This is a genomic window from Niabella drilacis (assembly GCF_900101395.1).
In the GTDB taxonomy this organism is placed as follows: Bacteria; Bacteroidota; Bacteroidia; order Chitinophagales; family Chitinophagaceae; genus Niabella; species Niabella drilacis.
The window spans coordinates 173,014-288,356 of the sequence record NZ_FMZO01000001.1 but is presented as its reverse complement, the minus strand read 5'-3'; the positions used below and the strand labels follow the sequence as shown (position 1 = coordinate 288,356).

Here is a 115,343-nt window from a genome sequence, read left to right as displayed (position 1 = left end):
TCAACGGGGCCGGATAATAACAGGCTTCCATTGCTGCTTATGCCACTGGCCCAACGCTTCCATTGTAAAATGCGTATTAGTTTTAATTGGTCATTGCCATACCGATTTGCCATTTTGCCGGGCGTAGCGCATTAAACCTTCCTGAGCTACCGGTCCTTTCCTGTCAGTTCTTCCGGACATTACCGAATCAGTTGCAAATATGGAAAGCATTAGCCAATGCCTACCGACCATTGCCCCGGCCGGATCCGGTCTTATCCCTAACCCTGAATTCATATGTCCACATTTTTCAAACCCCATCACTTCTTATATCCCAGCAAGCGTAAGGCATTAAATACAACCACCAAGGTAGAGCCTTCGTGTCCGATAACGGCAGGTCCTATATCTGCAATCCCCAGGATGGTAAGCGGTATCAGCACTGCTACCATTCCAAGGCTGAGGACCAGGTTTTGCCGGATGATCCGGCCTGCTTTTCTGCTGAGCCCGATGGCAAAGGGTAGATTACTTAATTGATCGGCCATTAATGCAATGTCCGCTGTTTCCAAAGCCACGTCGCTGCCTGCTGCACCCATTGCAATGCCCACCGTGCTTTTGGCCATTGCCGGCGCATCATTGACGCCGTCACCAACCATTGCTACCCGGGTTTCACTGGCACGTAATTTTTCAATAGCAGCTACCTTTTGCTCGGGCAGCAGGTTACCCCAGGCATCAGTAATACCGATTTCCCCGGCAATTGCTTCCGCCACCTTCTGATTATCACCTGTAAGCATGATCATTTTGCGGATACCGATACCCGTTAGCTGTGTAAGGGTCTCTTTTGCATCTTCCCGGGCAACATCCATAAGCGTAATGATGCCTGCGTACAAATCGTTCTGCTGAACAAGCATGGTGGTATTTCCCTGGCGCTCCAGCTCCTCTACCTTTGCCTTCAGATCATCAGGAAGCCCGGTGTTCTTTCCGGCGAACAACTCCTTATTACCTACATGAACCGTAGTGCCATTATACTGCGCTTTGATGCCTCTTCCCTGGATTGCCGATACATTCTCAGCTGCGGCAACCGCTCTTTTTAACCGCTCTGTGCCATCTTTTACAATGGCCGCTGCCAGGGGATGATCGCTTAGCTTTTCTACAGCAATGACAATTTCCAGCAACTGCTCTTCCGATATCCCGTTAAGCGGGTACACACCGGTGAGCCTGGGCTTTCCTTCGGTAAGTGTTCCGGTTTTATCAAAAGCAATCGCAGAAAGAGCCCCCAGCTCTTCCAGCGGCTTTCCTCCCTTTATTAAAACGCCGCCTCTTGCGGCTCTTGCTACCCCGCTTAAGACCGCACTGGGGGTGGATATAGCTAATGCGCAGGGGCTTGCAGCAACCAATACGGCCATAGCCCGGTAAAAACTTGCGCTAAACGGTTCGTCTACCACCAGGAAGGCCAGCAACAGGATGCCAACCAAAATGAGCACAGACGGAACATAATAGCGCTCCAGTTTATCTGTAAAATTCTGCGTGGGTGATTTTTGTGTCTGGGCTTCATTAACCAGTTTTACCAGTCTCGCAATGGTGCTGTCTGCCGCAACTTTTGTTACTTTAACTTCCAGGTTTGCTCCTCCGTTGATAGAGCCCGCAAACACTTTATACCGGGCATCCAATTTGCCGGAACTTTGCAGGTCCATATCAACATCGTCAACCGCCATTTTATCCACAGGTACACTTTCTCCCGTAATGGGGGCCTGGTTAACGCTGCTACTTCCCTTTACCACAATACCATCCGCTGCAATTTTCGAGTTGGGTTTTACCACGATAATATCCCCTTGTTTTAATGCTTCGATCTGTACTTCTTCAATGGCACCGCCCGCTTTAAGCAATGCGGTCTTCGGCGCCAGGGCGGCCAGGCCGGCAATTGATCTTTTTGCTCTTTCCATGGCATAGTGCTCCAGCGAGTGCCCGAGACTGAACAGGAAAAGCAACAATGCCCCTTCAGCCCATTGACCTAATACGGCGGCACCCACCGCCGCAACAAGCATAAGAAAATCGATCTCAAAAGTCCCTTTGCGGATACCTTCGACAGCCTCTTTGGTAGTGAAAAAACCACCAAAGAAGTAGGCGGCAATATAAAACCATATGGAAATAGCAGGGGGCAGTCCATTGACAAAAGAGAGTCCAAAGCCAAGCCCTAACAATAAGCCGCAAATGATGGCAAAGATCAGTTCCGTTCTTTCTCCGAAGATCCCGCCGTGAGCATGTTCATGTGCCCCGGCCTCATGATCATGCTCATGGTCCTCATGTGCTTCTTCGCGGGGCTTTTGCCCCCGGGCATGAAAATCTTCAACACCGCTAACGGCTAATCCCGTTTTTTCAACTCGTTCAAGAATGGCTTTCCCCGTTGTTTCTCCTTTATTATATTCCACTCGTATAAAGCCTGTGCCGGATACAGAAGCATTCAGCAGGCCCTTATGCTTCCTGAGGGTAGCTTCGATCATTCGTGCATGACGCAGATGGCGCACGCCCCTAACCTCAATCAATAAATGTCCATAATGCGCCGTAATTGCAGCACCGGCCCTCCCGGCAATTTGTTCCACCTCGTCAAGCAGGATCTCAGACGGATCATAATGAAAACAAAGCTGTGCCTTTTGATCGGCCTCCCCGGAAATAACATGTACTTTATCAATGCCTCTTCTGTACTGAAGCAGGCCGATCAGCCGGGCCACACATTCATCCCTTTCATCGGGGATCCCCGGCAAAACGATCTCCAGGTTTATTCTTGTTTTTTCCATGGTAACTGATTTAATGAGCAGCGTCTGGGTGCGCCTGAAACGTCTTTCTGCTTCCTGTAAATTTACTAATGTTCATGCGCTCCGCTATTGGTCATTTTCGCCAAAATAAAGAAAGCGCCTTTTATCACGATCTTTGCATCAGCCGGTATCTCCTTTAGCAGGGTTACTTCACTATACCCCACATCAGTTGTGCCTTTTGCAACCGGTATCCGCTCAAAGATCAGGCCTCCGGCCTCATTCTCATGTGTATCCTCTTGTTTGACCGGCGTTGTCTTTGTACCCCTTGCTCCCCCGGAGTTTTCGCCCCCCCCTTCCGGGTATGCCCCTGTAACCACGAAAATAAAATCCTTCCCCTGGTAGCTCACAATTGCATCTGAAGGCACCGCCGGCACTGTCGATTTATCCAGGCTCACCAGGGCCGTCACATTCATTCCATCAATCAGACCGGCTTTATCGCCAATCACCTTTGCATGTACGGGAATGGTTTTACTTCCCGCTTCAAATGCGGCGCCGATCGAAAATATTTCAGCATCATACTCCTTACCCGCATTGTTGGTAATGGTAAAGTGAATGGTCTGATTGGACCTCAGCCTGGGGAGGTCCTTCTCATACACATATAAATCCAGGTGCAACTGCGAGTTGTTCACGATCTCTGCGATAGGCGTACTTACATCAACATTGCTCCCCAGCTGCGCCGAGACCTTACTCACCGTTCCGCCTATGGGAGCCCGCACCACTATCGCTGATGAAAAACTACGGGTGGCCCCCACAGCCGACAACTGCTTTTGCCAGCCATTCCGCTGGCTCCTGAGTGTTGCCAGCTCTGTTTGCGCCTGTTGCAGCCTTTTCAGAGGAGCAGCATTGCCTTCTACCAGTTCCTGCTGTCTTTTGACTTCCATTTCCGATAAAGCAATTTGAGCTTCTACCTGCTGCAACTGCTGCTGCATCTGTATCAGGTCGGGGTTTACAATGGTGGCAATTGCCTGTCCCTGTTTTACAAAACTCCCGGGCTGTACATGAAGCGTTTTAATAACCCCGCTGTACAGGGGCACCACAAAGGCCTTGTTTTGATTAGGCACGGTAAGGATGCCATTTGCCTTAATTGAATTGGTCAGTTCTTTCCTTTCAACGCCGCCCAGCTGCACACCAATGGCCTCCATCTGCGCTGCTGTAAGCGTGGTCGTATTTTCATTGGAATGCTCCCCGGCTTCCTCCCCATGTTCTTCCTTTTCTACCGTTTCAGCACCCGGTTTATTTCCGCAGGAGATGATCCCGGATAAACAAAAAAGCATCAATGCTATAGTCAATATTCGCGTCATTACCGTTATTTTTAATGATTGTTATAGTAGTAAAATTGAATAACAGACTGATTGTATTGATTCAATACATCCAGGTAGTTCTTTTGGGTATCAATAGCCTGCGTCAGGAACTGGCTGAGCTCGGCAAAACTTATTTCACCTGCTTTATAACTCAACGTTGCTGCTTTTATGATCTCGTCCGCCTGCTTCAGACCCGTCGTTTCATAAAACTGAAGCATTGCCAGGTTTTTTTCAATTTCAGTCAGCGCCGTTTGCCGCTGTGTATTCACCTGCAGCGTTTGATAGCTCAATTGTTTTTGTTGTATTTCCATTTCGGCTCTGGCAACTTTTATCCGGCTCTTATAAGCACTGTTGCCAAATAAGGGGAATGCAGCTGTAACAGAAAAGCCGGTATAGGGGTCTTTAGCCCCCCAGAGCCGTTGTGTAAAAACCCGGCCGGAAAACTCGGGCTTATTACCATTTTTCTGGACCGCAATATTCGATGCGGCAACATCAACATTTTGCTGCTGCAAGGCCAACGAAGGATGCAGGCTATCTGTTGTGCCAATTAAAAGACCCAGTTTTTCCAAAGGCCTTTGGACCGGCAACAGCCATTCATTTTTATTCAGCAACAGCATCAGCTGTTGTTGCTGTACCACCATATCCTTACCGTTCTGCTCCAGCAGTGCCTGCAGTTCTTTCAGTTTTGCATTTGCTGCGATCTTATCCAACCCTGCAGCTTCCCCCGTCTTAAACCGCAGTTCAGCGGCCTTGTACAGTGAAGTATAAATACTGTCTAATCGCTTAAACAATTGAAATTTATCCTCCAGATACCAAAGTTCATAATAAACACTACGGACCTCTTTTCTTAGTACTGCACTCAAAGCAGGTGTATTCAACCGGTAATATTTCAGCTGCTGATCCAGATACGCCTTTCTTGCTTTATACAATCCCGGCCAGGCCATACTTTGCGAAATACCGATCTTTAATACCCCTTTATTGTCGGATGGGCGCAGATCCTCATTTTCGGCAAACACACCCGTTTTAGGAATTTCTTGCGCAGTTTTTACTGCATAGCCTGCCCTGCTGATCTCGGACCGGTTGATGTCGAGCTGCAGGTTATTCCTCAATGCCGTATCAATTGCTTCGCTGACGCTGATGCGATGTTGCGCCTGCGTTGCAGCGGCACAGAAAAAAAACAACATGCAAAAGGCCGTGCGCAAAAGACAGGAAGCAAAGGACCCAGTATTTTGCATTGCATCCCCTGCCACTTGCCATTTGTCGCCTGTACCCCATACCCGGCAGTTTGTAAACTCCATTATTTCAATTTTATCATTCCATTTCATTATCAATATTTTTCAGGATTATCAATCATGTAATCAATCAGTTTCCCGATTTCTTAGCTTGCTTTTTCATAGCTGTACGATATATTTACCTTCAGGCAAAAAACCAGGCCCAACAAGCGTTCCAGGGTTTTCCGCGTCACGACCGGCTTGTTTTGAAACAAAATGTGCCGGATCATTTTTTTCCCGATACGCTTCTGCAAATTTTGTACAAACGCTCCTGCTGCTCCTTATCTGATCTGCAAGAGAGCAGGTTGCTTCTTTAGGAAAGTCTTTGCTTAATTCAACTATTTCCATGGCCAGTAAAAAGTTTTCTTATATAAAGCTGTTCCGGTAAAATATGAGCCGCCCTATTTCGTCATTTTAATCAGGCGACCGCCTTCCAGAGCATTGCTACCCCTTGCCTGCTGCCCTTTGCCTGTTGCTGCCCCTCCTTCGCTCAACAGAGAAAATAATATATAAACAAGGCAATACCACCAGCGTTAAAAAAGTTGCTGTTATCAATCCGCCGATGACAACGGTAGCCAGTGGCTTTTGCACTTCAGCCCCTGCCCCGGCGCTCATCGCCATCGGTAAGAATCCCAGGGAGGCAACGGTTGCCGTCATCAGCACGGGGCGTAAGCGCATCCGGGTCCCATCCAGTACCCGTTGTATCACGTCGGCAACACCTTCTTTCTGCAACTGGTTAAAAGTGCTGATCAGTACAATCCCGTTTAACACAGCCACACCAAACAGGGCAATAAAGCCAACCCCTGCTGAAATGCTGAAGGGCATTCCCCGCAGCAGCAATGCAAATACGCCGCCGATAGCACTCATGGGAATGGCCGTATAGATCAGCGTGGCCTGTTTTACAGAGTTGAATGTAAAATAAAGTAACCCAAAGATCAGCAGCAATGCAACCGGCACGGCCAGCCGCAATCTCCCGGACGCTTCCTGCAGGTTCTCAAATGTGCCGCCGTAGGTAAGGTAATAGCCGGTTGGCAGCTTATTTTGCGGCTGCGCCAATTTATCCTGTATCTCCTTTACCACGCTTTCCACATCCCTTCCTTTCACGTTAAACCCAACCACGATCCTGCGTTTTCCATCCTCACGGCTTATCTGCGCGGGGCCTTCCTTTATGGATACCGTTGCTACCTGTGACAGCGGGATCTGGTTCCCTGTTTCGGTAGCTATATATAAATTGCCCACGTCCTCGATCGAAGCACGGCTCGCGCTATCGAGGCGCACAACCAGGTCAAACTTCCGTTCATTTTCGAAGATCACACTGGCGGCTTCGCCCGCAAAGGCAGTGCTGATGGTCTTATTCACATCATCAACATTCAGTTTGTAATTGGCCATTCTGGCCCTGTCGTACTGGATGGTTATTTGCGGCAGGCCCGTGGTACGTTCGATCTGCGGAGCCGTGGCTCCCTTTACAGATTGCACCACCTTTGAGATCCTTGGCGCCCATGCAGCAAGAGAATCAATATCCTCCCCAAAGATCTTTATTGCCACATCCTGCCGTACACCTGTCATGAGTTCATTAAACCGCATCTGGATCGGCTGCGTGGCTTCAAAGAAAACTCCGGGTATCACTTCCAGCTTTTCCATCATCTTTGCCGCCAGTACATTATAGTTCTTTGTAGTGGTCCATTCCTTCAGGGGTTTTAATGTTATGATCAGATCCGTTGCTTCAGGTGGCATGGGATCGGTGGGAATTTCTGCGCTGCCCGTTTTACCCACCACGGTTTTTACCTCGGGGAATGATTTAATGATCCGCTCCGCCTGCATAGACGTTTCAACACTTTGCGACAGCGAAGTGCCCTGTGGCAATATGCAGTGAAAAGCGTAATCGCCCTCCTGTAACTGCGGCAGAAACTCGCCTCCCATTCTTGAAAAAATAAAGCCCGCCAGCACCAGCAACAACAATGCGCCGGTAACTACCCCATACTTCATCCGGATGGCCCAATGAATAACAGGATCATAGATGCGCTGGAAACGATGCATCATCCTGTCGGCAAATGTCTTTTTATGCGCGATCTTTCTTGAAAGAAAAACAGCGCTCATCATCGGGATATAGGTCAAAGACAATATCAGCGCACCGATGATCGCAAAACTTACCGTCTGCGCCATTGGCTTAAACATCTTGCCTTCGATACCACTCAGCGAAAGAATGGGCAGGTAAACGATCAGGATGATCACCTGTCCGAACGCTGCAGAGCTCATCATTTTTTTTGCGCTTTCCTCAACAGCTTCATCCATCTGCTGCCTGGTAAGCGCGGTTGTAAATTTTTTGGCTACGAGTAAGTGCAGGGTGGCTTCCACAATAATTACAGCCCCGTCCACGATCAATCCGAAATCGATGGCCCCCAGGCTCATCAGGTTGGCACTTACGCCAAAAAGCCGCATCATACCCAGGGCAAACAGCATCGACAACGGGATCGCCGAAGCTACGATCAGGCCTGCCCGTATATTACCCAGGAAAAGGATCAGGACGAATATTACGATCAGGGCGCCTTCTACCAGGTTGGTTTCAACGGTACTGATCGCCCGGTCTACCAGCCCTGTACGATCAACAAATGGTTCGATCTCTATATCCTCCGGCAAAGATTTCCTGATCGTTTCCATTTTAGCCTTTACCCTCGAAACCACTTCTGCGCTATTGGCACCTTTGAGCATCATTACGATACCACCTACGGCCTCTTTTTCCCCGTTATAGGTTAACGCTCCATATCTTACCGCATAGCCCAGTTTCACTACTGCCACATCTTTAACCAGAACAGGGATGCGCGCGCTGCTGGTCTTTACCGATATGTTTTTGATATCCTCCAGTGAGGTCACCAATCCAATACCCCTGATAAAATAGGCATTCGGCTTCTTGTCGATATAGGCGCCGCCGGTATTCTGGTTGTTTTTTTCCAGCGCAGTGAATATTTCCGGGATGGTCACATTCATAGCCTTTAACCGGTCCGGGTTTACAGCTACTTCGTATTGCTTTAACTGGCCTCCGAAGCTGTTCACCTCCGCAACGCCCGGCGTACCATATAATTGCCGTGCAACGATCCAGTCCTGCATGGTGCGCAAGTCCATCGCGTTGTACTTATTTTCTGCGCCTTTTTTGGGATGGATGATGTACTGGTATATTTCACCCAGGCCGGTACTTACCGGTGCCAGTTCCGGCTTACCCATTCCCTTCGGGATCTTTTCTTCGGCTTCCTTCAGTTTTTCATTGATCAGCTGGCGGGCAAAATAGATATCAATATCATCGTGAAACACCACAGTGATAACCGACAGACCAAACCTTGAAATAGAACGCATTTCCTCCAGGTCTGGAAGGTTCGCCAGACTTTGTTCAACCGGATAGGTTACAAACTGTTCTACCTCCTGTGAAGCCAGTGTAGGCGATATCGTGATGATCTGAACCTGGTTGTTCGTAATATCGGGAACGGCATCAACAGGCAATTTTGCAGCACTCCAGATACCCCAGATAATAAGCGCTATTGTACCAGCAGCAATTACCAGTTTATTTTTTATACTGAAACGTATGATTTTATTAAGCATATCTTTTGTTATTTTGATAGATACCCCTGCCACCGGATCCGGCGGCTGTAGTCTACAGCCTATAATAACCGTTATTGTGCCGGGAGCCCATGCGGCGGGTTATAGGGCAGGGCAGTTCCCTTACCGGGCCTGTTTGATGCACCGTCAGCAGGGTTAATACCTTAAGGTACTAAGCCGGAACCCGCGATCAATAAGAAAAGTAAGTCAGGATATCTTAGGCGGTTGCCAGATATTTCCATAATAGTTAGAAATGAAGAAAAAATCCCTTGGCAGGAATTTCCGGGCTTTTACATCAGGCGCTTTTGTTGCATCTGCTTTAAGAAGCTGAAAAGCAAAGTTTGCAGTGGCACCACAGCAGCTGCAAATGCAGAAGGGACCGCAAATATCCCTGTGGCTGGCCGGGTGATCATGGCTCCTGGTCATTTCAGTACCGGAACCGGAAGTATTGCACCTGCTGTAGCCATCGCTGCACGGCATTACAGATACCGCCAGGAGATATACAACAAACAGGAGTGCGAAAAACTTCATTGCTGCAAAGGTAGCCAACTACCGGATCGGATCCATAAAAATTAATGAAACAGCAGTGCAAAACAAGGCATGCCCGCCTTTGTCCGGGTGTCCGGACCTGCCGGTATATGCCATTCCAAAATGTCCAAATCAGGCCTGAATGCGGGGGGTAAACTGCGCCAGGTCGTAGATGCCCAGTTGTTGTTCTATGCCTGCTACTTTATCTACAAACAGCTCAAATCCCCCTTCTCCAAAAAGCTGGTGCTCCCTTTTCTCAAAGTCCTCACCCAAGCTGTCAAACTCCTGTTTGCTGATGATCTTCCGCAATGCCGGGAATAGTACCGTATCCTCCCTTGCTTCATGTGGCCGGTACATGTGTATAAAAGCGGCTATCAGGCTGCTTAATCTTTGTTTATCCCCATCTGCTGATACCTGTGGCTGTTTGCCCAGCTGCAATAGCTGGCCGGTGATCAGCCTTCCCTGCTGATGTTGCGCCCTTAATACCTGAACAAGATCTGTCAGCTGATGTGCCTTTTCAAAACGGGGGAATAAAAAATCCTCTTCCTGTTTCTCATGATATTCCTCAATAAAAGTGCGGATAATCCCTGCAGAAGCGGTAATAAGCTGGGGGGCAACCGGCTCGTTGGCTGCCAGCATCCTCAAAAAATGATCATAAATCAATAAAACCCGGTTCAAGATACCATGTTCACGCATCAGGTCCTCCGGCGGACCTATTTCATCTTCTTCGGCACCTTTACATCCCGCGAGGTACGCCGTACCGGTAACCGCCGTAACAAGGGCTATATTCAGGCCTTTTGTAAGAAAAGAACGCCGGCTGCGGCCTTCGTTATTGTCATTCCCCTCCTGTATATCCTGATCTTTCATAACAGTATTTTTAAGAAGCAATGTGCCTATTGAAGCTACCTGGATATGCAGCAAATCGCATACCAGTCCCGTGTATTTGCCGGATATTAACCAGCCGGCAACTCAGGATACCCGCTCCTACTCAGCCATTACCTTTTCCAGCAGTGCTTTTAATGCCTGCACCCGCTGCGGATACTTTCCGGCAAGGTTGGTCCGCTCCCCAGGGTCCTTGTTAAGATCATACAACTGATCGGCTGTACTATAGCCGGTTTCGATATTTACGGCGCCCATCAGTGCGGGCCCTTTTGAGGGCGACAGGTATTTCCAGCCATCTTTTATAATACATAAGGCACTATTGGCAGGCTGCTCAATAACAAAGTCGCGGTGCTTCCTACTGCGACCGGTCAGGGTTGAAAAATAATTCCTGCTATCGGTAAACTCTCCTGCCGGCAATTTTACATTCAGCATTGCTGCAAAAGACGCCATGAGATCCACCTGGCTCACCAGTGCATCCGATTTCTTTCCCCCGGCGATCTTTGCAGGCCATTGCACAATAAAGGGCACCCGGGTCCCGGCCTCAAAGGCGCTGTATTTTCCGCCCCGGTAAATGCCGCCCGGCCTGTGATCCAGCGCTGCCGCTGTTTCTGCCGACTGATCCATGTACCCATCGTTCAATACAGGTCCGTTGTCGCTGCTAAAGATCACTATAGTGTTCCGGAGCAATCCCCGCTCTTTCAGTCCGTTCATGATCACCCCCACACTATGATCCATTTCGAGGGTTACATCACCCCGGTACCCCAGCTTGCTTTTCCCTTTAAATTCGGTGCCGGGCATACGGGGCACATGAATATTATGAATGGCATAATAAAGAAAGAAAGGTTTTTGCTTCTTCAGGCTTTCATCAATAAAGGACAGCGCTTTATTATTGAACACATAGCCCAGCTCTTCGTCTGTCCATTCGCTGCGCTTGCCTCCCTGCATAAAACCGATACGACCGATACCGTTTACGATATGCCCGTCATGTCCCTGCCGGGGATCATTGGGCTGCTTCAGCAGTTCCGGGTGTGCTTTCCCTGTCAGTTCCCCGGGGAAGGCTTTATGATAGTCCACAGCTATCGGGTCCTTCGCTTCCAAACCCAGCGTCTGTTGGTTTTCCATAAAAACGGTAGGCACCCTGTCGGCGGTTGCCGGAAAAATGAATGAATAGTCGAATCCTACTTCCCTTGGGCCGGGCGTTACTTCTTTATTCCAGTTCACCGGGGATTGGCTGCCCAGGCCCAAATGCCATTTGCCCACGGCCCCCGTTACATATCCTGCCTGCTGAAATACTTTTGGCAGGGTGGTAATATCGGTAGGGATCACCAGGTTGGCATCACCGGGCAGGATATTGGTTCCTTTTTTGCGCCAGGCATACCGTCCTGAAAGCAACGAATACCGGGAGGGAGTACAGGTAGAGGCCGTTGCATGCGCGTTGGAAAAGTTGATCCCGTTCTGTGCCAGCCGGTCTATATTGGGAGTAGCGATCACCTTTGCCCCATTGCAACTCAGATCCCCGTACCCCACATCATCCGTGTAAATGATCAATACATTGGGACGGTTCTGTACCTGGGCATATGCCGCATGTATCCCAAACAATAACATCATACTAAAAACGATCCGTTTCATTTTTAAAAACAGTTTATGCAGATCTCATAGCCGGCTCCTGTTACCCGGCAGGAATCCACTTCTTAAAAAATAACTGATGCAGCACTTATCCGTACGCCCTGCAGACAGGCCAATTCTATCAAACGGCTGCCCCTGGCGAAGATAAATTTTAAACAACGTATGAAGGGCGATCCGCTTTGCTTTTTGTGCATTCGATTGCACAGGAGCCGTACCATTCCCCCGCGTTACAGGAAAGCGGAAACCGGGATTTTATCTGTACGTTTGCCACACGGCGCCGGGCAATTTCAATACTTCCGTGCAGCGTGCACTACCGGCAAAACCCATCCGGGGCCGTTCTAAAGAAAAGGTCATTATGAAAAAAATACTCCTCCTCACAGCTGGTCTCATCATCTTCTTTCATACGATTGATGCACAATCGCGGCCCAACGTTATCTACATTTATGCAGATGATATGGGGTATGGAGAACTGGGCTGTTATGGACAGCAAAAGATCAAAACCCCCAACCTGGACCGGATGGCGGCAGAGGGCATGCGGTTTACACAGCACTATTCCGGCACCCCGGTTTGCGCCCCGGCACGCTGCATGCTGCTTACCGGAAAGAACGGAGGCCATTCCTATATAAGAGGCAACTATGAGCTGGGTGGATTCCCGGACAGTCTTGAAGGCGGACAGATGCCGCTGCCGGAAGGCAGTTTTACACTCGGACACCTTTTCAGGAACGCCGGATATGCAACAGCCGCCATTGGCAAATGGGGACTCGGCTCCGTAAACACTACCGGTCACCCGCTATTGCAGGGCTTCGATTATTTTTACGGCTACCTCGATCAGAAGCAGGCGCACAATTACTACCCAACCCATCTTTGGGAAAACCAAACATGGGACACCCTCAATAACCCCTACATCTGGGTACACCGGCAGCTCAACCCGCAAACTGCCACCGACCGGGATTTCGACTATTTCAAAGGCAATGTATACTCGATTGACAGGATGACTGAAAAGGCGCTCCGGTTTATCCGTACGCACCGGGAGCAACCTTTTTTTCTTTACCTGCCTTATACCATTCCCCATGTATCCCTTCAGGTTCCCGAAAAATACATCAATATGTATAAAGGACAGTTTGACGAAAAACCCTATTACGGGCAACAGGGTTATGCTGCCGCACGGTACCCCTTATCTGCTTACGCCGGCATGATCACCTGCCTGGACGACCAGGTAGGCCTGATCATGAAGGAGATCAAAAAACTGGGGCTGGATCAAAATACGATCATCCTCTTCTCCAGCGATAACGGGGCCACTTTTAACGGTGGTGTGGATGCAGCGTTCTTCAACAGTGTACAGGGATTGCGGGGATTAAAAATGGACATCTACGAGGGCGGCTTCCGGGAGCCTTTTATTGCCCGCTGGCCGGGGAAGATCCCTGCCGGGAAAACCAGCGCGTTGCTGTCTGTGCAATATGATATGATGCCTACGTTTGCGGAACTGACCGGGCAGCCACTGGCCCATGCAGTAAGCGGTATCTCGCTGCTGCCCGAACTGCTGGGCAAAGGCAACCAGCAACAGCATGCCTATCTTTATTTTGAGTATCCCGAAAAGGGGGGACAGGTGGCGGTACGGATCGGTCCGTGGAAAGGGATCCGCACCGGTGTTCAAAAAGACAGGAATGCGCCGTGGCAGCTGTACAACCTGGAGACCGATCTCCGCGAGGTGCAGGATGTTGCGGCCCAACATCCTGACGTCATCCGGCAGATGCAGGCGGTTGCTGTAAAGGAGCATCAGCATCCGCATATTAAAGACTGGGAATTTATAGACCCTAAATTTGAAAAAGCCTCAGAGGCGCTGAAACACTGATCTTCTATGCTCCCCGCAATCCGGCATTTTAACCGCCGCATCCGCAAAAAATGTAAGGAGCGCAGGGACCGATCCGCGTTGTCAAATATCCTTGCGTACTTCGCGTCCGCCCCTGCGTCCTGCGATTCATTGCTACCGGGAATGAACAATTACATTGCTTGCTTCCATAACATCCCGGCAATTGCCTGCATCAATCATCCATCTTTAGAAAAGCGCCCTTCGAACTAAAATCCAGGTCTGCGCCATTGGATAACCCGACTTCGTACCGGGTATTTGACCGTTCAATTTTCACGATCTTCTGACCGGGAAAATTCCCCGAAATGTACCGGGCTATAGACGGCAGTATAAAACCGGTGGGAATTTCGTTATGCTTACCATCCACTTCCTTCCACTTTCCGTTCCTGTCAAACTCTACCTTTACCGAATTTCCAAGATACACCTCGTACTCTGTTTTCATTAATTCCTTGTCCCTGGTTACACGACTGAGCGCCTGGCCCGGGAAATACTGATTTAAAAACGCCTGAGCCCCTTTTGGAAGCTGCGCTTTTGTAATTGGTGTTTCCTGAGCTAATAACTTTGATCCAAACAAGGTTGCAACTACGATAACGGTAGCTGCCAGGGCTAACTTTACTTTCATACCTTAAATTTTTAGTGTTCCTGCAAAGCTCAAAAACAATTCTGGAAAGAATTGGGAACAGGCTCCTTTCGTTACGAAACCGCTACTTCAAAACAATGTCCTTCTTTAAAAAAATAACGGAAGCGCATGTTACCGTATAAATTGCAGATTGATTGACAAATGGACAGTCCCAGCCCGGTAGAATGGGCATTTTGCTTCCCTTTGCTGAACCGCTCAAAAATAAAGCCTTCATCCAGCGGCAGGGTTCCTTCATTTTGAATCCGGAATGATCCGGACGTAATGGTGATCTCGACCCATTTGTCTTTCTCACTGTGCACAATGGCATTTTTAAGCAGGTTGCTCACCAGGACGATCGCAAGCTCCCGGTTCATTTCAAATTCAAAGACCCCGTTTTCCTGTATTTGTACCTGAATGGCCTTAAATTGGATCAGGCTATCATATTCGTCGGCCAGCTCGTTGAAGATCTTATTAAAATTCACTTTTTCCGCGGCTCTAAACTGGTTATTCTCTATTTTGGAAAGCATTAAAAGAGATCTATTCATCCGCTTTAAGCGATTCAACGTGTTACTTACTTCTTCAATTTTTAATAACTGGCGCTCCGTCAGACTGCCCTCGTCCATAAAAAGCTCCAGCTTGCCGGATGCGATTGCCAGGGGCGTCTGAAGTTCATGAGCCGCATTTTCTATAAACTGTTTCTGCTGCGTGTAAATAGACTCATTTCTTTGAATCATGGCAGCAAGATCCTTTTCCAGGTCATCAAATTCCCGGATCTTCTGATCAGCGCACTCAAACTTCCCGGCAGCGCCCAATTTATATGGCCGGAGCTTTTCCAGGATCCTATAAAACGGCTTCCATGCCTTTTTTAATAAAATATGGTTAAGCAACAGGATACTTAAGACCAGCGCGATATATAGCATCACCAAAGCGGTCAGTATATTCTCTATCAGGTCATCCTCTTCAACGGTAGAAGCATATACCTCCAACCGGTAAAACTGATCATCCTTTTTAAAAACAGTGCGCAACATGCGGACAGACGCTTCGTCGTCCTCCTGTGGAATATACAATTTTGAGTTGTATATCTGATTGCCGGTTTCATGCCATCCGCCCGGCAATTTGGTTATCTTAAATTGCGCGATACCGAATGCATTCGTATTTAATATCCCCGGGTCGGATGCGGCCTCTTTTATAATATGGTCCTTACTATCCTTTAAACCATCATCAATATTATCATAGACCTCTTCAATGATGACCACGTAAAAGACACCTGCCCAGATCCCTATAACACCAAGGATCGCCAGTACCAGGTACCGCAATGTAAAATTCTTTAATGAACGTTTTCGCATTTTATGAAATCTTATAGCCAACGCCATATACAGACAATATATCTGCATCAGCTCCGGCTGTTGAAAGTTTCTTCCTGAGGTTTTTTATCTGGGAATAGACAAAATCAAGACTTGATGCCTGATCGGTATAATCGCCCCACACATACTCCGCTATCGAGGTCTTATTAATAAGCCTGTTAGGATTGGTCACAAAATAATACAGCAAATCAAATTCCTTCCGGTTAAGCAACAAGTCCGCATTATTTACCACCACGGTCCTGTTATCCGGGTCAAGCGTAATGTTACGCCACTGCACTTTATGATCGCCGTTCTGGTTTTTCCTGCGAATGGCCGATTTTACCCGTGCATTTAATTCAGCGAGATGAAACGGTTTTGCAAGATAATCGTCAGCGCCCAGATCCAGGCCGTTGACCTTATCTTCTACGGAATCCTTTGCTGAGATGATGATAACAGCTTCCTTCTTTTTATTCTTTTTTATTTCTGAAAGCAGCTCCAGGCCACTCCCCCCGGGCAACATAATATCCAATAGAATACAGTCATATTCATAAGTGCTTATTTTATCGAGCGCCTGGTCAAAATCTGCCGCTATTTCAGTGATATACCCCTCCCTGCCAAGCGCATCCCGGATAACAGACAGGAGCGCTGCCTCATCCTCAATAATAAGAATTTTCATGCTGTTGATTTAAGGAGTGTAAAAATCGCATTAAATTCTGGAAAGAATTGGGATTCATTACGGGCGCCCGGTAGTGGCCGACCGATGCCCCAAAAAAAGCCACCTGTTACGGTGGCCCTTCATAAAACAAACAAGAAACAATATTTCAGCTCACAGGTCCGGCGGCGCTGATCTCCGTTGCAACCAGGTTCTGGTAGTTCCTAAAATTTTCGGCAAACCTGCCAGCCAGGTCCCTTGCCTGCCGGTCATAGGCTTCCGGCTCTGCCCAGGTATTGCGGGGATTGAGTATCCCCGGATCCACACCGGGACAATGACCCGGGATCATCAATCCAAAAACGGGGTCTTTGTGATATTCCACTTTATCCAGGCTGCCATTCAGCGCTGCCCGGATCATGGCCCTGGATTCGCCCAGCTTTATCCGGCTTCCGGTTCCGTATGCGCCACCTGTCCAGCCGGTATTCACCATCCATACTTTTACCCCATGCAAGGCTATCCGGCTGCCCAGCATGGATGCATAACGGCCCGGATGCAGCGGTATAAAGGGTGCTCCAAAACAGGCACTGAACGTAGCCCTGGGCTCGGTAATGCCGGTTTCTGTTCCGGCAACCTTTGCGGTGTAGCCACTGATAAAATAGTACAACGCCTGCTCCTGCGTAAGCCGGGCAACAGGTGGCAGCACACCGTAGGCGTCGCAGGTCAGGAAGAAGATATTCCCGGGCACACGTCCCGTTTCCTCCGGAACGATATTTTCTAAAAAGTGGATGGGGTAACTCACCCGGGTATTTTCGGTAACAGAAGCATCGTCAAAATTGATCTGGTCCGTTCCGGGCAGGAACGTAACATTTTCAACAAGCGCACCATCTTTCACGGCATGATAAATCTCCGGCTCTTTTTCTTCGGAAAGATGAATGCACTTGGCATAACAGCCTCCTTCAAAATTAAAGACCTGGTGATCATCCCAGCCATGTTCATCATCGCCGATCAGCCGGCGGCCGGGGTCCGTGCTCAGCGTCGTTTTACCCGTTCCGCTCAATCCAAAAAATAAAGCGGTATCCCCGGCGGCACCGATATTGGCAGAACAGTGCATGCTGAGCACATCCCGGTTCTGCGGCAGGAGATAATTCAGAACCGAAAAGATCCCCTTTTTGATTTCACCGGTGTAGCTGCTGCCCGCGATCAGGATCGTCTTATGTTTAAAGCTGATCACGGTAGCATTACCCTGCCGGGTACCACAGCGCACCGGGTCCAGCTCCAGCCCCGGTGCAGAAAGAATATGCCACTCCGGCTCAAAGCATTCCAGCGCAGCTTCTGACGGGCGTAAAAAAAGATGATGGGCAAACAGGTTCATCCAGGGTAGCTCGTTTACAATGCGGATATTCAAACGGTATTCCCGGGCGGCGCACGCATAAGCATCCCTTACCCACAACTCTTTTCTTTCATTCAAATAAGCACGGACATCTTCGAGGATCCGGTCAAAATATTTTTCTTCAAGGGGATTATTAAAGTTGCCCCAGTCGATCGTTGCCGCCGTTAGCTCGTCTTTTACTATAAATTTATCCCGGGGCGAGCGGCCGGTGAACTTTCCGGTTTGGATCACCAATGCGCCGGTATCATTAAGCCGGCCCTGATGATTCATAAGCGTATCTGTAACCAGCTCATCAGGTGTCAGCTGGTAATGGATGGGGTTGGTCTGATGCAGCCCCGCAGCCTTTAGCTGTTTCCGGGGAATCTCGAATGGCTTTGTAAGCATATTACGTTTTATACTTTTGTTGAGGCCACAAAAGTATTATTTGACAAATTCTAAAAAAAATATATTTAAAGCATCTGATATTATAAAATATCAAACAAAAAACGATAAAACAGTAGAAATATTCTAAATAAACACCAACAAACTAACAATTGTTTGTCAATAATATCAATCTGCATGCAATTAGGATAATGATAACAGGAGCACTTTTTTCTTTCCCCATAGTTTCCTACCTTTGCGCCGTTCGGTTTTGGACAGCAACAGTTCTTTTTTATTTTTCCCGCCCACAGCGGGAAACCTTATCAAGAAAGGCAGAGGGTTTGGCCCTGTGAAGCCTTGGCAACCTGTTATGAGGATAACAAGGTGCCAATTCCAGCTCCCGCAAAGCGGGAGGAAGATAAGTCGGATCAGTAGTATATTAAACTTATTAATAGAACAGCTCATCTGGTTTATCCGGTGGGCTTTTTTTATGCGCCGGCGTTTTGCTGCCTCTTAATTTTTTTTGAATATGAAACAAAACTCTACTAAATTCGTAGTCTGCATGAATGAAAGCGCGACATATAAGATCTCTTGCATTACCCCTGTAATGTGTTGCTGCATTTGCTGTATGCCTTAGCAGGCATCTTCTACTTTAATTACACCCAAAGGGTCTGTACCAGGCCTTAATTTCATACTCCAACATCTTTTTTCACTTCATTAAATTCATGATTTATTATGAGCAACCAATTACATTTTGACACATTACAGGTACATGCCGGCCAGCAGGCAGATCCCACAACCGGAAGCCGCGCCGTACCTATTTACCAGACCACGTCCTATGTTTTTAAAAATGCCGATCATGCCGCAAACCTTTTCGGCTTAAAAGAATTTGGCAATATTTACACGCGGATCATGAACCCGACCACGGATGTGTTTGAGCAACGTGTAGCAGCGCTGGAAGGCGGTGTTGCGGCCCTTGCCACCGCATCCGGACAGGCAGCGCAGTTCCTGGCCATCACCAACCTGCTGCAGGCCGGTGAAAACTTTGTAACCTCTCCCTTCCTTTACGGTGGTACCTTTAACCAGTTTAAAGTATCTTTTAAAAGGCTGGGTATTGATGTGCGTTTTGCGGCAGACGACAATGTTGACAGTTTCCGTCCCCTGATCGATGAAAAAACAAAAGCGATCTATATAGAAACACTGGGCAACCCGCGGTTGAATGTTCCCGACTTTGAAAAATTTGCCGCACTGGCAAAAGAATTTGACCTGCCTTTGATCGTGGATAACACATTCGGAGCCGGGGGCTATTTGTTCCAGCCGATCAAGCACGGCGCCAACATCGTGGTAGAAGCCGCTACCAAGTGGATCGGTGGCCATGGTAACAGCATTGGCGGGGTCATTGTTGATGGAGGGAACTATAACTGGGGCAACGGAAAATTCCCCCAGTTCTCTGAACCTTCGGAAGGTTATCACGGGCTGAATTTCTGGAAGATATTCGGCGAAGGAAACCCATTGGGCCTGCCCAATATCGCCTTTGCCATCCGCGCGCGTGTAGAAGGACTACGGGATTTTGGACCGGCATTAAGCCCCTTCAATTCCTTCCTGCTGCTCCAGGGCCTGGAAACACTTTCCCTGCGGGTACAACGCACAGTTGACAATACCCTTGCCCTGGCACAGTGGCTTGAACAACATGATAAAGTAGAGTTCGTATGGTATCCCGGGCTGGAAAGCAGCCCCTATCATGAACTGGCAAAAAAATACCTCACCAATGGTTTTGGAGGCGTATTGCAGTTTGGTATCAAGGGCGGTCTGGAAAACGGACGGGAGTTCATCAACAACCTGAAACTGGTAAGTCACCTGGCCAATGTTGGGGATGCCAAAACCCTGGCCATTCATCCCGCCTCCACTACCCATGAGCAGCTCAGCGAAGCCGAAAGGGCCAGTGCCGGTGTATTGGACAACCTTATCCGCATCAGCCTTGGTATTGAACATATCAACGACATCAAAGCAGATTTTGAACAGGCTTTTGCCGCTGTTTTTAACAAGTAAAAAACAAGACCTGTTAGGTTTTATAAAACTTAACAGGTCTTGCTTAGCTTATGCAACAAGAAGTATTTATACATCCGGAGCCCTTTGTGTTGGAAAGCGGCACCGTTTTCCGGAACCTGCGGCTGGCCTATACTACTTATGGTACCATAAACGCAGCGCAGGACAATATCGTCTGGATCTTTCATGCGCTGACGGCCAACAGCAATCCGCATGAATGGTGGCCCGAAATGATCGGGGCCGGAAAAGTGTTTGATCCGGCAAAAGATTTTATCATCTGTGTAAACATGCCCGGGAGCTGCTATGGCAGCAGCAGCCCGCTGGATGAAGATCCGGCAACCGGTGAACCCTACTATCACGACTTCCCCTTCTTTACGATCCGGGATATGGCCGGGGCTTACCAGCTGCTGCAAAAAGAACTGGGCATCCGGAAAATAAGGATCGGTATCGGCGGCAGCACCGGCGGCCAGCAATTACTGGAATGGGCGGTGCAGGATCCCGGACTCTTTGAATATATCATTCCCCTGGCTACCAATGCGGTTCACTCCCCCTGGGGAAAGGCCTTTAATGCATCGCAGCGCTTTGCTATCGAAGCTGATCAGACCTGGCAAACCAAAAGCCCGGGTGCCGGGCTTAAAGGGATGGAGGTAGCACGGGGTATTGCACTGCTTTCCTATCGGAATGCTACGGCGTATAACAAAACGCAGTCGGAAGCTTCTGATGACCGGCTGGAGGCCTTCCGGAGCGAGAGCTACCAGCGTTACCAGGGCACAAAATTATCGGCGCGCTTCAATGCCTTCAGCTACTATGCATTAAGCAAAAGTATGGACAGCCACAATCTCGGCCGCGGCCGGGGCGGGGTTATCAAAGCCCTGGAACAGATCCGGGCCCAAACCCTGGCGCTGGCACTGGAAGGCGATGTGCTGTTTCCCCCGGAAGAACAGGAATTTTTGGCCGAACATATTCCCGGGGCCATAGAAAAACTGATCCGCTCGGATTATGGGCATGACGGCTTTCTGCTGGAATTTGAACAGATATCGGAAGCTATAAAAAAATTCACAACCCGCCATGCGGAAAGCGTGGCGCTAAAATAAAAACAATGGGCGAACATAAAGAATTAGTGATCGGATTATTTGGATTTGGTGTGGTAGGCGAAGGCCTTTATAAAGTATTGCAGCAAACCCCCTCCCTGAAGGCCTCCATAAAAAAAGTATGTATCAAGCATCCCGGCAAAACAAGAAATGCGCCGGAAGCGCTGTTCACCACCGACCGTAATGAATTGCTGAACGATTCCGCCATCAACCTGATCGTGGAAGTGATTGACGATGCCGTGGCCGGTTTTGAGATCGTAAGCACGGCTTTAAAGAATGGCAAGGATGTGGTAAGCTCGTCCAAAAAAATGATCGCGGAAAACCTGCCGGCGCTCCTGGAGCTGCAGCAGGCAACCGGCAGATCACTCCTGTATGAATCCTCTGCCTGCGCTTCCATCCCCGTGATCCGCAACCTGGAGGAATATTACGACAATGACCTGCTCCACAGCATCCGGGCTATTGTAAACGGAAGTACCAATTTTATACTCACCAAGATCTTTGAAGAGAACCTGTCCTTTAAAGATGCCCTGCTCCTGGCCCAGCAACTGGGCTTTGCAGAAAGCGACCCCACGCTGGATGTGGAAGGGTTTGATGCCCTCAACAAGTGGACCATCCTGCTGCTGCATGCCTATGGTATCGTAGCGCACCCGGATCATATACTGTTTAACGGTATCCAGAACATTGCCAAATCAGATGCCCTGGTGGCCAAGGCGCGCGGGCAACAGATCAAACTGGTGGCACAGGCCAAAAAGCTGATCAATGGCGGCGTGGGCGCTTATGTACTGCCGCAGTTTGTAAATACAGACAGTCCCCTGTCCTTTGTAAAGAACGAATACAATGGCGTAGTGATCGAGAGCGGGTTTGCAGACCAGCAATTCTTCTACGGGAAGGGAGCGGGCAGCTTCCCAACTGCATCCGCAGTACTGAGCGATATTTCTGCTTTACGGTATGAATACCGGTATGAATATAAAAAGTTATACCATCATAAACCGCATCAGCTCAATGATGCCATTTACCTGAAAGTATTTGTAAGCTTTACCGACCTGGCCAATATTCCCAAAGAAGATTTTGAATGGATCGAGGAATGGCATGCACAGGAAAGCCGTAAATATTTATCCGGGGTGATCGCTTTACAAAAACTAAAGCAAAACACGTGGTGGAAAGAAAACGGCACGTCCCTTATTGTGGAAGCCGATGGGATCATTGAAGATATTGAAGAACGGAAATTAAAAAAGAAAAGCCTGGAGCTCGCCGGCCTCTTATAAGCTTAAGTCGGGTTCTGTCTGATACCCGATGCCGATCCGGGTTCCTGACATTTGGAATTCGGATCTTGGCGCTTAGTACCGGGTATCGGGATGCCCGGGCTCGGAGCCGATCGCTGAATACGCAGATCCTAATTCTCAAATCCCCACTCTGATAACAGGAAACTGCTAAAAGCCCCTTGCCATTGACGGTATGGAAAGATCTGCAAAATCACGCTCAAGGTATTTGTAATAGCCGGTGATGGCGATCATTCCCGCATTATCGGTGCAATACTGAAAATCGGGGATAAACGTATTCCATCCCTGCTGTTCGCCCATCTCCCTGAATGCCTTGCGAAGGCCACTGTTGGCGGACACCCCGCCTGCTATACAAAGGTCCTTTATACCCAGGTCCTTTGCAGCCCTGCCCAGCTTATTGAGTAAAATAGAAATGATCCGCTGCTGAACAGAGGCGCAGATATCCTGCAGGTTTTCGTCAATAAAACGCTTCCGTTCCGCCTCGGTAGCAGCAAACTCCTCTTTGTATACCTGGGCAGTACCTGCATTCCTTAAAAAATAAAGGATAGCGGTTTTTAGTCCGCTGAAGCTGAAATTATACCCCGGTATCCTGGGCTCCGGAAACTGGAACCGGTTGGGGTTTCCCTCTTTGGCATACCGGTCAACCAGCGGTCCGCCCGGGTAAGGCAGCCCCAGCATCTTAGCCGCCTTATCAAAAGCTTCCCCCGCCGCGTCATCGATCGTTTCACCAATGATCTCCAGCTTTGTGGGCGCAGTGCACTTCACGATCTGGGTATGCCCCCCGCTTACGGTTAAGCACAGGAAGGGAAAAGAAGGTTTATGTTCGGGTATCAGGTTGGCCAGCACATGCGCCTGCATATGATTAACGGCGATCAGCGGTTTGTTCAGCGCCAGTGATAAAGATTTGGCGAACTGGCCGCCGACCAGCAAACTCCCGATAAGGCCGGGCGCCTGTGTAAACGCGATGGCGTCCATATCTCCCAGCTGCATCCCGCTTTCCTTTAATGCCACATCCACCACCGGTACGATATTCTGCATATGGGCCCTGGAGGCCAGCTCGGGTACCACACCTCCGTGAGCCGCATGTACCGCCTGTGTTGCGATCCTGTTCGACAAAATGGCTCCCGAGCTGCAAACAGCAGCCGAAGTTTCATCACAGCTGGATTCTATAGCTAATATGTTAATCTTCCTCATTCTTAATTATTCATCTTCTGATGCCGGGTCCCGGATACCACGGCACTGATTGCTGATGGCTGAAAACTGATAACTGACCGCCAAAATCACACATCACCCATCCTGCATCAGCTCCGTATGGCCACCACCGGGTCCATTTTTGCGGCCTGTACAGCCGGTATAATGCCGGCGATCACACCCACAAACACACAGATCAAAAAGGTCCAGATCATGTTCCCTATCGAAATAAATACGGGGAAATCCAGCGCCTTGCTCAGGATCTGTGCCAGTACATATACCAGGAACAAACCGATCAATCCGCCCAGCATACAAAGAAAAGCGGACTCCAGCAGGAATTCGGTAAGGATGATCTGCCGTTTGGCGCCCAGCGCTTTCTTTAACCCGATCTGCGAAGTACGCTCTTTCACCGTTACAAACATAATATTTGCCACCCCGAACAGTCCAACGATAAGGCTGATGCCACCGATAACAGCGCCCCCGATATTCAGCCCCGCAAACGCCTCGGATACCTGGTCGCCGATATCATTGATATCATTCAGGGCAAAATTATCGGCCTGCCGGGGGCTCAGCTTATGCAAACTCCGCATGGTTACCATCAGCTCATCCTTAAGCCCTTTGCTGGTAACCTGCGCCCTTCCCTGCACCATGATGACCGGGTCCGTCTTCTCCTCGTTATAGATCGTGCGTCCGAACTGGAAGGGAAGGATCACACTCTGATCAAACCCCCAGCCTCCGATCATCTGCTTGCCCTGTTTTTCGATCACCCCTGCAACCAGTATTTTCTTACCGCCTATGGAGATCATTTTATTAACAGCCAGCTCCGGCTCGTTAAATAACTTTTCGGCGATCTCGTTGCCGATGACCGCCACACCGGAACCATAATTAAATTCAGCATCAGATAAATACCGGCCAAAACTCATCGTAAGGGGCTGGATCCTGATATACTCTTCACTTACGCTGTATACATTCACTCCATTCAGCAGGTAGCCCGAAAACTCTACATTCCCCCTTCCCTGCAGTGTAAATGCCACATATTTGGCATTGGGAGTACGCTCCCGGATCTGCCTTACCTCTTCGTACCGGGGCACCGGGCGATTGACGTATTTCCACCAGGGATAATCCGGACCGCCCCCGTATTCCCATTTATCGACATAGATCGTATTAGAGCCCAGTGTTTTTATTTCATTTTGTATATTCTGCTGCAGGCTGTTTACCGTAGCCAGCACGCCGATGATACAAAAGATGCCGATCGTAACCCCAAAGAGCGAAAGAAAAGTGCGCAACTTGTTTTTCCACAGCTCTTGCATGGCCATGCGAAAACTACTGCCAACGATTTCCAGGGTGCGCCTCAACATAGCTACAAATATAGCCACGTTTTTATTGTTTTGAGCCGCAGGCATCCCCGGGGCACCCCCTGTCGGCAAAACAAGGCAAAGCCTGCAGCCGGGAAATAAATGTATTCAGATACGTAGTTAACTACGTATATTTGCATCAAAAGACCCTATGTTTACGATAAAGGAACTCGACAACAGCTATTGTAACGCTATTACAGAGCTGATCCTGCCCATTCAGCAGGTAGAATTCAATGTGCCGGTAACACTGGAAAGCCAGCCGGACCTGCTCGATATTGAGACCACATATATACGCCCCGGCGGAAATTTCTGGGGAGCTTTTTCGGAGAACGTCCTGGTAGGCACAATCGCTCTTATGCATGCAGGACCGATCGGGGCGATCCGGAAAATGTTTGTAAGAAAAGAGCACCGGGGCGCCCGCCCCGGTATTGCCGGGGAACTGCTGGACACCCTCATCAGGTACAGCAGGCAGCAACAGCTGCAGGCCCTGTACCTGGGTACCGTAGAACAGCTGAAAGCGGCACAACGGTTTTATGAGAAGAATGGCTTCACCCGGATCGCAGAAGCAGCGCTCCCGGCTGTTTTTCCGAAAATGCCTGTAGATAACATCTTTTATTACCGCACCCTTAAGAACTGAGCTTATTATGAATACGATCGACGAAGCCGGCATCCTCGCACTGGCAACCCGGCTGCAGCGGCTTAGTGAAAGCATCCGGAAACAGGGGCTGGAAGTTTACCGCGCCTGTGGCATCAGCTTTGATCCCAAATGGTTTCCCGTGATCTATGCGCTGCATAAGAACCATGTGCTGAGCGTGGTTGCCCTGGCCCGGGAGATCGGCTATAGCCATCCTTCCACCATCAGCCTGTTAAAAGAACTGCAAAAGGAGAAACTGGTCCGTTCCAGAAAACACCCCCAGGATGACCGCAAACGGCTATTGCAACTTTCCCCCAAAGGACAGTCCCTGGTGCTGGAGATGCAGCCCGTCTGGGAACTGCTTACACAGGCCATCCTGCAAATAACAGCCACTAAGAACAACCTGTTCAAAGCCATCACAGAAACAGAAGGGCGCCTGGCAGATACAGCACTTACCGATGCTGCACTGGCTTTGCATGCGCGTGAAAAGAACAATGTATAATTTGAGACGCCGCGGGCTTATACCGGCGCTGCTTCAACGTTGCTGCTCAGCAGCCTCACGATAGCACCAGTCAATGATCTGCCGGATCGAGCCCAGCAGCTGCTCCTTCCCTTTTCTGGTAGTGCTGTGAATACCGCAGATGGTATTGGTGTTGTAACGGGAATGCAGGACAATATAATAGATCGCCGATACAAGCAGGGCATTGATCGCCCGGAAGTTCACCGACGTATTTTTGAAATAGGGGTCCGACAGCTTCAGCAGCTGCTCACCAAATTGCTCCCGCTCTTCCAGTATCGCCTGCAGCAGCGGGTTCATTTCGCATAACTCCCAAAGGATAATGTTCTGCATTTCCACTGAATGCTCAAGAAATTCAAACTGCCCTTTCAGGATCGACATTATCGTGTCCGCATCCAGGTCTGTAAGCGGTTCCTTTTCTGTTGCAAGGAACTCTGTTCTTTTCCAGAAATCATTCTTCTTCAGATAGGCATCGATCAGCCCACCCAGGCTTCCAAAATAATTATAGATCAGCTTTTTGTCGAGCTTTGCATGCGCGGCAATATTACTGGCCTTTAGTGCCTTGTACCCGTCTTTTTGAAGGATCGCCCCTACAGAATGCAGCAGTTTCTGCATCGACTTCTGCTTATCACGCTTTGGTTCCTGTGTAGCTCTTTGTCTCATGTTGATAGTAAACAGCCTCTAAAGGTCCTTATTTTTATCAATTTCCCAAAAAATACCTTTCATTTGAAATATTAAAAATCTTTCCGGGGAACCTTAAATAATTCAAAACTTTTATACATCTGCTTTAAATTCCATATCAGGCAAGGGCGGCTGAGGTATATTTTTTTTACTTCCGGCAACCGCTTAATCGTTATAAGTCAACGATCGTTGACTTATAACGATTAATATTGTACCTTTGTGGCCTCCAAAATTGCAGATGCTGTCAGGCAATTTGCCTGCACTATTGCTTTTTTGATCTTAAGTGTGCCGTTGCTAGTTAAAACAGGCCAACTAAGTGCTTCTGCGATGACGGGTTGACAATGGATATGCTCTGGCTCTCTGCAGTATGTCCATTTTTTTTTGCCCGGCCAGGTGTTCCCCCAACCGCCCGGGATCAGGTATCCAGCCAAAAAGCATCCGGATAGTCGTCCTGTCCGGTCTTCTTATGCGACGCTTCCAGAGCGGTTCCGATCACCGCCATTTTTTCCGCGGAAAGGGTCTGCTCCAGGTGCGGAAACAATATTCGCTCTTCAAACCGGATATGCCGGTCCAGCAGATCGGCAAAAGCTTCTACATCCCCTGTTACCGCGTTTGCCGCAATGGTCTCCTGCAATGCCTGCAGCCTGCGGTGCTCTGCTATCGCCTGCGCGCACTGTGCATCCCCGGCAACAAACAGCCACTGCTCTTCCTCATCAAAATGGTCCTTTAAATGGATATCCCAAAAGTACCGGATATAAGCGCCGATCCTTGTCACCGCAACCTTTTTTTTGATCCCCTGTCGTATCTTCCAGCAACATAGTAACCCATGGTGATGATCCCGGGATAGTGGTACAATGCTTTCGTGCCGTTTCATGATCTCTTTTTTATCTGCGACCGGTGAACCATCGGGGCCCAGCGCATCGCATGTTATTTTCCGGTGTATATAATACAGGAAAGATACTGATATAGAATTTATCTGCTTATGACCAAGGTCATAAAACGGGCAGCAAAACCCGGCCTACTTTTGATCCCGAATCAAATCAATCACAATATGAAGAAAAAAATCCTTACCGTACTGGGCCTGGCATTGATCATTTGCCTTGGTGCCTGCGGCGGGTCTGAGACCTCCGCACCGGCTGCTGAATCAGCAGCAGCACCTGCAAGCGCAACGAAAGCACCTGCAGACTATGATCCCAAACGAGGCGAAGGCAAGTTTGACGAAACCAATATCAAAATTGGACCGCTGGATGCTGCCATGGCAGACAAAGGTAAATCTATTGCAGCAACCAAATGCTTCTCCTGCCACAAAACAACCGATGAAAAGCTGGTGGGGCCGGGCTGGAAAGGCGTAACGACCCGGAAGACTCCGCACTGGATTATGAACTTCATTACCAACCCCGATCCGATGATCGACAAGGACCCCGAAGTGCAGGCCCAGCTTGAGCTTTGCCTGGTGCGCATGCCCAACCAAAATCTTTCTGAAGACGAAGCCAGAAGCATCCTGGAGTTTATGCGCCAGAATGACGGCGCTCACTAAAGCCCGCCCGTAATTTCCAAACTCAAAAGTCATACGCTCTATGTATATTAAAAATTTCATAACCCCTGTACTTTTCCTGGCTGCGGCCACGGTATCCGTTACTTCCTGTAAACCTAAAAGCGCAGGCACTGCTGTTAGCGGCAACGCCGCATCAAAAGTTTATGTACCTCCCGGCAAATACGATGAGTTTTACAATTTTGTATCCGGGGGGTTCAGCGGGCAGCTTAGTGTTTACGGCCTGCCCAGCGGGCGCCTGCTGCGCGTGATCCCCGTTTTTTCTGTCGATCCTGAAAAAGGCTGGGGCTATAGTGAAGAAACCAAACCCATGCTCAACACATCGCACGGCTTCGTTCCCTGGGACGACCTTCATCACGTGGAAATGTCGATGACCGATGGCCAGGCCGATGGCAGATGGGTATTCGTAAACGGCAATAACACACCCAGGCTTGCGCGGGTGGACCTGAAGACCTTCCGCACTGCGGAGATCCTTGAACTGCCCAATAGTGCCGGGAACCACAGCTCCCCCTTCAGCACCGAAAACTCGGAGTATATCGTAGCAGGTACCCGTTTTAGCGTACCACCCGATGATGTCAATGGCGATATCCCGATCAATTCCTATAAAGAAAACTTCAAAGGACATATCAGCTTTGTAAGTGTAGATAAAACAAACGGGGAGATGAAGATAGCGTTTCAGTTAAAAACGCCTGGTGTAAACTTTGATCTTTCCCATGCGGGTAAGGGAAAGTCTCACGACTGGTTTTTCTTCAGCACTTATAATACCGAGCAGGCCAATACGCTGCTGGAAGTAAACGCATCACGGAGAGATAAAGACTTTATCATGGCCGTGAACTGGAAAAAAGCCGAGGAATACGTAAAAGCCGGAAAAGGCAAAAAACATTCTGTAAAATATGCCCATAACACCTATGATGAAGCAACCCATACTGCAAAATCAGCAATGGAAAATGAAGTAACCGTGCTGGATGTCGCAGACTTCCCGGATATTGTTTACTTTATTCCCTGCCCCAAATCGCCACACGGATGCGATGTGGATCCCACGGGTGAGTATATTGTAGGCAGCGGCAAGCTGGCTGCACTGCTGCCGGTATTCAGCTATGACAAGATCCAGAAGGCTATTGCCGCGAAAGATTTTGAGCAGGAAACATATGCCGGCCTGCCCGTTATCAAATATGAGGCCGCCCTGTACGGCGAAGTACAGAAACCCGGCCTGGGCCCCCTGCATACAGAGTTCGACGGGAAGGGAAACGCATACACCTCATTCTTTGTATCCTCAGAAGTTGTAAAATGGAATATCAAAGACCTGAAAGTACTTGACCGGCAACCTACCTATTACTCTGTAGGACACCTGATGATACCGGGCGGCGATAGCAAAAAGCCTTTTGGAAAGTACCTGGTGGCGTATAACAAGATCACCAAGGACCGCTACCTGCCTACAGGACCGGAACTTTCGCAAAGCGCGCAACTATATGATATCAGCGGCGACAAGATGGAGCTGATCCTCGACTATCCCACTATTGGCGAGCCACACTACGCGCAGGCGGTACCGGCGGAGCTGATCAGGGACAAGCAGCTGAAGATCTTTGACATCAATGCCAATAAGCATCCCTTTGTCACAAAAGGCGAGGCGGAAGCAAAAGTAGTGCGCCAGGGTAACCAGGTTCACGTATACATCACTGCCGTTCGCTCACATTTTGCACCGGATAATATCGAAGGGGTGCAGCTTGGCGATGAAGTGCTTTTCCATGTTACCAACTTGGAGCAGGACTGGGATGTGCCCCACGGATTTGGCGTAAAAGGCGCCGCCAACGGTGAGCTGCTCGTAATGCCCGGGGAAACACTCACCCTGAAATGGATCCCCGATCGCACCGGCATATTCCCCATCTATTGTACCGATTTTTGTTCCGCATTGCACCAGGAAATGTCGGGGTATGTAAGGGTTTCGCCAAAAGGCAGCACGGTTCCCCTGCGGTTTAGCCTGGGAGACAAGAACGAGAAGCCAGAACCCACTGTCCAATAAACGAACACCAGCCATGTTCGATCAAAAGGGCAGCGCGCAAAACACGCTCGCCCTTTTTTTTCAGCATTTTTTTTACCGGCTAACAAAAGACAACACTCTCTTTCATAAATAAAAATACCGCTCCAATGAAACAGAAGATCTCATCCCGCTCCAAACTGTTACTGGTAGTTGCTGCGCTCTTGCTGGCAGTATCGCTGTTCGTACCCATCTGGGCTATTTACCTGGATGCCCCCCAATACCCGGAGGGCCTGCAATTGCAGATATGGGCCAGCAGGATAGCCGGGGACATCGACATCATCAACGGCCTGAACCACTATATCGGGATGAGAACCCTGCGCAGCAATGACTTCGTCGAATTCACTGTTCTTCCCTATCTCATTGCGGTTTATGCCATCTTATTTATGATCACCGCATTCGCCGGCCGGAAAAAATGGCTCTACTTCCTGTTAGGTGCTTTTTTACTATTCGGCATCGTAGCTATGGTTGATTTCTGGAAATGGGAGTATGACTATGGTCACAACCTCGACCCAAATGCCGCCATCAGGGTGCCCGGGATGGCCTACCAGCCGCCGCTTATCGGAGCCAAACAGCTACTCAACTTCCATGCATATTCCATTCCTGACATCGGGGGATGGCTGTTCATTAGCGCCGGGGTATTGCTGGCAGCCGCAGCAATACTGGAAAGCCGCCTGCCCGGCAGGGCACATAAAAATAAGGTACCAACCGCTGTTGCTGCGCTTACCATCCTTATGCTGAACTCCTGCGGCAGCAGTGGTCCCGAGCCGATCCATTTGCACCACGATGCCTGCGACTTCTGCAAAATGTCGATATCCGACGGGCGTTTTGCCGCAGAGCTCATCACTACAAAGGGGCGCGTTTACAAATTCGACGATCTGGGCTGTATGATCCGGTATGCGGCAGCTACTCCCTCCCAGTTAGTACAACATTACTACGTCAGTGATTTTACAAACGACCATCAGTTAACCGACGCCACTACCGCCTGGTATGTGCAGAACGAAGCCCTGCGCAGCCCGATGGCAGGGAACACGGCGGCTTTTGCCGGCCGGGATGCGGCAACCGCCTATGGCGCCCAAAACCAGGCAACAGTCATAAGCTGGGAGGTGCTGTATAAAACTATCCAACAAAAAATGGCGTCCGGTCATGAGGCAGCCCATTAAGATATTCCTTCGCCTGCTTTCAGCGTGCCTGCTATGGGTGGGGGCGCCTCTTCATACCCCTGCAGCCACCCTGCACGTGGGAAACGGCGGGCCGTTTACGAAGATCAGGCCTGCGCTGGCGGCCAGTCATCCGGGAGACAGCATCATTATCGGCAGGGGCATTTATAAAGAAGGGAACCTCATCATCGATAAGCCTCTGTTTATCCTGGGCGAGGGAATGCCCGTACTGGACGGGGAGTTCCGGTATGAGATCCTGTCCGTAAAAAGTGACAGGGTCACCATAAAGGGGTTAACCCTCCGGAACTCCGGGCATTCGGTATTAAACGATCCGGGCGCCATTAAAGTTTATGATGCTTCTTATGTAACCATTACAGACAATATCCTGCTTAATAATTATTTTGGTATATACCTCCAGTATGCCGCCCACTGCATCGTCCGCAACAATACGATAACTGCCTCCCAAAAGGAGGAGCACCTGTCCGGCAATGGCATTCATTGCTGGAAAAGTGACAGCCTCCAGATCACCGGCAACCGCATTACCGGGCACCGCGATGGTATCTATTTCGAATTTGTGACCCATTCCGTTATCTGGCGCAACATTGCCCGTAACAATCTCCGGTATGGGCTGCATTTTATGTTTTCCCATAACAATGCTTATATCACCAATTATTTCAAAAACAACGGCGCCGGCGTGGCCGTCATGTTCACAAAACATGTAATTATGCTGAACAATACTTTTGAAGAGAACTGGGGGGATGCAGCCTATGGCATCTTATTCAAAGAACTGTCCGACTGTTGTCTCTCCGGTAACCGGTTCATAAAAAACACGACCGGTATACTCTTTGACGGCAGCAACCGGATCGTGGTAACACGCAACGTATTCCGCGAAAATGGCTGGGGCATACGCATACAGGCCAATTGCATGGACAACAGCATCCGCCAAAATAATTTCATGGGCAATACCTTTGACCTGGCCACCAATGGTACGCTAATGCTCAACCAGTTTACTGACAACTACTGGGACAAATACGAAGGTTACGATCTTAACCGCGACCGTACCGGCGATGTCCCCTACCGCCCGCTCAGTATGTATTCCATGATCGTAGAACGGAATCCGCCGGCCATGCTCCTTTACCGGAGCTTTATCATCCGCCTTCTTGATCAGTCTGAAAAAATAATCCCGACTCTTACACCGGAGCAGTTGATCGACAACCGGCCCCGTATGATCCCTTATAATTTATGATAGTAATAAAAAATATCAGTAAACGTTTTGGAAAACTGCAGGCGCTCGATCACCTGAGCCTGCAACTCAGCAGGGGAGCCTGTGTTGCCCTTATCGGTCCTAACGGATGCGGCAAAACAACGCTGATAAAATCGCTGCTGGGCATGGTTTTGCCTGATGAAGGCTCCCTCATTTTCAACGGCCAGGATATAAGGCACAACAACGAATACCGGCGGCAGATCGGATATATGCCGCAGATAGGCCGGTATCCGGAGAATATGACCATTGGCCAGGTAATTGGTATGATCAAAGGTATCCGCAACAGCAATGAAACGCCCGACTATGAATTATATGAACAGTTCGGAATTGACAGGATGCTGCATAAAAAAATGCGCACCCTCAGCGGGGGCACCACCCAAAAAGTAAGCGCCACACTGGCATTCCTGTTCCACCCCCCGGTGCTGATCCTTGATGAGCCCACGGCTGGGTTGGATCCTGTTGCGGCCGAAATACTCAAAGCTAAAATAGCGGATGCAAAAAACAAAGGCCGTCTTATCCTGATCACGTCCCACCTTCTCAGCGAACTGGAAGGCATGGTAAACCAGGTCGTTTTCATGCAGGAAGGAAAACTGCTGCTGCACAAAGACACAACGGAGCTAAAGGCGGTTACGGGACAAAAGACCATCAAAGAAGCAATTGTTCACCTTCTAAAAACCGGAGCAAAATGATCCGAATCCTCAAATATGTAACCCTTGATATATTAAAAAACAGAATCGTCATCATCTATGCAGTGGTACTGGCACTCTTTTCATGGAGCGCCTTCGGTCTGGAAGACAATACCTCCAAGGGACTGCTAACGGTGCTCAACCTCCTGCTGCTTACGGTACCCCTGGTATCCGTTTTATTCTCCACGATCTATGTATACAATAACAACGAATTCATTGAGCTGCTGGTCAGCCATCCCGTCCGGCGCAGTATGATCTGGAAAGCCTTGTTTGCGGGCCTATCCCTGAGCATGACCGCCGCTTTTATCCTGGGTGCGGGCCTCCCTTTGCTGCTCTTTGCAGATCCGGCAACAGCCCTTATCATGATCGCCGCAGGAGTGCTCCTATCTGTTATATTTATTGCCATTGCCTTCCTGAGCAGTATCGTTACCCGCGATAAAGCCAAAGGCATTGGTATCGCCATCATGCTATGGCTGTATTTCGCCCTGTTATTCGATGGACTGGTGCTGTTCCTGTACTTCCAGTTTGCTGATTACCCGATAGAAAAACCGGTAGTACTGCTCAGTGCATTAAGTCCGGTAGATCTGTGCCGCATTCTTATTCTCCTACGGCTCGATGTATCTGCCATGATGGGCTATACGGGGGCCATTTTCAAAAACTTCTTTGGGAATGGCTGGGGGCTTATCCTTTCGTTCAGCCTGCTGCTCCTGTGGATATGGGTGCCGTTCCGGGTTTCATTGCAAAAATTCAAAAAGAAGGATCTGTAGGTGCGCTTGCGGCCTATCAAAAAACCTGCTCAAAACGAAGCCTGTAAAAATATTCAGACCATGAATCCAGATATAGCCACCCGAAAAGATATTGAAAAAGTAGTGGATCTCTTCTACCAAAAGGTTAGCTCCGATGCGGTCATCGGCTTCTTCTTTACAGAAGTAACCCCGGTCAACTGGGAGCAGCACCTGCCGGTGATGTATACCTTCTGGGAGAACGTACTGTTTTACACGGGGGAATACGAGGGCAATCCCATTGCAACACACCGCCGCATACATGAACAGTATGCTACGCGCCCGGAGCACTTTCAGCGATGGATCGCCTTGCTGGACGATAGCGTTAATCAATACTTTGCCGGTCCCAACGCCGAAAAAATGAAGCAGCACGCCCGTGCCATTGCTATGGTGATGATGCAAAAGATCGCATTCTGAGCACATGGTCCGTCCTGGTTTTTTTTTGACCACGAAGCATCCTCCCCATTCATCATACCTCTTATTACCGTGGTATACCCGCCTGACAGCGACCGGTATTAATACCCGCCAGCCTTCTGTTTTCTGTACTGCGATATATACAATCCTGCCGCCCCGCCCAGCAGCAACACCGCGGCGCCCAGCAGCAGCTCATTCACAAAAGGAACCGGTATATAGGCCAGGGCGGCAAAGCCCTGTACGGCAAGGAACAATTCGTTGCATATAACTCCGATCAATAATAAAAGGGCTGCCGCCTTTGCCACCGGGGTAATACGGATCATTTGCCGGGCAACATAATAACCGATCAGGAACAGGCTGTACACACCCAGTAATACCAGGTGCAGGTACGCGATAACAATTGGCCGGAAGCCAAACACCAACCGGCTCAGCCAGGGAATGGCAGACAGTGCCTGGAGTACAAATTTGATCGTAAGGGCAAAGGCTGCCGCATAAAAAAACAGGTGCTTCCTGTAGGAAGGCCTGGCCGGCCTGTTTTGGTGATACCATGCTTTTGCCCGGACCAGCAACACGATCCATGCACCCAGTTGCAACAATGCCGCCATAATGGTTGCCAGGTATAACCACCAGGGGATCCCGGCCCAGTGTACCGACAGGAAAAAAGACGGTATAGCGGCAATAATGAAAATACGGAAATACCCCTTTAGTGAAAAGAACGCTGGTGGTAAAAGTGCCGCAGCCAGTGCCATGCTGCCTAAAAAGAACCAGCCATTATACTGAAAATGCAAATAAAAATAAATGGACCCCAGGTAAAGGCTGGAATCAACATTTCCGGTAGCCATCATATAAGCCAGGGAAAAAGGGCCTGCGGACGAAACCACGTTCAGCAGCAACCCGCCAGCCGCCCAGGGAACGGAGGGATGTGAGGCGGGCCAGCACCGCCGGTCCCTAATAAATATACCTGCAAATACCACAGCAACCAGGATCGACAAGGTAGAAAAAGCGATCGACACCGCCTTGTATCCCTCGATGGTAAATGCCACCAGCATACCAAAGGAACCCAAAAGGTTGAGGAAGACAAGGGCCTGATATTGTTTCCGTCTTCCTGCAGTGACGAACGGCGTCACCAGCAGGGTCAGCCCCGTATACAATAAATGGCTGACCCAGCCACCGAAGGCAAAATGAGAATGCGCATGCAGTAAGTTCTTCTGTTCAAAAAAAGGAAAATTGTATGCGATCTTATAACGCATCAAGGTTCCATACAGCGCTACGATAGCCAGGTTCAGTAACCCCCAGCGCACCCATTTGTTTGACAAACCCACATCCATTAAAAACTAATAATAAAGTTTATGCCCCAGGATCTTTACTTTTCCGGCACTGCTCATCCTGATAAGCGTACGGATCACCGTTTCTACGCGCAGCCCTGTAAAATCTGCGATCTGCTGCCGGGTATAAGGTACCCGCCAGGACTTTGACAGGTGCTCATTTCCCTTCTTCCTGTCCAGGAAATGGGCAATCTTTTCTTCCGGCGTCTGGCGTACCCATATCTGGGCTGCCGTTGCTTTACTGTAAATACGCTCCGCAAATGTAAAAAGCAGCGCTCTCGCAATTTCCGGGTAATCGCGCAGGATACCATAAAATTTTTCCTTCCTGATCTTAACCAGTACAGCCGGGGTAGCAGCTTCTGCAGTGCTCGGGTAGGCCTTATCCAGCAACAATGGCGGCTCCCCAAAACTCTGCCCCTTTTCAAAATATCCCTGCGTCAGCTCCTTTCCTTCCATATTCGTAGAATACATCCGCACCGAGCCTTCTTCCAGCTGGTAAAAAAAGTAAGGCAGATTCCCTTCGTGAAAGATGATCGCACCTTTTTCGACCTTGCAGGCAACGCCTCCATAGGCAATCAGTATATTATAATCGATCGGCATATCCCGGTTATACTTAACTCCTTATCACCGGCGCTCAACTGCTCCTTTCCTGCTCCATCCGGATGGCTCTGGGAAACAGGATATTATTCTCGAGGTGTACATGCAGGTGCAGATCCTCTTCAAATTCCTTCAGCAAAGAAAACGTAACCCTGTAAGTGTTGCAGGCGTCCGCAGGGGGTGTGTAGTTGCCGGTGAGCGCTGCAATTTTTTCAAAACGCTCCCCTTCAATATGGTGTTCATGCATCATCACGCTGATCGGGTTCTCCACGGTACCAAATGCCGCATGAACGGTCCCGTTCGCCACCATGCTCCGGATATAGGGAAACAGCACGGCCTCCTCTTTTTTCATATGCGCTGAGAGATCAACAGCAGAATCCCTGAACAACGCCGCTACTTCTTTCAGCTCCGGATGCCGGTCGCCATGAACCCTTGTAACCTTTTCCAGGAACGGCGTGATCTCCGCGATCTTTGCCGTCACATAACGATGATGCTTTTTCTCAATATAGTCAGCCAGGAGGTCAGCAGGCCAGTTGTTGTACGCAGCTGTTGCCGTATTGACCTGACCATGGGCCTCTTCCAGCGCCCGGAGCACCCGGCCAGGCTCCAGTTCTTTTTTCCTGCAGGCCTCGCCAATGGTACGATTGCCATTACAGCAAAAATCAATTCCATATGACTTAAAAACAGAGGCGGTACGGTAATCTTCGGCTACCAGCGCTCCGATAACGGTTTGTTCATGAATATCCATGCTATTATTGATTTGAATGTTAAATACCTTTTATTGAAGCAGTTCTTTGCGCGCGCTCAATACCGCATATAAATACCTTTTTATCCTTTATATAGCCCGGTCCCTTCTCCTGCACGCTGCTCCCCACCCGAACTGCAGCTGAAACACCCCACAAAGATAGGAAGAAAAAACAATAAAAGACCTTTTTATCTTTTATTAAACAAAAGCACCACGTTGTCCCCCATACGCCCGGAAACAATGGACAATTACCCTACCAACAGAGGCGTTAAGAAGAGAAGAAGCAATACTGAAATAATTACGTCTAAAAGAAGGATTTTTTTGAGCAAATGCATACGCAAATAATGAAGCTTAAGATGTGGCTTACAAACGACCCTGATTTGCAGCATTTGGTGAAAAAAGAGTAATTAAAGTTTTTATTTGTTAGGACTCCTAACTATATTTGTTCCGGCAATTGTGCCATCTAACAATTTAATACCAAATAAACATGGAAAAAGCAGTTTTCTATCATGCAGGTTGTCCTGTTTGTGTAAGCGCAGAACACGACATCATTGAACTAATTGGTGCTGACAATGTAGAAATCGTTCACATTGGTGAAATGCGGGCCAAAATTGACGAAGCGGAAAAAGCGGGCGTAAAATCAGTACCAGCTTTGGTTACATCAAATGGAAATGTATTACACATTAACTTTGGTGCATCTATTGCCGATGTAAAAGGCTAAAGAATTTGTTCCAATAGGTTAGCATGCCAGCCTATTGGAATTTTTTATCTACTATTTGAGTAAACTATAAAATATAAAGAATGCAGGTAACAGTTTGGGACACGTATGTAACAAGGATGGATGGTCTAATAATGCACTTTGATATCCTTGTGCCGGTAGCAATAAATGATGCAGCTGTAATTTACGGCTATGGAAAGGAGTACCTTAAAACGAAGGGACAGGAAGCACAATCATTAACTTCAAAAGAATGCCAGTTTTGCCATATTGAAGAGGCTTCCCCGGAGATAAAAAAATCGGTTAAAGCAAAGGGCTATCACATTATAGAAATGCAGGGATGCAATTAATTCAAGTATATTACACAAACTTAAAATTATATGAGCACGTCTGATTTCGACCTGAAACAGCAGAACAATAGCATAGAAAGCAAGATTGTTGCTTCTTTGGAGAGAATATCTCAGGCTTTCCGTGTTTTGTTATGGCAGGAAAGCAAGAAATTTTCTTTAAGCCCTATTCAGGTGCAGGTTATGATTTTCTTACTTCATCACAGTGAGGAGAAAAGAAAAGTGAGCTATTTGGCTGATGAATTTAATATGACCAAAGCTACTATTAGTGACACGATTAAAACATTGGAGCAAAAAAATCTCATCAAAAAAGATTACTTGCTGAACGACACAAGAAGCTATATTATAAATCTGACAAAAAAGGGGGAAGCGATTACAGATAAAGTATCACTTTTCACAAAAGAAATCAGAACCCCAATTAATAACCTACACCAGGAGGATAAGGAAAACCTGCTTTTAAGTTTACTTAATATTATACGGCACTTAAATAAATCGGAAGTGATTACTGTCCAAAGGATGTGTATGTCGTGCGCTTATTATCAATCATCCGATAAAGGGCAAAAGCATTTTTGCAAACTGCTTAATCAAGAGCTACAGGTTACAGACCTAAGAATTGATTGCCCTGAACACGAAATGAAAAAACAGAACTTAAACGTAAATCCATACACATTTTAGTACCCCTGACAATTGCATTGTAGCAGTCTATTATATGTATCAGAGAAACTATGAACGTATTTAACCTTATTATAAACGACAAAGAACAGGTATCTCTAAAGGATATATTCCTTGATGAAGTCAACCGAAAAAGTATTGAACAGCTTATAAAAGAACACACCTATTTTGATGAATTAAATCAATATGGACTGCCGGTAAACAATAAACTATTGCTTCACGGCAGCTCGGGTTGTGGCAAAACAATGACCGCCAAAGCCATTGCGCAGGCATTGGGAAAGAACATCCTGATACTCGATTTAAGCAATGTAGTATGTTCACGCATTGGCGAGACCTCACAGAATATCAAACAGATTTTTGATAAGGCTGGCAGGGAAAAAGCCATTCTGTTTTTAGATGAATTTGACCAGATAGGGAAAGCAAGAGGAAATGACGATAAAGACGTAGGCGAAATGCGAAGATTGGTAAACACCATTATCCAGTTAATAGATTATTTTCCCAATAATGCCTTATTAATATGTGCCACCAATCATCCCGAAATTATTGATACGGCATTATTAAGACGTTTTCAGTTGCGAATAAGTTTTCAAATGCCTGCCAAAGAGGTTTTAGATGAATATTACAACAATCTTTTATTACGTTTTCCAAAGGAATTACAAGACATAGAACGAAAGTACGGTATATCATTTGCCGAAGCTAAAGACCACACTTTCACAGTCGTGAAATCGGAATTGATTAAGAATTTGGAAGAAAAACAAAAAAACGTGGAAGTATGGGCGAAGAAATTTTAGAAAATATAGCCGTCATAAAGGAGCGGATAAATAACGCCTGTAAGCATAGCAACAGAAATCCCGATGAAGTAAAACTATTATTGGCAACCAAAACCGTATCTGCCGATCGTATTAAAATTGCTTTACAGGCAGGGCATACATTGATAGCAGAAAACAAGATACAGGAAATCAAAGAAAAGTATGAGGCTTTGCAGGAAGTTCCGCACACCAATCATTTCATAGGGCATTTGCAAACTAATAAAATAAAAGACCTGTTGAAGTACAATGTATCCTGCATCCAGTCGCTTGACCGTTTGGATTTAGCGGAGAAATTGCATCAACGATTGTTATTTGAAAGCAAAACTATTGAGGTTTTGATACAGGTAAATACCTCAAACGAAGAAAGCAAATTTGGTGTACATCCCAATAATGTCATTGAGCTGGTAAAAGAAGTTGCAAAGTTTGAAACGCTTAAGATAAAAGGTCTAATGACCATAGGTCTGTTCAGTGCTGAAACCGAGAAAGTGCGTGAATGTTTTCGTTTGCTTAGAAAAATTCAACAAGAAATAATATCCTTAAATATTCCAAACGTGGAAATGCAGGAACTATCAATGGGAATGAGTGGCGATATGGAAACTGCCATAGCAGAAGGAGCAACGATTGTAAGGGTAGGTACGGCAATTTTTGGGCAGAGAATTTATCCCGATAGCTACTATTGGAATGAAAATAAAAACTGAACGTACAATGAAAGTACATTTTATACAACACGAAATCTTTGAAGCTCCGGGAGCATACTATGGATGGGCAAAGGAAAGAAACCATACTATTACTTTTTCAAAAGTGTATGAGAACCAACCATTACCTAACACAGCCGGGAATATTGATATGTTGGTAGTCATGGGTGGCCCGCAGAGCCCCCAAACCACCAACGAAGAATGTCCCCATTTTAACGCAAAAGCCGAGATTGCTTTAATACAAAAAACAATTACCGCGGGAAAAGCAGTTGTAGGTGTTTGTTTAGGTTCGCAACTTATTGGCGAAGCGTTGGGAGCAAAAACAGAAAATAGCCCTGAAAAAGAAATTGGCGTATTCCCGATACAACTTACAAAAGACGGCTTGAAAGACGAAAAAGTAAATCACTTCGGCTCAATATTACCTGTCGGACATTGGCACAGCGATATGCCGGGGCTTACACCGGAAAGCAAAATATTAGCAACAAGTATAGGCTGCCCAAGACAGATAATAGCATACAGTAATCTTGTTTATGGCTTTCAATGCCACATGGAACTTACACCGGAAGTAATAGAATTGCTCATCGCAGAAGATGAAGATTTTTTAACTAATAGCACTACGCACAAATTTGTCCAAAAACCCGATGAAATCCGCAGTTTTGATTATACAGTGATGAACGGAAAGCTATTTCGGTTTCTTGATAAACTTGCAATTTCGAAATGATGCTTTTCTTTATAGAGCAGCGAACGGCAATTTTTCAAAATAGCTTATGGAAAAGTTTTACAACAATACACTACATAACCCGGTTCGATGAAGTATTACCTAAATACGCTCTATTACGCACACATACGGGCAGTAGGACCTTTAGTATGTAACGCGCTAATGCTGGGTATTGCACTGCAAGTTGTAATGAAGCGGACCGGGCACAGCAATTATAAATCCATGAAGCCATATATCGACGTATCGGATCAGGCGAAAGCTGAAGCAATAAAGCTATTTGATAGGCAAGTGTCCCTGTTTTGGTCCCCCGAACTTATAGTTATCTGACTTTCAGAGTTAAAAGCGGAGAGCGAGGGATTCGAACCCCCGGACCTGTTACAGTCAACGGTTTTCAAGACCGCCGCATTCGACCACTCTGCCAGCTCTCCGCGGCAAAAGTAAGGGTTGGCTATCTGATGACAAAAAAATGTTATTGATTTTTTTCAGCGGCGCCGGCAATTTCGGCTGTTCATCCTATCCGTGCTGGATTTGGGGGATATTGCACCAGTGAAGCTCTGCATACCGGTGGCAGTAATAAGCAGGAAACGGGCGGTTTAATTCCAAGGCCAGTCTTTAGCGGGCAAAAGGCCCGGCGCCAGAGAAATACGGGTTTGCCGGAAATAACCGGGCTTGTATTGAAAAAGCGATCTGCCTTTATTTTTCTTGTCATCTAATTTCCAGGACCGGTCGCGATTAACCCGTTCCGTTAACCGGGCTTTACAGACTTGCGATGCATCTTCCGCCCGGTTTACAATCGCCTGGGCGGACAGCTGTCCCTGGCTGCCGGCACCAGTACCGGCAGGTTATGCTTCTCTACAAATAACAGCGACGGATATAGTTCTGAAAACCCGTTCTGCTATCGGTATCGCCTTCTAACAACCGAAAAAATACTGATAACACAATATCAACCTTTGCCCCATGGTTCTCCAAAAGCCCACCGGCTTCTCTTTTCTTTTTTTCATCCTTTGATGGCCTGTAAGTGACCACGGCGAAGCTTTCCTTTGGTGCCCTAACGCTGCCGAAAAGCATAAAAAGAAATGCCCTGCTAAATGAATGACTTATCACAGGTTGTTACGGATTGTTTTAACAACCCATGATGCCCTATAGTCCGAACGATGAAACGAGCGTGGCAAGACAGCTGCCACAGGCACCGCAGCCGGGCCAATAAACCCACCAACTTTTCAGCAGCTGCTGATCAACAGCCCATGCTTAAAATGTGCCGCAGTTCTTGCAATTTTTCCAGATGGTTGCTGCACGTATACCGTTGAAGTCTTTATAGCCGGGAACGTACAGGGTATTGCCATGCAATGCCATGGAAAAGGCTACCGACCGGCTGGTACCGTCTGTAAGCGCTATCGGGGTGCCATCTTTCCAGTAAACGGCTTTGGGAAACCTGCCGGGGTGGTTGAAATCTACATTGCCGGCAACATAAACCCTGTTACCCTGTACGGCAATGCCGGTGCTGATAGAAGCGGATGTACCATCCGTAAGGACCACAGCAGTGCCATTTTTCCAGTAAGTGGCCACATTATAAGCATCGCTGCCCTGGTAGCCACATACATAAACGTCGCCGTCCACTACGGCTATTTTATGGGCATAAGAATTATGCACGCCATCCGACAGCGAGGTAGCAACCCCGTTTTTCCAGTATTTGGCGGTGGCCTGGTCAAGCTGCGGGCCGGTTACTTCTGTTGTGGCCACATATACATCAGTGTCAACAACGGCGATGGATATTGCCTCAGCAATTTTGAAATAGGTACTATCGCCAATCGCAACAGGGATGCCATTTTTCCAATATTTAGCCACCCCGACAAGGCCAGTCCGCGCACCCCCGGCAATATACACATCACCATTTGACACCGCTACATCATAAGCCACTGACATGGTATTGGACAGGTTGGTCTTTACACCATTTTTCCAATAGGTAGCCACATCAGTATTGCCAATGCGTTCCGTACCCACTACATATACATCATGGCCTGAAACCGTGATGCCACGGCCTTCTGATTGATGCGTTCCATCAGAAAGATGAACGGCCGTTCCGTTTTTCCAATAGGTGGCCACAGCGTTGCCGCCAACATTGTCCCAGCCGGCAGTATATACATCATTACCGGAGATGACTGTGGCCGAGGCGCCGGAATTTATATTCCCGTTATCAAGCATCATGGTTTCACCGCCGGCGGCCTTCCGGGCAGCATTACCGGCATTGGCCGAAGCCGTTGTGATCGCCGTTGAAACAGCTTCTTCTTTTTTACACCCCAATGCGAAGAGCATTGTTGCGCAACAGGTAAGGATGACCCAGTGGATCTTTTTCATTTTATGTGATTTTTGGTTGTTAACTTTTATATTGTAAAAGTAGGTGCGCGAAGGGCTGCCGGCAATCATTAAAAAACATGATTTCTCCGGTAAACGCTCCTTTGGCACAGATCAGTTATCATCTCTCCCTGTAAATAAATCCGGATATAAATGTAAATCCTACACCGACGTTCAACCATTGCAGAAACAGCTCCACGGATGGCTGCTGCAATTATTAAGAAGAAGGAGAAAAACAACCGAAGTTGCGTGCCATCAATGATACCCGGGCGCCGGTCGATTGCCCGCCGGGAAAAAGATCCTGCAATGAACGGCCGAAAGCTGCTTTTTACGTTTCCACTGGTAAATACCTGCCGGAGCCTTTTAGAGCAATTTACCGCAGAAAACGCGGCCATTCTTATCAGCAAAGCTTCTATGAAATGGCGGGTATTGGTGTTCCGGGTTTTCCCGGTTACCATCAGACGGGCGCCAGGCTAAGCGCTGCAGGCTCACAGCAAACCGGTCAAAACGGGAAGGGCCTTATTATAAAATCAGGAATGATTCAAAAGCCCCTTATGAAACGGAAGGGGTAACACCGGCGCAGGCGCCGCGGCTGTTGCGTGTTTAAAATATAGTGCTCACTGAAATACCGGCGCAACCGGGTGCTGCATAGCTACAGCGCTTCCTGCGATGCCTGAACCATAGGCCGGTGGCGCCATCCGGGGCCTTAATGATGAAAATGCGCAGGCATGCACCTGCTGCCATCATTAGTTCCGGTTGCCGTTCTTAACAGGTATTATCTTAAAATCCGGATCCCTTTTGGGGCCTGTACCGTGGTGACCACTTTCCCTTTTTTATCTTTTACATGCTTTACCCGTATGACGCCCAGCTTTGTGGGAAAAGTGCCCTCTGCAAAAGCAAGATCTCCCAAATGTGGTTTTAAGCGGAACACTTTTCCCCCCGGTGCTACCGCCTTTAACCCCAGGACATGTTCCGATAACCATACCGTAGGACCGGATGCCCATCCATGGCAGAAACTATGACGATGGCCTACATAACAATAGTCCCCGTAGGCGGCATGAACATCTACTTTCCCGGCCGGCACCAGCTCATCTATACGGGCCGCATTTTTCATCCAGTCAATGTTAAAGTCTTCCCAGAAAGTAGTAGCGCCCAGGTCGAGCATGCCGCCCCAATACTGCATCATAATATCCATTGCCTCCTTGTATTTTCCGGCTTTGGCCATTGCCTCCAACATATAATACCCATAGAACGTGGAAAAGTTCTTTGCCCCGCCAACCGACAACACATCTGAATAAGCCTTACCCGCATCCATCATCCCTACCAGGGAAAGCAACGCGGCCGCCTGCTTGCTGTTGTTGTGCGGCGGCACTATTTTCCGCATTTCCGCTGCCGTCTCGCGGCATTGCTTTGCTGTGGCGGCGTCTCCCAGGATGGCACTTAGCTTCGCACCGCATTCGAGGCTCCATATGGTCATTGCCTGTAAACCTGCATGAATAGCTACGGTATCCTTGCTGGAAGGCCAATCGAGGAAGCGGTTCCCATCCATTTTTTCCACACCGTTCACTACTTTGCCGGTAATCTGCTTCAGTAATCCCTGTAAGTATTCTTTTTGCTCTTTCAGATATGAGAGGTTTCCATGATGCATATACCACTCATGCTGGATAATGATCCACCACATGGAGTAGGTACTGATACCACTCATCCACCCCGGCAGCGGTGTCGTATTGCGGGCCAGGTCAAGACTCTTAGGCACTACTTCGTTATACCCAAAAACGGAGTTCACCGTAGACACTTCCGGGTGAAGATCCCCTACCCATACCAGGCGATCGCGTTTGATCCCATCCCACAAATAATCCTGCATATTCAGGTGAACGGTATAGGCCCCAACGTTCCAGATCTTATTCAACCGCTCATTACTGCATTTAAACGATCCCAGGTAGGGGATATCCCTGTAGGTGGAAATCACCCGCACTTCTTTCAAATGAACTTCGGCATTAACATCCAGCAGATCGATCCTTGCAAAACGGAAACCGGACTCACCGCTTTGCACTTTCCCCAGCCAGGGCACCATCAGGTTAAAGTCCCGGATAGCGTGATCGTTGGTAGATCCATGCGCACCCAGTTCGGCCATTGCTTCGCTCACCGATTCTCCAAAGCGGATACGTACCTTCCTGGGGTTATTGGGCGCGGGCCACATGCCCGTTATAATCTCAAGCGCGCCATTCATTTCTCTTCCAAAATCCAGCAAAATGCTGGCAGGGGCCTTCCCCGTCGTTTTTAATACCACCACGTCGGAATTGTTCAAACTGGCCTGTCCGATACCTTCCTTCAGCAACTGCTCTGCGCCCTTAACCTGGCCTTGCTGCCAAACAATTCTTGCCGGATACACGTATTCCCTCGTAAGCGGACTTTTCAGCTTCCGTTCTGCCGGCCTTGCCTGAGCTGTGGCAATACCCGGCAGCAAACACAATCCACATAGCCCCAGCACGAGGAACAATACTCTTCTTTTCATCTGTTTATTTTTTAAACGCTGTCAGCAGTCTTCGTCAAATTTCAGTGTATTCTTTAATTAATAGATCTCAAGTGTTACCGGCCCCGTTAATCCCGCTTTGTGCAACGGGCTTTTACTGTTGTAAGGATTAACGATCGTCCATGTGCTCCGTTTCTCTGCAGGCAGACGCTGGTCCCCGATCAGCCGGTTCACCCAGGTATTGACAACTCTAACCTCCAATATGTTGTCCTCTTTGGTCAGATAATCCGAGATATCCAGCTTATAAGGAGCGGTCCATACATTGCCTACCTCTTTGCCATTTACCGAAACGGTTCCGATAGCTACCAGTTCACCCAAATCCAGGAGCACTTTCTGGCCCTTGGCTACGGTTAACCTGGGTAACGAAATTTTATAGGTTGCCGCGCCGGAAAAATACTTGATTGCCGAGTCCCGGTGTCTGGACCAATCTGTCAGCTCATCCATCTTAACACTGAAACTACCTGTAACCGGGCTTTGAAAAGCCACATCCCAGGTACCGGAAACCGGTATTACTTTTTCCGGGGCCGGAAAATTACGTTTCCCATTTTGCTCCGTTGACTTGGATTTGCGAAAAAGGATAAAGGCGCTTTCAAATTTATCCAGCTCCAGCGGCACGGTAATCTGCCTGCCGTTATCCGTAAACTCCGGCAGCTCCCTCATGGTGCCTTTTACCGCATCCCACAATTCCGGCACCCTTCCGGAAGTCCGGAACGCTGGTGTTGCGCTGATCTTTTTATCGGACTGATTGGCTATAAAGTACAGCTCGCCATCCTTCAGTGTACGGTGCAGGTAAACAACCGGGTCGTTCTTTTTAAGCGCTACATCCGGAACCATAGCAAGGTGCTCCATTGCCGCATCGAGTGTTAGCCCGTTCAGCACCAATCCTTTCCCATATTTATTTTCCGTCCTGGTTTTTCCATCAACACCGTTCCACAGCGCCGCCCCAAGTTGCTGCACTTCCCGGTCGGCCTCCGCATAGTTTGCCAAACTTGGTGAGCGCTTCGGCCGGGGGCCTAATATTACGCCTCCTGCTTTAACCAATGCTTCAACTTTACGCAACACTTCGGGCCGGATGGTTTCCAGCTTTGGCAGTACCAATACTTTGTAGGAAAGTCCGTCAGGAAGGGTAAAGCGGCCATTCTTCATGGTTACCCTTTTCAGCAGCACTTCTGCATTCATATAATCGAAGGCATACCCTTTGGGCATTGCAGGATCCTGTACTCCTGTCATTTTGGGGGCATCCTCTCCTATAAAGTAGGCCACATCTGCTACATAACGTCCCTGCTGCAGCAGGTAATTGCTCCTTTTTATATAATGCATAAAACCGCCCATATCATAAAACCAGGTGTTGAAGCGATTGAACTCGTTCCCAAACCAGGCATTTACGCCAGGTAATTTGCCTTCATAAGGCTGATGAATGTATACATGCAGCAACGTATTATTGATCCCCTCTGCAAAAAAGCGGTCACCCCGCTCCTTAAACATAGCCGGGTACCGGCCAAAAGTATTGCCCGCCGCTGTAAACGATTCTGCCGACACTTTTGTTTTCCCGTAAATATGTGCGGCAGATGATGCAGCCCGGTTCTCTATATTCCCCAATTCCCCCTCACTCCAGAACTCACCTCCGATTTCATCTGATTGCCCGCCATATTGCAGGAACTCCCCGGGAAATCCCCAGTGCCCGTAATTTTCCAGCCAGATGGTCAACCCATGTTTATGGCTTATATCACGCAAACCACCTACATATTCATAGGCCACCATATCAGCAATGAGCCGGCGTACGTCCCATAAAAAACGATCCGACTGTTCCTGGCTGCCTACTACAAACCCGTGAAATACCGGCGAAAAAGGTACCGGGTCATAGCCGTATACCTTTTTGAACCTGGCCGCAAACGCATCGGTCCAGTTCTGGCCTCCGGTTTCATAGCTGTCCTGCACAGCAACTTTAAATGCGCTGCGATCCTGTTCAGGTATCCTCCGCAAAATTTCACCAATGAAAGCATTAAAATGCGCCAGCACATGTTCCTGGTTCATTTTATCAATCTCAAGTCCTACTCCTTCGGGACTTGCCGGACCGTTGGTTACTCCTGTAGGCACCATTCCTGAATTCAGAATGATCCAATGTCCTTCTGGAACCTCCCAGTTAAGTACACCGCTTTTATCAACATTACCTGTAAGATTCAGCACATCCCCGGGTTTTACCACATAAGCGGGGTCCTGTACGGCAGCCTGCGGCTCCCACTGATAGTCGTGCCAGTACGGAAGCGGTGTAGGATGCATGCGTACCAACGTTTTCTCTTTAAAACGTTCCACCCGCGGAGCCGCGGCAATTTCCACTTCAGCTATTCCTCCATCGCCCTGCACATTCTTGACCAGGATTTTATATTCCCTTGCCTCCACTGCATCAAAAGAAACCGTTACCGGGGCAAACGGTTCAAATCCCACATTCAGATTATTGTTGCTCCGGTCCAGCCGGAATGCTCTAACCGGTACAAAATCATTTCCTTTCCTGGCTTCCAGCACTACATCGAAGGCCATATTACGCCGGCCGGGGTACACGGTAAAACTTCTTGCAGTAAACGCCTTATCTGTCGTTATTGTAATTTCATTTGTCTGCCCTTTTTCCAAAGCAACTTCTGTATTTACATCTTTGTCAAAAATGTTTTGCAGTGCCGGGCTTTTCAGGTTTGATTGAAATTTGGAACCTGCCGCTGTTATTGTTAGACCATAATCCTTAGGCGCGCGAAAAGCCAGCACCTGTACCGGCTGAAAGTCTTTATCCGGAACCCGCAATTGAGCCTGGAAACGGCGGCCACCGGTTACCAGGGTATCCGTTGTTGCCAGATACCGCATGGCCTGGCCGGGTTTTACCCAGGGCCCGCCCGACTGGCTCCATCCCGGGCTATTGAAAATGCCGATATCGATTTTCAGTTCGGTGGCAGTCTTTAATGCGGTATGCAAAATATCCCACCATTCATCTGTAAAAATTTTTACTTTACCGTAAGCATTGCCCGGCAGATCACTTAACCCTATATTACCGATGAATGCCCGGTTAATACCAACAGCCTTCATTGCCTGCAGGTCCTTAACAACCCCTTCTTTTGAGAGGTTATCGGATATCCAGTACCAGTACACACTGGTCTGAATGGAATCGGGCACTGTTGTAAATACACGCTCCACAGTATTCCAGTCGCTGCCGTTCTTTTTGGCAGTGCTACACGCTCCCAACAACAAAAAACACAATCCTGTCAGGTATAAATGGCAAACTCTCATAACTAATATTCCTCCGGTTCTTACAAATAAATCAAATTTAAGGCAGACAACCGTCCTGCCCCACCCTGTATAAAGTAAACACGGCTACTTAAAGTGCAGCAGCAGATTCATCCGGCCACCCGGCGCAGCGTCCCCATTGGTATACCAATCCAATGGATCTGCTTTCTGCATGTTGTCCGACCATTTAAGCTCTAAAAAGCCATCCTTCCCGGGCACACCTATAAAAGCATAAGGTATTGCGATCATCAGCTGGTTTCCCTGCATTGTGAATGCTACCGTTGCAATCGTTTGCCAGGTTTCATCAATAAACCGCTGCAATTGATTACCGGCAACGACCCGGTAATCATACCCGTACCAGCCGGAAGTGTAGGACTGGTCTGTATTGAGCCAGAGCGTCATCCAGTTGTCTCCCGAGGCAGCCGTTAAGGTATCCACAGTGCTTGCATAAAAATACAGCTGTTCCTTCCCGGTAACAACCTTAACAGTTTTTAAATCATTCCTGCCGGTGGTATTTGTATAAACAACAGCAGGATCAGTCTGCGCACCCGGGTGTGAGCGGTGTATGACATCACCCGTGTAATCTTCATAAGCTGCCGGTACCGTCTTCCAGTCGTTCCAGTTGCGGATCGCATCTTTTCGAAATATGGGCGAGGTTGCAGACGTTCCTTTATACCGGCGGATATTTCCGATCAGCTGCATATAATAGTGATCCCGCAGCCCGGCTGTTAATGAGGGCTCAATATCCCTGCTGTACTCAGGGCTGGCCTGGTCCACAAACAATGCCTGATTCTTATCTCCCGATTGCCGGCGCCATTTACCGGCGATCCACTCATTCCATCCTGTAACAAATACAAACGGAACATCCTGTCCGATGGCAAAATCCCACTGTTCCTGGATATTATACCCATAGAACAGGTCTTTTGCGGGGTTGCCCGGAGAGCCTTTCCGGAAGCTACGGCCCCAGTTCCCGGAGCGGCCATAAAATGCAGACCCGCCCATTGAAGCATCCAGGTTGGGATGTTGCGCAGTGGAAACGTTGATGATCTCCTTCTCTCCTTTTTTATTATAGTATACGGGTTGCGGACGTTGAAATTCGATCCAGGGCCAGCCGTTTTCCTTTTTTGCTTCATTAGGCCATTGCGACTCCCGGAAAGTAAAAAACTGCTCATAATTCTTTCCTTTTGCTTCGGCCGACAAGCCTATTATCAAGGGTTTCCCGTTAAGATAAAACCAACAGTCCGGATAGCGATGCGGCGCTCCTTCTCTATAATAAGTATCGAAGATATCCTGCATTGCTGCGCCGGAAGCGGTGTTAGTGTAATACACTACCTTGGGAGGATTTTTGCCCTGTATCCGAACGGCTTCTATTGCTTTAAAGAGCGCGTCTGACTGGGTTGGGTAAATCAATTTATTCGTAGCATCGATCACTAAAAAATCCACGCCGGCATCTGTCAGCAATTGTATATTTTTCAGGTGCACCCAATAGTCGTCGCCTCTGTAGTACCCGTAAACAGGTTCGCCCCAGAAATAATACCTTCCTGCCACACCGGCGCCACCGCCCCACCCGGGATGATTAAAATCGTGAAAAACATCGGGGGTTTTAAGATAGATTTCGCTCAGGTCCCAAACGCGCTCAGCCGTTTTTGAATGCACATCTCCCTGCCACAAAAAATAAAACAGGCCCACCTGTTTTCCTGTCTTTACGCTGCCAACAGCGTTATGCAGCGGCAACACCCTGCCCAGGTCATCAATACCACTAAGAGCCTGGCCCCTGCAATAAAGCCCCAGGCCACATAAAAAAGCAAAGCAAATAAACGATCGTTTCACCTGTTATTCTTTTTTCATTATACATCCGGGCAAAACCGCTTCCTACTCAAATAAGCAATTGATTAATGAACGTCCGAAGAATACTTCGCAGTTGTGAACTCGGTCAAAGTAATTGATTGCTGTATATAAAAGGGTCCTGCCTCCCGCAGTAATGGCAAACTCCGTTTTGATCCTGCGGGGGCACGAATAAATAAAACTTGCACCATATAACCGTCCTGTACCTACCTGAAAACAACCTGTTTCCCAATAAAAAAGCGGTCTTTCAAATGAAGTAAGACCGCTTTTATTGTATGGAGTGCAACCCCTCAGCCGATCGCTCAGGGTGTGGTAAATCCGTATTTTTTATAAATGGCTTTTGCAGAGGCGCTTTTTAAGAAGCGCATAAAATCCTTCGCAGCCTGCGGATGCGGTGCCGCTTTCAGCCGGCCTGCCATATAGGTTGCCTGGATGTTTTCATGATCCGGTATCGGTACCAGTTCTACCGGATGACCGATCATTGCCTGGTAATATGCCTCCGAATACCAGACAGGCCCTGCATCGCTTTTCCCATACAATACCCACATCGGCGTTTGGCGGTGATGGATCTGGGTAAGCAGCGTTGTGCTGTCTTTTACTTTTGTATCCATGATCCTGTTTTTAAGCGGCTCTCCCCCGGCTTTAACATAGGCCGCTTCTATTCTTTTGCCGATACCTTCAAATTGAGGATTAGGCATGGCTACCAATACCTCTTTTCTTCCGAGGTCTTTTAATCCTCCGATCCCTCTGGGATTACCTTTTTGCACCATTATGGCCAGCTTATTGTAGGCATAAGCCGCGGTATCTGTAAACAGGCGGGCCATTGCATCTATCCGGGTTTTACCGGCAGTGTACACATCCGGCCTCAGGGTAATACGCAGGTTACCCATGGTCAAAGATCCGCCCTCTATTTGCTTTGCCAGGATCCCCGGTGGCAAGGTTTCTGCAAATATGCGCGTGTAACGCGGATAGGCTTTTTTAAATGCTCCCAGCAGTTCATCGATACACATAAACTGGTTTCCTGCAAAAAAAACCACCAGCTGAGGGTCATTAATATCACCATACAGGTCGGGCGTGTTATTAACACCCGGCACGGTAAACATTACTGCGCTTTGTGGGGGTGTGTTCCAGGGAGGGTCAAAACGGTGCTCCTGTGCCGCTGCAAAACCGGCACATACCTGGCAAAGGGCCAGGATCATGAATTTCCTTTTCATTGCTGATTCTTTTTTTACTTCATATCAGTACGGCTCTTTACAATACAGGCCGGGCGCTCATATGCTTCCCGGTAGTTGTTCTTCAGAGCTGATTGTTCCGGGCATATCAGGGTTTGATCACCGACCATCCCTCTGCCTGGCGCAGGATCAGCTCTCCATTGCCGCTTGGTACCAGGCCAATAAAGTCATAGATCTGCTCCCGGTCGATCTTCCGCTCTTTCAGGGTATTGGCGCATTGTGCCACGATCACACCTTTGTCTACAAGCTGTTTTAATGCGTCCTTATACTTACTTTCCTTTAAGAAGGCATCTGTACCGCCACTGAATGCAACCAGCTCGGCCTGCAATTTCCCCTTCAGTCTTGGATCATTTAATGCATTATTGAGGTTGCGCAGTACTTTTTCGATGATCCTGGGATCCCCGCTATCCATTTGATAGATCACCCGGTATTGCTGTTGCCGGGCCACTGCACCTGCAAAACTCCTGTTCTTTTCTTCTTTCTTTGTCAGTTGCTGGGCAGATGCGGCCCAGCTCAGCATCAAACACCCAACAACCAGTACCATCTGTTTCATTGTCTTTTTTTTTAGTGAAAACAAAAATGCCCGTCTAAAATACTCATTTTAATGCAGCCTGTGCCAGCTCGATCGGGCCGTAAGGGCCATATTTATGCTGCCGCTCAGAAAAACTGTCAATATACGGCCCATAGGGCGCATCCAGTGGCTTTTTCGCCAGCAGCGCCCAATCTTCATGCTGGTCAAATGCCGGGCGCGGCTGGCTGTCGATATAAGCTGCCACATCCCAGCACTCTTCATCCGTAAGCTGGGGATTGCGGTAGGTAGTGCCCAGCGGCATATTATTTTTTATAAAGCCGGCCATACTGCGTAAACGGAATAGTCCTGCCCCGTCATTGAAACTGCCGGCACCCCATAAAGGCGGATACAAATGACCGGTTCCTTCAGCATCCGGCTGACCGGCGCCATCCTCTCCGTGGCAGGTTATGCAGCGGGCCTGGTACACGCTCCTTCCTTTGGTAGGGTCCGCCGCCCTGTCCAGAAACTTCAGTTTCATAATGGAGGTTCCGGGTAATGCTTTGCCCCTGGGCACACCATCACCCAGCCACCGGAGATAGGCATAGATAGCCTGCATCTCTTTAGATGCGGTATCCAGTTTTTGCCCGTTAAGGCTTCGCTGGAAGCAATCGTTGATCCGGGCGTAGATATCCTGGATCCCGTTATTGCGTGCCCGGTATTGGGGATAGGTGGCAAACACCTTTCCAAAGTTATTTCCAAAAGGAACGGTCCCCCCTTTAAGGTGACAGTTCTGGCAGTTCATGCCATTGCTGAGCGCAGCCACGGTCCCCTTCGGCCCCAGGTAGTGTGCCGTGTTAGCGATCAGTTCGTACCCGTACCGGACCTGTTTTCCCTCTGCTGTATAATCGGGGATCTGGTAATGGTTCCAGCCCGTCCAGGCAGGCGCCACGGCTTCCGCACCGGCAGTTCCTTTTTGCAAAGGCTGATCATGCGCCTCCTCCTCCGTGCATCCGTTTTCCGCAAGCACTATAACGATCATTATTAAAAATATAAGGGCCGGTATCAAAAAAGCTTTCATACTGCTGTATCTTTTATACAACAAAACTAAGTCTGTCTGCAGAAATGCAGTAATGAATAAAGCCAATAGCCCATAACTTAAAGTTATAGCAAATTTAGTCTACTATTCAAATAGGATATAAGCCGCCTGTAGTTCTTTATTCCTGCTCCAGCTGCTGTTTATATTGCCGGATATGCTCTTTTATAGCTTTTTCAGGTTTGGGATACGCAATATCCTTATAGGTTGTCAATTGCTCAAGGAGGATGGAAGCAACCAGGTAGCGGCAGATATCTTTATCATCCGCCGGGATCACATACCAGGGGGCCCTGGGGGGGCTTGTATGCCGGATGGCTTCTTCATAACAATCCATGTAACGGGTCCATAACTGCCTTTCCGCCAGGTCGCCGGGAGAAAATTTCCACTGGTGTTTTTCTTTCTCCAATCTTCGCAGCAAGCGGAACTTTTGCTCTTTCTTGCTAAGATTGAGGAAAAATTTAAACAGGAGGGTTCCGTTCTCCACCAGCTGTTCTTCGAAATGATTGATCTGTCCAAAACGTTTTTCCCAGAAATCTTTGGGCAGGTCCTTTACATTTTCAATTCCAGGGATCTTTTCGTTCAGCAGGTATTCCGGATGAACCCGGGTCACCAATACATTTTCATAATGGGTCCGGTTAAATACGCCAAACTTGCCTTTTTCCGGTAATGCAATGGCATGACGCCAGAGATAGTCATGCTGCAGTTCAAGCGCAGAGGGCGTTTTAAAGCTGCTGACCACTACGCCTCTTACGTTAAACGCTTCAAACACTTCGCGGATAAGGCTATCCTTACCGGCCGTATCCATTCCCTGCAGGCAAACCAGAACACTGTACCGGTTATGTGCATACAATTTTTCCTGGAAAGCAGCCAGCTCCTTCCGTACCTCTTTCAAGCGCTCCTTTGCATCGGTTGCTTTTATGCGGGATGAAATATCGGAAGGATAATTTTTTAACTTAAAATTTTTGTCGGTCTTAAACTGCGCTGCTAAAACAGGTTTCATGTGCGGATTCATTAGTTGATCACTGAAGATACTAAATTCTTGTTCAACTGTGCGCTGCCTTTGAATTGAGCATTTGAAAACGTGTAAATGTCTCTACCTTTCACTCTCCACTTCTCACTTTCTACTTCTCACTCTACCCCCCAAATCCCTAAGCCGCCTTCCGGTTGTTCCGTTTTAAGATCACCGCATGCAGGATAAGCGTAAGGCTGATAATAGTAAACCCGAGGTAAAATCCGTTATTCAGCGATTTGTTCTCCTTAAGAATAATAAATGCCATCAGGATGCCGTACAACGGTTCCAGGTTGTACGACAGGCTTACGGTAAAGGCCGAAAGCTTTTTCAGCGCGCTCATTGAGAACTGGAATGCCACTACCGAACAGAGCCAGGCCAATACCAGCAGCCACAGGAAATCGCTCAGGGACGGCAGCAAGGTTGCAACAGGAAACATCCGGAGATAGAAAGGCATTACCAGCGACAGGGTAATAAATCCCCCGGTCATCTGCCAGGTAAGCACGGTTTGCATATTGACCCGTTTCATCGAGAACTTCAGCAGGATCGGGAACAAAGCGGCAAAAAAGGAAGAGATAAAACCCAGTATGATCCCCAGTTTATATTGCGCATCAAAATGAAAGATGAGGTAAATCCCGAATACGGAGCAAAGGCCCAGGATCAGCTCTGTTTTTTTTATGGGTACCCGGTTGAGCAGGGGCTCCAGGATCGCCGAAAAAAAGCCTACGGCTGAAAGACAGACCAACCCGATCGACACATTTCCATACTTGATGGAGGCATAAAAAAACACCCAATGCAATGCCGACAAAAAGCCTATGCCCGATATTTTAAGCGCTTCTTTAAAAGACAACTTCTGCAGTTTTCCGGTAATACGCATCCATACCCAAAGCGTCACCGCTGCGATCATCAGCCGGTACCAGACCAATAGCCCTTCATTCAGCGTAATCAACTCTCCTAAAATGCCCGTAAACCCAGCCAGTAACACCGCTATATGTAATTGTAAGAACGCTTTTTTCATCCGTATATTTGTTTGCCTGCAGCCCTGCTGCGATTTTTGGACCACCCGGGAAACGGCGGAAACGACATTGATGCATTCTCCTGCCCGGAAAATGCGTCCTCCCCGTTTCATTGCGGATGCAAGCTAATTAAATTACAGAACTTTGACGGCAAACATTCATTCCCTTATTTTTGTTTATACCAGGCATTCGCCTTTAATGGACTCTATATGCAAATAAACGTAACCTCGGAAATCGGCTTGTTAAGAAAGCTGTTGGTGCACAGCCCCGATAGCGGTATCGGGAAGGTCATTCCCTCAAAAGCGCAGGACTGGCTTTTTGAGGATATTGTACACCTGGATACCATTCGCCGGAAGGAATACGATTATTACACAAAACTGCTCTTATACTTCCTGGACCCGGCAGTGATCAAAGGGCGCCTGGAGGCTGTTGACCACCCCAGCAACAACTACCAGTTCTATAAGCCCGGAAGGGCGGGTTTTCATCATTCAAAGAACGTGATCGAAATACAGGTGCTGCTGGCGGATATTCTCCGCAGTGCTGCCATTAAACAAAAGCTGGTGGCCTCTGTTTGCGCCATCGAGAACTGTTCTTACCTAACCCAGGAACTGCTGCTGACCCAGAAACCGGAGGAGCTGGCCAAGATCTTTATCAGCGGAACCGGTAATGATCTCGAAATGCTGTTTCCCCCCGTTCCCAACTTTATTTTTACCCGGGACATCGGCATTGTTATCAGGGATCATATCCTTTTAAATAAACCCGCCAAAAAAGCACGGCTGCGGGAGGCATTGCTAATGAAATATATATTTTTCAATCACCCGCTGTTTAAGGACTACCGGAACAACATCATTGAGCTTTCCGACAGCCCTTATCACTTCCTGTTGCCGGTAGATGCGGATGAATATAATGTTACCCTTGAGGGAGGGGATGTAATGGTTGTAAGCAGCAACCATGTGGTGATCGGGATCAGCGAACGGACCAGCAGGGCGGCAGCCCACCAGGTGGCCACAACTCTTTTTAAAAAGAACATCGTTGAAAAAGTGACCCTCGTACAGATCCCCCAGAAACGGGAATACATGCACATCGACACGATCTTTACCCAGGTAAAAAAAGACACCTGGGTTATGCTCGGCGCCTTTTCGAAAAAAAGGGTAAAAAAAGAAATGAGCGATGTGATCCTGAGAGCCATTGAAGACCATAAACCGGAGATGGCCGTTTCCATTATCCAGTTCCGGAAGAAGGACCCGTCCCGGCCGGTCCGCTTTGCCAGCCTGGAAGACCTGCTGACCGACATCAGTAAAAAGGATCTGAACGTAAAAGGAGCTGTAACCATCATTCATTCCGGCAATGATGAGTTCCCTTTTGACCTCCGGGAGCAGTGGACCGACAGCTGTAACCTGCTGGCGCTGAAAGACGGTGTGGTTGTAGGCTATGACCGGAACGATAAAACCCTGGAGGCTTTTCGCAAGGCCGGGTTCCGGATCATCGACATTAAAGAGCTGCTGCCGCAGCTGGAAAGCGGCGCAACAGATCCTCAAAAAATGCGCAATACTTTTATTACCATACCGTCGGCAGAACTTTCGAGGGCCAGGGGCGGCTTTCATTGTATGAGCATGCCCCTGTTGCGCGATAGTATTTAAGAGCCCTGCCATCTGCCGGCATGTATTATGATAAGACCGCCCCGCGGCGGCATCAAATTTTTTCGATATGCAAACAACCTCTCATCTACTGATGATCCGGCCCATTGCCTTTGGCTTCAATCCTGAAACAGCCGTGAACAATGCGTTTCAAAAAAAGGATAACGACTGGAATGTAAACGAAAAAGCCCAGCAGGAATTTGACGGGCTGGTGGCCCTGCTGAAACAGCATCAAATCGATGTTTGCGTGATACAGGATCAGCCACAGCCGTATACACCCGACTCCGTTTTCCCCAATAACTGGATCTCCATGCACGATGACGGGCAGATCGTACTTTACCCGATGTTTGCCCCCAACCGGAGAGCAGAGCGGTCCAAAGGCGTTACCGACCAGCTGAAGGAGCAGTTCATCATCTACTCCAAGGTAGACCTGACCGGCTACGAAAAAGAGCAGTTGTTCCTGGAAGGCACCGGCAGCATGGTGCTGGACCGGGTACACCAGAAAGCTTATGCCTGCCTTTCGCCCCGTACCGACGAACGGGTGTTGCTTGATTTTTGTGAAGTGCTCGATTTTACCCCGGTGCTTTTTCATGCAGCCGATAAGAACGGCACTCCGGTATACCATACCAATGTTATGATGAGCGTGGCCGAAGACTATGCCCTCATTGCCCCGGATAGTATCACCGATCCGGCGGAGCGGGACCGTGTGCTGCAATCCCTTGCCAGCACCGGGAAGACCGTCATCCCCATCACTCTCAGTCAAATGGAACACTTTGCAGGAAATGCCCTGCAGGTAAGGAATGCCGGCGGGCAACGGTTCCTGGTCATGTCTTCTGCAGCGTTTGGATCGCTGACAGCCCTGCAGCGACAGCAACTGGAAACCTATAATCCCATTTTACATACCCCGCTCAGCACTATTGAACAGAATGGCGGGGGCAGTGCCCGTTGCATGATCGCAGAGGTCTTTCTACCCTTGCAACAGCCCCACCATCCCCGTTAAAAAAATCAATATGAAACGAATTTTATTTTGCACTTTTATCGTACTGTCTGCCGCTCTGGCAAGCGCCCAGGATATCTACAAAGACAGCATCGACCATTTTATAGCGGCATACGTAAAGAACCACCAGGTGGTGACAGGAGATCATAAAAAACAATTTCGCTTTTTCCCGGTTAACAAGAGCTACCGGGTAACCGCTCACTTCAAAAAAGTAACCGATAGTCCGTGGATCTCCATACCAACCTCCAACGGCAAGTCCAAACAATACCGCATCTACGGATGGCTGAAATTCACGCTGAACGGGCGTAAACAAAAACTGGCGGTATACCAATCCCAGTTCCTGTTACAACATAACGAATACTTTGATTACCTGTTCCTGCCTTTCAAAGATGCCACAAATGGAAAGGACAGCTATGAAACGGGAAGATACCTGGATCTGAAGATCTCGGATATCCGGAACGGGCGTATCATCTTAGACTTTAACAAGGCTTACAATCCCTATTGCGCTTATGTGACCGGGAAATACAGCTGCCCGCTGCCTCCCAAAGAAAACCACCTCAGGATCACAGTTGCGGCCGGTGAAAAGCAATTTGCCAAAGAGTAGCCGACATCAACCACCCAGCGTTTTCTCCAGTCCCTCGCGGAAAGACACCGGTGCATATCCCAGTACCTGTTTTGCCCTGGAGATATCCAGCCCGCTTTTTAGCGGACGCCGGGCCAGTGCATTTAATGAAGCCGTGGTTACCGGTTCCAGCAACGGCGCGTCCAGTCCCAGGTACGCTGCTACCCTGGTGGCCATACCATAGGGCGACAGCTGATCTTCACCGCAAAGATGAAAAATCCCCGTTGCTTTTTTTTCAATGATCGCCGCAATACCTTTTGCCAGGTCACCGGCATAAGTAGGTGTCCGCTCCTGGTCGTTCACCACGCGGTAGGCCTCCCGGTTCCGGATCTTTTTGGAGATCATTGTAACAAAGCAATCGCGGCCATACAGGGGTTTCCCATATACAAATACCGTCCGTACAATAGCCCAGGGATATTCGTACTCCCGTACAGCTTCTTCCGCTTCCAGCTTGGTACGGCCATAATAACTGAGCGGGCCTGCCGGGTCATTCTCTGTATGCATTCCTCCCTGCCCGTTAAAAATAAAATCGGTAGATAAAAAGACAAAAAAGCTCCTGTGCGCTGCAGCGTTCAGCAGCAGCTGTACGGTTCCAACGGTATTGATCTTATAGGCTTCGGCCTGGTCCTTTTCACAATCATCCGGTTTGCTCATAGCGCCGCCATGCACCACTACTTCGGGCTGAATGGCTTCAAATGCGGCATCCAGCGCATACGGATCGGTAAAGTCCATCTGAACGAACCGGTAACCGGGCCGCCCGTCAAATGCCGACAGATCCGGCATTCGCGAAGATGCGAATACCGTATGACCGGCATCCAGTAACTGTTGTACCACATAACTTCCGACCAGCCCGTTTGAGCCTGTTACCAAGATTTTCATAATACAATAATAACGAGATAAAATTTAAAAATGTGGAAATGTGAAAATGGAAGTCAATGGTTCATGGGCGACGGTCAATAGTTCATAGTTAATAGATTTATAGGTACGAAGTGAAATCGAACGTGAAACCTGGGGCAATTTGAAAATTTGAAAAGTGGATCCCGATAGCTATCGCATGCGCGTCAGGTTAATTTTAGGAATAGTGGTTAAAGGCCAAAGCTGCAGCGCAGCGTTGCGCTTATTAGCACCGAACAGGAGACGGAACAGAGGTGCAGCGCACCGGTACTATAAGAGCCTGTTTAAATTTTATTGATGGAATTTATTATGAAGCTATTTTGGAGCGAAACAAGGAAAATTTTGCAGGCATAGTAGGCCACTATGGCGAAAAATTTAACGCAGTTGCAGCCCAAAACAGCCATAATAAAGCCATTGAATGAATTTTAAACAGGCTCTAAGTCTCCTCCGAAACGATTCCCGCCGCGCTGCGGCTACGGGCATGTCCCTGGAAGTTCTTGTTACCATTATTTGCGGCGCGCTGCGCCTGCTATGAAAAGATCAGGTCTTTTTAGCTTCCAAAGGCTTATTCATACTACATTTTATTGCAATAGACCTGCTTTTTATCTTGACGCACATGCGATGACTATCCAGAGTAGAAATTCAACATCAAGCATGTACACAGGACCTGACATCAAACCCCAAACCAGGAACCTATCCGGGGTTACTTCCCCAGGATCGCAGACAGGCGGTCCTGCAGGGCTTCCCCGCTCAGGTTCTTTGCAATAATGATCCCGTTGGGATCTATTAAAAAAATCCTCAACATTCCATACAGGTATTAAAACAAAACAGCCCCGGAACTTTCCGGAGCTGTCAAATACTATATGGTCTTAAAACGCTTAACCCAGGTAGGACTTCAACGCACTGCTGTAGCGTGCTTTTTGTAAGCGCTTGATCGCGCGTTCCTTGATCTGGCGGATCCGTTCTTTGGTAAGGTCGTATTTCTGCCCGATCTGCTCAATGGTAACCCCGTTTTCTCCATCCAGGCCAAAATACGCATTTACGATTTCAGCCTCCCTCGGGGAAAGCGACTTGAGTACACGGCGGATCTCGTTGCGCAGGGAATCCTTCATCACATCATCATCCGTATCCGAGCCACCTTCCAGCAGATCCCCCATGGCCACATCCTCCGCTTCATGAACAGGTGCATCCAGCGAGGTATGACGGGTATTGCTCTGGAAGATATTGTTGATCTCTGTTTCGCTCATTTCCAGCAATTCTGACAATTCTTCTGTAGAAGGTTCCCGCTCGTGTTCCTGCTCAAAGGCCATGTAGGCCTTGTTAGCCTTATTATAGGTACCAATTTTATTTTGCGGCAAACGCACCAACCTTCCCTGCTCGGCCAGGGCCTGCAAGATAGACTGACGGATCCACCAAACCGCGTACGAGATAAATTTAAAGCCCTTTGTTTCATCAAAACGCTGCGCAGCCTTGATCAGGCCGAGGTTCCCCTCATTGATCAGATCGCTTAATGAAAGTCCCTGGTGTTGGTATTGTTTGGCCACAGAAACCACAAAACGGAGGTTAGCCTGAACCAGTTTATCCAGTGCACGCTGATCACCCATTTTTATCTTCTGAGCCAGTGTTGTTTCTTCTTCGGGCGTGATCATAGAGATCTTTGAGATCTCCTGCAGATATTTTTCGACCGCCTGAGAGTCACGGTTAGTAATTTGTGTAGCAATTTTTAGCTGGCGCATAATAGAATTTAATTATAATAGCCGTCCGAAAAGGGTTCGGATTTCCTATAGAACAATATTAACAGTTTTTTTAAAAACATTCAAAGATACAACAGATTTTGCGAAAAACCATCCGGCCGCAGGAACTTATCTGTAATATAACAGTTTTTTTAAAAGATAGTTACTATCAGGTTATGACGTTTTTAAAAAGGAATCCTTTCCCTTGTAGCCGCGCTTTAGCAGGACCATCATCACAATACCGCCAATGATCATAAGGAAGGAGATCAGCTCTGCCTGGGTGATCTGCATTCCCAGGAAATCCATCTTCACATTTACCCGGATCTTTTCAATAAAAAACCGCTCTAAACCGTTCAATATCAGGTAAACGCCAAAAAGCATCCCTGGTATTTTAAAGCGTTTCCGGATGGCCCACAGCAATCCGAACAGAAGCAGGCCCATAATAATTTCGTAAAGCGAGGTAGGGAATACCGGCACCGGCAGGTGATTACAATATTTTCCCACACAGTTACTGAGCGGAACTCCGGTTTCGTTTACATTATGCGGAAAATCATAGGCAAAAAACCAATCCGGCAAAAAGCTCAGGAAGCCGGGCTTGGGGAAAAAAGCATGGTGTGTGGAATTATGTGCAAAGAAGCCGGTTTGCTGCGTTACCGTGGTCTGAAAATCATTGATCGTAGCCGGGGCAATACCCCCTGCGCCCGATGTTTTGAAAGCTGCGTTATAAATTCCCCAGTCGCCGTCGCCGGAAACCTGGCAGCCAATACGCCCCAGGCCGTAAGCCAGCATCATTACCGGCGCCATTACATCAAGAAAATGCGGGAACGGTATCTGGTGTTTGCGGGTATACCACCAAAGCGCAATACCGGCGCAGATAAGCCCCCCATAGAAAGTGAGCCCCGACATAGAAAAAATAGAAGCCGGATCCTTGATAAATGAATCCCAGTTCTCAAAAGTATCAAAAAGCTTGGCGCCCAGCAATCCAAAGATGATTGCGATCATCGTAATCTCCCCCACCCGGTCATGCGGCCATACCCTGATGGTGCGCGTTTCGGGCTTGGCAAGTTTCTGTTTATTCTTTTCGCGCCATTTTACAAATGCAAATACCAGTCCCAGCGCAATCCCGGCCAGCCAGTTTCCCTGGGAGGAAAAAATATATTCCTGGGGATTAATAGCACTCCCGTTTGCCAGGAATAAGCCAATGATTTTATATCCAAGCACAAATCCGAGGACAAAGTTAACGGCCAGTTCCCCCGCGGTAGCAGGTTTTCCCACTTCCACTTTTTCCTCTACCGGGCCCAATACCCCTTCCTTTCCTTTCCTGCGAAGTTCCCGGGCCAGTACAATAGAACAGATAATAAACGCCAGCGCTACAAAAAAACCAAAGGAATTCACAAAATGCAGAAAGTTCCACTCAATCCCGAAAAAATCTTTAAATACGTAATATAGGTTTGGATACATGCGTTAAAGTTGAGCACAATATTACAAATATAATACTGGTTTAAGGTTTAAACACTTAAAAGTTTTCCCTTTCCGGCAGGATGGGGCCATCCTCTTTGATGAGGGCAAAGAAAAAGGTCCTCCATGCTTCCATGCAGGACCTTCTGTTCATTAACCCGGCGGGAAATTAATTGCAATATTCGTCGAAAGCAGCAACCAGGTTCTGGGCGATCATTTGTGCAGAACGTCCTTCGATCTGATGGCGCTCAATAAAATGCACTAACTCCCCATCTTTAAATAACGCAATGGAAGGAGAAGATGGCGGATATGGCAGCAGGTGCTCACGCACTTTGCTTACCGCATCCAGGTCAAACCCGGCAAAGCTGGTGGTAAGATGGTCCGGCTTTTTATCGGTATTGGCTACAGCCAGCAAAACACCGGGGCGGGCGGTTCCGGCGGAACATCCGCATACTGAATTGATCACCAGAAGATTGGTGCCTTTTTTTGCCAAAGAAGCTTCTACCGCTTCCGGAGTAGACAGGTTTTCGAAACCATTATCAGTCAATTCCTCCATCATTGGGATCACTATTTCCTGTGGATACATATTTTATATAGATTTTAAAACGATAACGCAAAAATAGACAAAAAGTTGGAGCAAAGTTTCCGGGGAACGGGCACGCGAAGCTGATTTTTTGCCACAGAGGCGCCGGAGCACCGAAGCCCCTCGATTTCTGCCCCTGGTTCCCCGGTTGTCATGAATACGCAAAAACAGGAGGAAGCAATCCCTGTTTCTGAGCTTCAGCCCTCCTTTTTACTGACAAGACTAAGTATAAATACCTACATTAAAGACATTTTGTCATTAGAAACAAGGAGAATAGCGCCATTTTTTCCGATTTATTCAATTGGATCCTGATTTGATCCCTGCTATACAAATCAAGATTTTTAAAAAAATAAAACGAATAGCAATGACAAACGTAAAATTTAACGGAACTCCTTTTGAAAGAACCTTAACCAGCCTGGTGGATGATTTTATAACCGAAATACCCACCCTTTTTAAACCTGAGGTTAAAAATCCGGCTCACAAGGGTTTTGTGCCGGTGAACATTACTGAGAAAGAAAACGAATACCAGATCGAAGTAGTGGCCCCCGGGTTTGATAAAAGCGATTTTAAGATCAACCTGGACCAGCAGGTGCTTACGATCTCCGGTGATCAAAATGAAACAACAGCGGCTACAACGGATAAAACCATTCGTAAAGAATTCCGGACCCGTTCCTTTAAAAGAACTTTCACTGTTGATGACAAAGTAGATACAGATAAGATCGAAGCCAAATATGTTAATGGTATCTTAATAGTAACGATCCAGAAAAAGGAAACTACTAAAACAGCGTCAAAAGATATAGAAGTTCTTTAATGAAAATAAAAGCATAGAAATTTTTCTCATAAGCAGTTAGTTTTGGTTTAGAGCCCGTTGTTTCTACAATGGGCTTTTTTATTTCATGTAAACCTTATTCCGTCGGAGTTCGTCATAAACCAGTAAATTCGCAAATCATTTTAACCGCCCATTATGATCATGCTCAAAAAAATTGTAATTTTTACAGCCTTTGTGCTATCCGTTTGCGGCGCCCTCCATGCCCAGGTTACAAATGACTCCGTAAACCTTCCCACAGTTTCCAATATTGTCCGCCACGCTGATACCGCGCTGCGGATCATTAACCTGTATCCTTATTTTTCCCTGCACGTGGATTCCAACCTGTCCTACAGGCTGCAGATCAATAAGCCTCAAAAAAATTATTACTGGTTCCTGAAAGACGCCCCATCCGGCCTGCGGATCGACAAGGATGAGGGCACCCTTTCCTTCAAGTCCAATAAATCGCTTTTTATGTCCGGCAGGCTGAAATATGACACCAAATATCCCGTGCAGATCGGCGTACAAAGCCTGTCGGATCCTCATGACCGGGTAGACACTTCTTTTACGATCTCGTTCTACAGTACCGATATCATTTTTCCCCGCATCAAGCCGTCTGTGGTTAGCCCGGTATACGTAGAGGAAGGCAGCAAGCTGTCTTTTAATGTTCTCTGCGACAATGGAAATTTTGCCATCGAACGGATCCTCGTTACCAGCAATATTTCCATAGGCGGTTTTAAACTGCCCAAATCCTGCGACGATACATTTGAGTGGACCCCCGGCTATGATTTCGTGGGCGAAAAAGACTCGGGCCAGGTAAAGATTGTAAACCTGGTGTTTATTGGCACCACCCAGTTCAATTTTACGGACACGGCCCGCGTAAAGGTAATAGTACGGAATGCGCTCAACTTTGATATCGCCACCCGGGAGTATAATGACGCCCTGGAAAATATGAACCGCTGGCTGCTGCGGTATAAGTATACCTTTTTGCAGCTGGATAAAAAACTGAAATCCACCAAAACATGGAGATCTGGCTTTGATATTACCACAGCCACCACCACTACTACCGGAACCGTGATATCCACAACCGTCAACAACAACAAAGTAGCGACTCCAAAGGTGCTGGCCGGAGCCGGTGCCCTGGCCATACCCATACGGGAGGCCGCAGTTCCTTCAAAAACGGTAGAGCAAAACCAGGCCGGGCAGCTCCGGGCAAATATCAAGCGCCTCGAATACGTGGTTTTTGACTGTAAACTATCGGGCGACCGCGATCCGAACATCGCTTCCAAAACGGAAACCCTGAAAAAGGAGCTTCGTCAAAGCCAGGCTCAACTGGGGGAAGTACCTACAGAAATGGCGGAAAATATGTCGGAGGAACAGATCAACAAATATTTTAACAGCTCAAGAGTACAACGGAAATACCGGTTAAAATAACATCTTTAACCTCCTGCGGCGCCGTGCTGATTCTTGCCTCAGGGGGATGATAGCGAAGTGAGGATCGCTGTGCCTGTGACACTGGCAGAGCTGACCAAAGGCTGATTGCGGAAAGCTGGTAGCCGATGACGGTTCCCCCCTCGTGGGTGCAACGGTTTTTAAAACTCAAATAGTTTATTTTCACTGATCACATAACAGGTGTGGCCGGCCGACGCCCCGGTATACAGACCGGTGAACTGGCTGAAGGCCGGCAATATCAGGTGATGGCGGCCCCTGATAAAACAAGGCAGGCATAAGGATTGCTTTGCTTTTCCGGAGATCCGATACCCCGGATGCAGGTGTCCTGAAATAGTAAACCGGCCTGCTTGCTCCGCTTGCATTTCATGTACAAAATGTATTTCCCCAAGCCCGTAGGTCTCCGGCGTAACGGTTACCTGAATACCGGCATAATCGATATCCATATGCCGGTCGTGGTTACCGGGCACCAACAGGAAAGAGAGCTCTTTATAAGACTGCCGCCAGTCTTGAAACAAATGTACATCGTTATTGAACCGGTGGTGGAACATATCACCGGCAACAAGCACCTGCTCCGGTTTAAATTCATGGATAAGATGTCCTAAACGCCGGAGGTCATCCGTCAGCACAGCAGAGGAAACAGGGATACCATGAGCCCGGAAATAGCCCGTTTTTCCCAGGTGCAGGTCCGACAGGATCAGCATTTTCTTTTCCGGCCAGTAGACGGCCCGCCCGGCTGAGAGCACCAGGGGCATTGCATCGTAAAAAATGGTTATTTTATCGGTTCCCGGCATTTTTTCCTTTCGATTTATACCCGGCTTCTTCCTGCATCCGCCGGATCTGGGTATCCAGCTCTTCACTGCTCAAATTCTGACGAAGGCTATCCACTTTTATAGGAAAGCTCAGTGGCGTAAACGCCGCAGCCCTGATGATCACTATTTTACTCCTTAATATGCGCTGTAAAGCTGCCATCAGCCGCGGCTCCTCCAACTGCTGATAAAACACTTCGTCGAAAGCCTGTCTTAATAAAAGATTTTCCGGGTCATATTGCTCAAAGATCCGGAAGATCAGCCCCGAAGACGACTGAAGGTTTTTATTGTTTTTTAGCTGTCCGGCGTAATTACGCATCACCAGGCCGGCAATGACCGAAATGTCCCGGAATTTACGGCCTGCCATCTCCGCAGCGTTGATGCTTTTGCTGATATCGGCGGTCAGGTTTTCGGTTGAAAAAACGGTGTCCAGTTGTTCCCTGGTAAATTTCAACGGCTGATCGCTGAGCAGCTCAAAGCCATAATCATTCATCGCCATGGAAAAGGTAATAGGCTGGATCCTGCTGAAACGATAAGCCACCAATGCGGCCATCACTTCATGCACCAGCCGCCCTTCAAACGGGTACATATAAATATGATGCCCGTCTTTTGTTTCGATCAGTTCGATCAGGAACTCATCTTCCCGCGGAACATGGGATACCTGCTGCTGCTGTACAAATAAAGGGTACAATGCTTTCAGCTCCCTGTCGCGGGTGCCGGGGTTCAACGCATCTGTGTACTTATGCCGTAATAAAGCACTCAGGTTGGAGGAAAGCGGCAGCCTGCCCCCCATCCAGCTTGGGGTGATGGCCCGCTTAGCCTTACTGTGCCGCACCAGCACCGTCATATCTTTGATCATCACAAACTCCACCACTTTTCCTGCCAGGCCAAAAGTATCACCGGGCAGCAAACGGGCAACAAAGTATTCCTCTACCATACCGATATAGCCCCCCGACAAATATTTCACCTTTAACATAGGATCACTAACGATCACTCCCAGGTTCATCCGGTGCATCATGGCGATCTTCCGGCTCTTTACCCGGTAAACACCTTCCTCCACGACCACTTTCTGAAACTCATCATACGCATGCAGCACTTCGCCTCCCCTGGTTACAAATCGCAGTAACCATTGCCATTCCTCCGGCGCCAGCTCCCTGAAACAGTAGGTTTGTTTTACTTCCTCAAACAACTCCTTTTCCCTGAAACCTTCTCCTACGGCCAGCGTTACCAGGTATTGCACCAATACATCAAACGTAAACACCAGTGGCACCCGGTCCTCTATGATCTTTTCCCTGGCAGCCTCCTTCAGCGCTGCAGCTTCCACCAGCTCCAGTGAGTGGGTGGGCAAAAAATAGATCCTGGAGGTTTCAAACGGGGAATGGCCGCTGCGGCCTGCCCGTTGCAAAAAACGCGCAACCCCCTTGGGCGACCCGATCTGTATAACGGTATCCACCGGTTTAAAATCGACGCCCAGATCCAGCGAAGAAGTACAGATCACCACTTTCAGCTGGCCGGTGTGCAGCCGGTCTTCGATCCACGCACGCAGTTCCGCATCCACCGATCCATGATGCAGGGCCAGCTGCCCCGCCAGATCGGGCGCAGCGCTTAACAGTACCTGGTACCACAGTTCGGACTGCCCGCGGGTATTGGTAAAGATCAGGGTCGTATTGCTCTTTTCGATCACCGGCAACAGCCGTGCCGCCAGCCGGGTACCTAAATGCCCCGCCCAGGGCAACTCCCCGATATGATCCGGTATAATGGACAGAATGGAGGTCTTCTTTTGCTCCTTTGCCTGTATCTTTACCCGCGAGCCTGATGTACCAGGCAGCAGCGCTTCCAGAGCTTCGTCCACATTCCCGATCGTTGCGGAAATGCCCCAAACCCTAAGCCCGGGGGCCACTCCCTTTAAACGGGCTATGGCCAGTTCGGTAAGCACGCCCCGTTTACTCCCCAGCAACTCATGCCATTCATCTACCGCAATACATTGCAGCGATGTAAAAAGAGCAGTATTATTTTTTTGAGCAAAAAGCAGGTGCAGGCTTTCCGGGGTGATGATCATCACTTCGGGCATTTTCTTTTTCTGACGCTGGCGTTCCGCTGCCGGCGTATCCCCGTTACGCACTCCTACCTCCCAATCCAGCCCTATTTCTTCCAGCGCCGTCTTCATGGCCCTTCCCAGGTCTTTAGCCAGTGACCGCAATGGAGTTACCCACAATAACTTCAGCCCCGGACCATAGGCCCCGGGGTGGTTCAAATAATGGATCACTAAAGCCAGGAATACGGAGAACGTTTTTCCAAAACCTGTTGGAGCAATGACCAGGCCTGAGCGCCCGTTCTCAAACTGCTTCCAGGTTTCCTTTTGAAAATGGAAGGGGCGCCTGGATACACGCTGCATCCACTCATCAATAATCCGGTACCCTGCAGACCCTTCAAAACGCGCCACGTTACGATCTTTTTTTAGCAAAACGCCCCAGGTATTTTCAATTTTTAAACTGAGGACGAAACAGGTAAAATTAACTATAAAAATGCGGTTCCGCATAGTTGGCAGCACAAACGCATCCAAATTCTGTAAACCAATATTTTCGTTATAGCAATGTATATCCCCCGTGTTCGGGACATCCGGAAGATTTGCCACAGTTTCGAACACCTCCGGAATACCATCATCTGCCCGCAGTATGTATTTGCATAGTACGAATAACAAAGCCGCCTGCTTCAATGAGCAGGCGGCTTCTTTTATAGTTTTACTGTTTGCGGGCGCAGTTATCAGAAAGGCACGGTGTTACGCCCCATACTCTCATAGTAAAAGCCCTGTTCTTTCATCTTCTCCAATGCATATACATTGCGACCGTCAAAAACAACCGGCGTTTTTAGCTGCATTTTCATTTTCTCAAAATCAGGATTGCGAAACTCGCTCCACTCGGTCAGTATCAGTAATGCATCTGCATCCTGCAGCGCCTCGTACTGGTTGGCCGAATAGCCAAGCTGATCTCCGAACTTCCGGTGTATATTATCCATTGCAACGGGGTCATATACTTTTACCGTAGCGCCCTCCGCCAACAATGCCTCAATAATATCGATCGAAGGAGCATCCCGGATATCATCGGTTTCCGGCTTAAAAGCCAGTCCCCATACGGCCAGCAGCTTTCCGTTAAGCTCATTGCGGAAATAAGCCCGGAGCTTTTCAATGATCCGCCCCTTCTGCAGCCTGTTCACCTCCAGCACCGACTGCAACAGCTTAAAATCATAGGCATGCTCCTTTGCCGTAAGGTTCAGTGCCAGCACATCTTTTGGAAAACAGCTGCCTCCATAACCGATACCGGGAAAAAGGAAACGCTTCCCGATCCGTTGATCGCTCCCGATCCCGATACGCACCCAGTCTACATTGGCACCTGTGCGTTCGCAAAGGTTGGCGATCTCATTCATAAAGGAGATCTTCATAGCAAGGAACGAATTAGCTGCATACTTGGTCATTTCGGCGCTGCGGGTATCCATAAAGTAAACAGGATTTCCCTGGCGCACAAACGGGTTATACAGCTCCTCCATGATCTTGGCAGCCCGTTCGGACCCGGCGCCCACAACTACTCTTTCAGGTTTCAGGAAATCGTCAACCGCCACCCCTTCTCTCAGAAATTCGGGGTTAGAAACCACATCAAACAACTCTGCAGGCAGTTTCTCCGACAAAATTGCAGCAACCTTTTCTGCTGTGCCCACGGGCACGGTACTTTTATTAACCACCACTCTGTAGGAAGTGATCAGGTCTCCAAGCTGTGCAGCAACCTGTAATACATATTTCAGATCTGCCGAGCCATCCTCACCGGAAGGTGTGGGAAGCGCCAGGAAGATCACCAATGCATCCTGCACAGCTGCTTCAAGGTCATTGGTAAAACTGATCCGCTCCTCCCGTATATTCCGGGTAAGCAACACCTCCAGGCCTGGCTCATAAATGGGCGTTATCCCTTTTTTTAAAGCCTCGATCTTCTCTTCATTTACATCCACACAAATTACCTGGTTACCGGTTTCTGCAAAACAGGTACCCGTTACCAACCCCACATAGCCGGTTCCAATAACTGCAATTTTCATATTCTATTATTAACGTTTTTATGACGGAAATGCGTTATCCCGGAACTCAGGATTTCAGCGTACAGACAAACAGTTCCGGGTTCTGCCTTTCGGCCTCTTCTATCGTTGCGTAATTTGAAAGCACATCGGCTTTTCCCGGCCGGATACATACATCATGCTCAAAGTGAACGGAAGGACTGCCGTCCCTGGTACGCACGGTCCAGCCATCGCTTTCTGTAAACACGTCCTTTGTGCCCAGGTTGATCATCGGCTCAATGGCCAGCACCATCCCGCTCTGGAGCTTCATCCCCGTACCTCTTTTTCCATAATTAGGCACCTGCGGATCTTCGTGCATTTTTTGCCCCAGCCCATGTCCTACCAGCTCCCGTACCACACCATAGCCATGTTCCTTTTCTGTATAATACTGGATGGCGAAACCAATATCCCCGATCCGGTGCCCGGTAGTAGCCTTTTCAATCCCTTTGTACAGCGACTCCTTGGTAACAGCAATCAGCTGCTGGGCTTCAGGGGCAGGTTCTCCTATAGCGAAGGTATATGCATGATCACCATGCCATTTGTCCAGGATCACTCCTACATCGATCGACACAATATCCCCCGGTTTCAGCTCGGTTTTATTGGGGAAGCCATGTACCACTACATCGTTTACCGATATACAGGAATTGAACGGGTACCCGTTATAATTGAGAAAAGATGGAATAGCGTTATGATCGCCAATAAACTCTCCGATGGTCTTATCCAGGCTTATGGTTGTGATGCCCGGTTTCAGGATCTTTGCAATCTCTGTGAGTGTTTTACTTACTAATAATGCGCTCCTGCGCATCAGTTCCACCTGGTCTTCCGATTTGATTTTTACCATATTGTTCATTAAAAAAGTCCCGCAACTACCGTTGCGGGACTGCAAAGTTATCGATTTTCTTATAACGAATTAAATCTGGATGGCTGAAGAACTCTGGCGTCCCTGGATACGGCCGCTTTTCATCAAACCGTCGTACTGGCGCATCATCAGCTGGGTCTCAATCTGCTGTAATGTATCCAGTACCACCCCTACCATAATCAGCAGCGAGGTTCCGCCAAAGAACATGGAGAAGCCCATGGTCATGCCGAAAAGCTTCTGGATCAAACCAGGTAAGATCCCTACAAAAGCCAGCAATACCGCACCTGGAAAAGTGATCCGGTCCATAATGGTACCGATATAATCTGTTGTAGGCTGCCCCGGTTTAACACCTGGTACAAAACCATTGTTCTGCTTGAGGTTATCCGAGATCTGCTTGGGATTAAAGATCAGCGCCGTGTAAAGGAACGTAAACCCGATCACAACCACTGCATAAATCAGCATATACCAGCCATTGGTATGATCCGTAAACATCCTCCCCAGGTCAGCGTTCTTACTTCCCATCGTAAACAGGGTGGGTACAAACATAATTGCCTGCGCAAAGATGATCGGCATTACCCCGGCGGCATTCACCTTAAGGGGCAGGAACTGCCGTGCTCCGCCAAACTGCCGGTTGCCCACGATCTGCTTGGCGTAGTTCACCGGAACTTTTCTTACCCCCTGAACCAGCATAATGGATCCCAGGATGATCGCTACAAAAAGAGCAATCTCAATAATAAAGATCAGGATATCCCCGGTCCTGGTTGAACGGAACGTAAGTTCCTGAGCCAGCGACTGCGGAAGACGGCCAAGGATCCCCACCATGATGATCAGGGATACCCCGTTGCCCAGCCCTTTATCAGTGATCTTTTCACCCAGCCACATTACAAACAGTGTACCGGTGGTCAACAGGATAACGGTGGTCAGGGAAAAATAAAAGCTTCCATATCCGGCCATGATAGCAGGTCCGGAGGTTTGCTGCAAATACGCCAGGTAAGCGAAGGCCTGTACAAAAGTTACCACAACAGTCAGGTACCGTGTGATCTGGTTAATCTTCTTACGTCCGCTTTCACCCTCTTTCTGCATTTTCTGGAAGGAGGGCACCAATACGGTCATCAGCTGCATGAAGATGGATGCCGTGATATAAGGCATAACCCCCAGCGCAAAAATAGAGGCCTGCTCAAAGGCGCCTCCTGCAAAAGTATTGATCAGATCCAGGATCCCGTTCTGCGCATTATTTTTCTGCAGCGCTTCCAGGGTAACCGGGTTAATGCCGGGAAGCGGAATATACTTTCCGATCCGGTAAATAAAGATCAGCAATAAAGTGAAAAGAATTTTACTCCTTAGCTCTTCGATGCTCCATATATTCTTAAGTGTAGTAATTAGTTTTTTCACCTGATTCTTCTTAAATTGTCAATTCTCCAAAATTAAAAGACGCACTACGTGCGTCCAAATCTATTTTTGAGAAATTAGTTCAATATCTCAACAGATCCACCGGCAGCTTCGATGGCAGCTTTCGCTTTTTCGCTGATGGCGTGAACCTTAAATGCAAATTTGCCTTTAATTTCCCCGTTACCCAAAACCTTTACTTTGTCGGTCTTACCAATAAAGCCCATGTTGTAAAGATTCTCAGCAGAAAAATCAGAAATGTTATGTGTTTCAGCCCACTGATCTACCTGGCCAATGTTAATGATCTTATAAACAATTTTGTCCGGGTTCTTAAAGCCTCTTTTAGGTGTACGGCGCTGGATCGGCATCTGGCCGCCTTCATGTCCTATTTTCCGCTTGTAACCGGCACGGCTCTGCCCCCCTTTATTACCTTTTGTGGAGGTTCCGCCGAAACCGCTTCCTTCACCACGACCAATTCTTTTTTCTTTGTGTACTGCACCTTTTGCAGGCCTTAATTCATGTAATTTCATTGCTTTACTTTTTTACTTACGCTCCAAAAGCGGGAGCTCGCTTGTTAAATGATATCCTGCCAGGCAGGAAGACGTGCAAATATAGCGCACGGATCCGGATTTACAATTCTTCAACTTTTAACATATGCTCCACTTTGCGGATCATACCCAGGATCTGTGGAGTAGCTTCTACTTCCTTGCTACTGTTGGTTTTATTCAATCCCAATGCTTTTAATGTAAGCTTTTGCCGTTCCGGGCGGTCGATCGGGCTTTTTACTAACGTAACTTTTATCTTTTTCATATCAATATGTTTAAGGTTTAAAGTTCAACATTTAAAGTCTGCTCAGCACATTGCCCTTTAAACATCAAACCTTAAACTTTTCTTATCCGTTAAATACTTTCTTTAAGCCTAATGAGCGGGTTTTTGCAACATGTACCGGCTCACGCATCATTGCCAATGCTTTAAAGGTAGCTTTTACCACGTTATGCGGGTTAGCAGAACCCAGGTTCTTTGCCAGCACATCCGTAAGACCTGCTGCTTCCAATACGGCACGCATAGAGCCTCCGGCAATTACACCGGTACCGGCAGATGCGGGTTTCACCATTACCTTTGCAGCACCTTCTTTCGCCCACTGATCGTGAGGAATAGTACCTTTCATGATCGGAACCTTAATGAGGTTTTTCTTGGCATCCTCTATTCCTTTTGTGATTGCTTCCTGAACTTCTTTTGCCTTTCCCAGGCCATGTCCTACAACTCCGTTACCATCCCCTACAACAACCAATGCAGAAAAGCTGAATGCACGACCGCCCTTGGTTGTTTTTACTACACGATTAATAGCTACCACCTTGTCTTTTAATTCAAGATCGCCCGCCTTAACATTGTTGAAATTAACTGTTGACATTATTTCGTTTTAGATTGAATAACTTTTTAAAATTGCAAACCACCTTCTCTTGCACCTTCAGCCACAGCCTTAACACGCCCGTGGTACAGGTAGCCGCCTCTGTCAAAAACTACCGCTTTTACATTCAGGTCTGCTGCTTTACGGGCGATGGCCGCGCCAACCAGCTTGCCTTTTTCAGATTTGGTACCCGGCTGCGCCTTGATATCCTTGTCTTTCGTAGAGGCCGCAGCAATGGTTACTCCCTTGTTATCGTCGATCAACTGGGCATAAATATCCGTATTGCTACGAAATACTGCCAGTCTCGGTTTTTCTGAAGTACCGCTGATTTTCTGACGAATAGAGCGGCGGATGCTGGTTCTTCTTTTAACTTTTACGTTTGACATTGTCTTTTATTTGTTTCCCTGATGCTGCCAGGGATTTTTATGTTTCAAGTTCAAGGTTTAAGGTTTGAAGTTTAGTGTTCAACTTTAAACCTCAAACCTTAAACACTATTTATTTACCTGCAGACTTACCTGCTTTCTTACGTACAATTTCTCCTACAAAGCGTACCCCTTTTCCTTTGTAAGGCTCGGGCTTGCGAAGGCTGCGGATCTTGGCACATACAGCACCCACCAGTTGTTTATCGCTGCCGCTGATCGTGATGGTCGGGTTTTGTCCTTTTACCGTTTCTGTAGCAACGGTCAGTTCTTTAGGAATATCAAAAATGATGTTATGAGAATATCCTAAAGAAAGATCCAGCTGGTTGCCCTGGTTGGTGGCTTTATAACCTACACCCACCAGTTCCATTTTCTTTTCAAAGCCGTTGGTAACCCCTTCAACCAGGTTCGCTACCAGCGCACGGGTCAGGCCATGCAGCGCCCGGTGATGGATCTGATCCGAAGGACGGGTGATCGCAACCTGACCGTCTTTTACTTCTACTTTGATATCTGCATTCACCGCCTCTTTCAGCTCCCCTTTTTTACCTTTAACAGTAACCACATTCTCATTGTTTACTGTAACTGTTACTCCTTCAGGGATGGCGATCAGTTGTTTACCTATACGAGACATAATCTTGATTTGAAAATTTGAAAATTTGAATAATTCTGAAAATGTAGATCTGAATGCTTTCAGTTATCGTATAAAAAACTTAAGATTTCCATTCATCCCCTTGTGATTATAACCTGAAAACCATTTTCAAATTTTCAAATTATCTCATGCGCACATTTTAGTAAATGTGGCAAAGAACCTCACCGCCCACATTCTGGGAGCGCGCATCTTTGTCGGTCATCACCCCCTTGGAGGTAGACAGGATAGCGATACCCAGTCCGTTCTTCACCCGGCGGATCTCCGCAGGCTTGGCATACTGGCGCAAACCCGGGCGGCTTACCCTTTCCAGGCTGTGAATCGCCGGCTGCTTGGTAGTAGCATCGTATTTCAATGCGATCTTAATTACGCCTTGCTTATTATCTTCTTCAAACTTATACTTCAGGATATATCCCTGGTTGTATAAGATCTCCGTCATGCGTTTTTTCAGGTTAGATGCAGGAATATCCACAATACGGTGACCCGCCATTTGAGCATTACGTATTCTTGTTAAAAAATCTGCAATTGGATCTGTTACCATTTTATATGAGTTATATCAGTTCAAAATTTAGTGGGTGGTTTATTTTAAAAGCCCATACCCTGTCTTACGGCTTTGTGCAGCTGAAATTACCAGCTCGCTTTTTTCAATCCTGGAATTTTACCATTCAATGCCATATCCCGCAGGGCAACCCTGGAAATACCAAAATAACGTACATATCCTTTAGGACGGCCCGTTAACTGGCAACGGTTTTTCAAACGCACTTTGGAAGAGTTCTTCGGAAGTTTATCCAAAGCGGCATAGTCGCCGGCTTTTTTAAGCTCTTCTCTTTTAGCGGCGTATTGCTCCACCATTTTTTCTCTTTTTACCTGACGGGCTTTAATTGAAGTTTTTGCCATGTTTGATTCAATTCTAAAATCCGGATCCCCGGGTGATGATGCCCCGGAACCTGTGATTTGTTATTTTATAATATTACTTTTTAGCGTTTTTGAAAGGCATTCCCAGTTCCTTCAACAGTTCGTACGCCTCTTCATCGGTGTCGGCGGTAGTCACAAATGTGATGTCCATACCGGTGATCTTGTTCACCTTATCGATGTCGATCTCGGGGAAAATGATCTGCTCTGTAACACCCATGGTATAGTTTCCGCGGCCATCAAAGGATTTTTCATTGATCCCTTTAAAGTCACGTACACGGGGTAATGCTACAGCGATCAGGCGATCCAGGAATTCATACATTTTCTCGCCGCGCAGGGTTACGCGGGCGCCGATCGGCATACTCTTGCGCAACTTGAAGTTGGAGATATCTTTTTTAGAATTGGTCACCACTGCTTTTTGTCCGGTGATCGTTGTCAGCTCATCAACCGCAACATCAACCAGTTTTTTATCAGTTACGGCACCATTTACACCACGGTTGATGCAGATCTTTTCCAGTTTAGGAGCCTGCATTACCGATTTGTAAGCAAACTTCTTCACTAATGCCGGGGCTACTTCATTCTTATATTTTGTAGCCAGCCTGGGGATATATGTTTTAGTACTCATGGTCTATTACTTTATTTGCGATACACAAAAGATTAGATTTTCTCTCCTGATTTTTTAAAGATGCGCAATGTCTTACCAGCCTCACGCTCACGCTTTACCTTAGAAGGTGCTTTAGCCTTTGCATCCCATAACATCACATTGCTGATATGAATCGGAGCTTCTACTTTTACAATACCGCCCTTTGTATTCTGGGCAGAGGGTTTGGTATGTTTGGTTTTAATGTTTACCCCTTCCACCAGCACTTTTCCTTCGTCTACAAGGACTTCTTTCACCAACCGGGGTTTATATTCAAACTTACCATTATCATCTTTGCGGGGTTTTGCGGCTCCGCTGATAACAATAACCAGATCACCTTTTTTAATATTGTACTTGGGTTTAAATCTTTTGCTCATTTTTTTATGCTTTCTTTATGCTTAATGCGAAAGGCTCAAGGCTTAACGCTATTTTTTATGGATGGATGCCTTCAGCATTTGCATTAGGCATTGGGCTCATTTATAACACCTCGGGAGCTAATGACACAATCCTCATGTATCCTTTATCCCGAAGTTCCCGGGCTACCGGCCCGAAAATACGGGTACCTCTTGGCTCATCAGCTGCGTTCAGGATCACAACGGCATTATCATCAAAACGGATGTAAGAGCCATCTTTACGACGCAGTTTGTTGGTTGTACGTACGATCACCGCTTTAGCTACGGTCCCTTTCTTTATACCCCCTGCCGGAGTAGCGTCTTTAACCGTTACAACGATCTTATCGCCAATTTTTGCATAGCGCTGACCGCTGTTGCCCAGTACACGAATGCAAAGTACCTCTTTTGCACCGCTATTATCAGCCACGTTCAACCGGCTTTCTTGCTGAATCATCTTATTAAAGATTTGAGATTTTGAGCCCCGAGGCTTCGGGGGAGTGTTGAGATCCTCATTCCCCAAAATCTATTTTAAAAAATATTATCTGTTTTCTAATCCTGAATACGGATCCCGATAGCCATCGGTCCAATACCCAATCCTTATTTTACTTTTTCAATCACCTCAACCAATCTCCAACGCTTCAGTTTGCTCAGCGGGCGGGTTTCCATGATCTTCACCGTATCACCAATGCTGCATTCATTCTTCTCGTCATGCGCATGAAACCGGGTAGTTTTCTTCAGGAACTTCCCGTAAATAGGGTGCTTTACTTTTCTTTCCACAGCAACGGTGATGGTCTTCGTCATCTTATTGCTGGTAACCACTCCTATCCTTGTTTTTCTTAAATTTCTTTCAGACATTTTATTTACCTTTTGGCTTGTACAAAATTGCTGTTACGCTTTTGCAGCTTCGCTGTTTTTATTTTGTTTTAAAAACGTTTCAATGCGGGCGATATCTTTGCGTAGCGCACGGATCGACATCGGATTCTCGAGCGGAGAGATCGCGTGTGCGAATTCCAGCTTTTTCAGGCGTTGCTTGGACTGCTCCAACTGCACCTTTAAATCTTCAGTGCCTAACCCTTTTACGCTGTCGATAAATTCTTTTTTCTTTGACATCTTTACTTAATTTGAAAATTTGTGAATTTGAAAATTTGAAAATTGTATTCTCAATGAGCCATTATTTCCAAATCAGCTCATTTCCAAATTTTCAAATTAGTGCGTTACCAAATCCCTCCGCATGGTAAACTTGGTCTTGATCGGCAATTTGCCAGACGCCAGCTCCAACGCTCTGCGTGCCACTTCCTCGCTTACACCGTCTACCTCAAAAATGATGCGGCCGGGTTGTACAACAGCTGCCCAATATTCAAGATTACCTTTACCTTTACCCATACGAACCTCTGCAGGTTTTTTAGTGATGGGCTTGTCGGGGAAAATGCGGATCCATACGTTCCCTTCCCTTTTCATGCTACGGGTAAGCGCCTGGCGGGCAGCCTCGATCTGACGATCCGTAATCCAGTGAGAATCCTGGGCCTTTAAAGCATAAGAACCAAACGAAATGGTAGTACCTCTTTTCGCGTCGCCTTTCATGCGACCTTTTTGCATTTTCCTGTGCTTTGTTCTCTTCGGTTGTAACATTCTATTGAGATTTGAGATTTGAGATTTGAGATTTACTGGATCTCAGATTTCAAACTGTTTTATATATTATTAATTCCTTTTGTCTCTTCCACCGCCACGGCGATCGCCTCTGCGGTCATCCCTGCGATGTTCCCTTCTTTCACCACCACCTACATTCTTATCATTTCCTGAAATAAAGTTGGGGTTCAGATCACGCTTCGCCAGCACTTCACCTTTACAGATCCAAACTTTGATCCCGATTTTACCATAAACGGTCTGAGCAAATACATTGGCATAATCGATATCCATCCGGAAGGTATGCAATGGCACACGTCCCTGTTTGAATTCTTCGCTACGGGCAATTTCAGCACCACCCAAACGACCGCTTAATTTCACCTTAATCCCTTCGGCGCCCATGCGCAATGCAGAAGCAATCGCCATCTTGGTTGCGCGCTTAAAGTTGATCCGGTTCTCGATCTGGCGTGCGATGGTATCGCCAACGATCATAGCATCTGTTTCGGGGCGACGGATCTCCAGGATATTGATCTGCACATCGTCATTCTGAGTCAGCTTCTTCAATTCTTCCTTGATGCGATCTACCTCGCCACCGCCTTTACCAATAATGATCCCGGGTTTAGACGTATGAATGGTGATGATTAATTTACCTAAGGTTCTTTCGATAACAATTTTAGAAATACCTCCCTTGTTGATACGGGCATTCAGGTATGTTCTGATCTTGTTGTCTTCGATTAACTTAGAAGCAAAATCTTTTTTGCTTCCATACCAGTTAGATTCCCATCCACGGATGATGCCTAACCTGTTACCAATTGGATTTGCTTTTTGACCCATATTTATTGGTTATGCTTTTTTAGATTCTTTAGTTGACTTTTTTGCAGCAGCCTTTTTCTTGGCAGGAGCTTTTACACTTGCTGCTTCTGCTACTTCAGCAGGTGCAGCTTTCGCAGCGGCTTTTGCTTTCTTCGCAGCTTTCTTATCTTCACCAGCTACATCTACCACCAGGGTAACATGATTGCTACGCTTGCGAACCCGGTAGCCACGGCCTTGCGGAGCAGGGCGCATACGCTTTAAGGTACGGCCACCATCCACGTAAATGGTCTTCACCACTAAGCCGGATTCATCTTCTCCTTCATTGGCCTGTTTCCAGTTTACAATGGCACTCAATACCAGCTTCCGCAAAGGTACTGCAGGATGTTTGGGATTGTGCTCCAGTTCGGCCAACACCAGATCCACTCTTTGGCCGCGAATCAAATCAGCCAACAACCTCATTTTACGAGGTGAAGTTGGATAATTTCTAAGTTTTGCTACTGCTTCCATTATTTAAGTTTGAGGTTTGAAGTTTACAACTGATCTGCTTGCACATCCCGGGTAAACAATCAAACGATCTTTTATATATTAATGCTTTTATTGAATGTTACTTCTTGTCGCCCGCATGTCCCTTAAAGTTGCGGGTGGGTGCAAATTCACCCAATTTGTGTCCTACCATAAACTCTGTAACATATACCGGAATAAATTTATTTCCGTTATGCACTGCAAAAGTGTGGCCTACAAAATCAGGTGTAATTGTAGAGCGGCGGCTCCAGGTTTTAATTACAGCCTTTTTTCCTTTTCCATCATTAATAGCCAGCACCTTTTTTTCGAGGTGAGTTGCTACATAAGGACCTTTTTTTATCGAACGAGCCATATTTTTTTATTTCTGATTTCTAATTACTGATTTCTGATTACTATTTAGCCAGTTTGCTACCGTTTTTACGCTGAATGATGAGTTTATCACTTGATTTACCCACCGTTCTTGTTTTTTCACCTTTTGCGTATTTACCGGTGCGGCTGCGCGGGTGACCTCCGGAAGCACGGCCTTCACCACCACCCATCGGGTGATCTACAGGGTTCATGGCCACACCCCGGTTTCTCGGGCGGATACCTTTCCAACGGTTCCTACCGGCCTTACCCATGCTTTGCAGGCTATGGTCGCTATTGCTCACCACCCCTACTGTAGCAAAACAGTTGATCAGCACTTTTCTCAGTTCACCGGAAGGCATTTTCAATACTGCATATTTCTCTTCCTTGTTGGTCAGCTGGGCAGATGCACCGGCACTGCGGGAGATCTTTCCACCCTGACCCGGATTCAGTTCAATATTATGCACATTGGTACCCAGCGGCATGTTTTTCAGCTGCAGCGCATTACCGATCTCAGGAGCAACAGCGTTACCACTGATCACCTCAGCACCTACAACCAGCCCCTGGGGAGCGATGATATATCGTTTTTCACCATCAGTATATTCCAGCAACGCGATGAATGCCGTACGGTTCGGATCGTATTCGATGCTTGCTACTTTAGCTGCCACATCGTGCTTATCTCTCTTAAAATCAACAATACGATATTTCTTTTTATGACCACCACCTCTGTAACGCATGGTCAAATGCCCTGAAGAGTTCCGTCCAGCTGTGCTCTTCTTGGATTCTAACAGGCTTTTTTCAGGCTTGTTGGTAGTCACCTCGGAATAGGAATTCCCGATTCTCCAACGCGTACCGGCTGTTACCGGCTTAAACTTTCTTACTGACATTTTATTTGTTTCAGGTTTCAAGTTTCAGGTTTCAGGTTTATTCCCGTTACCGAAACATTTATTTTGATTCAACACTTCGCGGCGGCTGATTGCCCTTCTGTTCAGAAATTAGATATTTGCGTACAGGTCGATCTCCTCGCCTTCTGCAACCGTTACATATGCTTTTTTGTAACCGGATTTACGTCCCTGGATAAATCCTGCCTTTGTATAGCGGGTTTTATTCTTTGCAGGGGCAACAACTGTATTTACGCTGGTAACGGTAACACCATAAAAAGTTTCAATTGCCTTTTTAATTTCCAGCTTGTTTGATTTTTTTGCTACCTTAAAAGCATACCGGCGCAGTTTTTCCTGCTGGGCATTTGCTTTTTCGGTTAAAATCGGTTTGATTAATATTTCAGATGGTTTCATGACCAAATCTTTTTTTCGGGGTTAAACTCTTAAGCTTCTACAGCCTCTTCTAAATCTTCAGAAAATATTTTTGCAGCACCTTCAGAAAGTACCAGTACCTCTGAGTTTACAATATCATATGTGTTGATATCGCTCAGCGGCAAAGCCAGCACAGAAGGTACGTTGCGCAACGACAATTCAATATTTTCATTGGGCTCCGCTAAAACGAACATTGATTTTTTATCGCCTACATTCCATTTGCCTAAAGCAGTGGTCAATGTTTTTGTCTTAGGCGCTTCCAGGCTGATATCTTCTACCACCAGGATCGCGTTGGCTTTTGCTTTATAGGAAAGTGCAGAGATCTTTGCCAGATCTTTTACTTTCTTGTTCAGCTTAAAGCTGTAGTCGCGGGGTTTGGGTCCAAAAATGGTACCACCACCTTTGTATAAAGGGTTCCGGATATTACCTTTACGGCTGCCACCGGTTCCTTTTTGTTTGTGCAGCTTCCGGCTGGCGCCCTGTACTTCCGCACGGGTTTTTACTTTGTGGGTTCCCTGACGCTGTGCAGCTAAAAACTGTTTTACAGCCAGATAAATTACATGGTCATTAGGCTCCGCTCCAAAAATATCATCAGGCAGTTCAACAGAACGACCGGTGCTTTTACCTTCTATATTTAAAACTTCAATTTGCATTTTCAAAAAATTTTATATGTTACAGGATACCGGGTCTTATTTTTGGATGAAAACAATGGAACCGATATGGCCCGGTACAGAACCGCTCACCAGGATGTAATTTTTTTCAGCGAAGATCTTTACCACTTTCAAACCTTTCAGCTTTACGCGGTCGCCACCCATGCGGCCTGCCATGCGCATACCTTTCATTACACGGCTGGCATCGGAAGAGTTACCCAGAGAACCGGGAGCGCGCTGACGATCGTGCTGACCGTGTGACTGCTCACCTACCCCGTGGAAGCCATGACGCTTTACAACGCCCTGGAAACCTTTACCCTTTGTTGTACCTACAACATCAACTTTTTCACCTTCTTCGAAGATGTCTACAGTAATGGTATCACCAAGATTTTTTTCTAAGGAATAATCTCTGAACTCTTTGGAGAATTTTTTTGCAGAAGTGTTAGCTTTAGCGAAGTGGTTTTTCTCTGGTTGTGTAGTGCGGCTTTCTTTTTTATCGCCGAAAGAAATCTGTAAGGCGTTATAACCGTCTGAATCTGTTGTTTTTACCTGCGTTACAACACAAGGACCGGCCTCAATGATCGTGCAGGCAGTTTGCTTACCTGAGGGATCGTAGATGCTGGTCATTCCCAATTTTTTCCCAATAATACCTTTCATTGTTATGTAGTTTTACGCCCTGCAGGATTATTGGGACTTTCACGCAATTGGCGTGATATCGATCCCCGTTTGCTACCGACCTTTTCCGTTGTTTTCCGCTTATTGCGGAATTAGGAAGTACCGGTAGTAAACAAACCCTGAATGGCTTGTTTTTATGTTTTACTTCGTTTGATACTTATGAAGTTGGATTTCAGAGCTCTTTTCTCCCGCTATTGGCAGGATTGAGAGATAAAAATATTTTAAAAAGAACTGATGCCACAGGCATTTACGCCGGCCGGGACTTAGGCTTTGATCTCAACTTCCACACCGCTCGGCAGATCCAGCTTCGACAGCGCATCTACAGTACGGGAAGAAGAGGTGTAGATATCCAATAATCTTTTGTGAGTCGCTAACTGGAACTGCTCACGGCTCTTTTTATTTACGTGTGGAGAGCGCAACACAGTAAAAATTTTACGGTGAGTGGGCAAAGGAATAGGCCCTGTAACAACTGCACCAGTGCTGCGCACTGTTTTTACGATTTTTTCAGCTGATTTATCAACCAGGTTGTGATCGTAAGACTGTAATTTAATTCTGATTCTCTGTGACATTGGATAAACCCAATTTTATTTGGGAGTGCAAATGTAGCTTGGATTTTTGAAATAAACTAATTTTTAACCAGATATTTCATTTTTAACGGTAAAAAACTTAACCGGAACCCGGTACCGTTCTTCTGTTTTAAAAAAAAAGTATATCCGGAACAGTCCGATACCACGAAACCGTTGTGCATAAAAAGACCTGAAAATGATCCCAACGCAGCACTATCATTTCAAAATCAATTGAATACATTTTTCCCCGAACTGATAAAAACGATATCCGCCGGGCAGGGCCCTGGTTACGGCCGGAATTTTGTTGCTACCTTTATTATATATGACCATTAACGTTAAAATCTTCCTTGCAGCGGGGTTGTTTCTTACCGCATGTCAACATCCGGGCAACACGTCCAAAACACCCGAAGCTGATAGCCCGGTCCATAAAACGGTCCGTGGGGAAGTTCCTTATAAGGTTCTGGAACATTATTTCCTCAAAAACACCGCAACAGGCCAGGCTGTTCCGGCCAAGATCACATCAAAAGAAGTCTTTGAGAAACTATTTGGTGCGGCAGCAACCATGAAAGGCCGGCCCACCCCTGTTCATTTTGAACAGGAATACGTTGTTGCGGTTGTAAAGCAGGAAACGGATACCGCAACCCTCCTTATTCCGGTGAGCCTTCAGCGCAGCTCCTCCGGCGATATGACCTTTTCCTACATCAACAGAAGGTCCGACCGGCAGTCCTTTTCCATACGCCCCATCCTGCTGATTGCAGTAGACAGGACCGAACAGGGCAACATCCGGTTAAAAGAGCATTAAAACCGGTTCGCTTCCAGATATTGGCTCAATTCCGCAATTTTATCCGTATTAATATAGTCTACGCCCAACCGTTGAAAGGTCTTCCAGGCATTTTCAGTATCCGGGGCGCCCCAAAAGCGGATGGGTTTCCCCAGTTTATGGGCATACCGGATCTGTTGCTGCAGGGCGGCCTCCGAGGCTGCATCCGGTGTTCCGGCCCCATTCCACTGTGCGTAGTTCCGGAAATTGGCGGAAAAAAGGGCTACCCGGGCCAGGTTCCTGCCGGTATATTTGTTGGTCAGCTCACCATCGAACCAAATGAATGCCGGGTACATGAACAGGGAATCCTTGTGGGGCCTGTTGCCGGTGATCACCACCCGGATCCTTTTATTGCCGGTTATCTCCGGATATTGTTTTAAAACATCAATGATCGCCGCCAGGGTGGCGCGCCCTTCTGTTTTACAATCAATTAAAAGATTGAGTCTTTTGTGCCGGTCTGCATAAACCGACCCTTTATTTTTTTGGATACAGGCCTTTAAGGGCTCCAGGTACCTGCTTTTCAGGTCATTGCCCGGCCGGATGTCCCCGGCATTATGCGCTACAGGCAGGTTGCCGTTTACCAGGAACACATCCGCTTCAACAGAACCAAAACCGGCCTCATAAGCCGCCCAAAAAGGCCGGTCCTGCTCGTAATCATTGTGCGAATGCGCATTTCCGACGGTATAGCTGCGGGGCTGGGCATTACCACCCAATGCGATAAGAAGCAAAAAGAGGAACATATTGATGCGCATAACCCGGAATTAAGAAAACAGGAAACAATGTTTTATTGAAACGACATCTTGTAATCCACACGGATCTTCCCGCTGGATATATCATTGAGTTTGCCCTTGATGAGCTTTTTTCTTAAAGGAGGCAGGTAGTCGATAAACAATTTACCCTCAATATGATCATATTCATGCAAAATGACCCGGGCGGTAATTCCGCTGAAAGTGCGGGTATGCTGTTCAAAGTTTTCATCCTGGTAGGTAAGGGTCACCGTTTCGTTGCGTTTTACATCTTCGCGCACTTTCGGAATGCTTAAACATCCTTCATTGTAGCTCCAAAGCGCTCCTTCCAGTGTTTTGATATGTGCATTGATAAAAGCCTGCTGAATACCTTCGTCACCGGGATACAGATCCTTTTCATCTTCTTCCAGATTTTCAATGATCTGTCTACTATCTACCACAAACAGCCGGATCGCCTTATTGATCTGCGGCGCAGCCAGCCCCACCCCGTTACTGGCATACATGGTTTCCCACATAGAATCGATCAATGCTTCCAGCCCCGGGTACTGCGGATCTATTTCTTCCGCTACTTTTCTTAAAACAGGATTGCCATAGGCAACGATTGGTAATATCATTTGGCAAAGTTACCGAAAATAAGGTTGAGAACCTGTTCCGGCGCGGATCTGATACTGAAAGCGCCTGTGTTCGTTTAAAGTTTAAGGTTCAAAGTTTAACGCCCGATCCGTTCCATGCCGAAGATCAACTGATAACCGGCGCTGATAGCTGGCTGCCAGGGAAGCGTTCCGGGTTTAGAACTTCAGGTTTCAGGTCCGATCCGTTTTATACCCCATGTTGAATCCGGATTTTCAAATACTGACAACGAATCGCTGAAAACTGGAACTGCCTTCTTATTCTTAACAAATTTTCTGTAGGTTTGGATCCACTAAATGATCACTATGGCAAAATCAAATACGAAAGAAAAAGGGAAAAAAGCAAAAGCTTCCAAACCGGCATTAACAGGCCCGGCACTTGATTTTTTGAAAAACTATATTAATAATGCCTCTCCTGTTGGCTTTGAATCCTGGGGGCAGCAATTGTGGCTCAATTACCTGGCGCCCTATATTGACGAGCAGTTTGTAGACCCCTATGGCACTGCGGTGGGGATCATTAACCCAGGCCAGCCCTTTAAAGTGGTGATCGAGGCGCACGCCGATGAGATCGGCTGGTTTGTCAATTATATTACCGACAAAGGCCTGATTTATGTAAAAAGGAATGGGGGCGCCGACCACCAGATAGCACCGGCACAGCGCGTTTTTATCCACGGCAAAAAAGGGCCTGTGAAAGCCGTTTTCGGCTGGCCGGCCATCCATACCCGTATCGGTAAAGAAAACGAAACACAGCCCAAAACAGAAAACATATGGCTGGATTGCGGTGCCCGCAGCAAAAAAGAGATAGAAGCCCTGGGCATTCATGTAGGCGCTGTGGTGACCTACCAGGATGGGTTTGATGAGCTGGCCGGCGACCATTTTGTAGGACGCGCTTTTGATAACCGGATCGGCGGCTTTATGATTGCCGAAGTAGCCCGATTGCTGAAGGAGAATAAAAAGGTCCTGCCCTATAGTTTATACGTGGTCAATGCCGTTCAGGAGGAGATCGGGCTACGGGGCGCGGAAATGATCGCCCGCCGGATCAAACCGGATATTGCTATTGTAACGGATGTCACCCACGATACCAATACGCCGATGATCAACAAAAATATCGAAGGCGATGTGCTATGCGGCAATGGTCCTTCGCTGGCCTACGCCCCTGCCGTGCACAACAAATTGCTGGGCTTTGTTGAAAACATTGCTGAAAAAAACAAGATCCCCGTACAATGGAGGGCATTGAGCCGCAGCACCGGAACCGATACGGATTCCTTTGCCTATGCCAATGATGGCTGTCCTTCGGTATTGATATCCATGCCACTGCGCTACATGCATACCACGGTTGAAATGATCCATAAAAAGGACGTTGAAAATACCATCCGGCTGATGTATGAAACCCTGCTGGCATTAACGCCAAAGACGGACCTGAGTTATTTGTGATCTTTTATTCAAATAGTATAAAGGCCGTTTCAATGAAACGGCCTTTATACTTAAGAAACGGAACAGCCTGTATTAATAGCCATTGGGTTTTATAAAATCAGGGTTGGCATCGATCGCTTTCTGAGGAATAGGAAATACCGTTTTATCCTTTGCATCCGCAGCCTTATCCCACCATGCATTGCCAAAGCGGTTCCACCGTATCAGATCCGGTCTCCTGTGCCGTTCGCCGATAAATTCGCGCCCCAGCTCATCTATAAATTCATCATCGGTCAGTTTACCGGGGTTGGCTACATAACTTTGCGCGGGCCAGTTGGCTGTTGAAAAATTACGTTTTTTAACCGCATCAATCAATACGGCAGCCCCGGCTTTATCGCCCGCCCGGTACTTACATTCAGCAAGGGAATAGTATATTTCTGCCAGGCGAATTTCGGGAGCTGAATTGGACATAAAAAGCCCCTTGGATTTTTGCAGCCAGGGGAATTTCAATAACCGTACCCCAGAGTTTTCCTCCCCTGTAGCAACATGCGATCCCTCTGCCCAGCGGCCGCCCGGCTTTTCTGAAAAGCGTCCCACCTGGTCTACAAACCGCAAAGGTTGCCCGTTGTATTCTTCTGATCCGTTCACCTTTTTTGTGCTGTCATATCCAAAACCCTTTGCGGCGTTATACTCATAAACCTGCCCGACCATGAAAAAGCCTTCATAATCTCCGGTTGCCGATGTAGTCCGGAACGCTTGTTTCCGCTTATCGGTTGCCGCGTATTTTTCATAGGGCTTTCCCAATTTAAAACCGGCATAAATATTCCCGTCCAGGTCTCTTGAAGGGGTAAGATGCACCCCGTTCCAGCTGCCCCAGTCATTATCGAGGGCATACCGCATAGCATAGTGCTGCATAGCGTTATACATCCAGCCAAAATTATAGATATCCAGTTTGTGCGGAAACTCGAAGATGTTCTCCGGGGAACGGTATCCGCCCACACCGGACCTGAACGGCCCCCGGTAATCGGTGTCCAGTGAATAGGTACCATATTTACCATTAATGATATCCTGGGCCCACTGCGCGCATTCGGTATATTTGGGCTTGCCGATCCATTTTTCAGCATTCAGATAGAGCCTTACCAATAGAGCAGCTGCCCCTCCCTGGTCCCAGCGCCCGGGCACGGTACTGTTCTTAGGAAGATCGGGCAATGCATCTTTTAATTCTTTTTCAATATAAGCAAAGACCTGCTCCGGCTCTGATTGCGGCTGGGACTCTCCTACGTTTTGTATAATGGGCACCTTCCTGAAAAAATCTAATAGAAAAATATAAAACCAGGCTTTCAATGTCTTTAGCTCTGCCAGGTGCCGTTTTTTATCCTCCGGGGTCAACCCCATGGTTGCATAATCAAGTTTTTCAATATCGCCACCGATCGTGATGCACTGCATAATACCCTGATAGGGTCCGGTCCATCCGCCATAGATCTGTCCCTGCCGTACATCCCAGTTATGGCCGTGCATCCGGATCCACTGGCCATCATCATAGCCATGTTTTCCTTTCTGCGTCCATACAAACTGGTCGGCCGATAACTCCTGCAGTATCCAGCGGTCTCCATCCCATCCGCACCATTGGCCGTGCTCGTAGGGACGCACTACAGCGGCCTCCACGGCATTCTTATCCGTATAATAACCTGCTGCAGGCAAATCACTGAATAGTTCCTCATCTAACTTTACACATCCGCATAATAATGATGCAGCAAGTATTGTTATATATAAAAGCGATTGATACTTTTTCATTTTCATTCGTTGTTAATACTTAAAAATTCAATTGCAGTCCCAGGGTGTAAGAGCGGGTTGTAGGATAAAGATCCAGGCTGCCAATACCCGGCTCCAGCCCCGTTACATTTACAGCCGCAGGATCAATACCCGAATATTTGGTTATGGTGAATACGTTACGAACCGTTGCATAAACCCTGAAGTTGCCCAACCTTGCCTTATTCTCCTTCATTTTTTTGGTCCAGCCGAGTGTCAGGTTATCCAGTCGTACATAATTCCCGTTTTCCAGGAAATAGTCTGTAATCACCTTCCCCGATTTTATCTGTCCGTTCCGGGTATAGGCGTCTTTAAGCAGGTTCACTCCGGGCTCCGCCTGCAATCCATAGTACATCTGGTAAAGGTTCAGAATGTCATAGTCGAATTTTCCGCGGAAGAACAATGTCAGGTCCAGGTCCTTGTACCCCAGTGTATGTCCCCATGCCGCTTCATATTTGGGCATACCATTACCGATAATCGCTTTATCACTTTCCTGCCCCTGGTTGGTCGCATCAATTTTTTCACCGCCCACTTTGGCATCTTTCCAGATCAGGATATTGCCTTTGTCATCTACACCGGCATACCGGTAGCCCCAGAAGTTTCCTACATCAAACCCTTCTCTCAGCATAAATGCAGGACCGGGGTTCCCGGGCGAAGGGAGGTCGTACAAAGTGCGCTCATCTGCTTTAAACTTATCGCTTGAAAACTGATCCATCTTTGTACGGTTATAGGACGCGGTAAAATTGGTGTTATAAGAAAAATCTCCGCTTCTTACAACATCCCAGTTCAACACCAGCTCCACCCCTTTATTACTTTGTGTACCCACATTCACAAACATCCGGTCGTGCAAATAAGGGGGCACCGGCACCAGGTAGTCATTGATCAGGTCCCTGCCTTTGCGGTAATAAAAATCAAGGCTACCGGACAACTTGCTGCTCCACAAGGCAAAGTCCACACCAAGATTGTAGGCGATCTGCTTTTCCCATCTGAGATCAGGATTCTCGTTATTTCCCGGACCAAACACGCGGACCCATTGCCCAGCATCATTCAGGTATTGTCCGTAAGGGCTGTACTTTGCCAGGGCTATATACCGGTCGAATCCGTTTCTGCCGGTTCCTCCATAGGAAAACCGCAGTTTAAGATCATTGATGGTTGCATTGTCCTTGAGGAAATTCTCATTCACCAGCTTCCAGCCAACGGAAACTCCCGGGAAGAATCCCCATTTGTTTCCGGGACCAAACTTTGTATTGCCTTCATACCTACCGGAAAGCGTTAGAAAGTATGTTTGCCGGTAATTATACATTGCCCTTGCCAGAAATGAAATATCCTGTTCCTTACTTTTCCAGGAGCTCATTACATCCCCCATGTTGATGGGCTGCCCATTGCCCCAATTCCCCTGACCGATATTGTTATATTCAAAATAATCGCTTGGAAACCTGCGGTTCTGTAACCAGGATCCATAATTATTAAACTCCTGGTAGTTGTATCCCGCCACGGCCTGGATATCATGATCATTAATTTTTTTGGAATAATTAGCCAGCCACTCCAGGTTATAGTCTACCCATTTTTCATTCTGAATGCGCGCTCTTCCGATATATCCGTTTACAACTGATTCGGATGATTTTGCGTTCCAGTATTCCTGTTTCAGCATCGTGTGTCCCTGCCGGGTAAAATTCAGCACGGTATTCAGATCCTTCGTCAGGTGCAGTTTTACATTAAGATCAATAACTGCATATTCCTGCTCTGCGCCCGAAATACGCGTAAGCAGGTCCTGTACCGGGTTATATGTGTCGTATCCCTGCAAGGTGTTATACATAATGGGATTATTGGGATCCATTACCGGGATTGTCGGGTTCAGCCGCACCGCCTGCTTAAATGCACCGTAGTTGGTATAGGCTTCATTAGCCGTACGGTAAGAAAAATTTCCACCAATCTCCAGGATGCCGTCCAATGCCTTTTGAAGGAAATTGGCGCGTAATCCATATTCCTTGCGATCTGTAGCAATATCAATCCCCTCTTTGGTTCTGTAGTTACCGGATATCCTGAATTGCGTATTTTCATTTCCACCGCTTGCTGAAAGATAATGGTTCTGCCCCATATTGTTTTTGCGGACCAATGCATCATACCAGTTCGTAACCGACCCAAAGTCTTTATCCCGCTTATGCTCCAGGAACTCCTGCGCCGACAGGATCTCCGGTTTCTTTGCCACTACATCATGGTCTATATACCCATCATAGTTCAGGGACACTCTGCCGGCACGGCCTCTTTTTGTTTGAACCAGGATCACACCACCTGCTCCCCTTGCTCCATAAATGGCGGCAGAACCGGCGTCTTTTAACACGGTAATGGAAGCAATATCCTGTTGCGACAGGTTCCGGAGATCGCCACCGGGCATCCCGTCAATAACCACCAGCGGGCCATTGCCCGATTTAAACGAACCTGCGCCACGCACCTGCAGGTTTACACCCGCGTTAGGATCTCCAACAGCCGTCTGAGATACCGTTACCCCTGCAACCTTCCCGTCAACGAGCTGCATCGGGTTATTGACCGCCCCCGGGATAAAATCTTTGCTGTTTACACTAACAACGGCTGTGGTAAGGTCCTGCTTCCTGGCCGTACCGTAACCGATCACCACCACTTCATCCAAAGCAGTTGCCTTGGAGGGCTGCAGTGCGATGGTTCCCAGGTCGGTTTTACCACCGACCCGCTCCTCATGATTGGCATACCCAATGGCACTGAATACCAGGGTTGCATTGCCATTGTCCAGGTTTATGGAAAAGGCCCCGGCCTCATCTGTTACCACAGCAGTCTGTGTTCCTTTTACCTGTACTGTTACACCCGGTAATGCACCTCCTTTGTCGTCTGTAACCTTTCCGGTTACCGTTATCTTTGTTTGCTGAAACAGGACGGCCGGAGTAGTGTTCCCCTTTACCGCCGGCAATGCCCCCAGTAAAACGGTTGCAATAAAATACCCCCGCACCCTGGTACGAGCACCTGAGATAAACCCAGGCAAGCGTTTACGATTTCTCATATATAATCAAAAAATAGTTTAAAGGATCCTGATGTTCCGCAATAACGGGCAATAGCCTGTTCCGGGTGCCCGGCACAACTCCACGAGGACAAAAATGGCCTTGCACCAAATCAAACACGGTTATACCGGTACATTACTCATATAAACGGATGCGATCCAATGAAAAAGAATCTGAAACAATCGATTCATGGCCTGCAAGAGGTTATACATCATGCTTCAACAGGGTTCGCTAAAACGTTATTGCAAAATCATATAATGATACAGCAATCTGTATGCCAATACTGCTCATCTCCAGTAAATCCGGGACCATTTTTCAAATTGATGCGGGCATTAACCGGTTGTGCATTACAATCATTGCTCAAAAACGGGTACCGTTCTTTGAGGACTCATGCATAATATATACAAGTAATAAGAAGGCTTTCCTTGCCTGATCGACATTACTTAAACGTTCAGACCTGCCAATTAGTATACCCGCCGGAAAATAAATTATCCCTGCTGTTTTAAGAGCCGGTGAAAATAAATGCAGATCTGCTGTAGTCCGCATTCCCTGCATTTTGGATTTCTTGCAAGGCAGGTATACCGGCCATGCAGGATGAGCCAGTGATGCGCTTTATGAATAAGCTCCGCCGGTATATTTTTGATCAGCTCTTTTTCCACCGCAAGCGGAGTGTTCAGCTTTTGGGGCACCAGCCCCAGTCTTTTGCTTACACGGAAAACATGGGTATCCACTGCCATGTTCGGTTGCTGCTCCACTACCGAAGTGATCACATTGGCCGTTTTTCTTCCAACTCCCGGAAGCGTGATCAGCTCATTTACGGTCATAGGAATAGCACCATTATAGTCCTGCATTACCTTTTGTGCCATCCCGATCAGGTGCCTGGTTTTGTTATTGGGATAGGAGATACTTTTGATCAACGGGAACAGCTCATCAAATGTTGCATGGCTCAGACTGAACAGATCGGGATATTTTTCAAAAATAAACGGAGTGGTCATATTCACCCGCTTATCCGTACACTGTGCCGAAAGAATAACGGCCACCAGAAGCTGGTACGGATTATCGTATACCAGCTCTGTTTCAGGATTGGGCATATGCTCCTGGAAATAGTCAATCACGAATTGATACCGTTCTTTCTTTGTCATAAAACAAACGTACAAAAAATACGGGGATATTGCCACTGAAGCACTGAAACACAGAAGGCTTTGAACTTTTGAATTAAAACGGAGGAAATGCTCAGACCGTGAGGGCCTTGTTGGAAGGAGCATAAAAATTCCGTGTTTCAGTGCCTCTGTGGCCTCATCCCGAAAATTTGACTTAACTTTCCTGCATGGGCATTATTGAATATGATAACCAGGCCATATTGATCCTGTCGCATATTGTTACGTATGGGAATGCGGCCGGCAGTAACCTTACTGAACAGATCAGGGAGGAGATCGAGACCATGTGGAATGAACCCGGAGGCTATGTGTGGCTGAAGGGGGCCGCCTACCCTGTCCGGTTCCGGATCAGCGCCGTTTACCAGCCGGAGATCGCCCCGGAAGAAATACTCGGGAACGATGATCCGAGGAATAACTATTTCAGGATTGAAGAATATGCGGAGGGCAATATTTCGTTTGTGGATGGGTTGGGCTGCAATACCGGGTATTTTAAACTGGAGAACCTGTACCAGGGCTCAACTACTGCTGCACATGAATATGGCCATACCTTAGGATTGGAGCATCCCCGGGACCTGGACTACCGCGGCAAGGGCGTTCCGGGTATTATGTATCCCCGGGGAACACTTGTAGATGCAGCTTACCAGTACGATCCCGGTCAGCCGGCCGGTGCCAAGGGCGGCACATTGAACCCTGTTTACCGGAAAGTACGGGAGGAAGATATCCTCCTTTTGAACATTGACCAGCTTTCATTTAAAAACAACCAGGCTGTTATCGGAGACTTCAGCAGCATCTGGCACCCCGATCATCAGGCGCTAACTTAATTTTTCATCAATACATAATGCCCGGCCAATGCGCCGGTTATTTCTTTCCCATTCATATCGAGCTGGGTCAATGAATTGGGGCGTACCGCATACATAACGGGGCGCTCGACCCCGGCCCCATCCATTTTCAGATAGAGCGTATTGCTCTTCACTTCATATTTTCCTTTGTTCACAAACGTATCCGGCTGCTCATCTTTATAAACCTCTTTCATTAAAAAGGAATGATCGTCATATAAGGTCAATGTGGTTTCAATGCCCTCACAGCTGGCACAGGGCAAAAGGCCGGAATAGGTACCTTCGAACTTTGTGGTATCCGTTACCGGTATTTTTTCGGAATCATGTATGGGAGATGGGACATATGTATAGGCAAGAGTATCGCCTTCCGTCTTTTCGGAATTTCCGTTCCCTGTACAACCGGCGATGCAGCATGCCCATAAAAAATATGCAATCTTTTTCATTTTGGTCAAACGATTTATTGTAAACAAATACCCGCTAAAAACAGCCTGTGCTTCAGCACAGCACCTGTACCACACGCAGCACCGGCTATTTCCGGCCGGCATCCATATCCAGCGGAAACTCCAGTGTAAAAGTACTTCCACGGCCCAGCGAACTTTCCAGTTTGATAGATCCGTTGTGTGACTGCGTTACCGACTTCACGTAGTTAAGTCCCAGTCCAAACCCTTTTACATTATGGAGGTTGCCGGTATGTGCCCGGTAAAATTTTTCAAAAACTCTTTTTTGCGTTTCCCGGGCCATCCCGATCCCGTTGTCCTCAAATTTCAGGATGAGCTTATCCCCGGAATTGGAAGAGCTGATCTTCAGATGAATCGGCACATTTTCCTTTGAATACTTTACTGCGTTATCAATAAGATTATTTACCAGGTTGGTGAAATGTACTTCATCCCCTTTGATAAGATCGTTTGAAGCCGCCAGGGCCAGCTCTGCCCGGCCGCTTTTTTCCTGCAGCTGCAGGAGAAATTTATCGGCCACCAGCTTGATAATCTCATGCACATGTACCGGTCCCTTATCGAGCTCCACCTCCTGTTTTTCGAACTGGGAAGCTTTGAGGATGGCCTCCACCTGCTTGTTCATCCGCTGGTTTTCTTCCTTGATAATGCCGCTGAAATAGGCCATCCGCTCCCTGTTCGACATCACTTTTTCGTTTTTCAGGGCATCCACAGCCAGCGATATCGTAGCAATCGGCGTCTTGAACTCATGGGTCATATTGTTGATAAAATCATTTTTTATATCCCCGAGCTTTTTCTGTCGCAGCATCGTATACACCGTTACAAAAAAGGCCGCTATGATCACCAGTGTAAATAATATTGCCAGCAGGATGTTACCGGTAAGTGCGCGCAATACCAGCTTTTTATAATTGAGTGCCACCACAAACAGCGCTTCATCCGGGTTTTCAAAGGCAGAACCGCTCGCCACTACGATCCCCACGCCCTTTGCCGCATAATTATTGATCGTGTCGGCGTAAGCCTGAACATAATTCGGGGTCTGCTTCTCAACCGGGTCAAAGGGCTGGTCACTTCTCAGCATCAGCATGAACTCAAATCCCAGGTCTCCCAAACCAGCATGATTGAAGGCTTTGCGGATCCGGTTGTACAGCTGCTGATAACTCATCTTGGCATGAATGGTATTGCGCTTAAAAAAGTCGTGGGCAGACCGGGGAAACAGGGGGATATCGTTATTGTAGGGCGTACTGTATTGTGTTTTGAACTGGATCAGCTCCAGCCCCACTTCATTTACGGCATTATCGATCTTTTGCCGTACCTGGTCCTCCTGCAAAATGGCTGCGTTCTTCAACCAGGAAACCTGGAAAAGGATGATCCCCAGGAGCGAAAGTGAGATCAGAACTATTATGAGTACAAATAATTTTTTCACGAACGTTAAAAATGGATAAAAGCAAATATAATCATCGATCTGCATCTGTGAAAACCATAAATCTGTTTACCTTTATACTTTAACTTGCTTTTATAGAAGCATTCAATGAAATCGTTATATAACTGTAACACGCAATGGAACCGGGAAACGGCACTTTTTTGATAGCGAATCCACATCTGAACGACCCTAATTTTATACGTACCGTGGTATTTCTTTGTGAGCATGATGCCACGGGAAGCGTGGGTTTTGTTATGAACCGAAAGACGATACACAGGCTTGGCGACCTGGTGCCAGACCTGAAGGAAGTTGATTTTCCAGTTTATGAGGGGGGGCCGGTTGGTTTGGACAGCCTGCATTTCCTGCATCAGTACCCTGCAGAGATCCCCGGGGGTAAAGAGGTGCTCCGCGGGGTATACTGGGGCGGAGATTTCGAAATACTGGCAACCCTTCTCTCCAAAGGTCATATTGCGCCCGAAAAAGTACGTTTTTTCATGGGTTACAGCGGCTGGGGCGAGGGACAGCTGGATTTTGAAATGGCGGAAAAAACCTGGATCGTAACCAGGGCTACCCCCGAATTCCTGTTCAGCAATGACGAAAAGGCGCTCTGGAAGAATATCCTCAATCATTTGGGGGGCGATTATAAACTGATCGTCAATGCCCCGATTGACCCACGGATGAATTGAGGTTTGAAGTAAATGAGCAATGGTTAATGGTTGATCTTTGATCTTTAGCAGGAATGGGAGCAGGAAGTTGGTTTTGCGTTCAGAACCTCCGGAAGAAGTCTGAGGTTTGAGTGAGAGGTGGATAGCCGCTTAGTGAGAAGTTTTACTGCTTCATGGATTTGTTGACCATTGACGATTGGTTATTCGCCGTTTGAGGTTTAAAGTTCGGTACTAACCAGGTTCTTCGTACCTTAGTAAGTTCATCAGACATCAGACATCAGACATCAGACATCAGACATCAGACATCAGACATCAGACATCAGACATCAGACATCAGACATCAGACATCAGACATCAGACATCAGACATCAAATCCATATCCATGAAACGTTTATTATGTTCGCTCGCATTGGGTGCTTCCGTACTGTTCTCCGGTTGCGACACCCTGCAATCTGTTGCCGGAGGGCTTTCTCAGCTTGAAATGGCCAACGGACTCCGTGCAGCCCTTACCCAGGGTCTGTTCAGCGGTTTTGAAGCTTTTGCAAACCCGAACCAGGGAAACCCGCTGGTACGCTTCGCCTTTCCCGGTGACGCAGCCAAGATCGAAAAAACCTTGCGCGACCTGGGGCTAAGCTCCCTGGTTAACCAGATGACCTCAAAATTCACCAATGCCATGGGGCAGGCTGTTACTGAAGCAAAGCCCGTTTTTGTGAATGCGGTCAGGAACATGAGCATTACCGACGCCGCCTCTATCTTACTAACCAACAACCGGCATGCAGCCACGGAGTTCTTTAAAGGCCAGATGTCGCCCGAACTGATGACCAAGTTCCGGCCCATCGTGGATAATACCGTGCGCACCAGCGGTGCCGACAAGGACTACCAGAGCATTGCAAAAGCATACAACGCCATCCCATTCCTGGGCGGCAAAAAACTGGAGACCAGTCTGAATGATTTTATCGCCGCTCGCGCCATTGATGGCATGTTCCTTTATGTGGGCAACGAGGAAGAAAAGATACGGACCAACCTGGCATCCAGGAAAACGGACCTGCTGAAACGGGTATTCGGTTATGCCGATCAGCAAATGCGGTTGCGGGGCGGTCAGTGATCCACCACCCGACCTCAGCCAGCGGTCAGTTTCAAAATCAGGGTAAAGACTCCTATGTTTGTTCCGGGACTGCCGGAGGCCGTTCAGGAATGAGGGGAGCGCAACTGCCCCGGCCACTCTTTGCATGACGGGGTGCAGGAATGCCCGCCGTTAACGCATCCAAAGGGAATGCCCTGATGACTTACCATAACTGGTTGTTCTTCTGTAACGAATAGGAGAACCCCAGCGCCAGCGAGTAATATTTATTGGGATTATTGCGTCCTTCAGGGTTATGGTTATCCAGGTTCTTTGTCAGGAACCGGACATTGCCTTCGAGGAAAACACGTGCCCGGCTGCTCACCTGGTATTTTACCCCCCCGCCAACCGGAAGAATGAAAGCCAGTTTATCCGAACGGTCCTTAAACCCGTTACTGGAGCTATAATTAAATAACCCGTAGGCGCCTGCCCCGGCAAGGATATAGGGCGACCACCGGGTTACCGCGTCATTCAGTATATCGTATTGCGCTTTTACTGTAGCTTCCAGCACATTTGTCTTAAACATCCCGTAAGGCGCACGGGCATTTTCAGCGTCGCGGTTATCACCCCTCAATTCTCCAAACAGCAACTCCCCTCTTACAAAGAGCTGGGAGGGTAATATCATACTGTGGTCATAAAATGCAGAAATCCCGTAAGAAGTATGCGTTCCCAGCGGCGTTTTTACCGCATAGCGCCCGGAATACCCCAGGGCACCGGCCGTGATACCGATATTGCTTTTATGCGCCACATAATCCTTCCGCCCCCCGTTATCCTGGGCAGCCGAAAGCAGGGTACAGCCAACAAACCCGGTCAAAAGAATCCAATTTTTTACATGCATCCGTATATTTTTTTGTTTGCAGCTTTGCTGCGGTTTTTCCTGGTTTCCGAAAGTCTCCGGAAGAACTCCTGCCGCTGTGCGGGAAAGCCCTGTCTTGCTCCGTTTCATAGCTTATTTTATTTACTCCACATACGACGGCTCAGGTTATTGAGCTGCTGCTGAATATCCACTGCATGAGCCTCTGTAAGCGGGTTTTCATTAAATCCGTTTTCTGCGTCCAGTGAGGACTTGATCACCTTACTGTCAAACAGCCGGTTCTCAAATACCTCCTCCCAGGTGATCCGGCCTCCCATATCCAGCGGATTTACAATACTGCTTCGCACCAGCGTTTTACGCAGGTCGGGGTAGTAAAGCCAAAACAGCGCATGCTCGCTGTTGGCAACGGTATACCCGTCGGACGTAGTGTAAGACGATAATGGCGCAATACCCAGTATCCGGATATAGGTTTTGCCGTCGCGCTTATTAAACACCCATTCCTCCTTGATCCGGAATTTGTACACAGAATCGCCTGATACCATCCGGCTCCGTACCTGGTAGCCCACGATATTACCTTCCATATCGTATTTGGCAGCGGTGTCCTTTCCTCCACCAAAAGTACTTACCACCTCGTCGTAGCTGATGGGCGTGGTGAACCGGTCGTCGATATTACTGAATGCCTGTACGCCACCGTCTTTTACCGCTTTCAGCATAATATTGATCAGCCGCGAATTGTCCTCCCCTTCGATGGCTTTATTAAAAAAATACCGGGCATTTTTTTGAGTGCGTGCATCAATAGTGCGCCATACCCGTACCCGGTACAGCGCATCGGAAGCATACAGTGCCGTATAGGGCAAGGGAGTAGCAGTGCTGTCGGACATATCATCCTCGAGTATATTATCCTTGCGGAGCGATTTTGCAGACCCGCCAAAGAGACCACCGGTCTGCGCGCCCTCCACCACCTCTATGGGAAGATTGGGCTGGAGGCTATCTGTCACCGGGGATTTATCCGGATCCGGCTGACTGGCTTTGGCGGGCATATCCGTTTTGGGTGCAGCGGTCTTTTTACCGGATGAGACGGGCGTATCATATGCGCTTCGCTGCGAAAAGCTTTGCGCTGAAACCAAAAGCAGTCCTGTTGTCAGACACGCGGCTATAAAAATGTTCAATTTCATCAGTATATATTTTACAATGGGCAAATGCCCTGATCAAAACCGTTAATATAAGTTAAAGGCTATGGGCGCCAGGGTCCGTGATCCGCCCGGGCCCGTGGCCCTGATTTCGTCAATGGTGATGGTGCTGCCGGGCTGCGCTCTTTCGATCAGCGAGCGGGCGGCATTAAAAGAGTTGCCACTAACGGCCTTATGCATAAACTCGGGATAACCGGCACCTGCAAACGTGATGGTATAGCCGGATACCGTAAATTTAACCCCCTCGAACACAAAATTCTCCAGCTCGGCCCTTACCCCTGCCTGTGCTTTAAAATCATTCACCCGCATCCGGCCGCCTTTGCTGGCTCCAACCATGGCGGTGGGCGATGGAACGGATTTAACGCGGAACTCAAAATTGCTGGTATGCTTGCCATCATTTACGGTAACCGTAGCGCTGCCGGGTGTGGTTACCCGGGCAGTATATTTCCCACGCGAACCGGAAATATTACCCTGGCTGATGGAAACCCGCAGCTGATCTGCGCTGCTGCCACTACCCCCACCCACAGAGATCGGGTTCTCCAGCCCCACATACAATACTTTCACCGCATCGGCACTAACCGTCAGCCCGGTAGGCGATGCGACTGTATAGGTAATATCCCTGGTGATCACCGAAGTGGTGCCATCCGGTTTTACAAACGAAATATTGACCTTTTTCGTATAAGTACCGGGGCCACCGGCCACCGTTTTATATTCTGCAAGTCCGTTTGCGTTCAGCGGCACAGCCGCGCCATCGATGGTTACCGTTGGACGGGCATTTTTACTAAAGGCCCCCACACCTGCCGTAATGTTGAATTCCTGACCGGGAAGGAGATATTGCGCATTGGCCGTTGCCAGCGCCTGGAACTCGTCATACACCACTTTTACAGCCCCGATCTTGTTATGACAAAATTCGATCAGCTGTGATTCGGCATTCTTAACATCATTCTGAAATTTGGAGAGGATGGTGATGGCAGCCACAGAAGGGGTGCTCCTGAAATAGGCGGCCGCCCAGGTTTTATTGTTGCTATTCTTTACTTCGGGCATAGACAGGTCTAACGGCAGCGTGTGCTGAAATTCATTGTTGATCTCCGGATCAATTGCCAGCACTGCTGTTTTGTAACCAGACAATTTTTTCAGCAGGTCCTCCCCCTGTTTCTTATCGACCATGATCCGCGTGGGCACATCCAGGTTGCTCTCCTTGTAAGCGCCTGTTTTTGCGTTGAGCCCCGATGCGGTTTTGATCTGGGTCTTTAGCGATTCGATATAGCTGACCAGCTCGTCCGAAAGCTGCCGGGCTTTTTCAGCCCTGGGCACCCATACCTGCGCCAGCTCCTGGGTTTTGGGATCATTTGCCTTTTCTTCGAGCGAAACAAAAATGGTCTTGTTTTTTTTATCGATGGTCTCGTTTGCGTTGGTCAGGCTCTTGTCGATCGTTTTAAACGCATTCAGGACCTCTGATGATACATTAAGTGCCAGCAATGCCGTAAGCACCAGGTACATCAGGTTGATCATTTTCTGTCTCGGCTCTCTTGGTAAAGCCATAATTCAATTCCTTTTCTTAAATTGATAATTTTTTCTGCCAGGGCTGCCCTCCCGTTATGAACAGGTATTGTAAAAAACGATCATTCCGGCATTGCCGGCAATGGACCGCATCATCCGTTCTTCATCTGCATGGCGGCAATCATTCCGCTATACATCTGGTTCAATTTTGCCAGGTTCTTTGAGAGATCAGCAATTTCTTTTTGCGTATTCTTTGCATCTTCTGCACTGTTTACCAGAGCATCAGAAGTTTCAGCCAACTTTCTGTAGTACGTATTCATCTGGCTGATAGAAGCACTGGCCTGTTTGATCTGCCGGGCGTATTCCTCTGTATCCACGATGCTTTCTGAAGCATGGCTGATCCGGGTGATATTGGCCTCCAGGCTTTTAAAGCCGGTGCTCAGCCGTCCCAGGTTTTCCGGAGTGATATCGGCGGCTTTCAGCATCTCGTCAACAGAGACCAGTGCACTGTCTTTAGCCATTACCTTTTTTACTGCCACAGCATCATCTGCCCCGGCGGGATTGCCCATTTCATCCACTTTCTGAGGAGGGTTGAACAGGTACATCAATCCAAAACTCAGAAACACCAGCACTTCGGTATACAACCCAATCTGAAGCCAGATATTCGGATCTCCGAACGGGGAAGTTCCTGTCAGTTTAAACAACACTCCCAGTAACACAGGAACTGCACCCAGGGAATAGAAGATCTCCAGGTACCGGTCTATCGGGCGAACTTTTTCAACAGCCATACACGCTAAATTTTATAGATAAATATTTGATGATTTAAGAATCAGGAATGGATCATTCCGGCATGTTTACCACTATACGGAACCCGAGATAGGAATGCGAAGCATCCAGGTCTTCAAATGAACGGTTCTCCGGGGTCATGAAAGTAGGCGTATCTTTCCAGCTTCCGCCCCTGATCACCTTCCTTCTTTGCGCCCTGGATTCCGATTCCGGTGTGCCCCATTGAATATCGGGGTTAAAGCGGTTCTGGAAATTCTCACCACCTTCGTAATAGGAGGTGGTAGTCCATTCAGACACGTTATCTGCCAGGTTATACAACCCGAAATCTCCTTTTTTTGCCCCCCTTACATAAACGGGAAAGATCTTTCCCTCTCCCGGAACGGCAGCCTTTGTATTGCTGGCAATGGCATCACTATCCTGTTTTGAACGGTGTTCTTCCTTTGCAGCATCTTTTGCATTCAGGCTGGCTGCATATTCCCATTCGGCTTCTGTTGGCAGGCGGGCCTTCCCTCCTCCGTTGCCCCTGTTTCTCGATTGCCGCGCCAGTATCTTATGTTTTGTCATCCAATCGCAATAGGCGCTGGCCTGTTTCCAGCTTACCCCCACAACGGGGTAATTCTGATATTTCTGGCTGCTGAAATAGTTAACCGCCATCTGTTCGTTATTGGAATACCCGAAGTCGCGCATCCAGGACAGTGTATCCGGATACACCTGAACAGTATACCGGTATACAAAATCCTTTGCATCCCGCCCCTTATTTTCCTTTTTTGCGGCTTCCTGGTAATTGAACCCTTCCAGTGCATAGATCAGTTTATCGGGATCGATCATCCGTTTCTGGCTGATGGTCTTCGACGGATCCAGCACGAGGTCGCCCAGCTGTGCAAGAATGGCCGGATCCGAATAATTGATCTTTGAGGTAGCCTTCCAGTTGATCATGGTATCATTGCCTGCCACCGTAATATATTGCCCTCCGAGCCGTTTTGCCACGATGGAGTCCCGCACCCAGTTCACAAACTCGTGGTATTGGGCATTGGTGACCTCGGTAGCCGACATATAAAAACCACTGATCAGTACCGGGCGTTGCTGGTCCTGGCTGGTGGGCGAAGTAGAGTCGCCATGATTACCCATGAAAAAAGTGCCTGCCGGTATTTCCACCACAGACATCGGCAGGGTGGCGCCAATTTCAGATTTTTTACTTACAACTTTTCTTAAACTGATACTTTTTTGAGAATACAAATGACCACACAAAAAAAATGCGATCATAAAAAGAAGAAGGTTCTTCATTGAAAAATTTAGGTTTAAAAAACTTATAATTCACAAAATGTCTGCCAGAATCCGAGCAAATTAACCCTCTTTTCGAAAAAAAGAGAACTTTTTCCTACTGATTCCTGAAGAACGGCCAATTATACCCCAATTAGGGTATCTCTGGCCTCCCGCATACCAAAAAGCAGGCACGGGTAGCAGATCCTCACGCAAAGATCCTGGTTGTCAGGCGCATAAAAAACCCCGCCAAAGCGGGGCCATAATAAAAAAATCAATACGCTTACAGTGGAAGCGCCCCTTCGATCAGCACGGTTACTTTCTCATTCAGCACCTCCACAAACCCACTCTGGATCTGAAAAAAGCTGGCTTCACCGTTTAACCGGTCCTTCAGAACCTTCAGCTTGCCTTCCTGCAGTGCGGCGATCATCGGTGCGTGTTTTTCCAGTACCTCAAAAGAACCCGAGATACCGGGCATCTGTACACCATATACATCGCCACTGTAGATCTTTTTTTCCGGAGTTAATATTTCTAATTGCATAAATTCTACTGTATTCGGTATTTAGATCCTTAGTATTTATTTGGACTTGGATAACCAGCTCATCTATTTCACTGCTTCCATTTCAAAGCCTCAACCGGTTGTAACTCAATCATCCTTCAAACCGTTGTAAAATACCAGGATCATTTTATAAATCAATAAGCCTTCTTCTATCAATGCTGCACATTCAATACTTCTGAGGTATTTCAATCGAACCGCTAATTCCAGCTGTGTTTGCGCTTCATTTACCGATCCCATTGAAAATTGCGCATTCCCATAGTTCTTAGATATTAGTGTTTAATAAACCGGCGTTCTGATTTTGAAATACAATATTAATATAGTTCTTAATATATTCCCAAAATCTTTTACCGAATACTAAATACCAATCATCTAAATACGGCTAGGAAGCTGCCAGTAATTTCTTCCCTTTCTCGATGGCATCATCAATGTTACCAACAAGGTTAAAGGCTGCTTCCGGATATTCATCCACCTCACCGTCCATGATCATGTTAAATCCGCGGATGGTTTCGTCGATGGGCACCAGTACTCCTTTCAGGCCGGTAAAGGCTTCTGCCACATGGAAGGGCTGTGAAAGGAAACGCTGTACCTTACGGGCACGGGCAACGGTCATTTTATCTTCATCACTCAGCTCATCCATACCCAGGATGGCGATGATATCCTGTAATTCTTTATAACGTTGTAAGATCCGTTTTACCTTGTTTGCACATTCGTAATGCGCATCTCCCACCACCTGCGGCATCAGGATACGGGAAGTAGAATCCAGTGGATCCACAGCCGGGTAAATACCTAAATCGGCAATCTTACGGCTTAATACGGTTGTAGCATCCAGGTGGGCAAAGGTTGTTGCCGGCGCCGGATCCGTAAGGTCATCTGCGGGTACGTAAACCGCCTGCACAGAAGTAATGGAACCGCTTTTTGTAGAGGTGATCCGCTCCTGCATCAATCCCATTTCTGTGGCCAGGGTCGGCTGGTATCCCACCGCTGAAGGCATACGACCCAGCAGCGCCGAAACCTCGGAGCCGGCCTGTGTGAAACGGAAGATATTATCAACGAAGAAAAGGATGTCCTTTCCTTTGCCTTCGCCATCTCCATCCCGGAAATATTCAGCAATGGTCAAACCGCTCAGGGCCACACGCGCACGCGCACCGGGAGGTTCGTTCATCTGTCCGAATACGAAGGTCGCTTTAGACTCTGCCAGTTCTTCCTGGTTCACCTTGCTCAGGTCCCAGCCGCCTTCTTCCATGCTGTGTTTAAATGCCTCACCGTATTTCATAATGCCGGCTTCGATCATCTCACGCATCAGGTCATTACCTTCACGGGTACGCTCTCCCACTCCTGCAAACACGGATAAACCACCGTGTCCTTTTGCGATATTGTTGATCAATTCCTGGATCAATACGGTCTTACCTACACCGGCACCTCCAAATAAACCAATTTTACCACCTTTTGCATAAGGCTCGATCAGGTCGATTACCTTGATACCGGTAAACAATACTTCTGTTGCCGTGCTCAGGTTTTCGAAAGCCGGCGGCATAGCGTGGATCGGACGGCCATTGGCCTTGGAAACCGCAGGCAGGCCATCAATGGCATCGCCGGTTACATTGAACAGACGTCCTTTAATGCCCTCACCCGTAGGCATGGTAATAGCTTTACCGGTATCGCGTACTTCGGTACCCCTAACGAGGCCCTCTGTACCGTCCATCGCAATGGTACGCACGCTGTCTTCTCCCAGATGCTGCTGCACCTCTAACACCAGGGTATCACCATTTTCTTTCGTGAGTTCCAATGCGTTATAAATTTCCGGGAGCGTGCCATCAAACTGAACGTCGATCACCGCGCCGATCACCTGTTTTACTTTACCTACGTTTGCCATATTCAATATTGAAATATAAGGTTTTATTTGAGGCTGCAAAAGTAAGGTTTATCGCTATAATAAATAACGCAGGGCTGAAGAATTATTAATAACCTGTGGAAAAAATGCATTTATCGGGACTTTGCCTGTATTTTTGCCCGTATAAATGCTTAAAACTTATTGAGAATGACGAAAAACATCACCCAGAGAAAGGAGCCGGCCAAAGGCTATAGTGCTCATAATTTCGCTGGTTCTACCAGGCAAGTATTCAATAAGTTCCGTAATTTCCTATCCAATTTTAATTGAATATATCCGATGCGTATTCAAAAACTTATGCTTCCGCTGGCACTGCTGATCGTTGCCGGCATTATTTCCTGTAAAAATGCCGAAAAAAAGGAACGGCAAAAGGTGATCCGCGTGGAAAAGCCGGTAACCAAAGTGGATATAACGATCGACACCAGCAACGCCTTTAACCAGCTGTTTATCGACAGCAGCCTCGTAAACGGCTTCCTGGCTGCCGACAGCCTGAGCGACACCCTGGTAAACCGGATCAAAAGCTTTTACAACAGCCGTAACTACCAGTATGCCTGGTTCTCTCCCGAGGGTATCCCGGAACATACCATTTCTTTCTGGAACCTGCTGAAAAATTACCTGAACTACTCAAAAGACTCATCCGTGTACAGCAAACCGCTAAGCTCCCGGATGGAGGCCCTGATCACTTCCCGCGAGTCCGTAAAAATAAAAAACGATTCCGCATTCCAGAACCTGGAACTATCGCTCACAAAATTCTTTTACCTGTATGCCGATCATGCATATGCCTACGATGCGGGCTTTGATATGAAAACCCTGGAGTGGTATATTCCCAAGAAGAAGCTGACGCTGGAAGCGATGCTCGATTCGGTGATCGCCGCCAAAGGGCAGTTTTCCGAGGCCTATGCCCCCCGTAACCCCCAGTATACGGCGCTGCGTAGCAAGCTGCAGCAATACAAGACCATCAAAGATGCCGGCGGATGGCCCCGCGTTAACAGTAAGGTGGAAGAAATGAAAACAGGCTATAAAGATGCTGCTGTGCTGGTGTTGAAGAAGCGGCTTAAAGCAGAGGGTTTCCTTGAAGGGGAAGACAGCAGTTTTACAAATATATACGACACGGCCCTTGCCGGAGCGGTAAATGCGGTAAAGGAAGTATATGGGTACAAACCAGACGGCAAGGCGGGCAAAACATTCCTGAAAGACCTGAACGTATCGATTGATGAGCGCATTCAGCAGATCCTGATCAATATGGAGCGGATGCGCTGGATCCCGATTGAAACAAGGGACTCCGGGCGGGCTATTATGGTAAATATCCCGGAATATAAGATGCACGTGTACGAAAACGGGCGCCCGGCCTGGGATATGAACGTAGTGGTAGGCAAAGAAAGCAACAATACCACCGTATTTACCGGTATGCTGAAGACCGTCGTGTTCAGCCCCTACTGGAACGTGCCTACCAGCATTGTAAAAAAAGAAATGGGCGGCCGCCCCAGCGCTGCCTATCTTGAGCGCAACCATATGGAGATCGTAAACGGGCAGGTACGCCAGAAGCCAGGCCCCTGGAACTCCCTGGGCCTGGTAAAATTCCTGTTTCCCAACAGCTATGATATTTATTTTCACGACTCCCCTGCCAAAAGCTTATTTAACCGGGACAAGCGCAGCTTTAGCCACGGATGCATCCGACTGAAAGAGCCCGCAAAATTTGCCCGGTATGTACTGGCTGATACCGCCAAATGGAACGCGCAGAAAATTGATTCGGCCATGAACAGCGGCAAGGAAAAATTTGTACGGGTAAAACGGCCCATACCGGTACTCATCACCTACTTTACCTCCTGGGTAGATGACGATGAGCGGCTGAACTTTAGGGAAGATATTTACGGACACGATGCCATTATCGCCAAAAAAATGTTCCTGAACAGCGTAGGCACTACCTGGAGCCGCCAGAAGGCCATCCGTGACAGTTTACAGCACATCAAAGACTCTGTACGGCAAAAAGAGCTGGAGCGGAAGGCGCAACGGAAACTGGATAGTTTGAAGAGGGTTGGGGAAAAGTGACGTGAATGGTGAGAAGTCAAGAATGAAGAAGTCAATGGTGAGAAGTGGGTTTGGCTAAACGTAGCATCTCAATCCCGAACTTTAAGTCATTGGTGTCCGGGGAAAATAAGGTGTATCAATAAAAAGTGCCTCTTTATCGGGCGGCCGGTTTTCCCCAGCTTTTACACCCCGCAAACGCATCTGATTGCAGCATTGCTCAGCAAGATCGAAGATCAAAGAAAGGTATTTCAATACCGCTTGTTGGCTCCAGCACAGGGGGCCTGGAAATTATTTTAAACCTGCTACCCTCGTCTACACAGGCTTTGATGGATATTTTTGATTAAACTGCTTTTTTACCGGACACCGGTAACTTTGAACCTGAAACGATAATTTTGCCGGATGAAACTGGAAGAGGTTATTACAACAGCACAGATAAAAGCATTCCTGGCGGTAAACGTGCGCATTCACCAGGGTGATCCGAATTACATACGACCACTGGATAAAGATGTTGAAGACGTTTTTGATCCTGCTAAAAATAAAGCATTCCGTTTTGGGGAAACCATCCGCTGGATATTGAAGGATGACCAGGGTGCCCTTATCGGCCGTATTGCCGCCTTTGTTAATAAAAAATATAAGACCAAGGGTGATGACGGCCCTGTGGGCGGTGTAGGTTTTTTTGACTGCATCAACGACCAGGAGGCGGCCAACCTGCTGCTGGATACCGCTAGGAAATGGCTGGAGCAGAGAGGCATGACCGCCATGGATGGCCCTATCAATTTTGGAGAACGGGATAAGTGGTGGGGGTTGCTGACAGAAGGCTTTGAGCCACCACTCTATTGCATGAATTACAACCCGTCCTATTACAAAACGCTGTTTGAGACCTATGGCTTTAAACCCTTTTTTTACCAGGCCTGCTTTGCGTTAAATGTAGGAGAACGGATCCAGGAAAAGTTTTATGAACGTCATGCAGCATTGTCCCGAGATCCCAATTATACTTCCGAAAATATCAAAAAGAACGACCTGGATAAATATGCCCGCGATTTTACCATTGTTTACAATAAAGCCTGGGCCGGGCACGGCGGGCTTAAACAAATGGAAGAAAAAGTAGCCCGCAAAATGTTTCAAAGTATGAAGGCTGTGCTGGATGAACGCATTTGCTGGCTGATCTATTATAAAAAAGAACCGATCGGTATATGGCTCAACCTCCCCGATCTGAACCAATGGTTCAAGCATCTGGATGGCAGGTTCGGACTGCTGGATAAATTAAAATTCCTGTGGTACAAACGCACCAAACCCTGTAATAAATTTGTAGGGCTGGTATTTGGTATCGTACCCGAGTTCCAGGGCAAGGGCGCGGATGCCTATATGATCATTGAAGGTTGTAAGCTGATCCAGAACCTCACTATTAAAAACGGGGAATACATCATTGGCACCCCCATTTACGACCGGTATGAAATGCAATGGATCGGGGAATTTAATCCCAAAATGATCAACGTGGCCGAATCGCTGGGCACCTATAAAAGCCGGAGGCTAACCACCTACCGCTACAATTTTGACCGGGAAAAAGAATTTAAGATGCACCCGGTGTTATAAAAGTACAGAGGCTACCTTTGCAAAGGTAGCCTCTGTTTACCGGTGCGCTGTCCGGGTTTAACGTTTACAATCGGCACCCCAATTGTTACCTTCTTTTATAAGCCCAATTTTCAGGTTCTTTGCATCGATACTTATAGAACCGGTGTACCCGTCTGGTGTTATTGAAACCTGGCTATTGGTTCCTTTGGGGATATTCACATTTGTAATGCTGGGGATCCCGTCAGAGAACTTAAAATCGTACCGGTCCCCGGTTTTAACGACCGTTACCGAACCATTAGGATTGGAAACTGTTTTATCCCCGGTGTACGTTACGCTTCCCCTATAGGTTCCCACAAAGAGGTTATTGTCTGCAGGATCGTCATCTTTACTACAAGATGCAAAAACAACTGTTGTGGCAATCAGCAGCAGGCTCAAAAATTTGAACATTGATTTCATAGAATCTGGTTTTTGTTTAGATTAAAAATTATTACTACCTGTTGTATACAGGGCAAGCACAATGCCAAATTCCCGGCGGGCACTGCTGTTTTAACATTTTCAATTTCATGCCCCACAGGTCTGTGAGCTGCCCCGGTTCTGCAGTGCAGTCCATTGCGTTGAGTTTCACCCTGTTTTGCTTCGCGGGCAGATATGGTTAGCTTTGCAAAAAAGCATTATGATGAACTTTACTTTTTATGGCCAATCCTGTTTCCTGATCGAGATCAATCATAAAAAATTCCTGTTTGACCCCTTTATCACCGGCAACGAACTGGCTAAAAATATTGACATCAATTCCATCGAAGCCGATTATATCCTCGTTAGCCATGGACATGGTGATCATACGGCAGACCTCATCCCTATTGCCCAACGGACAGGAGCGTTGGTGATCAGCAATTTTGAGATCATCACCTGGCTGCAGCAACAGGGGATCACGAATGTGCACCCTATGAATTTCGGAAGCTATACTTTTGAGTTCGGAACTCTTACCTATATGCAGGCACTGCACTCCAGCAGTTTTCCTGACGGTAGCTATGCCGGAGCCGCCGGTGGCTTTATCCTTGCATCGCCACATCACAACTTTTATTACAGCGGCGATACCAGCCTGATGCTGGATATGCAACTGGTGCCACACTATGCAAGGATCGATACCGCTATCTTACCGATCGGCGGTAACTTCACTATGAACCCGCGCGATGCAGTAAAAGCAAGCGATTTCATCCAGTGTAACAATATTATCGGTGTGCACTTTGATACCTTCGGATATATAAAGATCGACCATGCGGCAGCAGCTGATCTTTTTAAAGAGGTGGGGAAAACATTACTGATACCGGAGATCGGCCATTCTTATAACCTGTAAGCCAGCCAGCAAAAGCAGCAACAAAGTCGGTTTAAAGTTCCGGCTTTCATGTTATTGATCCGGACACCTGTTGACCATTGACCAACTTTTACCCAAGTACTCAGCTATTTTAACCGGTACCCTTATGATGTTCTTTTTTTTATGAATTTTATCCTTCACTAAAACATGTTTCATATGCAGGTGCGCGTCGCTTCTTTCTGTTTACTGGTCCTTTGTATCTCCGCCTTTTCTTTTAAGACGGTCCAGAACTGGCCGTCTTCCCTTGCGGTGCTGAACAGCAACGGTACGCTTACCTATAAGGCGGATGAAAAAGGGAATACCCTGCCGGATTTCAGCAAAGTAGGCTACCGGACCGGGAATGTGCCCATTCCTGATGTACCGGTCGCAGCCATCGTAGGCCCCGGATCCGGTGCGGAGAGCGCCATTCAACAGGCTATTGATGCCCTTTCAAAAAAGGCTATGGATAAAAATGGATTTCGCGGAGCCATCCTGTTAAGGAAAGGCACTTATTCCATAGCAAACAGTATCAGGATCAATGCGAGCGGAATTGTATTGAGGGGCGAAGGCAACCAAACCCTGCTGGTTGCGGAGGGCTCCGGAAAACGTGCGCTGATCAACGTATCCGGAACCGGTGATCCCAAAGAAGTAAAAGGAACCCGTACGTCTGTTGCAGCTGATTATGTGCCCACAGGCAGCATGGCCATCCCCGTAAAATCGGCCCGTGCTTTTAAACCGGGAGATCCTGTTATCATCCACTGGACGGCTAAGGACCAATGGATCGAAGATCTGAAAATGAACCAGATCGAAGAGCGCCCGGGCACCAAACAGTGGCAGGCTAAGGAGTATGACTTCAAATTTCAGCGTACTGTCACCCGTATTGAAGGCAATACCCTCTTTATCGACAACCCGGTAGTGATGGCGATAGAAGGCAGGTATAATACTGCAGAAGTTTACACATACGAGTTCCCGGGCAGGATCGCCAATGTTGGAATAGAAAATCTTGCCTGTGCTTCGGCATATACCTCAGATACAGCAGAAAACCATTCCTGGGATGCAGTGGCACTGAACCGGATCGAAAATGGGTGGGTCAGCAATGTAAGTGCCCGGTATTTTGCTTATTCCTGTGTAAACCTGGGGGCATTGTCCAGGAATATCTCTGTGCTCAATTGTGTATGTTCCGATCATAAATCCATCATTACCGGCGGACGCCGCTATTCTTTTAATAACAACGGGCAAATGAACCTGTTTATGAATTGTACTGCCCGGGACGGCCGCCATGATTATGTAACCGGCGCCCGGGTATGTGGTCCCAATGTTTTTTACAATTGCACCGCATCCCGTACACATGCCGATATAGGGCCGCACCACCGGTGGGCCATGGGCACCCTGTACGACAATATCATCACCGATGGGGAAATCAATATACAGGACCGGGGCAACTGGGGAAGCGGTCATGGCTGGGCCGGTGTAAACCAGGTCCTCTGGAACTGTACTGCCCAAAAAGCCACCGTGCAAAGCCCCTGGGTATCCGGCAAAAATTATTGCATCGGGCTACGGGGACAAAAAGCAAAAGGCCGGTTGGCAGCGCGGCCCGATGGTGAATGGGAGGGCCAGAATAAACCGGGTCTTGAACCGGCCTCCCTTTATTTAGCGCAGCTCAAAGCCCGCGGGCAGTGAACCTGCCAGGTCTTAAGACCTAACAGGTGCGCCGCTTTACCGCAATAAAGCTGTTGCGCACCAGAGCAGCGGTGCCTGGCCGTGCAGATCGCCGGTGATCCGTTTGCGATCCAGGTAATACTGGTGATCATTTTTCTTGTTGGTTCCTTCGCATACGCCGGAAATATCTCCGTCGGCATTGATGTACCGGATCAGCGACAACCAGGCTTTGCGGGCCGCTGGTCCGTACACCTTCTCATCCAGCCACCCTTCTTTTACGCCCGTGATAAATGCACAGGTAAACATACCGGTACAGGAGGTTTCTTTCCAGGATGCAGGATCATCGATCAACTGCCGCCACATACCATCTTCCGCCTGGTACTTCAGCAGGGTGGCCATCATTTTTTTATATCCCTGCATGATCCGGGGCCTGTTGGGGTTGTCCTTCGGAAGGGAACGCAGCAGTTCACTCATTCCAACGGCCATCCACCCGTCTCCTCTTCCCCAGAAATAAGGTACATCCGGCGCATGATAAAACAGCCCGTTGGACTGTTGCAGCGAATCCAGGTAAAAGACCATTTCATCAGCAGCCTTGTCAATATATGTGCGGTCACCGGTAGCACGATAGGCCTGCGACTGTACCGCCGTGATCATAAACATATCATCGATCCACAACCGCGTTTGCCAGGTAAGACCTTTGTTATAAAAACGGTGCGATTCCGCAGTGACCCTTTTTCCCTCCGGCGGGCCCCATTGCTTGTCGGCAAAATGCTTTCCCAGTTTCAGGTAACGAGCATCTTTTGTTTGCATATACAATTCAAACGGTACGGATCCGAACACGGTGTAATCCACATGGTCCGGTATGGGGACCAGGGTATCGCGACTGCCCAGCAGCGGCTCAAAACGGGCAACCAGTTGTTGTGTAAACTTTTTGTTGCCCGTTGCCTTTGCAAAAGTGAGCGCTCCATACCAGGTGCAGGTTTCGGGATAAGTGATTACCCTGGGCGGTCCCGGCCGGTTAAAATTGGTATGCGGTGTGGCAATAAACCGGCTGGCGATCCTGTTCCCGATCTGTTTTGGAGCGCTGCCGGCGGGCCAGTTTTTAAAGGCGGACACAGTTTTTGCAGATTGAGCGTTCGTAGTGCCGCTTATCACCAACACCAGGGCAGTAAATAATGCAAGGTTCCGTTTCATGAATATCGTTTTTTGGGGTGAGACTTTAAATTCGAGATGTGTCCGCTAAAACAGGATCAGTTCTTATTAAAGGTTGCTCCGGGCCAGTCGTCCGTACGAAAGGGCGATGCGGGCAATCCTGCTTTATTATACAACACGGCATGGGGAACCCTGCTCCAGCCAAACCGGACGGCAACGGGTTTGGCGACAGCATCGCTTTTTACCACAACGGTGTTTCCTTCTATTACGGCTGTTGCGGGAACAAACTGCCGGTCAGTGCCCGCAATGGTAAACCCGGTCAGTAAGCCATCTTTTGCAACCAGTCCGCCATCAGCAAACGAAAACCGGACCCGCATTTTATTTCCCTCCTGCCGGGCCGATTCATAAAGCGGACCGGAATAAACCAGGTTCTTTTTCCCATAGTTTTTTGCCAGGGCCCACAAGGCAAGCCGGTGCCCCACTACTGCTTTATTCCGCGGATGGATATTTAACGAATCACCGGCATCAGTGATCACGGCCATACCCGTACCCGCTACTGTTTTATAGGTTAGTAACTGGGCTTCCCGGATCTCGGGGTTTTGCTGGTAATGTGGTGCGATCTGCACAAAATAAAAGGGGAAGTCCGCTTTCCATTCCTTTCTCCAGCTACGGATCATGGCCGGGAACAACTGGCGGTACTGGTAGGCCCTGCCGGCATTGGATTCGCCCTGGTACCAGATCACCCCTTTCAGGGTAAACGGGATGAGGGGATGGATCATAGCGTTGTACAATTTCGTAGGCGATTTGGAATTTTGCTCGGGCTCCAGCGGACGCGCGGGCTTTTTACGGAGCCTT

At 47.8% G+C, this 115,343-nt stretch carries 110 protein-coding genes, 1 tRNA gene and 1 riboswitch (1 of these 112 running past the window's edge); of the genes, 34 read left to right on the top strand and 77 right to left on the bottom strand.

All coding sequences use genetic code 11. The features are described 5' to 3' along the window. Positions 1 to 296 precede the first annotated feature (296 nt). From BLS44_RS01290 to BLS44_RS01255, 8 genes are all read right to left on the bottom strand, one after another. A complete protein-coding gene (locus tag BLS44_RS01290; RefSeq protein ID WP_090388211.1) occupies positions 297 to 2,768 on the bottom strand; it encodes a heavy metal translocating P-type ATPase in 2,472 nt (823 codons plus the stop codon). Between the two features lie 65 nt (positions 2,769 to 2,833). Beyond that, positions 2,834 to 4,087 (bottom strand): efflux RND transporter periplasmic adaptor subunit, encoded by a 1,254-nt coding sequence (locus BLS44_RS01285; protein WP_176954275.1) that lies wholly within the window; start codon positions 4,085 to 4,087, stop codon positions 2,834 to 2,836. A gap of 11 nt (positions 4,088 to 4,098) precedes the next feature. Then, positions 4,099 to 5,412 (bottom strand): TolC family protein, encoded by a 1,314-nt coding sequence (locus tag BLS44_RS01280; RefSeq protein ID WP_090388210.1) that lies wholly within the window; start codon positions 5,410 to 5,412, stop codon positions 4,099 to 4,101. 66 nt (positions 5,413 to 5,478) lie between these two features. Next, positions 5,479 to 5,706: a four helix bundle protein gene (locus tag BLS44_RS01275; RefSeq protein WP_090388209.1), complete on the bottom strand. Its 228-nt coding sequence runs from the start codon at positions 5,704 to 5,706 to the stop codon at positions 5,479 to 5,481. A 96-nt stretch (positions 5,707 to 5,802) separates the two neighbouring features. Next, positions 5,803 to 8,949, bottom strand: coding sequence for an efflux RND transporter permease subunit (locus tag BLS44_RS01270; RefSeq protein ID WP_090388595.1), 3,147 nt, complete (start codon positions 8,947 to 8,949; stop codon positions 5,803 to 5,805). 204 nt (positions 8,950 to 9,153) lie between these two features. Beyond that, complete coding sequence (locus BLS44_RS27085; RefSeq protein ID WP_394332461.1) at positions 9,154 to 9,477, bottom strand: DUF6660 family protein; 324 nt, start codon at positions 9,475 to 9,477, stop codon at positions 9,154 to 9,156. A gap of 129 nt (positions 9,478 to 9,606) precedes the next feature. Then, positions 9,607 to 10,341 carry a hemerythrin domain-containing protein gene (locus BLS44_RS01260; RefSeq protein ID WP_090388207.1) on the bottom strand — a complete coding sequence of 245 codons (735 nt, stop codon included), beginning with the start codon at positions 10,339 to 10,341 and terminating at the stop codon, positions 9,607 to 9,609. Between the two features lie 117 nt (positions 10,342 to 10,458). Next, positions 10,459 to 11,985, bottom strand: a complete 1,527-nt coding sequence (locus tag BLS44_RS01255; protein WP_090388206.1) for a sulfatase family protein — start codon at positions 11,983 to 11,985, stop codon at positions 10,459 to 10,461. A 352-nt stretch (positions 11,986 to 12,337) separates the two neighbouring features. Between BLS44_RS01255 and BLS44_RS01250 the strand changes: the two genes are divergently transcribed. After that, the gene (locus BLS44_RS01250; RefSeq protein WP_090388594.1) at positions 12,338 to 13,834 is read left to right on the top strand and encodes an arylsulfatase; all 1,497 of its coding nucleotides are present in this window, start codon (positions 12,338 to 12,340) and stop codon (positions 13,832 to 13,834) included. Positions 13,835 to 14,024: 190 nt separating this feature from the next. On the opposite strand, the gene BLS44_RS01245 is transcribed toward BLS44_RS01250, so the two are convergent. The 4 genes from BLS44_RS01245 to pckA all read right to left on the bottom strand — a co-directional run bounded on the left by BLS44_RS01245 (position 14,025) and on the right by pckA (position 18,237). After that, complete coding sequence (locus BLS44_RS01245; protein WP_090388205.1) at positions 14,025 to 14,471, bottom strand: PepSY-like domain-containing protein; 447 nt, start codon at positions 14,469 to 14,471, stop codon at positions 14,025 to 14,027. A gap of 71 nt (positions 14,472 to 14,542) precedes the next feature. After that, positions 14,543 to 15,814: a sensor histidine kinase gene (locus BLS44_RS01240; RefSeq protein ID WP_176954274.1), complete on the bottom strand. Its 1,272-nt coding sequence runs from the start codon at positions 15,812 to 15,814 to the stop codon at positions 14,543 to 14,545. 1 nt (position 15,815) lies between these two features. After that, positions 15,816 to 16,487 carry a response regulator transcription factor gene (locus tag BLS44_RS01235; RefSeq protein WP_090388203.1) on the bottom strand — a complete coding sequence of 224 codons (672 nt, stop codon included), beginning with the start codon at positions 16,485 to 16,487 and terminating at the stop codon, positions 15,816 to 15,818. Between the two features lie 145 nt (positions 16,488 to 16,632). Continuing rightward, positions 16,633 to 18,237: a phosphoenolpyruvate carboxykinase (ATP) gene (pckA, locus tag BLS44_RS01230; protein ID WP_090388202.1), complete on the bottom strand. Its 1,605-nt coding sequence runs from the start codon at positions 18,235 to 18,237 to the stop codon at positions 16,633 to 16,635. Between the two features lie 293 nt (positions 18,238 to 18,530). Further along, positions 18,531 to 18,638: riboswitch (SAM riboswitch) on the top strand. 310 nt (positions 18,639 to 18,948) lie between these two features. On the opposite strand from pckA, the gene BLS44_RS01225 reads away from it, so the two are divergent. From BLS44_RS01225 to BLS44_RS01215, 3 genes are read left to right on the top strand one after another with little or no spacing between them, the layout of a single operon-like run. Next, positions 18,949 to 20,262 carry an O-acetylhomoserine aminocarboxypropyltransferase/cysteine synthase family protein gene (locus BLS44_RS01225; RefSeq protein ID WP_090388201.1) on the top strand — a complete coding sequence of 438 codons (1,314 nt, stop codon included), beginning with the start codon at positions 18,949 to 18,951 and terminating at the stop codon, positions 20,260 to 20,262. Positions 20,263 to 20,312: 50 nt separating this feature from the next. After that, positions 20,313 to 21,353 (top strand): homoserine O-acetyltransferase family protein, encoded by a 1,041-nt coding sequence (locus tag BLS44_RS01220; RefSeq protein WP_090388200.1) that lies wholly within the window; start codon positions 20,313 to 20,315, stop codon positions 21,351 to 21,353. A 5-nt stretch (positions 21,354 to 21,358) separates the two neighbouring features. Then, positions 21,359 to 22,615 (top strand): homoserine dehydrogenase, encoded by a 1,257-nt coding sequence (locus BLS44_RS01215; protein ID WP_090388199.1) that lies wholly within the window; start codon positions 21,359 to 21,361, stop codon positions 22,613 to 22,615. Between the two features lie 165 nt (positions 22,616 to 22,780). On the opposite strand, the gene tsaD is transcribed toward BLS44_RS01215, so the two are convergent. Then, the gene (tsaD, locus tag BLS44_RS01210) at positions 22,781 to 23,824 is read right to left on the bottom strand and encodes a tRNA (adenosine(37)-N6)-threonylcarbamoyltransferase complex transferase subunit TsaD (protein WP_090388198.1); all 1,044 of its coding nucleotides are present in this window, start codon (positions 23,822 to 23,824) and stop codon (positions 22,781 to 22,783) included. A gap of 107 nt (positions 23,825 to 23,931) precedes the next feature. Then, on the bottom strand, positions 23,932 to 25,197 hold the full coding sequence (locus BLS44_RS01205; protein WP_245729054.1) for an ABC transporter permease: 1,266 nt from the start codon (positions 25,195 to 25,197) through the stop codon (positions 23,932 to 23,934). Between the two features lie 130 nt (positions 25,198 to 25,327). On the opposite strand from BLS44_RS01205, the gene BLS44_RS01200 reads away from it, so the two are divergent. Together BLS44_RS01200 and BLS44_RS01195 are read left to right on the top strand one after the other, a co-directional pair. Continuing rightward, on the top strand, positions 25,328 to 25,813 hold the full coding sequence (locus tag BLS44_RS01200; protein ID WP_090388197.1) for a GNAT family N-acetyltransferase: 486 nt from the start codon (positions 25,328 to 25,330) through the stop codon (positions 25,811 to 25,813). A 7-nt stretch (positions 25,814 to 25,820) separates the two neighbouring features. Then, positions 25,821 to 26,312: a MarR family winged helix-turn-helix transcriptional regulator gene (locus tag BLS44_RS01195; protein ID WP_090388196.1), complete on the top strand. Its 492-nt coding sequence runs from the start codon at positions 25,821 to 25,823 to the stop codon at positions 26,310 to 26,312. A 33-nt stretch (positions 26,313 to 26,345) separates the two neighbouring features. Here the strand turns inward: BLS44_RS01195 and BLS44_RS01190 are convergent, their stop codons facing one another. Together BLS44_RS01190 and BLS44_RS01185 are read right to left on the bottom strand one after the other, a co-directional pair. After that, the gene (locus BLS44_RS01190) at positions 26,346 to 26,990 is read right to left on the bottom strand and encodes a TetR/AcrR family transcriptional regulator (RefSeq protein WP_090388195.1); all 645 of its coding nucleotides are present in this window, start codon (positions 26,988 to 26,990) and stop codon (positions 26,346 to 26,348) included. Between the two features lie 433 nt (positions 26,991 to 27,423). Beyond that, positions 27,424 to 27,882, bottom strand: coding sequence for a hemerythrin domain-containing protein (locus tag BLS44_RS01185; protein ID WP_090388194.1), 459 nt, complete (start codon positions 27,880 to 27,882; stop codon positions 27,424 to 27,426). Between the two features lie 177 nt (positions 27,883 to 28,059). On the opposite strand from BLS44_RS01185, the gene BLS44_RS01180 reads away from it, so the two are divergent. From BLS44_RS01180 to BLS44_RS01150, 7 genes are all read left to right on the top strand, one after another. Then, positions 28,060 to 28,545, top strand: coding sequence for a c-type cytochrome (locus BLS44_RS01180; RefSeq protein ID WP_090388592.1), 486 nt, complete (start codon positions 28,060 to 28,062; stop codon positions 28,543 to 28,545). A 40-nt stretch (positions 28,546 to 28,585) separates the two neighbouring features. Then, positions 28,586 to 30,580: a Sec-dependent nitrous-oxide reductase gene (gene nosZ / locus BLS44_RS01175; protein WP_090388193.1), complete on the top strand. Its 1,995-nt coding sequence runs from the start codon at positions 28,586 to 28,588 to the stop codon at positions 30,578 to 30,580. A gap of 125 nt (positions 30,581 to 30,705) precedes the next feature. Continuing rightward, entirely contained in the window at positions 30,706 to 31,758 is a 1,053-nt protein-coding gene (locus BLS44_RS01170; protein ID WP_090388192.1) for a nitrous oxide reductase accessory protein NosL, read from the top strand. Continuing rightward, the gene (locus tag BLS44_RS01165) at positions 31,742 to 33,001 is read left to right on the top strand and encodes a nitrous oxide reductase family maturation protein NosD (protein WP_090388191.1); all 1,260 of its coding nucleotides are present in this window, start codon (positions 31,742 to 31,744) and stop codon (positions 32,999 to 33,001) included. Before BLS44_RS01170 ends, BLS44_RS01165 begins: the two co-directional genes overlap by 17 nt. Then, positions 32,998 to 33,708 (top strand): ABC transporter ATP-binding protein, encoded by a 711-nt coding sequence (locus tag BLS44_RS01160; protein WP_090388190.1) that lies wholly within the window; start codon positions 32,998 to 33,000, stop codon positions 33,706 to 33,708. Before BLS44_RS01165 ends, BLS44_RS01160 begins: the two co-directional genes overlap by 4 nt. Then, positions 33,705 to 34,472: an ABC transporter permease subunit gene (locus BLS44_RS01155; RefSeq protein ID WP_090388189.1), complete on the top strand. Its 768-nt coding sequence runs from the start codon at positions 33,705 to 33,707 to the stop codon at positions 34,470 to 34,472. Before BLS44_RS01160 ends, BLS44_RS01155 begins: the two co-directional genes overlap by 4 nt. Positions 34,473 to 34,532: 60 nt before the next feature. Beyond that, positions 34,533 to 34,904 carry a group III truncated hemoglobin gene (locus BLS44_RS01150; protein WP_143019624.1) on the top strand — a complete coding sequence of 124 codons (372 nt, stop codon included), beginning with the start codon at positions 34,533 to 34,535 and terminating at the stop codon, positions 34,902 to 34,904. Positions 34,905 to 35,002: 98 nt separating this feature from the next. Here BLS44_RS01150 and BLS44_RS01145 read toward each other — a convergent pair whose 3' ends face one another. From BLS44_RS01145 to ric, 3 genes are read right to left on the bottom strand one after another with little or no spacing between them, the layout of a single operon-like run. After that, positions 35,003 to 36,223, bottom strand: coding sequence for a hypothetical protein (locus BLS44_RS01145; protein ID WP_245729083.1), 1,221 nt, complete (start codon positions 36,221 to 36,223; stop codon positions 35,003 to 35,005). A 12-nt stretch (positions 36,224 to 36,235) separates the two neighbouring features. Continuing rightward, a complete protein-coding gene (locus tag BLS44_RS01140; protein ID WP_090388186.1) occupies positions 36,236 to 36,826 on the bottom strand; it encodes a Crp/Fnr family transcriptional regulator in 591 nt (196 codons plus the stop codon). 34 nt (positions 36,827 to 36,860) lie between these two features. Beyond that, positions 36,861 to 37,571, bottom strand: a complete 711-nt coding sequence (ric, locus tag BLS44_RS01135) for an iron-sulfur cluster repair di-iron protein (protein ID WP_176954273.1) — start codon at positions 37,569 to 37,571, stop codon at positions 36,861 to 36,863. A 484-nt stretch (positions 37,572 to 38,055) separates the two neighbouring features. Between ric and BLS44_RS01130 the strand changes: the two genes are divergently transcribed. The 6 genes from BLS44_RS01130 to BLS44_RS01105 all read left to right on the top strand — a co-directional run bounded on the left by BLS44_RS01130 (position 38,056) and on the right by BLS44_RS01105 (position 41,527). Further along, positions 38,056 to 38,289: a thioredoxin family protein gene (locus BLS44_RS01130; protein ID WP_090388185.1), complete on the top strand. Its 234-nt coding sequence runs from the start codon at positions 38,056 to 38,058 to the stop codon at positions 38,287 to 38,289. Between the two features lie 80 nt (positions 38,290 to 38,369). Then, positions 38,370 to 38,633 carry a DUF2024 family protein gene (locus BLS44_RS01125; protein WP_090388184.1) on the top strand — a complete coding sequence of 88 codons (264 nt, stop codon included), beginning with the start codon at positions 38,370 to 38,372 and terminating at the stop codon, positions 38,631 to 38,633. 30 nt (positions 38,634 to 38,663) lie between these two features. Then, the gene (locus tag BLS44_RS01120) at positions 38,664 to 39,305 is read left to right on the top strand and encodes a MarR family winged helix-turn-helix transcriptional regulator (protein WP_090388183.1); all 642 of its coding nucleotides are present in this window, start codon (positions 38,664 to 38,666) and stop codon (positions 39,303 to 39,305) included. A gap of 50 nt (positions 39,306 to 39,355) precedes the next feature. Continuing rightward, positions 39,356 to 40,093 carry an AAA family ATPase gene (locus tag BLS44_RS01115; RefSeq protein WP_090388182.1) on the top strand — a complete coding sequence of 246 codons (738 nt, stop codon included), beginning with the start codon at positions 39,356 to 39,358 and terminating at the stop codon, positions 40,091 to 40,093. Then, the gene (locus BLS44_RS01110) at positions 40,075 to 40,809 is read left to right on the top strand and encodes a YggS family pyridoxal phosphate-dependent enzyme (RefSeq protein WP_090388181.1); all 735 of its coding nucleotides are present in this window, start codon (positions 40,075 to 40,077) and stop codon (positions 40,807 to 40,809) included. The genes BLS44_RS01115 and BLS44_RS01110 overlap by 19 nt, the downstream gene beginning before the upstream one ends. 7 nt (positions 40,810 to 40,816) lie before the next feature. Next, entirely contained in the window at positions 40,817 to 41,527 is a 711-nt protein-coding gene (locus BLS44_RS01105) for a type 1 glutamine amidotransferase (RefSeq protein ID WP_090388590.1), read from the top strand. A 340-nt stretch (positions 41,528 to 41,867) separates the two neighbouring features. On the opposite strand, the gene BLS44_RS01095 is transcribed toward BLS44_RS01105, so the two are convergent. Beyond that, positions 41,868 to 41,952, bottom strand: a tRNA-Ser gene (locus tag BLS44_RS01095). Positions 41,953 to 42,772: 820 nt separating this feature from the next. Then, positions 42,773 to 43,879, bottom strand: coding sequence for a hypothetical protein (locus BLS44_RS01085; RefSeq protein ID WP_143019623.1), 1,107 nt, complete (start codon positions 43,877 to 43,879; stop codon positions 42,773 to 42,775). Between the two features lie 198 nt (positions 43,880 to 44,077). Here BLS44_RS01085 and BLS44_RS26415 point away from each other — a divergent pair, with 198 nt between their 5' ends. Further along, positions 44,078 to 44,353 (top strand): hypothetical protein, encoded by a 276-nt coding sequence (locus BLS44_RS26415; protein ID WP_176954272.1) that lies wholly within the window; start codon positions 44,078 to 44,080, stop codon positions 44,351 to 44,353. Between the two features lie 298 nt (positions 44,354 to 44,651). Here BLS44_RS26415 and BLS44_RS01075 read toward each other — a convergent pair whose 3' ends face one another. From BLS44_RS01075 to BLS44_RS01040, 8 genes are all read right to left on the bottom strand, one after another. Next, positions 44,652 to 46,391: an alpha-L-rhamnosidase-related protein gene (locus BLS44_RS01075; RefSeq protein ID WP_090388177.1), complete on the bottom strand. Its 1,740-nt coding sequence runs from the start codon at positions 46,389 to 46,391 to the stop codon at positions 44,652 to 44,654. 57 nt (positions 46,392 to 46,448) lie between these two features. Then, a complete protein-coding gene (locus BLS44_RS01070) occupies positions 46,449 to 49,682 on the bottom strand; it encodes a glycosyl hydrolase (protein WP_090388176.1) in 3,234 nt (1,077 codons plus the stop codon). A gap of 84 nt (positions 49,683 to 49,766) precedes the next feature. Then, positions 49,767 to 51,509, bottom strand: coding sequence for a hypothetical protein (locus BLS44_RS01065; protein ID WP_143019622.1), 1,743 nt, complete (start codon positions 51,507 to 51,509; stop codon positions 49,767 to 49,769). A gap of 317 nt (positions 51,510 to 51,826) precedes the next feature. Beyond that, positions 51,827 to 52,738: a molybdate ABC transporter substrate-binding protein gene (locus tag BLS44_RS01060; protein WP_245729053.1), complete on the bottom strand. Its 912-nt coding sequence runs from the start codon at positions 52,736 to 52,738 to the stop codon at positions 51,827 to 51,829. Positions 52,739 to 52,844: 106 nt separating this feature from the next. After that, on the bottom strand, positions 52,845 to 53,309 hold the full coding sequence (locus BLS44_RS01055; protein ID WP_090388174.1) for a DsrE family protein: 465 nt from the start codon (positions 53,307 to 53,309) through the stop codon (positions 52,845 to 52,847). A gap of 43 nt (positions 53,310 to 53,352) precedes the next feature. Next, positions 53,353 to 54,345, bottom strand: coding sequence for a c-type cytochrome (locus BLS44_RS01050; RefSeq protein ID WP_090388173.1), 993 nt, complete (start codon positions 54,343 to 54,345; stop codon positions 53,353 to 53,355). Between the two features lie 136 nt (positions 54,346 to 54,481). Further along, entirely contained in the window at positions 54,482 to 55,360 is an 879-nt protein-coding gene (locus tag BLS44_RS01045) for a PPK2 family polyphosphate kinase (RefSeq protein WP_090388172.1), read from the bottom strand. A 148-nt stretch (positions 55,361 to 55,508) separates the two neighbouring features. Further along, positions 55,509 to 56,387: a DMT family transporter gene (locus BLS44_RS01040; protein WP_090388588.1), complete on the bottom strand. Its 879-nt coding sequence runs from the start codon at positions 56,385 to 56,387 to the stop codon at positions 55,509 to 55,511. 207 nt (positions 56,388 to 56,594) lie between these two features. Here BLS44_RS01040 and BLS44_RS01035 point away from each other — a divergent pair, with 207 nt between their 5' ends. The 3 genes from BLS44_RS01035 to BLS44_RS01025 all read left to right on the top strand — a co-directional run bounded on the left by BLS44_RS01035 (position 56,595) and on the right by BLS44_RS01025 (position 59,623). After that, the gene (locus BLS44_RS01035) at positions 56,595 to 58,025 is read left to right on the top strand and encodes an arginine deiminase family protein (protein ID WP_090388171.1); all 1,431 of its coding nucleotides are present in this window, start codon (positions 56,595 to 56,597) and stop codon (positions 58,023 to 58,025) included. Positions 58,026 to 58,092: 67 nt separating this feature from the next. Continuing rightward, positions 58,093 to 59,022 carry a citrulline utilization hydrolase CtlX gene (ctlX, locus tag BLS44_RS01030; RefSeq protein ID WP_176954271.1) on the top strand — a complete coding sequence of 310 codons (930 nt, stop codon included), beginning with the start codon at positions 58,093 to 58,095 and terminating at the stop codon, positions 59,020 to 59,022. Between the two features lie 10 nt (positions 59,023 to 59,032). After that, positions 59,033 to 59,623: a DUF1684 domain-containing protein gene (locus tag BLS44_RS01025; protein ID WP_090388169.1), complete on the top strand. Its 591-nt coding sequence runs from the start codon at positions 59,033 to 59,035 to the stop codon at positions 59,621 to 59,623. Positions 59,624 to 59,629: 6 nt separating this feature from the next. Here BLS44_RS01025 and BLS44_RS01020 read toward each other — a convergent pair whose 3' ends face one another. From BLS44_RS01020 to BLS44_RS01005, 4 genes are all read right to left on the bottom strand, one after another. Then, positions 59,630 to 60,520 carry an SDR family oxidoreductase gene (locus BLS44_RS01020; protein ID WP_090388168.1) on the bottom strand — a complete coding sequence of 297 codons (891 nt, stop codon included), beginning with the start codon at positions 60,518 to 60,520 and terminating at the stop codon, positions 59,630 to 59,632. 893 nt (positions 60,521 to 61,413) lie between these two features. Then, positions 61,414 to 62,271: a sigma-70 family RNA polymerase sigma factor gene (locus tag BLS44_RS01015; RefSeq protein WP_008585204.1), complete on the bottom strand. Its 858-nt coding sequence runs from the start codon at positions 62,269 to 62,271 to the stop codon at positions 61,414 to 61,416. 171 nt (positions 62,272 to 62,442) lie between these two features. Continuing rightward, positions 62,443 to 63,729, bottom strand: a complete 1,287-nt coding sequence (locus BLS44_RS01010; protein ID WP_090388167.1) for a prolipoprotein diacylglyceryl transferase — start codon at positions 63,727 to 63,729, stop codon at positions 62,443 to 62,445. 166 nt (positions 63,730 to 63,895) lie between these two features. After that, a complete protein-coding gene (locus BLS44_RS01005; RefSeq protein ID WP_090388166.1) occupies positions 63,896 to 64,312 on the bottom strand; it encodes a BrxA/BrxB family bacilliredoxin in 417 nt (138 codons plus the stop codon). Between the two features lie 361 nt (positions 64,313 to 64,673). On the opposite strand from BLS44_RS01005, the gene BLS44_RS01000 reads away from it, so the two are divergent. Both BLS44_RS01000 and BLS44_RS00995 read left to right on the top strand, forming a co-directional pair. After that, complete coding sequence (locus tag BLS44_RS01000; RefSeq protein WP_090388165.1) at positions 64,674 to 65,120, top strand: Hsp20/alpha crystallin family protein; 447 nt, start codon at positions 64,674 to 64,676, stop codon at positions 65,118 to 65,120. A gap of 153 nt (positions 65,121 to 65,273) precedes the next feature. Then, on the top strand, positions 65,274 to 66,548 hold the full coding sequence (locus BLS44_RS00995; RefSeq protein ID WP_090388164.1) for a hypothetical protein: 1,275 nt from the start codon (positions 65,274 to 65,276) through the stop codon (positions 66,546 to 66,548). A gap of 158 nt (positions 66,549 to 66,706) precedes the next feature. Here the strand turns inward: BLS44_RS00995 and pdeM are convergent, their stop codons facing one another. The 26 genes from pdeM to rpsJ form a co-directional block, all read right to left on the bottom strand. Next, positions 66,707 to 67,357: a ligase-associated DNA damage response endonuclease PdeM gene (gene pdeM / locus BLS44_RS00990; RefSeq protein WP_090388163.1), complete on the bottom strand. Its 651-nt coding sequence runs from the start codon at positions 67,355 to 67,357 to the stop codon at positions 66,707 to 66,709. Beyond that, the gene (locus tag BLS44_RS00985; RefSeq protein WP_245729052.1) at positions 67,341 to 69,836 is read right to left on the bottom strand and encodes a ligase-associated DNA damage response DEXH box helicase; all 2,496 of its coding nucleotides are present in this window, start codon (positions 69,834 to 69,836) and stop codon (positions 67,341 to 67,343) included. The genes pdeM and BLS44_RS00985 overlap by 17 nt, the downstream gene beginning before the upstream one ends. Before the next feature lie 299 nt (positions 69,837 to 70,135). Then, positions 70,136 to 71,452 (bottom strand): UDP-glucose dehydrogenase family protein, encoded by a 1,317-nt coding sequence (locus BLS44_RS00980; RefSeq protein ID WP_090388162.1) that lies wholly within the window; start codon positions 71,450 to 71,452, stop codon positions 70,136 to 70,138. 46 nt (positions 71,453 to 71,498) lie between these two features. After that, positions 71,499 to 72,308 (bottom strand): type I methionyl aminopeptidase, encoded by an 810-nt coding sequence (map, locus tag BLS44_RS00975; protein ID WP_090388586.1) that lies wholly within the window; start codon positions 72,306 to 72,308, stop codon positions 71,499 to 71,501. Between the two features lie 69 nt (positions 72,309 to 72,377). Continuing rightward, positions 72,378 to 73,718: a preprotein translocase subunit SecY gene (secY, locus tag BLS44_RS00970; RefSeq protein WP_090388161.1), complete on the bottom strand. Its 1,341-nt coding sequence runs from the start codon at positions 73,716 to 73,718 to the stop codon at positions 72,378 to 72,380. 74 nt (positions 73,719 to 73,792) lie between these two features. Further along, positions 73,793 to 74,242 carry a 50S ribosomal protein L15 gene (gene rplO, locus BLS44_RS00965; protein ID WP_090388160.1) on the bottom strand — a complete coding sequence of 150 codons (450 nt, stop codon included), beginning with the start codon at positions 74,240 to 74,242 and terminating at the stop codon, positions 73,793 to 73,795. 100 nt (positions 74,243 to 74,342) lie between these two features. Then, positions 74,343 to 74,522, bottom strand: coding sequence for a 50S ribosomal protein L30 (rpmD, locus tag BLS44_RS00960; protein ID WP_018630065.1), 180 nt, complete (start codon positions 74,520 to 74,522; stop codon positions 74,343 to 74,345). 82 nt (positions 74,523 to 74,604) lie between these two features. After that, on the bottom strand, positions 74,605 to 75,123 hold the full coding sequence (rpsE, locus tag BLS44_RS00955; RefSeq protein ID WP_018630064.1) for a 30S ribosomal protein S5: 519 nt from the start codon (positions 75,121 to 75,123) through the stop codon (positions 74,605 to 74,607). Positions 75,124 to 75,149: 26 nt separating this feature from the next. After that, positions 75,150 to 75,506 carry a 50S ribosomal protein L18 gene (gene rplR, locus BLS44_RS00950; RefSeq protein WP_090388159.1) on the bottom strand — a complete coding sequence of 119 codons (357 nt, stop codon included), beginning with the start codon at positions 75,504 to 75,506 and terminating at the stop codon, positions 75,150 to 75,152. Between the two features lie 109 nt (positions 75,507 to 75,615). Continuing rightward, complete coding sequence (rplF, locus tag BLS44_RS00945; protein ID WP_090388158.1) at positions 75,616 to 76,170, bottom strand: 50S ribosomal protein L6; 555 nt, start codon at positions 76,168 to 76,170, stop codon at positions 75,616 to 75,618. A gap of 157 nt (positions 76,171 to 76,327) precedes the next feature. Beyond that, a complete protein-coding gene (rpsH, locus tag BLS44_RS00940; RefSeq protein ID WP_090388157.1) occupies positions 76,328 to 76,726 on the bottom strand; it encodes a 30S ribosomal protein S8 in 399 nt (132 codons plus the stop codon). An 86-nt stretch (positions 76,727 to 76,812) separates the two neighbouring features. Continuing rightward, positions 76,813 to 77,082 (bottom strand): 30S ribosomal protein S14, encoded by a 270-nt coding sequence (gene rpsN / locus BLS44_RS00935; protein WP_090388156.1) that lies wholly within the window; start codon positions 77,080 to 77,082, stop codon positions 76,813 to 76,815. Between the two features lie 73 nt (positions 77,083 to 77,155). Beyond that, positions 77,156 to 77,722, bottom strand: a complete 567-nt coding sequence (gene rplE, locus BLS44_RS00930; RefSeq protein WP_090388155.1) for a 50S ribosomal protein L5 — start codon at positions 77,720 to 77,722, stop codon at positions 77,156 to 77,158. A 32-nt stretch (positions 77,723 to 77,754) separates the two neighbouring features. Then, positions 77,755 to 78,114, bottom strand: coding sequence for a 50S ribosomal protein L24 (rplX, locus tag BLS44_RS00925; RefSeq protein WP_090388154.1), 360 nt, complete (start codon positions 78,112 to 78,114; stop codon positions 77,755 to 77,757). Positions 78,115 to 78,214: 100 nt separating this feature from the next. Continuing rightward, a complete protein-coding gene (gene rplN / locus BLS44_RS00920; protein WP_018630057.1) occupies positions 78,215 to 78,583 on the bottom strand; it encodes a 50S ribosomal protein L14 in 369 nt (122 codons plus the stop codon). 143 nt (positions 78,584 to 78,726) lie between these two features. Further along, positions 78,727 to 78,984, bottom strand: coding sequence for a 30S ribosomal protein S17 (gene rpsQ / locus BLS44_RS00915; protein ID WP_067752853.1), 258 nt, complete (start codon positions 78,982 to 78,984; stop codon positions 78,727 to 78,729). A 33-nt stretch (positions 78,985 to 79,017) separates the two neighbouring features. Further along, positions 79,018 to 79,239: a 50S ribosomal protein L29 gene (gene rpmC, locus BLS44_RS00910; protein WP_090388153.1), complete on the bottom strand. Its 222-nt coding sequence runs from the start codon at positions 79,237 to 79,239 to the stop codon at positions 79,018 to 79,020. 96 nt (positions 79,240 to 79,335) lie between these two features. Next, on the bottom strand, positions 79,336 to 79,758 hold the full coding sequence (gene rplP, locus BLS44_RS00905) for a 50S ribosomal protein L16 (protein ID WP_090388152.1): 423 nt from the start codon (positions 79,756 to 79,758) through the stop codon (positions 79,336 to 79,338). 69 nt (positions 79,759 to 79,827) lie between these two features. Beyond that, on the bottom strand, positions 79,828 to 80,586 hold the full coding sequence (gene rpsC / locus BLS44_RS00900; RefSeq protein ID WP_090388151.1) for a 30S ribosomal protein S3: 759 nt from the start codon (positions 80,584 to 80,586) through the stop codon (positions 79,828 to 79,830). 9 nt (positions 80,587 to 80,595) lie between these two features. Beyond that, complete coding sequence (rplV, locus tag BLS44_RS00895) at positions 80,596 to 81,072, bottom strand: 50S ribosomal protein L22 (protein WP_090388150.1); 477 nt, start codon at positions 81,070 to 81,072, stop codon at positions 80,596 to 80,598. 97 nt (positions 81,073 to 81,169) lie between these two features. Then, positions 81,170 to 81,439: a 30S ribosomal protein S19 gene (rpsS, locus tag BLS44_RS00890; RefSeq protein ID WP_090388149.1), complete on the bottom strand. Its 270-nt coding sequence runs from the start codon at positions 81,437 to 81,439 to the stop codon at positions 81,170 to 81,172. 40 nt (positions 81,440 to 81,479) lie between these two features. Then, positions 81,480 to 82,319, bottom strand: a complete 840-nt coding sequence (gene rplB / locus BLS44_RS00885) for a 50S ribosomal protein L2 (RefSeq protein ID WP_090388585.1) — start codon at positions 82,317 to 82,319, stop codon at positions 81,480 to 81,482. A 108-nt stretch (positions 82,320 to 82,427) separates the two neighbouring features. Continuing rightward, the gene (gene rplW / locus BLS44_RS00880) at positions 82,428 to 82,727 is read right to left on the bottom strand and encodes a 50S ribosomal protein L23 (RefSeq protein WP_090388148.1); all 300 of its coding nucleotides are present in this window, start codon (positions 82,725 to 82,727) and stop codon (positions 82,428 to 82,430) included. 29 nt (positions 82,728 to 82,756) lie between these two features. Further along, positions 82,757 to 83,398, bottom strand: a complete 642-nt coding sequence (gene rplD / locus BLS44_RS00875; RefSeq protein ID WP_090388147.1) for a 50S ribosomal protein L4 — start codon at positions 83,396 to 83,398, stop codon at positions 82,757 to 82,759. A gap of 36 nt (positions 83,399 to 83,434) precedes the next feature. Continuing rightward, positions 83,435 to 84,052 (bottom strand): 50S ribosomal protein L3, encoded by a 618-nt coding sequence (gene rplC, locus BLS44_RS00870; RefSeq protein ID WP_090388146.1) that lies wholly within the window; start codon positions 84,050 to 84,052, stop codon positions 83,435 to 83,437. A gap of 281 nt (positions 84,053 to 84,333) precedes the next feature. Next, the gene (gene rpsJ, locus BLS44_RS00865; RefSeq protein WP_008584585.1) at positions 84,334 to 84,639 is read right to left on the bottom strand and encodes a 30S ribosomal protein S10; all 306 of its coding nucleotides are present in this window, start codon (positions 84,637 to 84,639) and stop codon (positions 84,334 to 84,336) included. Positions 84,640 to 84,958: 319 nt separating this feature from the next. Here rpsJ and BLS44_RS00860 point away from each other — a divergent pair, with 319 nt between their 5' ends. Further along, complete coding sequence (locus BLS44_RS00860) at positions 84,959 to 85,438, top strand: hypothetical protein (protein ID WP_090388145.1); 480 nt, start codon at positions 84,959 to 84,961, stop codon at positions 85,436 to 85,438. On the opposite strand, the gene BLS44_RS00855 is transcribed toward BLS44_RS00860, so the two are convergent. Beyond that, positions 85,435 to 86,208, bottom strand: coding sequence for a phosphatidylinositol-specific phospholipase C/glycerophosphodiester phosphodiesterase family protein (locus tag BLS44_RS00855; RefSeq protein ID WP_090388144.1), 774 nt, complete (start codon positions 86,206 to 86,208; stop codon positions 85,435 to 85,437). The genes BLS44_RS00860 and BLS44_RS00855 overlap by 4 nt on opposite strands. A gap of 32 nt (positions 86,209 to 86,240) precedes the next feature. Next, on the bottom strand, positions 86,241 to 86,816 hold the full coding sequence (gene def, locus BLS44_RS00850; protein WP_090388143.1) for a peptide deformylase: 576 nt from the start codon (positions 86,814 to 86,816) through the stop codon (positions 86,241 to 86,243). A 321-nt stretch (positions 86,817 to 87,137) separates the two neighbouring features. Between def and BLS44_RS00845 the strand changes: the two genes are divergently transcribed. After that, entirely contained in the window at positions 87,138 to 88,265 is a 1,128-nt protein-coding gene (locus BLS44_RS00845; protein ID WP_090388142.1) for a M42 family metallopeptidase, read from the top strand. Between the two features lie 72 nt (positions 88,266 to 88,337). Here BLS44_RS00845 and BLS44_RS00840 read toward each other — a convergent pair whose 3' ends face one another. From BLS44_RS00840 to nth, 3 genes are all read right to left on the bottom strand, one after another. Then, entirely contained in the window at positions 88,338 to 90,035 is a 1,698-nt protein-coding gene (locus BLS44_RS00840; RefSeq protein ID WP_090388584.1) for a RagB/SusD family nutrient uptake outer membrane protein, read from the bottom strand. A gap of 19 nt (positions 90,036 to 90,054) precedes the next feature. Beyond that, positions 90,055 to 93,081 (bottom strand): SusC/RagA family TonB-linked outer membrane protein, encoded by a 3,027-nt coding sequence (locus tag BLS44_RS00835; RefSeq protein WP_090388141.1) that lies wholly within the window; start codon positions 93,079 to 93,081, stop codon positions 90,055 to 90,057. Positions 93,082 to 93,567: 486 nt separating this feature from the next. Next, on the bottom strand, positions 93,568 to 94,221 hold the full coding sequence (nth, locus tag BLS44_RS00830; protein ID WP_090388140.1) for an endonuclease III: 654 nt from the start codon (positions 94,219 to 94,221) through the stop codon (positions 93,568 to 93,570). A gap of 185 nt (positions 94,222 to 94,406) precedes the next feature. Here nth and BLS44_RS00825 point away from each other — a divergent pair, with 185 nt between their 5' ends. Continuing rightward, a complete protein-coding gene (locus BLS44_RS00825) occupies positions 94,407 to 95,057 on the top strand; it encodes a peptidase M10 (protein WP_090388139.1) in 651 nt (216 codons plus the stop codon). On the opposite strand, the gene BLS44_RS00820 is transcribed toward BLS44_RS00825, so the two are convergent. Continuing rightward, positions 95,054 to 95,515: a copper resistance protein NlpE gene (locus BLS44_RS00820; protein ID WP_176954270.1), complete on the bottom strand. Its 462-nt coding sequence runs from the start codon at positions 95,513 to 95,515 to the stop codon at positions 95,054 to 95,056. The genes BLS44_RS00825 and BLS44_RS00820 overlap by 4 nt on opposite strands. A gap of 85 nt (positions 95,516 to 95,600) precedes the next feature. Next, on the bottom strand, positions 95,601 to 96,947 hold the full coding sequence (locus tag BLS44_RS00815; protein WP_245729051.1) for a sensor histidine kinase: 1,347 nt from the start codon (positions 96,945 to 96,947) through the stop codon (positions 95,601 to 95,603). Between the two features lie 134 nt (positions 96,948 to 97,081). Here BLS44_RS00815 and BLS44_RS00810 point away from each other — a divergent pair, with 134 nt between their 5' ends. Beyond that, entirely contained in the window at positions 97,082 to 97,630 is a 549-nt protein-coding gene (locus BLS44_RS00810; RefSeq protein WP_090388136.1) for a YqgE/AlgH family protein, read from the top strand. Positions 97,631 to 97,991: 361 nt separating this feature from the next. Further along, positions 97,992 to 98,714: a DUF4197 domain-containing protein gene (locus BLS44_RS00805; protein WP_176954269.1), complete on the top strand. Its 723-nt coding sequence runs from the start codon at positions 97,992 to 97,994 to the stop codon at positions 98,712 to 98,714. A 181-nt stretch (positions 98,715 to 98,895) separates the two neighbouring features. On the opposite strand, the gene BLS44_RS00800 is transcribed toward BLS44_RS00805, so the two are convergent. From BLS44_RS00800 to atpD, 8 genes are all read right to left on the bottom strand, one after another. Continuing rightward, the gene (locus BLS44_RS00800; protein WP_176954268.1) at positions 98,896 to 99,567 is read right to left on the bottom strand and encodes an outer membrane beta-barrel protein; all 672 of its coding nucleotides are present in this window, start codon (positions 99,565 to 99,567) and stop codon (positions 98,896 to 98,898) included. A 116-nt stretch (positions 99,568 to 99,683) separates the two neighbouring features. Beyond that, positions 99,684 to 100,718: a type IX secretion system ring subunit PorN/GldN gene (gene porN, locus BLS44_RS00795; protein WP_090388134.1), complete on the bottom strand. Its 1,035-nt coding sequence runs from the start codon at positions 100,716 to 100,718 to the stop codon at positions 99,684 to 99,686. 42 nt (positions 100,719 to 100,760) lie between these two features. Beyond that, positions 100,761 to 102,275 carry a type IX secretion system motor protein PorM/GldM gene (gene porM, locus BLS44_RS00790; RefSeq protein WP_245729050.1) on the bottom strand — a complete coding sequence of 505 codons (1,515 nt, stop codon included), beginning with the start codon at positions 102,273 to 102,275 and terminating at the stop codon, positions 100,761 to 100,763. A 110-nt stretch (positions 102,276 to 102,385) separates the two neighbouring features. After that, positions 102,386 to 103,021 carry a GldL-related protein gene (locus BLS44_RS00785; protein ID WP_090388132.1) on the bottom strand — a complete coding sequence of 212 codons (636 nt, stop codon included), beginning with the start codon at positions 103,019 to 103,021 and terminating at the stop codon, positions 102,386 to 102,388. 52 nt (positions 103,022 to 103,073) lie between these two features. After that, entirely contained in the window at positions 103,074 to 104,303 is a 1,230-nt protein-coding gene (gene porK / locus BLS44_RS00780) for a T9SS ring complex lipoprotein PorK/GldK (protein ID WP_090388131.1), read from the bottom strand. Between the two features lie 259 nt (positions 104,304 to 104,562). Then, the gene (gene atpC, locus BLS44_RS00775) at positions 104,563 to 104,820 is read right to left on the bottom strand and encodes an ATP synthase F1 subunit epsilon (protein ID WP_090388130.1); all 258 of its coding nucleotides are present in this window, start codon (positions 104,818 to 104,820) and stop codon (positions 104,563 to 104,565) included. Between the two features lie 105 nt (positions 104,821 to 104,925). Then, on the bottom strand, positions 104,926 to 105,075 hold the full coding sequence (locus BLS44_RS26180) for a four helix bundle protein (RefSeq protein ID WP_143019620.1): 150 nt from the start codon (positions 105,073 to 105,075) through the stop codon (positions 104,926 to 104,928). A gap of 142 nt (positions 105,076 to 105,217) precedes the next feature. Then, positions 105,218 to 106,711, bottom strand: a complete 1,494-nt coding sequence (atpD, locus tag BLS44_RS00770) for a F0F1 ATP synthase subunit beta (protein WP_090388129.1) — start codon at positions 106,709 to 106,711, stop codon at positions 105,218 to 105,220. A gap of 294 nt (positions 106,712 to 107,005) precedes the next feature. Here atpD and BLS44_RS00765 point away from each other — a divergent pair, with 294 nt between their 5' ends. Continuing rightward, a complete protein-coding gene (locus BLS44_RS00765; protein WP_090388128.1) occupies positions 107,006 to 108,775 on the top strand; it encodes a L,D-transpeptidase family protein in 1,770 nt (589 codons plus the stop codon). A gap of 378 nt (positions 108,776 to 109,153) precedes the next feature. Further along, entirely contained in the window at positions 109,154 to 110,347 is a 1,194-nt protein-coding gene (locus tag BLS44_RS00760) for a hypothetical protein (RefSeq protein WP_090388127.1), read from the top strand. Between the two features lie 57 nt (positions 110,348 to 110,404). Here BLS44_RS00760 and BLS44_RS00755 read toward each other — a convergent pair whose 3' ends face one another. Next, on the bottom strand, positions 110,405 to 110,782 hold the full coding sequence (locus BLS44_RS00755) for a hypothetical protein (RefSeq protein ID WP_090388126.1): 378 nt from the start codon (positions 110,780 to 110,782) through the stop codon (positions 110,405 to 110,407). A 217-nt stretch (positions 110,783 to 110,999) separates the two neighbouring features. On the opposite strand from BLS44_RS00755, the gene BLS44_RS00750 reads away from it, so the two are divergent. Both BLS44_RS00750 and BLS44_RS00745 read left to right on the top strand, forming a co-directional pair. Then, positions 111,000 to 111,680 carry a metal-dependent hydrolase gene (locus BLS44_RS00750; RefSeq protein WP_245729049.1) on the top strand — a complete coding sequence of 227 codons (681 nt, stop codon included), beginning with the start codon at positions 111,000 to 111,002 and terminating at the stop codon, positions 111,678 to 111,680. 174 nt (positions 111,681 to 111,854) lie between these two features. After that, the gene (locus BLS44_RS00745; RefSeq protein WP_090388581.1) at positions 111,855 to 113,357 is read left to right on the top strand and encodes a hypothetical protein; all 1,503 of its coding nucleotides are present in this window, start codon (positions 111,855 to 111,857) and stop codon (positions 113,355 to 113,357) included. Positions 113,358 to 113,393: 36 nt separating this feature from the next. Here BLS44_RS00745 and BLS44_RS00740 read toward each other — a convergent pair whose 3' ends face one another. Then, complete coding sequence (locus BLS44_RS00740; protein ID WP_090388125.1) at positions 113,394 to 114,530, bottom strand: glycoside hydrolase family 88/105 protein; 1,137 nt, start codon at positions 114,528 to 114,530, stop codon at positions 113,394 to 113,396. Positions 114,531 to 114,586: 56 nt separating this feature from the next. Beyond that, a protein-coding gene (locus BLS44_RS00735) for a sialate O-acetylesterase (protein ID WP_090388124.1) crosses the window boundary here: on the bottom strand, positions 114,587 to 115,343 show its 3' end. The gene runs 776 nt beyond the window's last position; only the last 757 of its 1,533 coding nucleotides appear in the window; its start codon lies off the right edge, out of view; its stop codon occupies positions 114,587 to 114,589.

Bases quoted from the DNA above. Each gene is read 5' to 3' on its own strand.
- BLS44_RS01290 (WP_090388211.1), bottom strand. From the start codon at position 2,768: ATGGAAAAAACAAGAATAAACCTGGAGATCGTTTTGCCGGGGATCCCC.
- BLS44_RS01285 (WP_176954275.1), bottom strand. From the start codon at position 4,087: ATGACGCGAATATTGACTATAGCATTGATGCTTTTTTGTTTATCCGGG.
- BLS44_RS01280 (WP_090388210.1), bottom strand. From the start codon at position 5,412: ATGAAATGGAATGATAAAATTGAAATAATGGAGTTTACAAACTGCCGG.
- BLS44_RS01275 (WP_090388209.1), bottom strand. From the start codon at position 5,706: ATGGAAATAGTTGAATTAAGCAAAGACTTTCCTAAAGAAGCAACCTGC.
- BLS44_RS01270 (WP_090388595.1), bottom strand. From the start codon at position 8,949: ATGCTTAATAAAATCATACGTTTCAGTATAAAAAATAAACTGGTAATT.
- BLS44_RS27085 (WP_394332461.1), bottom strand. From the start codon at position 9,477: ATGAAGTTTTTCGCACTCCTGTTTGTTGTATATCTCCTGGCGGTATCT.
- BLS44_RS01260 (WP_090388207.1), bottom strand. From the start codon at position 10,341: ATGAAAGATCAGGATATACAGGAGGGGAATGACAATAACGAAGGCCGC.
- BLS44_RS01255 (WP_090388206.1), bottom strand. From the start codon at position 11,985: ATGAAACGGATCGTTTTTAGTATGATGTTATTGTTTGGGATACATGCG.
- BLS44_RS01250 (WP_090388594.1), top strand. From the start codon at position 12,338: ATGAAAAAAATACTCCTCCTCACAGCTGGTCTCATCATCTTCTTTCAT.
- BLS44_RS01245 (WP_090388205.1), bottom strand. From the start codon at position 14,471: ATGAAAGTAAAGTTAGCCCTGGCAGCTACCGTTATCGTAGTTGCAACC.
- BLS44_RS01240 (WP_176954274.1), bottom strand. From the start codon at position 15,814: ATGCGAAAACGTTCATTAAAGAATTTTACATTGCGGTACCTGGTACTG.
- BLS44_RS01235 (WP_090388203.1), bottom strand. From the start codon at position 16,487: ATGAAAATTCTTATTATTGAGGATGAGGCAGCGCTCCTGTCTGTTATC.
- pckA (WP_090388202.1), bottom strand. From the start codon at position 18,237: ATGCTTACAAAGCCATTCGAGATTCCCCGGAAACAGCTAAAGGCTGCG.
- BLS44_RS01225 (WP_090388201.1), top strand. From the start codon at position 18,949: ATGAGCAACCAATTACATTTTGACACATTACAGGTACATGCCGGCCAG.
- BLS44_RS01220 (WP_090388200.1), top strand. From the start codon at position 20,313: ATGCAACAAGAAGTATTTATACATCCGGAGCCCTTTGTGTTGGAAAGC.
- BLS44_RS01215 (WP_090388199.1), top strand. From the start codon at position 21,359: ATGGGCGAACATAAAGAATTAGTGATCGGATTATTTGGATTTGGTGTG.
- tsaD (WP_090388198.1), bottom strand. From the start codon at position 23,824: ATGAGGAAGATTAACATATTAGCTATAGAATCCAGCTGTGATGAAACT.
- BLS44_RS01200 (WP_090388197.1), top strand. From the start codon at position 25,328: ATGTTTACGATAAAGGAACTCGACAACAGCTATTGTAACGCTATTACA.
- BLS44_RS01195 (WP_090388196.1), top strand. From the start codon at position 25,821: ATGAATACGATCGACGAAGCCGGCATCCTCGCACTGGCAACCCGGCTG.
- BLS44_RS01190 (WP_090388195.1), bottom strand. From the start codon at position 26,990: ATGAGACAAAGAGCTACACAGGAACCAAAGCGTGATAAGCAGAAGTCG.
- BLS44_RS01185 (WP_090388194.1), bottom strand. From the start codon at position 27,882: ATGAAACGGCACGAAAGCATTGTACCACTATCCCGGGATCATCACCAT.
- BLS44_RS01180 (WP_090388592.1), top strand. From the start codon at position 28,060: ATGAAGAAAAAAATCCTTACCGTACTGGGCCTGGCATTGATCATTTGC.
- nosZ (WP_090388193.1), top strand. From the start codon at position 28,586: ATGTATATTAAAAATTTCATAACCCCTGTACTTTTCCTGGCTGCGGCC.
- BLS44_RS01170 (WP_090388192.1), top strand. From the start codon at position 30,706: ATGAAACAGAAGATCTCATCCCGCTCCAAACTGTTACTGGTAGTTGCT.
- BLS44_RS01165 (WP_090388191.1), top strand. From the start codon at position 31,742: ATGAGGCAGCCCATTAAGATATTCCTTCGCCTGCTTTCAGCGTGCCTG.
- BLS44_RS01160 (WP_090388190.1), top strand. From the start codon at position 32,998: ATGATAGTAATAAAAAATATCAGTAAACGTTTTGGAAAACTGCAGGCG.
- BLS44_RS01155 (WP_090388189.1), top strand. From the start codon at position 33,705: ATGATCCGAATCCTCAAATATGTAACCCTTGATATATTAAAAAACAGA.
- BLS44_RS01150 (WP_143019624.1), top strand. From the start codon at position 34,533: ATGAATCCAGATATAGCCACCCGAAAAGATATTGAAAAAGTAGTGGAT.
- BLS44_RS01140 (WP_090388186.1), bottom strand. From the start codon at position 36,826: ATGCCGATCGATTATAATATACTGATTGCCTATGGAGGCGTTGCCTGC.
- ric (WP_176954273.1), bottom strand. From the start codon at position 37,571: ATGGATATTCATGAACAAACCGTTATCGGAGCGCTGGTAGCCGAAGAT.
- BLS44_RS01130 (WP_090388185.1), top strand. From the start codon at position 38,056: ATGGAAAAAGCAGTTTTCTATCATGCAGGTTGTCCTGTTTGTGTAAGC.
- BLS44_RS01125 (WP_090388184.1), top strand. From the start codon at position 38,370: ATGCAGGTAACAGTTTGGGACACGTATGTAACAAGGATGGATGGTCTA.
- BLS44_RS01120 (WP_090388183.1), top strand. From the start codon at position 38,664: ATGAGCACGTCTGATTTCGACCTGAAACAGCAGAACAATAGCATAGAA.
- BLS44_RS01115 (WP_090388182.1), top strand. From the start codon at position 39,356: ATGAACGTATTTAACCTTATTATAAACGACAAAGAACAGGTATCTCTA.
- BLS44_RS01110 (WP_090388181.1), top strand. From the start codon at position 40,075: ATGGGCGAAGAAATTTTAGAAAATATAGCCGTCATAAAGGAGCGGATA.
- BLS44_RS01105 (WP_090388590.1), top strand. From the start codon at position 40,817: ATGAAAGTACATTTTATACAACACGAAATCTTTGAAGCTCCGGGAGCA.
- BLS44_RS01085 (WP_143019623.1), bottom strand. From the start codon at position 43,879: ATGAAAAAGATCCACTGGGTCATCCTTACCTGTTGCGCAACAATGCTC.
- BLS44_RS26415 (WP_176954272.1), top strand. From the start codon at position 44,078: ATGGCTGCTGCAATTATTAAGAAGAAGGAGAAAAACAACCGAAGTTGC.
- BLS44_RS01075 (WP_090388177.1), bottom strand. From the start codon at position 46,391: ATGAAAAGAAGAGTATTGTTCCTCGTGCTGGGGCTATGTGGATTGTGT.
- BLS44_RS01070 (WP_090388176.1), bottom strand. From the start codon at position 49,682: ATGAGAGTTTGCCATTTATACCTGACAGGATTGTGTTTTTTGTTGTTG.
- BLS44_RS01060 (WP_245729053.1), bottom strand. From the start codon at position 52,738: ATGAAAAGGAAATTCATGATCCTGGCCCTTTGCCAGGTATGTGCCGGT.
- BLS44_RS01055 (WP_090388174.1), bottom strand. From the start codon at position 53,309: ATGAAACAGATGGTACTGGTTGTTGGGTGTTTGATGCTGAGCTGGGCC.
- BLS44_RS01050 (WP_090388173.1), bottom strand. From the start codon at position 54,345: ATGAAAGCTTTTTTGATACCGGCCCTTATATTTTTAATAATGATCGTT.
- BLS44_RS01045 (WP_090388172.1), bottom strand. From the start codon at position 55,360: ATGAAACCTGTTTTAGCAGCGCAGTTTAAGACCGACAAAAATTTTAAG.
- BLS44_RS01040 (WP_090388588.1), bottom strand. From the start codon at position 56,387: ATGAAAAAAGCGTTCTTACAATTACATATAGCGGTGTTACTGGCTGGG.
- BLS44_RS01035 (WP_090388171.1), top strand. From the start codon at position 56,595: ATGCAAATAAACGTAACCTCGGAAATCGGCTTGTTAAGAAAGCTGTTG.
- ctlX (WP_176954271.1), top strand. From the start codon at position 58,093: ATGCAAACAACCTCTCATCTACTGATGATCCGGCCCATTGCCTTTGGC.
- BLS44_RS01025 (WP_090388169.1), top strand. From the start codon at position 59,033: ATGAAACGAATTTTATTTTGCACTTTTATCGTACTGTCTGCCGCTCTG.
- BLS44_RS01020 (WP_090388168.1), bottom strand. From the start codon at position 60,520: ATGAAAATCTTGGTAACAGGCTCAAACGGGCTGGTCGGAAGTTATGTG.
- BLS44_RS01015 (WP_008585204.1), bottom strand. From the start codon at position 62,271: ATGCGCCAGCTAAAAATTGCTACACAAATTACTAACCGTGACTCTCAG.
- BLS44_RS01010 (WP_090388167.1), bottom strand. From the start codon at position 63,729: ATGTATCCAAACCTATATTACGTATTTAAAGATTTTTTCGGGATTGAG.
- BLS44_RS01005 (WP_090388166.1), bottom strand. From the start codon at position 64,312: ATGTATCCACAGGAAATAGTGATCCCAATGATGGAGGAATTGACTGAT.
- BLS44_RS01000 (WP_090388165.1), top strand. From the start codon at position 64,674: ATGACAAACGTAAAATTTAACGGAACTCCTTTTGAAAGAACCTTAACC.
- BLS44_RS00995 (WP_090388164.1), top strand. From the start codon at position 65,274: ATGATCATGCTCAAAAAAATTGTAATTTTTACAGCCTTTGTGCTATCC.
- pdeM (WP_090388163.1), bottom strand. From the start codon at position 67,357: ATGCCGGGAACCGATAAAATAACCATTTTTTACGATGCAATGCCCCTG.
- BLS44_RS00980 (WP_090388162.1), bottom strand. From the start codon at position 71,452: ATGAAAATTGCAGTTATTGGAACCGGCTATGTGGGGTTGGTAACGGGT.
- map (WP_090388586.1), bottom strand. From the start codon at position 72,308: ATGGTAAAAATCAAATCGGAAGACCAGGTGGAACTGATGCGCAGGAGC.
- rplO (WP_090388160.1), bottom strand. From the start codon at position 74,242: ATGAAATTACATGAATTAAGGCCTGCAAAAGGTGCAGTACACAAAGAA.
- rpmD (WP_018630065.1), bottom strand. From the start codon at position 74,522: ATGAAAAAGATAAAAGTTACGTTAGTAAAAAGCCCGATCGACCGCCCG.
- rpsE (WP_018630064.1), bottom strand. From the start codon at position 75,123: ATGTCAACAGTTAATTTCAACAATGTTAAGGCGGGCGATCTTGAATTA.
- rplR (WP_090388159.1), bottom strand. From the start codon at position 75,506: ATGTCAAACGTAAAAGTTAAAAGAAGAACCAGCATCCGCCGCTCTATT.
- rplF (WP_090388158.1), bottom strand. From the start codon at position 76,170: ATGTCTCGTATAGGTAAACAACTGATCGCCATCCCTGAAGGAGTAACA.
- rpsH (WP_090388157.1), bottom strand. From the start codon at position 76,726: ATGGTAACAGATCCAATTGCAGATTTTTTAACAAGAATACGTAATGCT.
- rpsN (WP_090388156.1), bottom strand. From the start codon at position 77,082: ATGGCAAAAACTTCAATTAAAGCCCGTCAGGTAAAAAGAGAAAAAATG.
- rplE (WP_090388155.1), bottom strand. From the start codon at position 77,722: ATGAGTACTAAAACATATATCCCCAGGCTGGCTACAAAATATAAGAAT.
- rplX (WP_090388154.1), bottom strand. From the start codon at position 78,114: ATGAGCAAAAGATTTAAACCCAAGTACAATATTAAAAAAGGTGATCTG.
- rplN (WP_018630057.1), bottom strand. From the start codon at position 78,583: ATGATTCAGCAAGAAAGCCGGTTGAACGTGGCTGATAATAGCGGTGCA.
- rpsQ (WP_067752853.1), bottom strand. From the start codon at position 78,984: ATGTCTGAAAGAAATTTAAGAAAAACAAGGATAGGAGTGGTTACCAGC.
- rpmC (WP_090388153.1), bottom strand. From the start codon at position 79,239: ATGTCAAAGAAAAAAGAATTTATCGACAGCGTAAAAGGGTTAGGCACT.
- rplP (WP_090388152.1), bottom strand. From the start codon at position 79,758: ATGTTACAACCGAAGAGAACAAAGCACAGGAAAATGCAAAAAGGTCGC.
- rpsC (WP_090388151.1), bottom strand. From the start codon at position 80,586: ATGGGTCAAAAAGCAAATCCAATTGGTAACAGGTTAGGCATCATCCGT.
- rplV (WP_090388150.1), bottom strand. From the start codon at position 81,072: ATGGAAGCAGTAGCAAAACTTAGAAATTATCCAACTTCACCTCGTAAA.
- rpsS (WP_090388149.1), bottom strand. From the start codon at position 81,439: ATGGCTCGTTCGATAAAAAAAGGTCCTTATGTAGCAACTCACCTCGAA.
- rplB (WP_090388585.1), bottom strand. From the start codon at position 82,319: ATGTCAGTAAGAAAGTTTAAGCCGGTAACAGCCGGTACGCGTTGGAGA.
- rplW (WP_090388148.1), bottom strand. From the start codon at position 82,727: ATGAAACCATCTGAAATATTAATCAAACCGATTTTAACCGAAAAAGCA.
- rplD (WP_090388147.1), bottom strand. From the start codon at position 83,398: ATGCAAATTGAAGTTTTAAATATAGAAGGTAAAAGCACCGGTCGTTCT.
- rplC (WP_090388146.1), bottom strand. From the start codon at position 84,052: ATGAAAGGTATTATTGGGAAAAAATTGGGAATGACCAGCATCTACGAT.
- rpsJ (WP_008584585.1), bottom strand. From the start codon at position 84,639: ATGTCACAGAGAATCAGAATTAAATTACAGTCTTACGATCACAACCTG.
- BLS44_RS00860 (WP_090388145.1), top strand. From the start codon at position 84,959: ATGACCATTAACGTTAAAATCTTCCTTGCAGCGGGGTTGTTTCTTACC.
- BLS44_RS00855 (WP_090388144.1), bottom strand. From the start codon at position 86,208: ATGCGCATCAATATGTTCCTCTTTTTGCTTCTTATCGCATTGGGTGGT.
- def (WP_090388143.1), bottom strand. From the start codon at position 86,816: ATGATATTACCAATCGTTGCCTATGGCAATCCTGTTTTAAGAAAAGTA.
- BLS44_RS00845 (WP_090388142.1), top strand. From the start codon at position 87,138: ATGGCAAAATCAAATACGAAAGAAAAAGGGAAAAAAGCAAAAGCTTCC.
- BLS44_RS00840 (WP_090388584.1), bottom strand. From the start codon at position 90,035: ATGAAAAAGTATCAATCGCTTTTATATATAACAATACTTGCTGCATCA.
- BLS44_RS00835 (WP_090388141.1), bottom strand. From the start codon at position 93,081: ATGAGAAATCGTAAACGCTTGCCTGGGTTTATCTCAGGTGCTCGTACC.
- nth (WP_090388140.1), bottom strand. From the start codon at position 94,221: ATGACAAAGAAAGAACGGTATCAATTCGTGATTGACTATTTCCAGGAG.
- BLS44_RS00825 (WP_090388139.1), top strand. From the start codon at position 94,407: ATGGGCATTATTGAATATGATAACCAGGCCATATTGATCCTGTCGCAT.
- BLS44_RS00820 (WP_176954270.1), bottom strand. From the start codon at position 95,515: ATGAAAAAGATTGCATATTTTTTATGGGCATGCTGCATCGCCGGTTGT.
- BLS44_RS00810 (WP_090388136.1), top strand. From the start codon at position 97,082: ATGGAACCGGGAAACGGCACTTTTTTGATAGCGAATCCACATCTGAAC.
- BLS44_RS00805 (WP_176954269.1), top strand. From the start codon at position 97,992: ATGAAACGTTTATTATGTTCGCTCGCATTGGGTGCTTCCGTACTGTTC.
- BLS44_RS00800 (WP_176954268.1), bottom strand. From the start codon at position 99,567: ATGCATGTAAAAAATTGGATTCTTTTGACCGGGTTTGTTGGCTGTACC.
- porN (WP_090388134.1), bottom strand. From the start codon at position 100,718: ATGAAATTGAACATTTTTATAGCCGCGTGTCTGACAACAGGACTGCTT.
- porM (WP_245729050.1), bottom strand. From the start codon at position 102,275: ATGGCTTTACCAAGAGAGCCGAGACAGAAAATGATCAACCTGATGTAC.
- BLS44_RS00785 (WP_090388132.1), bottom strand. From the start codon at position 103,021: ATGGCTGTTGAAAAAGTTCGCCCGATAGACCGGTACCTGGAGATCTTC.
- porK (WP_090388131.1), bottom strand. From the start codon at position 104,303: ATGAAGAACCTTCTTCTTTTTATGATCGCATTTTTTTTGTGTGGTCAT.
- atpC (WP_090388130.1), bottom strand. From the start codon at position 104,820: ATGCAATTAGAAATATTAACTCCGGAAAAAAAGATCTACAGTGGCGAT.
- BLS44_RS26180 (WP_143019620.1), bottom strand. From the start codon at position 105,075: ATGGGATCGGTAAATGAAGCGCAAACACAGCTGGAATTAGCGGTTCGA.
- atpD (WP_090388129.1), bottom strand. From the start codon at position 106,711: ATGGCAAACGTAGGTAAAGTAAAACAGGTGATCGGCGCGGTGATCGAC.
- BLS44_RS00765 (WP_090388128.1), top strand. From the start codon at position 107,006: ATGCGTATTCAAAAACTTATGCTTCCGCTGGCACTGCTGATCGTTGCC.
- BLS44_RS00760 (WP_090388127.1), top strand. From the start codon at position 109,154: ATGAAACTGGAAGAGGTTATTACAACAGCACAGATAAAAGCATTCCTG.
- BLS44_RS00755 (WP_090388126.1), bottom strand. From the start codon at position 110,782: ATGAAATCAATGTTCAAATTTTTGAGCCTGCTGCTGATTGCCACAACA.
- BLS44_RS00750 (WP_245729049.1), top strand. From the start codon at position 111,000: ATGATGAACTTTACTTTTTATGGCCAATCCTGTTTCCTGATCGAGATC.
- BLS44_RS00745 (WP_090388581.1), top strand. From the start codon at position 111,855: ATGCAGGTGCGCGTCGCTTCTTTCTGTTTACTGGTCCTTTGTATCTCC.
- BLS44_RS00740 (WP_090388125.1), bottom strand. From the start codon at position 114,530: ATGAAACGGAACCTTGCATTATTTACTGCCCTGGTGTTGGTGATAAGC.